Source organism: Salmonella sp. 741265050_HSA (assembly GCF_046569445.1).
Taxonomy (GTDB): Bacteria; Pseudomonadota; Gammaproteobacteria; order Enterobacterales; family Enterobacteriaceae; genus Salmonella; species Salmonella enterica.
The window spans coordinates 57,672-172,297 of sequence record NZ_JBKFSV010000005.1; the positions used below are offsets into that span (position 1 = coordinate 57,672).

Sequence of the window (114,626 nt, forward strand, 5' to 3'; positions counted from 1 at the left end):
CTTCACCGTTGAAGCCGGACGGCGCGACCTTCTCGGCGAAGCAGGCGCTGGTTGAAGGCACCAATACGCTGCGTTTTACCGCACGCTATAAGGCAACCGCCGCCGCCACGACGCCAGGCCAGGCTAATGCCGACGCCACCTTTATCATGAAATACGAATAATCCCGTCAGGGAACGCCAGGGAAGGGAGGCGCCTCAACGGAAGAGGCTATCGGGGATAAAAGAGAACATAGCAGATGATAAGGAAAGGCGCGGCGCTAGTGGGGCTTGTTTTGATGTCGCCCGTTATTGCGCAGCCGGTAATGGTGGAGAGCGGGCGTGTTCACCTGCGCGGACAACTGGTCAATGGCGGCTGCGCTGTCGCCACTGAAAGCCAGGATTTGCGCGTACTGATGGGACAGTACCGCACGAATGCGTTTACCGGTCCTGGCAGCTTCGCTCCCGTCAGCGTTCCATTTTCGTTACGGTTAATCTCCTGTAGCGCGGAGGTCTGGCGTCATGTCGGCATTGCGTTTGCCGGCGTTACGCCTGCGGAAGATCCCCACGTTTTTCTGGCCAGCGGCGAGGGTATCGGTAATGCCGGAATCGGCCTGGCATTATTTGATGACCAGCAGCGGCAAATCATACCTAACACGTTACCGCTTCATTACACGTCCATTTTAACGTCAGAAATGACTTTGCATTTTACTGCCCGCTATCGGGCAATTTCAGAAAATATGACGCCGGGACGAATTCATTCAGAAGTGTGGTTTACGCTGGTTTACCCATGAATTTTCTTGCCGACGTGACTCAATGCAAAAGGTATTTTTTACCATGCTGAATAGTATAAAATTAGGCTTTATTGTTCTTCTAACGTTATTTACTTCGCTGAACGTACAGGCGGCGGGGGGGATTGCATTAGGCGCCACGCGCGTTATTTATCCCTCGGCGGCGAAACAGACTTCTCTGGCAATCAGTAATAGCGATACTCAAGAACGTTACCTCGTCAATTCATGGATCGAAAATAGCGCCGGGCAGAAAGAAAAAACGTTTATCGTTACGCCGCCTTTATTCGTCAGCGAACCCAAAAGCGAAAACACGCTGCGTATTATCTACGCCGGGCAACCGCTACCCGGGGATCGGGAGTCGTTATTCTGGATGAACGTGAAAGCCATCCCGTCGGTCGATAAAAGTCATATTGAAGGAAAAAACGTTCTGCAACTGGCGATTCTGTCGCGCATCAAACTGTTCGTGCGTCCGGCGAATTTGCCGCAGACGCCGGAAGACGCGCCGACCTTGCTGAAATTTTCCCGTGTCGGCAACCATCTCAAGATAACCAACCCATCTGCTTATTACCTCACGCTGGTCAATATCAGCGTGGGTGCGAAAAAGATTGATAACGTGATGATCGCGCCAAAAAGCGACATGCAAATTCCCTTACCGACTGGCGCGCAGGGCAGCGTGACATTTCAGACCGTCAATGATTACGGCGCATTGACGTCGGCGACAACGGCCAGTCTCGGTTAAGCAGAGAGCGTGAAGCCACACGAGAACACGATGAAGAAGACAACCTGGTTTGCAGGGCGATTTCCCGGCTATGTATCACCGTTAAACGGCGTGGCGCTGTCGGTGCTGGCGGCGCTGTGTCCGCTGACGAGCCGCGGCGAAAGTTATTTCAACCCTGCGTTTTTGTCGGCGGATACCGCGTCCGTGGCGGATTTATCTCGCTTTGAAAAAGGTAATCATCAGCCGCCCGGTATTTACCGGGTGGATATCTGGCGTAACGACGAATTCGTAGCGACGCAGGATATTCGTTTTGAGGCGGGCGCCGTGGGTGCCGGCGATAAATCCGGCGGCCTGATGCCTTGTTTTACACCGGAGTGGATTAAACGGCTGGGCGTGAATACCGCGGCGTTCCCTGTCTCAGATAAAGGCGTCGATACCACGTGTATTCGCCTTCCTGAGAAAATTCCGGGCGCGGAGGTCGCGTTTGATTTCGCGTCGATGCGCTTAAATATTAGCTTGCCGCAGGCGTCATTGCTCAACAGCGCGCGTGGCTATATCCCGCCGGAAGAGTGGGATGAAGGGATACCTGCCGCACTCATTAATTACAGTTTTACCGGTAGCCGCGGAACAGACAGCGATAGCTATTTTTTGAGTCTGTCGAGCGGGTTGAACTATGGCCCCTGGCGGCTGCGTAATAACGGAGCCTGGAACTATTCGAAAGGGGATGGCTATCATTCGCAACGCTGGAACAACATTGGCACCTGGGTACAGCGCGCCATCATTCCGCTAAAAAGCGAACTGGTCATGGGGGACAGCAATACCGGGAACGATGTTTTCGACAGCGTCGGCTTTCGCGGAGCGCGGCTGTACTCTTCTGACAATATGTATCCCGATAGCCTGCAGGGCTACGCCCCCACGGTTAGAGGAATCGCCCGGACGGCGGCAAAGCTGACGATACGACAGAACGGGTATGTTATCTACCAAAGCTATGTGTCGCCGGGTGCGTTTGCGATTACCGATCTTAATCCTACCTCTTCCAGCGGCGACCTTGAGGTGACGGTAGATGAAAAAGACGGTAGCCAACAACGTTACACGGTGCCTTACTCTACCGTTCCGCTATTGCAGCGTGAGGGCAGGGTGAAGTATGACCTGGTGGCCGGGGATTTTCGCAGCGGCAATAGTCAGCAGTCTTCGCCATTCTTTTTCCAGGGAACGGTGATTGCCGGCCTGCCTGCGGGGCTGACGGCTTACGGCGGTACGCAACTTGCCGATCGTTACCGTGCCGTGGTGGTCGGGGCGGGGCGAAATTTGGGCGACTGGGGAGCCGTGTCGGTCGATGTCACACATGCGCGTAGCCAACTGGCAGATGACAGCACCCATCAGGGGCAATCGTTGCGTTTTCTGTACGCCAAATCGCTGAATAATTACGGGACGAATTTTCAATTGCTGGGTTACCGCTATTCCACGCGCGGATTTTACACCCTGGATGATGTGGCATATCGCAGTATGGAAGGGTACGACTACGAATACGATAGCGACGGACGCCGCCATAAAGTGCCGGTGGCGCAGAGCTACCACAATCTCCGTTACAGCAAAAAAGGCCGCTTTCAGGTCAATATTTCGCAAAACCTGGGGGATTACGGGTCACTGTATCTTTCCGGCAGTCAACAAAATTACTGGAATACGGCGGATACCAATACCTGGTATCAACTGGGATACGCCAGTGGATGGCAAGGCATAAGTTATTCGCTGTCATGGTCGTGGAGCGAGTCGGTGGGGATCTCAGGCGCCGACCGCATTCTGGCATTCAATATGTCCGTTCCGTTTAGCGTTCTGACCGGACGGCGCTATGCGCGCGACACTCTTCTTGATCGTACTTATGCCACGTTTAACGCCAACCGCAACCGCGACGGCGACAATAGCTGGCAGACCGGCGTGGGCGGCACGCTTCTGGAAGGACGTAATCTGAGCTACAGCGTGACGCAGGGGCGTAGCAGTACCAATGGTTATAGCGGCAGCGCCAGCGCTAGCTGGCAGGCGACGTATGGCACGCTGGGCGTGGGATATAACTACGATCGCGATCAGCATGACTATAACTGGCAACTTTCCGGCGGCGTGGTCGGTCATGCGGATGGTATTACGTTTAGCCAACCGTTGGGCGATACCAATGTCTTGATTAAAGCGCCGGGAGCGAAAGGCGTGCGCATCGAAAACCAGACCGGCGTGAAAACGGACTGGCGGGGCTATGCGGTAATGCCCTACGCCACGGTATATCGCTATAACCGCGTCGCGTTAGATACCAACACGATGGACAACCATACCGATGTCGAAAATAACGTCAGCAGCGTAGTGCCGACAGAGGGCGCGCTGGTGCGGGCCGCTTTTGATACGCGGATAGGCGTAAGGGCAATCATTACCGCGAGGCTTGGCGGACGTCCGTTACCGTTTGGCGCGATAGTACGAGAAACCGCCAGCGGCATTACCAGTATGGTCGGCGATGACGGACAAATTTATCTGAGCGGCTTGCCGCTAAAAGGTGAACTGTTCATCCAGTGGGGAGAGGGGAAAAACGCGCGTTGTATCGCCCCTTACGCCCTGGCGGAGGACAGCCTGAAGCAGGCGATTACGATAGCCAGCGCAACCTGTATCCGTCCGGCGTCATAAAAGGAAAAATAGAGATGAAAATATACTCAGCGCTATTGCTGGCGGGGACCGCGCTCTTTTTCACCCATCCCGCGCTGGCGACGGTTTGCCGTAATTCAAACGGGACGGCGACCGATATCTTTTACGACCTGTCAGATGTTTTCACCAGCGGCAATAATCAGCCGGGACAGGTGGTTACGCTGCCGGAAAAATCAGGTTGGGTCGGCGTAAACGCGACGTGCCCGGCGGGGACAACGGTGAATTATACCTACCGAAGCTATGTATCAGAATTACCGGTACAAAGCACCGAAGGAAATTTTAAATACCTCAAGCTGAATGACTACCTTCTGGGCGCGATGAGCATAACCGATAGTGTCGCTGGCGTATTTTATCCGCCCCGTAACTATATTCTCATGGGCGTCGACTCTAACGTGTCGCAGCAAAAGCCGTTTGGCGTGCAGGACTCAAAGCTGGTTTTTAAATTAAAAGTGATACGGCCTTTTATTAATATGGTGACGATCCCTCGCCAGACAATGTTTACCGTCTATGTGACGACCTCTACCGGCGACGCGTTGAGCACGCCGGTGTATACCATTAGCTACAGCGGCAAAGTGGAAGTACCGCAAAACTGTGAAGTGAATGCCGGACAGGTCGTGGAGTTTGATTTCGGCGATATCGGCGCGTCGTTATTTAGTCAGGCGGGGGCGGGTAATCGTCCGCAAGGCGTCACGCCGCAAACGAAAACTATCGCTATTAAATGTACCAACGTCGCGGCGCAGGCCTATTTATCGATGCGGCTTGAAGCCGAAAAGGCCTCAGGGCAGGCGATGGTGTCCGATAATCCGGATTTAGGCTTTGTAGTTGCTAATAGCAACGGTACGCCGCTCACACCCAATAATTTGTCGAGTAAAATTCCGTTTCATCTTGATGATAACGCCGCCGCTCGCGTAGGTATTCGCGCTTGGCCGATCAGCGTAACGGGGAATAAACCGGCGGAAGGGCCGTTTACTGCGCGCGGCTATCTACGAGTCGATTATGATTAAGGAGGCATAATGATCTTTCGGCGCGTTTTCATCGCTATCGGTTGTGTTTTGTTCAGCCCGCTGAGTCAGGCCAACTCATCTCTGGGCGAAGTGAATATTGAGCTGCGCGGTAACGTGGTGGATTTTACCTGCGCCGTGGTGGCGGGCGACAGTAACAAGTCGGTTAACCTCGGCACCTGGCCGACAAAACAGTTTCACGCCGCCGGTGACGCTACGCAACCGGTAGCCTTTAGCCTAAAACTTGAAGGCTGCCCGCCGGGTTCGGCGTCTATAACGTTTTCCGGGACGCCAGCGCCCGGCACGGCATTACTGGCGCTTGCTGATACGGCAATGGCGCAAAAACTGGCGATTGAAATTCGCGATGGCGATCAACGTCGATTGCCACTTGAACAGGCCAGCAAGGCCGTCGATATTGACAATAATGGCAATGCTACCCTGAAATTCTATGCGAACTATATCGCCTTAGCCGATGGCGTGCAGCCCGGACTTGCTAACGCGGATGCGACTTTCCTGATCAATTACAATTAATGCCCGTTATTGTGGCTCCCGAACGATAATTCGCCGGGAGTACATTTACAATAATTCGTGTGATTTGGCGTAATCGATAAGCTCAACGATAGAGTGAAGGCCAAGTTTAGAAAATATATTGGCCTTATGCGCGCTGATAGTCTTGTTACTCAATAAAAGTTGCTCGGCAATTTCTTTGTTAGACATTCCATTGGCCAGATAGCGCAGCACGGTAACTTCGCGGTTAGAAAGTGGCATATCATGGTGCCCGCCTTTGGGGGGACGGGTATTACTGATAAAGTTAAGCGTCTCAGATGGAAAAAAAGAATAGCCGGATAAAATCATTTTTACCGCATTATAAATATCATTGAGGTCTTTGCGTTTACTTACAAATCCGTTTGCGCCCGCTCTTATTGCTCTTCCGGCATAAAAAGCCTCTGATTTCGACGATAAAAAAAGTATCCGGGTATGTTCCTGGATAGATTTGATTCGTTTAAGTAAGGTAAAGCCGTCGGTGCCCGGTAATTCAATATCCAGAATGACAAGGTCAACAGGATAAGTGCGCAGATACTCTATCGCTGTTCGGCTATCATCCGTTTTCAGGACAACCTGGATCTTGCTATTTTTACCGAGTAAAACTTCGATCGACATTCTTACAATGGGGTGTTCGTCCATAATGATAACAGATGCAGGTTTCATTGTTGTATGCCTCAGACTGTTATGCGTCCTTCGTTTTAGAATAAGCGTCAGACACCTTAAAGATTGTGAAATAGCCAGATCTACACACCACACAGTGGAGCAATAATAAAGAATGAGACCTCCCTGTTGACTGGCTATTTTGCGTAAGAGTAATAAATATGTGGAATATCCATTTCGCACCAACAAAAAAGAAATTTCTGATTAAGTAAAAACAATATGGATTATACCTGGTCTGATTTCTCGGAAAAGTCTTGCGAAATGCGAATTATGGATAGCGGGTAGGATGTTCTGTGACGTTAGAGAAAATTTGTTCGTGGTAGAGTTATTTTCTTTGGAGTTGATATTGAGTGGTTTAAACTGTTGTTTTTAAGTATAAAAATAATATGAAAGACTAATTGTTTAGTATTTGTTATGTAATAACAGAAAGATGTTTACGCGGGAGACCTCAAAAAACGAGGAGGGACAGGGGACGATGTAAGAAAAAAATTTTTATCGCTTACCAGGACGAGTTGTAAATATTAATTTTATGTGAAATATTTACATTTAATGGAAGTGAAAATAAGTAATTTCTTAAAAAATCTTATTCACCAAAACGTTACTCCGTTAAAAAATATCGTGGAAAGTAACGTTTAGCTGCTGGATCAGCCGAAGAAAGCTTTGCCTGTGGGGAAGGTTAAGGAGGGTGATAAGTTGTTTAAGCCGGTAAACTACACGATGATAAGGTACGCTTTGCTGACGTGCTATTTCTTTTAAAGAGGCGCCTTGCGCTAAAGTTTCAATCATCAACCAGTCAGTACGGCTAAAGCTTTCCGATAAGCGAGGTTTGGCGGCTGATAACAAGGCTTCGCGTACTGAGGCCAGATTTTGTCGTCGTGACAGAACAAAAAAACGCCCGGCCATACGGATAAACTGTGTTATAGCGGGGGTTTTATCTGATACCAGCAGGTAAATCTGGATATCGCTTTGTTGCCAACTGAGCGCGCGTAGCTGGTTAAGCGCCTCAATACAGGAGACAGGTAGCGTCTCCATATCTACAATCAGTTGTCTGAGCGACCCCTTTTCAATCCACAAAGAAATGTCATCTAATGAGCGGAATGCTGCGGTACGTTTTCCGGAAAATAAGTAGTGACTCAATGAATAGCCGAGGTAGTTATCAGTTGTAATTATTGCCTGGGAAATGATACCAACCGGCAAGGCATAATTAAGCTGTTGATCCAGTAACTCAAGGCGATCAAATATCTGCGGCGTTGGAGAGTGATAACGGCAGGCGCAGTCTTTGGCATTTCTTAAACGGCGGTGTCTTTCCCTGCGTGGTACGCTGCGCATCCTGCTTTTTCCATTGCTCTAATATATATCTGGTAATATGGCTGGCCATAAATAACCTTGTCCCATCGTTGCACCAGCGTAAAAAGCAATGCTTCGTTGCTCTGATGTTTCAATGCCTTCCATCAGCATTAACTGCTGAAAAAAAACTTCGCTATCATGTTTTGACGGAAGTTGCGTCAGGATCTCATAGCCGATTAATTGCGCAGTTGAGAGATTAACGATTGGCTCAGATTTTAACAATCTGCTGTTGAGATATGAATGACGTGTTGGCGAAGACGCCAGGTGTGGGGGATTTATCCTTTCCTTTAATAAAGTACCCTGTGCCACCAAACACTCCTCCAGGCATTTATGATGCAGCCATATATTTTCGACCCCTGAATCTATCAGGATATTATGGGCATCATTGTGGCAGCGTTAAAAAAATGCCTGTAGGTATCGTTACTTAATTATTGGTGAGATATTTCGTAAGCCTTGTAAAAAGTTAAGTGAGTTTACTTACTGAGTAAGAAATGAAGGTTAACTCTAATATACTTTAAAAACTGCTGCTCCGTTTTAACATGTAATTTTCGCATAATGCTCCGGCGGAGTGACTTTGTCTGTTCTTCAGAAAGTGAAAGTAAAGCGGCCGTTTCGCTTAAATGATAACCGCTGGCGATCAGTTTTAACAGGTGACGTTCTGTTACTGAAAAATGACGAGTCGTGCAGTAGTGGCAAATGCCAGAAGGGACGCTATGTCGAAGCGCTCGTTTATGTAAGATCAATATCATTTTCCGGGTAATTTCTTCAACATCATCTTCCCGATAAATATGCGGCAGCATATACAGACATGGTCTGAACATGAGCTTTTCTTTATCGCATTTATTACAAATAATCACCCGTAGCTGATGTTGGGTATGCATAGGTATCTGGTAACAGCCTGCGCTGAACCAATCATCATCCAGGGCCAGGAAAGCGATATCGGCATTATCTATCTCTTCTGGCGGCAGAAAGTCAATTTTCTGCTGCCATTGATTCGCCAGACGCGTCATGATGATTTTCAACCCATGCTCAAAGTGACTGTTTTGTTCCTTAATAGCGATACTCAGCATAAAAAATATCCTACACGGCAGGTGAATCATGGTGAAATATTAAAGAAACTGATTGATTATCTAAATACTGGCGGCCTTAATTCCCACTTTATGCGTGCTGAGATGTGTCCAGGCGATTTCCTGGAACCTGGCATTGCGCCAGAAAAGACGATATTCGTACACTTAGTCAGCAACCAGAACAAAAGCCATTGACTCAGGAGTGCCTGACCGTATAATTCTCGCGTTTCGTCTACACGAAGTCTTCACTTCACAAGGCGCCCTTAGCTCAGTTGGATAGAGCAACGGCCTTCTAAGCCGTGGGTCGCAGGTTCGAATCCTGCAGGGCGCGCCACTTATATATCAACTGGTTACGCCTCTTTAATTCTCATATGGGACATCATCACCAAAAATGTCGTCTATTTTCCTCGCGTGTTCCGTTAAATGATTAGGCGCAAGGTGAGCATATCTGTGAATCACCACGGATAACCTGGACACTTCTGAGTCGTTGATGATATAGGTTTTCATATTCAGCCGGTGTCATCTGCTCGCTCGAACCATGCCGACGTCTACTGTTATAAAACATTTCTATGTAATCAAAAATATCGCTTCTGGCTTCGTCTCTCGTTCCGTAGATCTTTTCCTTTATCCGTTCACGCTTCAGTAGCTGGAAAAAGCTTTCTGCAACCGCATTGTCATGACAGTTGCCACGACGGCTCATTCTGCTCTCCAGTCCGTGCGATTTCAGGATCGACTGCCATTCATAGCGGGTGATTACGTCGCCACACGGCCATCAGAAGCGCATTCAGGACTCTATCTTTTGTCATTCATGGTTGCAGTGACCAATTGAATCTATTGCGGCTTTTTTTTATATGTCCCGTTCGTCAGTAACCCGCTTCAACTCTTTCGGGAGTCGGCGGATTCCGGTCTGATCATCTGACTGCTCTTTATTTCTTTATTGGTGGAGGAGTTCGACCCGTACTTCTTTATCCTGGCGTAAAGACTGTGGGTAGTAATATCGAGATGTGTTGCGACGCTGGAAACAGAATGGCCACGCTCAACAACCTGTCTTACCGCTTCAATTTTAAACTCTTCGGGATAACGTTTACCGCTCATAGGCACCTCTCTTTAAGTCATCTTAAATGGCTCTGAGGTGTCTGTTAAATCCGTGGCGATTCACATTGACCGCAGATTGTCAGGTTCCTTTACCCGGTAGTGAAACCAGTAGGGGGCAGTTTATCCGCACTAAAAGACGGTGTTCCTGCATCTGTGGTGGAGTTGAACCGGATGGGCTTTGGGCACATGCGTATCCTTGCGTGTATTGGTCAGTTGCCGGAGTCTGGATTAATGCACTATGGCTCCGTTGGGTTCTTTTTTGGGACTGATGGTGCATTGCGACTTCTTGCTAAGAAACCTGATGGGGCATTTGTGACATACGATATGTAGGAATCCCCGCCGCCCGTTACCCATTGGTGGCGGGGAACATTAATTATACATGAATGTTATTTAATTATTTCCGTAATATTCTCATTTGTCCTCGCCCCTGTTCTAACGTCCCATGTCCCAGATGTAATTGATTCTAATTCATTTGAATCTATGCCGTTAATCGCCCGCCCGGAAAGCCATCTTCCGTCTATTTGGAATGTCTTCTTGTCGACATCTGCATTTATAATTTTTCCATCCTTTGTTTTAAAGCTAATGAACATCGCTGTATTCTCATCAAGAGAATCAGCAGGATTCTTATTAAACTCAAATATTACAAAGGTTTTAATGTCCATTTGCTGTTTATATATCCATAATGATTTTATATAAACGTTGTTACATATTTTTGCGTTAATATTAAGAGGCTTGAAATTAAAGGCTCGTGAATAGTCGAAAAATCCTGGAGCAGTTATTTTCAAATCAATCCCGTAGTATCTAGACATTGCTTCACTGTTAAACGTATCAAGACTTGGGCCTGCATGCAGTACCGGTGGAAAGTAATAATCAGGAATTATCGCTTGATCTTGTTTGTTATGTTTCGCCCTGTCTATTATTTCTTCCCTAATCTCCGTTTGTTTGCTTATTGATTTAATTGATGAGTAATAGAGGATGTATGATGGAATGAAATATAAAAAAGCCATTGCATATGTAGTAACAGATAAATAAATGGAAGCCTTGTTAAATTTCGTAAATGCAGAATGAGCAACAAAGGAAATCGAAAGAATCATAAAGCAGAGTGCTCCATTGAGAGCCCTGCTGGGCATTGCAGGAGATGCAAGGAACGCAACATTTGCAGCAATTGCACCCAGTATGAATAAAAAGCTTCCAAACATAAGTTTGCTGCTACTATTCCTTGATAACACTACAGAGATTAGTAGTATTATAAATGCAATATAGACCTGCCAATATGCCCCCATTGCTGATGGCAGCCTTTCTGAAAAGTGCTCAAGAACCCTCCATGCAAGTGGTTGATTGTACCAGTCTTGTATTGTAGACGCACGGGATAGGTTTCCCGGAGCCAGCAGGAGAACCCCCGCGCCTATTGCAGATCCGAATACGCCAATCAGTAAATATTTATTTCTATTCATTATAAAGAAATATGCTACAGAAATTAATACAACTACAAGAGATGTGTTTTCATTTGAGCAACCTGCAAATATCGATGATATGGCATATACAAAGAGTATTAAATTGGATTTTTTACCATTGCTTAAATATATAGAAATTAGTATATAAATGGCAATGAACATGTTGGTCCATAAGTAATTTGCTGACCCAACAAGCCAGAAGTTAGTTTGACCGAGGGCTGGATTTGCAATGAAGTATAAGAAAAATAAGAAAATCATCACATATGGGGACGGTGACGACTTTGTTAATGTAGCTGGGATCATTGTCCAGCACAACACCATTAATGTTAGCGCTGCTGAGTTTATTGCATTGTAAATATGCGGGGAGAAAAACTTTAATAGAGATGTGCTGATCGTATCTGACACAACCCTTCCGCTCCATCCCAAATAGTGCATTTTTACGCTAGAAAGCGAAAGCTCTCTTAGGGCATAAGTATAGTCATCAGAGTTCATTGGTGTGATAAATCCTATTGAATACACCAACGAGAAAACTATAAGGATAGCAATTACCATTTTTAATCTATTGTTAACCATTTTTCTTCTCATTCTTAATTATGTACTTAGGCCTTTTTTTTGTTTCTATGTAAATCCTGCCAATATATTCCCCAAGAATACCTATTCCTATCAATTGAACGCCACCCAGAAAAAGTACAGAAACAAGAAGAGACGGGTAGCCAGGAACATTATTTCCAAATATTAATTTATCAATAATCATCCATGCACCGTAAAGGAATGACATACCTGCAATAAACAATCCAATGTAAGTCCATATGCGGAGCGGAAATGTTGAGAAAGAAGTTATTCCTTCCAGCGCCAGATTCCATAATTTCCAGCCATTGAATTTTGAATCGCCGGCCACGCGTTCGGCACGGGCATATTTAACAACATCCGTTTTTCCGCCAACCCAACTGAGCACACCCTTCATGAACAAGTTGCGTTCAGGCATTAATTTAATATTTTCGACAACTTCACGACTCATTAACCGAAAGTCGCCAACGTTCTCTTCGATTTTCGGATTGCTGATTTTGTTGTGCAGCTTATAAAACCACTCAGCTGTCTTACGCTTCATGCGCCCGTCAGTTGAGCGGTCTGAGCGCTTAGCCAGCACCATATCTGCGCCAGCCTGCCACTTCTCAATGAGATGGGGGATTACTTCTATCGGATCCTGTAAATCGACATCAATAGGAATGACCGCATCCCCGGTTGCGTGGTCGAGCCCCGCGAAAAGAGCTGGTTCTTTACCGAAGTTTCGCGTAAACGAAAGCGGAATAACGAGCGGATCAGATGCAGCTATTTTGTTAATTATTGATTCAGTCGCATCTTTGCTTCCGTCGTTGATGAAAACAATCTCAACTTCATACGGTTTTAGCTCTTCAAACTCGCGAACCGTTTTATAGAAAATAGGTATCGTGGCTTCTTCATTGAAGACCGGAACGACTAACGAGATTTTCATTTCGCATCCCTAAAGACAATGAATTTTGAATAAATGAATCCGCATATCAGGCTGATAGCTGAAAAGGTGACAAGAGTAAGGAGTGGCGGCAAGGAGCATTTGTCAGCCATCCAGCCAACAACAGCGCTCAGTGTTCCCATAAATCCCACGTACATCATGTAGCGAAGCGTGGTGGTGCTGGCGTTAAAGGTGAAGCGCGCATTGGCATAGAAGCTGAACGATACAGCGATAACAAAACCGGAAAAGTTCGCCAACGCCTGATGCGTATGCATCCCATACACACAAAAAGCAAATACGCCCCAATGAATAAGCGTGTTAAGAACACCGATCGATGTGTACTTAGCGAATAACTTCAACATTATGAAAATCAGCGGATTCGGAAAGGTCTGGAGTGTAGCACTACAAATTGCTTTGATCGATATAAACGATCAATAATATGATATTTAATAGTTTAAACTTATTGTTATCTTATTAATTGATCGTTGTTACCGATCAATTGGGGCTACTGATTGCTAAGTAGTTTGGGACAAAAACGGGACACACAAAGCTTTGCATCGGCTTGCAAGGCTTTGCATGTTTTTCGAAGATGGGGCGAGTGAGCGCCGTAGTAATGGGATAACTTGTTGTTAGCTCAGGTAGTTCCAGAAACATCTAAGCCGTGGGTCGCAGGTTCGAATCCTGCAGGGCGCGCCATTTAACCTCTCAAAATTACGTTAATCCGTAAGCTTCTGCGGCGGCGACGTTGCGCCATCCGCAGTACGTGACGCTAATATGCAAATAACTAATTGCGTTTAATCTGTTTATGGTGCTCCTCAGCCTGGATCTCGTGGGCGAAAGAATGGGCATTATTCATCGATTGATGGATGACCATTGCTTTTTCATAGTCGTCCATTTCAGAAAAGGGTGTCGCATGTTCCACAGCGGTCGGGGCGCTGGCTTTCTGTGTCTGAGCCATTTGCTGATGCGCGAAGGCGTCACCGTTATTCATCATCTCATGCGCCGTGGCGGATAATTGGCGGGATTCCATTTTCTCTGCGGCTTTTACGCCAGCTGAAATAAAAAAACGACAGCTAAAAGGGATGTAAACTTATTCATCTTATTTCTCCGGTGTGGGTTAATAAGAGAAATAATAAAACAGTCGTTGGGTCTGGCGCGTGACAGGATAATGACGATTATATCAGATTATTTTGCTGGCTAGTGATAGCGCCTTTCACTATCGCTACAGTTCAACGGAGGTGTTTGGGTAATGTCAAAATAAAACGAGTAGCGCGCGTATCGGAGGTGACAGAAACTTTTCCCTGATGCGCAATGACGATGGATTTTACAATTGCCAGGCCTATACCGCTGCCTTCCCCTTTACGCTGGCGGGAGGGATCAACGCGATAAAAACGATCGAAAAGGCGCGGCAAATGTTCCGGCGCGATTGGCGTACCGGGGTTTTCAACAATAATATGTATCTGGTCGTCCGCTTCTTTTATCCTAAGAGTAATGGTTTTACCCGGCGGCGTATAGCGCATCGTATTAGAGAGTAAATTACTGATCGCTCTGCGTAGCATGATGGGATCGCCGGTGATTCAGCAGGCGCGGCCTTCAAAGTGCAAGCTCCCAACACCTTTTCGGCAGAAAAGCTCAATGAGGCGCTCTACCACGGGGCGGTGCTCCGGGTGTGGCCAAAAGCCATGACGGTAGCGGTGATTATCGCCGGTCTGCTACCTGTTTTATGGGGGACCGGCGCGGGTTCTGAGGTGATGAGCCGTATTACCGCGCCGCTGCTGTCGCTGTTTATCATTCCGGTAGCCTACAAGCTGATGTGGCTGCGCAGGCATCGTCGCCTTGCGGCATAACGTGTGTCGCCCGCCTGCGGCGTCAAACTGCAGGCGGGTTCAGCGTACGTTTATCGTCCGAGCGCGCTGACCCGTTTGCGGTACTCGCCTGGTGTACAACCGAATTCACGGACAAAAGCTTTGTGAAAAGAAGATTCGCTCGCATAACCTACCGACTCGGCAATCACCATCACCGGCAGCGCTTCACGCGACAGGGTCTGGGCGGCGATTTGCAGGCGCAGCGTTGTTAACACGGCTAAGGGCGTCGTTGCGGACACGTCGCGAAATAGCTGGGCGAAGCTCGCCCGCGACATGTGTACCCGTTGCGCCAGCGTTTCGACCGTCCAGGGATGCGCCGGTGTTTCCAGCATGTGAAGGATCACGCGGCCCAGCCGGGGATGCAGCAATAAATTGAGCACGCTTTTCGCCGTGCCAGCCTGCGATAGCCAGTCGCGAACGGCGAGGGTAAACAGCGTGGCGCACTGCTGACTGTATAAGACATCAGCGCCAGGCAAATGGCGTTCTGACTCCTGCTGTAACAGCAAAATGGCGGCGTTAATCCAGATACTGGCGGGGCTATGCGGCGGCGGGGCAAGACATAACACTTCCGGCAACGCGGTAAGGAAATAACGTGACGTCGTGTGCAGACGTAGACTACCGCACACGATATGTGTCGGTGCTTCGCCAGACTGGCGCAAACGGTGGGCGGAGTTTTGCGGCAGAATCACCACCTTTCCCGGCGTAAGCGTCATGGCGTCGCCGGTAGGCATTTCCAGTTGCGCTTCGCCCTGCGTAACGGTATGCCAGCGAATCACCGATAGCTCGCCAGCGGCGTGCGGCAACTGCCAGTCGCCGCCTAACGGGCAATTCTTGTCGATTGAGCCCTGAGGGGCGTTAAGCGTCAATAGCCGACTAAGCGCATCCATATAGACTCCAGAACAGATTCTTTTTCAAAAATAGGGATAACCATTTCTGTCTCTGATCACTATATTTCGGACTCAATGTCATTTCTACCCTTGTTTTTGCTAACCGCCAATTTAGACGATAAGACAAAAAATGACGCGTTGCGGATAACCCTGTCTTTTTTGACGTTATTTATACTTGTCCTGACAAACAGATGGTGATTTGGCGGAGAAAGAAGATGACACAGTATCAGGCGCTCATTATTGGTTTTGGCAAGGCAGGAAAAACGTTGGCGGCAACTCTGGCGAAGACGGGATGGCGCGTGGCGATTATCGAACAGTCCGCCAGTATGTTCGGCGGAACCTGCATCAACATTGGCTGTATTCCAACGAAAACGCTGGTGCATGACGCGGAACGTGAGGGCGATTTTTCTGTCGCCATGCAACGCAAAGCGGCGGTCGTAAATTTTTTACGCGACAAAAATTTTCATAATCTTGCCGACCTGGACAATGTCGATGTGATTGAGGGAAGGGCGGAGTTTATTAATAACCATACCTTACGGGTATTTCAGGCGGACGGCGAGCGGGTGTTACGGGGAGAAAAGATCTTCATTAATACTGGCGCAGAGTCGGTGATCCCGGCTATTACGGGCTTAACAACGACGGCAGGGGTGTTCGATAGCACCGGGCTACTCAGCCTGAGCCAGCGTCCGGCGCGGCTGGGGATTTTAGGCGGCGGTTATATTGGCCTTGAATTTGCCTCAATGTTTGCCAACTTCGGTACGAAGGTCACTATCTTTGAAGCAGCGCCGCAATTCCTGCCTCGTGAAGATCGGGATATCGCGCAGGCAATTACCCGTATTTTACAGGAAAAGGGCGTCGAGCTGATTTTAAACGCCAACGTACAGGCTGTATCCTCAAAGGAGGGCGCGGTACAAGTTGAAACGACGGAAGGCGCGCATCTTGTGGATGCCCTGCTGGTGGCGTCGGGGCGAAAACCGGCGACGGCTGGCTTACAGTTGCAGAACGCCGGCGTGGCGGTGAACGAACGCGGCGGGATCATCGTGGATGATTACCTGCGTACCACGGCGGACAATATCTGGGCGATGGGCGACGTTACCGGTGGGTTGCAGTTTACCTATATTTCACTGGATGATTTTCGTATTGTACGCGACGGGTTATTGGGAGATGGCAAACGCAGTACCCGCGATCGCCAGAACGTCCCGTATTCCGTCTTTATGACGCCGCCGCTCTCTCGTGTCGGGCTGACAGAAGAACAAGCGCGGGCAAGCGGCGCAACGGTGCAGGTGGTGACATTACCGGTGGCGGCGATCCCTCGCGCCCGTGTTATGAACGATACTCGTGGCGTACTAAAAGCGGTAGTGGACGTGAATACGCAGCGTATTGTAGGGGTGTCATTGTTATGCGTCGATTCTCATGAAATGATTAATATCGTTAAAACCGTTATGGATGCAGATTTACCTTATACGGTGTTACGCGACCAGATATTTACCCATCCTACAATGAGTGAGTCTTTAAACGATCTCTTCTCTCTCATTAAATAAAACATAAATAACGTAGCCCTGTTAATCAGGGCTTTTTTTGGCCTGTCAGGCTATAAAAATACGCCAGGACAAATATGCTGGCGTCTGAAAGAAAAGGCTTTAGTCAGGCATAACGTATTATAACACCATTGAAATAACCCACGACTGGAAATCTCGATGTTAAAAGTTACCACGCTTATTGCTTCATTATTGGCTGCGCCGCTGGCGTTTTCCGCCTCCGCCCAGCCGCTAACTGACGTTGAATATATCAGCGTTTCTGCGGTGGCAGCAACGCCGTCAATGCTTGAAGACGCTATTGCCAGACTGGCGCAAAGTAAACAGGCCTCGTCATGGAAAATTACGTCAATGCGTATTGATAATACGGGTTACGCCACTGCGATATTATATAAATAAGGAGAGCCTGAGATGGATAAATATCTTCGTCTGTTAAGTCAGGGGGATCGGCTGGGATTAACATTAATTCGCCTGAGTATCGCCATCGTTTTTATCTGGATTGGACTACTAAAATTTGTGCCCTATGAGGCAGACAGTATTACCCCGTTTGTAGCGAACAGCCCGTTTATGTCTTTTTTCTATGAACATCCGGAAGAATATCGTCAGCATCTGACTCATGAGGGCGAACTAAAACCGGAGGAACGCGCCTGGCAAACGGCCAATAATACGTATGCGTTTTCGGATGGTCTGGGCGTGGTGGAATTGATTATCGCGGCGCTGGTACTGGCTAACCCTGTCAGCCGCTGGTTAGGGCTGGCAGGCGGCGTGCTGGCATTCCTGACGCCATTTGTCACGCTGTCGTTTTTAATCACCACGCCGGAGGCCTGGGTTATGCCGCTGGGCGATGCGCATTATGGTTTTCCGTATTTATCGGGCGCCGGGCGGCTGGTATTAAAAGATACGTTAATGCTGGCAGGTGCGGTGATGATCATGGCGGACTCCGCCCGTTCGTTACTTTTACAGCGACAGTAGCGACCCTCTTACCCTCTTTATGCCGCGATTCGTCGGGTGGCGCTTGCGCCATCCGACAATGTGTTGATGAATGATGGACTACCCTGACAGAAGTTCCTGTTCCACCTGTTGAACCTGCGCCTCCAGCGTATTGCGAATTTCGGTTAGCGCCCGTTCCTGCTCGGAGAAATAGGCTTCCTTATCCGCAACGGAAGAGGCGAGCCGCCAGGCGTTTTCCGTTTCCAGTTGCGTTATCTCTTTCAACAGCGCGTCGATTTGCGTGCGGAGCTGGCGTATTTTATGGCGCAGATGTTCCAGGTTATTTAGCCTGTCGCTTGCCATCATCGGTTCCAGACCGCTTTGCAGCTGCGTCAATAACGCGCGAATTGCCGCCAGATCGGCATTCTGCCGCGCCTGATTAAGCTGTACCATCATCTGGTGCGCTTTTTCTTTCAATTCATCGGCGACCACATCCGGGTGACACAGGCGGCTGGCCTGACGCCACAAACGTTTTAATTCACTGCGTTCGTCTGCCGACAAACGTTGATCGCGGGCGTAGCGGAATTGCGCTTCCTGCTGCTGCTCCCGGTACTGGTGATAGTCCTGTTCCGCATTTTCCTGCGCCTGGCGGAATGCGCTGTCGTCCTGATGGGAAAAATCCGCTTCCAGCTCGCGAATTTCCGCCAGCAACGCGGTAATTAATTCCGTCTGCTGCTGGATTCGCTGACGGATGCCCACCGCTTCGCGCGAGGCGGCATTCAATCCTGTCCACTGCTGTTTTAGCGTTGCCAGTTGATCCACGGCCTGGGAAATAAATTGCAGGCAGGATTGATAATCCTTTTCCCGGCGTTTTATTTCGGCTTCTTGCTTACGCTGCATACTCACCGCGAGCTGTTTACGCAACTCCAGAATACGGCTCATCAACGGCCCGAGGCGCAGATGATAGAGGTCGTTGAAATCGTCGAGGATTTGTACCCGCGCATTTCGTTTGTCAATCAGATCGCGAAGTTGGGCTTCAAGCGCTTTCAGCTCCAGTTTACTGGCGGCAATAGAGGGATCTTGCCACGTCGAGAGCGCCCGTTGAGCCTGTAGCCAGGCGGCGATCTCTTGCATGGCGTCACTGAATCGACGAGCTTCAATCGCCTGGGCAATGGCGCTGATTATGGCATCCTGCGGCTCATTTTTCAGGTAGATGAGCTGCTGACGGATAATCTCTTCGTCCTCAAGTTCAATGGCGCTTTTGATGATCTCTAAACGTTTGATGATCTTATTCATGACGTTGATGCCTGGCGTGGCTCAAAAACGGATAACAGATACCAGGTCTGATTCACCTTTTTGAAAATACTGAAAAAATACTAAATGTATTCTGTAGGGTGTCGTACTTTTCGTCCAGAGTTATTCACATATTTTATACTCGGCGTCTGTCACCCGTAACGTTCTATATCGGCGCGCACTCTTTTCTTTTTACTCCCCGCGACATCTTTTTTTACACGATAACGTTAACGTCCGGAGTTGAGCCTTGACAAACGATTGCGCCTTGCGGCAGCGAGAGCGAAATGTTAAAAGGTGCCCCTCAATAAAAACGATACAGGGGTAGGACGTGAAAAACGCGTCAACTGCATCCGGCGCCAGCGTGTCGGATGCCGCGTCGAAGAATGAACCGACGCTTCAACGGGGGTTGCAAAACCGCCATATTCAGCTAATCGCCCTGGGCGGCGCCATTGGCACCGGACTGTTTCTGGGCATCGGCCCGGCGATTCAAATGGCGGGGCCGGCTGTTTTGTTGGGCTATGGCGTTGCCGGGATTATCGCTTTTCTCATTATGCGCCAGTTGGGTGAAATGGTCGTGGAAGAGCCGGTTTCCGGATCGTTTGCCCACTTCGCCTGGAAATATTGGGGGCCGTTTGCGGGCTTTTTGTCGGGCTGGAACTATTGGGTCATGTTTGTGCTGGTCGGGATGGCGGAGCTGACCGCGGCGGGCATCTATATGCAGTACTGGCTGCCTGACGTACCAACATGGGTATGGGCGGCGGTGTTTTTTATTATCATTAATGCCGTAAATCTGGTGAACGTTCGTCTGTATGGCGAAACGGAATTCTGGTTCGCGCTGATTAAAGTGCTGGCGATTATCGGCATGATAGGTTTTGGTCTGTGGCTGCTGTTCTCCGGCCACGGCGGCGAACATGCCAGTATTGATAACCTCTGGCGTTATAACGGTTTCTTCGCTACCGGTTGGCATGGTTTGCTTCTGTCGCTGGCGGTGATTATGTTTTCTTTTGGCGGACTGGAGCTGATCGGCATTACTGCGGCGGAAGCGCGCGATCCGCAAAAAAGCATCCCGAAAGCGGTGAATCAGGTGGTATACCGTATTTTGCTGTTCTACATCGGTTCGCTGGTGGTGTTGCTGGCGCTCTATCCGTGGGTAGAGGTGAAATCCAATAGCAGCCCTTTTGTGATGATCTTCCATAACCTGGACAGTAATGTGGTGGCTTCGGCGCTGAATTTCGTTATTCTGGTCGCGTCGCTTTCGGTATATAACAGCGGCGTTTATTCGAATAGCCGAATGCTGTTCGGCCTGTCCGTACAAGGCAACGCGCCGAAATTTTTAACCCGCGTCAGCCATCGCGGCGTGCCGGTGAACTCGCTGATACTTTCCGGAGCGATTACCTCGCTGGTGGTGCTGATCAACTATCTGTTGCCGCAAAAAGCGTTTAGCTTGTTGATGGCGCTGGTTGTCGCGACGCTATTGCTAAACTGGATAATGATCTGTCTCGCGCATTTACGTTTTCGCGCGGCGATGCGTCGTAAAGGGCGCGAGACGCAATTTAAGGCGCTGTTCTATCCCGCCGGAAACTATTTGTGCATTGCGTTTCTGGCGCTGATTCTGGTGTTAATGTGTACGATGGACGATATGCGATTGTCGGCGATTTTGCTGCCGGTATGGATTGTATTTCTGTTTATCGCGTTTACCGTTTTGCGCCGTAAGGCTCATTAACTTTTTTGCCCGATCCCATGCTCATGCGATCGGGCAATCCATTAATGCCGCAATGTCCCTGACAGCGCGCGAATATCGCTGCCGGTCGGCGTTTGATGAATACGCAAGCCGAACTCTTCCACCACGGCAAAAATATGGTCGAAAATATCGGCCTGAATGCTCTCATATTCCAGCCACACGACGGTATTGGTAAAGGCGTAGATCTCTATCGGCAAACCATGATCGTCAGGCGCCAGTTGGCGTACCATCAGCGTCATATCTTTACGGATGCGCGGATGGTGGCGTAAATATTCGTTCAGATAGGCGCGAAATGTCCCGATATTGGTCATTCGGCGGTGATTTAAGGCTGATTCCGGCGCATCCAGCTGTTTATTCCATTCATCGATTTCCTGATGACGGCTGGTAAGGTACGGCTTTAACAGTTGCGCGGTTAACAGCCGCTGTTTTTCATCATCATCCAGAAAATGGATACTGGTCGCGTCAATATTAATGCTGCGTTTAATCCGGCGTCCGCCGGACGCAGACATGCCGCTCCAGTTTTTGAATGAGTCGGAAACCAGCGACCAGGTGGGAATGGTGGTGATGGTATTATCCCAGTTGCGTACTTTTACCGTGGTTAAGCCAATATCAATGACCGCGCCATCTGCGCCATATTTTGGCATCTCCAGCCAGTCGCCCAGTTTGAGCATATCGTTGGCGGAAAGCTGGATACCGGCAACCAGGCCAAGAATCGGGTCTTTAAAGACCAGCATTAATACCGCGGCCATCGCGCCCAGCCCGCTGATTAAAATTGCTGGTGACTGGCCAATCAGCAGTGAGATCATCAGAATGCCGACGATAATTGCGCCGATGAGCTTAATGCCCTGAAATATTCCTTTTAGCGGCAACTGAGAGGCGGCGGGCCATTTTTGCGATAGATTGAAAATCACGTCCAGCAGAGAAAATAACGACAGCAGGGCGTAGGTCATAATCCATAACTGCGCGCAGGTCGTCAGGATATCCGCAGCCTCACTGCCTTTTTGTAGCCAGAGCGCGGCCTGAATATTGACAATGATGCCTTGCAGCGTAAAAGCCAGACGATGGAATAATTTATTCTGGGTAATAATTTGCAGCCACAGGCGGGAACTGGCGTTGGCACGTTTTTCGAAAGCGCGCAGTACTATCCAGTGCAAAATAATATGCACGACAACTGCTGTCAGAAAAATAATACCAAATATCACCACCAGCGACGTGGTGTGATTCATTTCAATTCCCGCTAAATCTTCTACCTGGGATATCAATTCCTGCATAATCTCTCCTTTATAAACAGCAGCCTATGATGACTGCTGAATGGCATTTATGCAAATCAGGACGCCTGCGCTTCAGGCATAATCAGCAACAGACGGGTAAAAGCGCCACTGGGGTTATCCATACGCTATATTTTATCCAGCGCCCTATAAACGTCGTTATTTTACGCGGTTCCCTCTTTTTGAACAGGCGCCAGTACGTCAACAATGAATGAAAACTTTTTAACCAGAATGTTTAAAACGATTGCAATATCTCTGTCGGATAATGATTAGCACCGTCGTACCTATCAACAATAACATTAAGGAACATCGGATGACCCAAAAGCGTACCCTGCTAAAATACGGCATACTCTCGCTGGCGCTGGCCGCGCCATTATCTGCCTGTGCGTTTGATTCTCTTACGGTAATTGGCGATAGCCTTAGCGATACCGGGAATAACGGTCGCTGGACCTGGGATAGTGGTCAAAATAAGCTCTACGACGAACAGTTGGCCGAACGATATGGGCTGGAATTAAGCCCTTCCAGCAATGGCGGCTCTAATTATGCCGCCGGCGGCGCGACGGCGACCCCGGAATTAAACCCGCAGGATAATACCGCCGATCAGGTACGGCAGTGGCTTGCCAAAACGGGGGGAAAAGCCGACCACAACGGTTTGTATATTCACTGGGTCGGCGGAAACGATCTGGCGGCGGCCATCGCGCAACCAACCATGGCACAGCAAATAGCCGGTAATAGCGCCACTAGCGCGGCGGCGCAGGTAGGGCTGTTACTGGATGCCGGCGCCGGGCTGGTCGTGGTGCCAAACGTACCGGATATTAGTGCGACGCCAATGCTTCTGGAGGCGGTAATCACCGCCGGGCTGGGCGCAGCGGCGCCCCCGGCGCTAAAAGCGGCGTTAGAGGCGCTGGCGGAGGGAGCTACGCCCGATTTCGCCAGTCGGCAACAGGCGATCCGCAAGGCGTTGCTGGCGGCGGCTGCAACGGTAAGCAGCGATCCGTTTGTTCAGCAACTGCTCGTTGAGCAACTGCTGGCGGGCTATGAAACGGCGGCAGGGCAGGCGTCAGATCTGACCGATTATTATAATCAGATGGAAGAGAAGGGGCTGGAGCAACACGGCGGCAATATAGCCCGTGCCGATATCAACGGCCTCTTTAAGGAAATTCTTGCCAACCCGCAGGCGTTTGGTCTGACAAATACCGTAGGCATGGCCTGCCCGCCGGGCGTATCCGCTTCGGCGTGCTCCTCGGCAATGCCTGGATTTAATGCGTCGCAGGACTATCTGTTTGCCGATCATTTACATCCCGGTCCGCAGGTCCATACCATTATTGCGCAATATATCCAGTCGATCATTGCCGCGCCGGTACAGGCGACATACCTGAACCAAAGCGTTCAGTCGATGGCGCAAGGCAGTCGTACCACGCTTGACAGCCGTTATCAGCAGCTTCGCCAGGGGGAAAATCCTGTTGGTTCACTGGGCATGTTCGGCGGATACAGCGGGGGATATCAACGTTATGATAATAATGAGGCCGACGGGAACGGTAATCATAATAATCTGACGGTTGGCGTCGATTATCAGCTTAACGAGCAGGTTCTGCTGGGAGGGCTGATAGCCGGTTCTCTGGATAAGCAACATCCTGACGATAATTATCGTTATGACGCCCGCGGTTTTCAGGCCGCCGTATTCAGCCATTTACGCGCCGGTCAGGCGTGGCTGGATAGCGATTTACACTACCTGTCCGCTAAATTCAGTAACATTCAGCGCAGTATCACGCTCGGTGCGCTAAGACGGGTGGAAGAGGGCGAAACCAACGGGCAGCTGTGGGGCGCGAGGTTAACCAGCGGTTATGATTTTGTCATGATGCCGTGGTTAACGACCGGACCGATGCTGCAATATGCATGGGATTACAGCCACGTTAATGGCTATAGCGAGAAGCTCAATACCAGTACATCAATGCGTTTTGGCGACCAAAACGCCCATTCGCAGGTGGGTAGCGCTGGCTGGCGTCTGGATCTCCGCCACAGCATCATTCACTCCTGGGCGCAGATTAATTATCGCCGTCAGTTTGGCGATGATACGTATGTGGCGAACGGCGGCCTTAAATCGACCGCGCTGACGTTTAGCCGCGACGGAAAAGCGCAGGATAAAAACTGGGTTGATATCGCGATTGGCGCAGATTTTCCGCTGTCGGCAACGGTGTCCGCTTTCGCCGGGCTGTCGCAAACGGCAGGGTTAAGCGATGGCAATCAAACCCGTTATAACGTTGGGTTTAGCGCCCGATTTTGATGACACGCCAGGGAGGGCCAACCCCGTGGTGACAATATCGCCATCGTAGGCGCAAACCGGTGTCACGCCGTTTTCTCCTTCATCCAGATAGGGGGTATCCAGATATGGCAAACGGCGTACCAGTTTTAAATATTATTTATTTTCAATAGGTTGAAAGAGAAAGTTAACACTAGCGATGTAAAACCTGGCACTTCGCGCTATTGATCATTGGGGAACCTGGCAGAAAGGTGAAAAAAGCCGGACGGGCGTCCGGCTTAGGCAGGGGATTAGACTTCCGTCAGTGTGGTTTCAAGCGGCAGACGTGATTTCGGCAGCCCGGCGTTGAAATCCTCGACGCTATGATGGCCGACCGGCACCACGACCAGACTGGTATAGCCTTTTTCTTTCAGACCAAATTCAGCGTCGAGCACCTCGGCGTCGAAACCTTCAATGGGGACGGCGTCGAGACCCATCGCGGCGACGCCCAGCAGAAAGTTGCCGACGTTCAGATAGACCTGTTTCGCCATCCACTGGTGGTCATCTTTCAGCGAGACGCGGTGCATATCGGCGAAAAAGCGGCGACCTTTATCATTTGCCGCTTTAGCTTCCGTCGTAGCGAAACGGCCATCGGCTTCTTCCTGATCGACGACGCGCTCAAGCCATGCGTCATCCATTGCGGTTTTTGCGCAGAAGACCACCACATGGGAGGCGTCTAACATTTTACGTTCGTTAAACACATAATTGGCGGCGGCGGATTTTGCGACACGCGCTTTGCCCTCTTCCGTACTGGCGACAATAAAGTGCCACGGCTGGGAATTGGTGCTGGAGGGGCTGTACTGTAGTAGTGTTTTTATTTTATCCGCTTCTTCGGCGGTCAGTTTTTTGCTGGGATCGAACGCCTTAGTGGAGTAGCGCTGTAAGGCGACAGAAACGATATCCATAAATGCTCCTGGTTGGTTTAGTACCCTTTTGTATCAGCAGGGTACCGGGTTATCGGTAAAAAGATAAGGGAGGAAAATGCGGAAACGGTTATTGCATCAGCGTGGTCGCAGGCGCAGTTGCTCTCTTTTAGGCAGCCCGTCTACAACCAGATTCCATGAGTCATTTATCAAATCGTTGAGTAGCGAGACGGTGATATCCTCGCCCGCATAGACTGAAATCCAGTGTTTCTTATTCATGTGATAGCCAGGCGCAATGCTGGGGTAAATTTGTTGATTTACCAGGGATTTTTGGGGATCCGATTTCAGGTTCACCACTGGACGGCAGTGATGTTCAGTGAAAAGCATGAATATTTTGCCGCCGACTTTAAACACATCGTACTGTGGGCCGAAAGGCCAGCAGTGTTCGGTAAAAGGCAGTTCCAGCGCAAAGCGTTTTGCCCAGGCGTGCAGTGTTTGACCGTCCATTATTGCTCCTCGCGAGTCAGCGCGCGCCACATGGCTTCGAATCCCAGCGCAATATATTCGCCAGCGCGAGCGGGATCGCGCGCGGCGAAATCCATTGTTGTTTCAGCCAGCGCCAGAAAAAGGCCGTCGCCGAAGGCGCGGTACTCATCCGACATAAACACCATCAAAACGGAACGATGACATAAATCGCGCAATTCGGGGAACATATCGTCGGCCCGTTGTTCCGTCTCTTTGGTGAGTTTTTCGCTGACGGCCAGTTGACGGATCGCCCGATGGCGCGCGGGATGGTTCAGACCCCAACTGATGTAACTGTTCCAGATAAAACGAGTCATCATTTTGGCATCGGTAATGGATCGATCCAGCTCCATTATCATTGACTGGCAGAGATCCTGCTTTAAATGCAAATACAACGTGTTAATCAGCTCATCTTTGGTCGCGAAATAGCGAAACAATGTTCCTTCTGCAACACCTGCGTTACGCGCAATCACCGCCGTTGAGGCGGCGATACCGGATTGCGCTATCGCCTGGGTTGCCGCTTCCAGTAATGCTTGTTTTTTGTCTTCACTCTTCGGACGAGCCACTACACGTTACCCTTATGTCTGGAAAAACATGATTGAATCATGCCCGTTGTCGCGTCGCAACGGTGAATGTCAACCTTTGAAAAGTACCTTGACGGCGTATCTTTGCTTTCTATAATGAGTGCTTACTCACTCATAATCAAGGGCTGCCGCATGAAGTGGTAGAAAAGCATATTGCAGGCCATGCGATAAGCCGTCTCACAATTTGTGTGGTTATTACTATGCTTATTGCTGTTGCCGTAAATGTGCGGTGCGGGAGCCGCTGACGAGTTTGATAGAGGGGAGAGCACGATGACCATTTCCGCTCAGGTTATCGACACGATTGTCGAGTGGATTGATGATAATTTGAATCAGCCGTTACGTATTGATGATATTGCCCGTCATGCGGGGTATTCCAAGTGGCACCTGCAGCGCCTTTTTATGCAGTACAAAGGGGAGAGTCTGGGGCGCTACGTGCGTGAACGGAAGCTAAAACTGGCGGCGCGCGACCTGCGCGACACCGACCAGAAGGTGTATGATATTTGTCTCAAGTATGGTTTTGATTCGCAGCAAACCTTTACGCGCATTTTTACCCGCACGTTCAACCTGCCGCCAGGCGCTTATCGTAAAGAAAAGCATGGCCGTACGCATTGAAATGTTTAATCGGCCAGCGAAAACCAGCGCCGCCAGATAAAGCGAATAACATAATATTCCAGCGCGCCGAGCAACAGAAACCATAAACAAAACAACAAAGTATAAAGCTGGTTGAGATCCATAAGATGAAAGATCCCGACCAGTTTTTGCGCCAGCGCAAGGCCGAGCGAAGGGGCGGGCAGCAGCAGGCTGGAGAGCAACGCCATCAGCAAAATACCGGCAGCGGTCATCAATGATTCAAGCGGGTGTTTCATGGCTTTGTTAAACGTAAGTTAAAACGCCATTGTCCGGGATATCGCCTGGTAAGGCAAATATGCTGTCTATTGTCCCGCCCAGATTTCACAATGTTTTTGTACCAGGCCTATCAGCGATCCGCCGTCGGCAATAAACTCCCGCATATATTGCGCTTCGTTACCGCCTTTTTTCACCTGCAGACGTAGCGCGTCAATGGCGCTGTCGGCGCCCAGCTTGCGCGCTGAGGGGGTAACGTTGTCCAGCAGACGCAGCGTATCATCTGCCAGGCGACGGCGGTCGCCGGTATAGACATCGGTTAGCACGCCCTCCAGACCATAGCGGCAAGCCTGAAAACGGTTGAATTTATATAACAGATAGTCTTGTTCCTGCGGTTTAAAGGGACGCTCGGTCAGCAGCCAGTGCGCGGTCGCCTGAATCAACCCTGCCATATTGATGGCATGATCAAGGGTGAGCGGCGTATCCATCACCCGAACTTCTACCGTGCCAAAGGCCGGGCTGGGGCGGATATCCCAGTGCAAATCTTTGATGCTGTCGATCATCGTGGTGTAAGACAGACGGCGAAATAGTCCGGCAAACTCTTGCCAGTTACTGACCCACGGCATGGGACCGTTATCGGGAAAAGCGGAAAAAATATTCAGGCGCGCGCAGGCAAAACGGGTGTCAGATCCTTGCATATAGGGAGACGCGGCGGAGAGCGCAATAAAGTGCGGCACAAAATGCGATAGCCCGTGTAAAAGATAAATCGCATCGTCGCCGTTCGCGCAGCCGACGTGGACATGCTGACCGAAAACCGTCGCCTGTTGAATTAAGTAGCCGAAATTTTCCAGCGTGCGTTGATAGCGCTCATTATCACAGACCTCCTGACGCTGCCATTTTTGAAAAGGGTGCGTACCGCCGCCGCAAATGCCGAGATGGTGTTCCGACGCCGCCTGTAAAATAACGTGCTGCATGGCAGAAAGTTGGGCCGCCGCCTGGTCAATATCGCGGCAGACGCCCGTGGCCATCTCCAGCATACTTTCGGTGATATCGTGCTTAATTTCTCCCGCAGTAAGTTGGGGCTTAACGGCGTCGATCAGCGTAGAAGAGTCCTGGCTTAAATCGTAGCCAGGTGGATTGATCACCTGCATCTCCAGCTCAATACCAAGCGTATAAGGTTCAGAAACGTGAAAATCATTCAGCGCCATAGCGATCTCATTTATCGGGGGATTGCGCTAAGTATAGAAGCGGGAGCGCTCCTGTCGTGGGGAAAGCGCGTTATTGCAGAAACAAGAGTAATAACGCTATTGCCACGTTGAAACCATTCTGTACGGACGGTACGTTCAGCCATCGTGGCGGCAAAGGCTGGCAGCAGATGTAACGAGATGTGCGTGGCGGTAAGCGAGGTAACTTTTGCGCTATTGAATCCCGGGAGCGTGACGCGGTCTGAAAAGGCTTTATAAACGCTCTCTTTGGCGGAGAAAGCCAGCGTCAGGGCAAGCGGAAAAGGGAGCGAGCTCGCCTGGAGAATTTGGCGCTCATCGCTATCAATAATGGACAGCGCCAGCTCTGTCGCCGTGTGCTGACTCATGATTTTTTCTATATCAACGCCGATACGCTGTCGGGATATGATGGCCAGCGCCGTTGTCGCACAGTGGCTGATGCTGCCAAATAGGCCGTCCGGCCATAGCGGCTGTCGCTTGTCGCCAATACCGGGCACTGTCCTGACGCCCACCTCGCGTAGCGCATGAACGGCGGCGATGCGGCCTGCCAGATGTTCAGCTTTACGCTTGCGTCCGGCAGACCGGAGCAGATCGTGATGAGGCAGCCATAACAGATCGTGTTCGTGAAAGCTGCTCGCATCAAAGTCGACGATATGCAGCCTGTGTCCGGCAAAGGGAAGGGGAAAATGAGATGTCCGCATCGTTTTTTGCTAATTCCCTCCCCGAATGAGGGAGGGAAGGTTGCCATCAGAAATGGGTATTAATGCTCATATACCACGTACGTCCCGGTTCGTTATAGGTGTACGCGCCAGCACCCGCCATATAAGCGCCAGTTTGAGTATCCCTGACGGTTTGCGCGTTACCTTCACGCCACAGACGTTTGTCAAAGAGGTTATCCACGCCACCGGTCAGGCTGACATTTTTGGTCACGTCCCAGGTCGCGCTCAGGCCAACAATACTGTATGGGCTGACCGCTTGCTTATCTGTCCCGGTAACGGGGTTACCTTGATAATCATATTTCTTCGGCTCTTGTTTGCCGTACCAGGTGAAGGTCGATTGCAGAGAAACGTCCTGACGTACCTGCCAGCTCAGGGTTGAGTTAAGCGTGTACTGTGGAATAATCGACAGGCGTTCGCCGGTCTCTTTGTTTTTGCTCTGCAGCATATACGTAACGTTATTCGTCCAGTTGACGGTGTCGCTAACCGGTACGTTTAACGTGCCTTCCAGACCTTCAACGACCGCTTTCGGCACGTTCTCCCACTGATAAACATCCGTTTTGCCGTTGTTGATACGCTGCAACGGCACAGTACCCGCTTCAATCTTATTGCGGTAATCATTGCGGAACCAGGTGATGCCGGCCAGCCAGCCATCGCGTTTAAATTCCAGACCGATCTCTTTATTGATGCTGGTTTCGGCTTTCAGATCATCGTTACCCATCATATAGCAGCCGATGCCGGTACCCGCGCCAGTCGCGTAGCAACCCTGACCTTTACTGTACAAAATATAGTTTGGGTTAGTCTGGTACAGACTCGGGGCTTTATAAGCGCGGGCGATTCCCATTTTCAGGGTAAAGTCATCCCCCAGACCTTGCGACAGGTTCAGCGATGGGCTCCAGTTATCCCCCACAATACTGTGATGATCGAAACGTAGCCCCGGCGTCAGCATGGTGCTATCGGTCAGTTCCATGTTGTTTTCAGCAAACAGAGAGAAAATTTCCGCTTTTGAATAGGGGCTACGATTGGTACTGCTGTAACCCGGGATATTTCCCCCCATAAAGGTTTGCGAGTTGGAGAGCTCGTCTTTCATACGCTGTTGGGCCCATTCGGTACCCAGCGTCAGGTTTTGATTTACCAGCAGATCGAAAGGAAGGCTCACTTCGCTGTGTAGGGTGACGTCATTCAAATCGGCATCGGCATATTTTTGCGATGCTTTGGGATCGAAAATTCCTTCGGTGCCGCCTGCCAGGCCTTCCGGCATCCGGGAGTTACGGGTATGTTCGTATTGCACCCAGTTACTGGTGGTTACGCCATTATCCCAGCCGCCGTTCCAGGTCAGAGAGTAGTTCTGCCGATAGAGGCGGTTCGTCTCTTTTCCGTAATTATCTTTCACCAGCTGGTTCGTATTGGTGTTCTGAGTATCGCCGGCATAGAGGTTGCCCTGGCGACTGTAACCGGCCTCCAGTTCCAGAGACTGAAGCGGAGCAAAATCCCAACGAACCACGCCGTTGATATCTTTGTTAATGACCCCCTCGCGTCCTGCCGGTAGCGTGTCGGCGTAACTCCCGGTACGTTCAGACTGATGCCCCTGGTTAATATTACGCGCATCAGCCTGCGTTTTGTCGAGGTTGCCATACAGACGGAAGCTGAAATCCCCGCCCAGCGGGCCGTTCAGGCTAAAGTTAGTGCGTTTGGTCGCGCCTTCGTCTTTATGTTCCGGCGCGTTGAAATAGGTATTCCAGGAACCGTGCCACTCGCTACCGCCTTTTTTGGTAATGATATTGACCACGCCACCCGCCGCGCCGTTACCGTAGCGTGCGGCGGCAGGGCCACGCAGCACTTCAATGCGTTCGATCATCTCCGGCGGCACCCACGCGGTATCGCCGCGGGTATCGCGTTCGCCGCGCCAGCCCAGGCGCACCGAGTTACGGCTGGTGACGGGTTTACCGTCTATCAGGATGAGGGTGTTTTCCGGCCCCATGCCGCGAATATCGATTTGGCGGTTATTCCCGCGCTGACCGCTGGTGGAGTTGCCGGTCAGGTTTACGCCTGGCATGGTGCGGATGATTTCTGACACGTCGCGCGCGGGCGGATTTTTGCGGATCTCATCGGCGGTGATGGTGGATACGCCTGGCGCCTGTAGGTTTTGCTGGGCAGCGGTCACCACGATGGTGTCTTCATTGGTGAGCGCAGCGCTATCGGTTTTTTCTTCCGCCATCACGGGCAGAGCGGCCCCGTAAATCCCTAAATTGACCAGTAAGGTCAGGGAATGAATCTTCTTGTTCATTGTATATCCTGCTTTTCTTTAGCCACATAAGCCAAAGCGCCCGTCAAAGGCATTGGCCGGGTGGTGAAATTGTGTTCGCGCGTCCCATAGCGCGACAATACGCTATTGCAAATGCAAATAGTTATCAATAATATTATCAATATATTTCACCTTTTATATACAAAATTCATAATAAACACAGGGTTATAATGAAAGAGGCGCTGGCAACGGGAAGTGAGGCCTGGTGGAGGACGAAAACCGGGCCGGAATGGATACGGGAAAAAGACGGAAATTATCGGGTCACTTTTTGGTGGCGCGACCCGCAGGGAAACGAAACACACTCCCCGATACGGCGTGTCTGGGTCTACATCACTGGCGTAACCGATCATCATCAAAACGCGCAGCCTCAGACGATGGCGCGTATTGCCGGAACGGATGTCTGGCGCTGGAGCACGGCGCTTAGCGCTAACTGGCGCGGCAGCTACTGTTTTATTCCTACCGAGCGAGATGACGTTTTTGCCGCTTTTGCGCCGGGCGAAACGCCCGATCGGAACGCACTGCGTGAAGGCTGGCGACAGCTATTACCGCAGGCGATTGCCGACCCGCTTAATTCGCAAAGCTGGCGGGGAGGACGTGGTCATGCGGTTTCAGCGCTGGAAATGCCGGATGCGCCCCTCCAGCCGGGGTGGGATCGTCCTGAAACGCCGTACTCGCCGCCTTTGATGATGCAGTGGCATAGCGAACGTTTGGGTAACTCCCGCCGCGTATGGATATTGACGACCGGAGACGAGGCGCCGGAGGAAAGACCGTTGGCTATTCTGCTGGACGGTCAATTCTGGGCGGAAAATATGCCCGTCTGGCCCGCGCTCGCCTCGCTGACTCATCAACGCCTGCTTCCCGGTGCCGTCTATCTGCTGATTGACGCGATTGATACTCACTACCGCAGCCAGGAGTTGACCTGCAATGCCGACTTCTGGCTGGCGGTGCAACAGGAACTGTTGCCGCAAGTCAGAGCCGTGACGCCTTTTAGCGATGATGCCGGGCGAACGGTGGTCGCCGGACAGAGTTTTGGCGGCCTGTCGGCGCTGTATGCCGGCCTGAACTGGCCGACGCGTTTTGGCTGTGTACTAAGCCAGTCAGGATCGTTCTGGTGGCCTCATCGCATCACCCCGCCGGAGGGGGAAGTCATTACCCGGCTGAAAACCGGCGCATTATGCGCGCGCGGACTGCGTATCGTACTGGAAGCCGGCGTGCGTGAGCCGATCGTGTTTCAGGCGAATCAGGCGCTTTATGCCCAACTGAATACCTCGCAGCAGTCCATTTTCTGGCGTCAGGTTGACGGCGGACACGATGCGCTTTGCTGGCGCGGCGGGCTAACGCAAGGGCTGATGCTGCTTTGGCAGCCGCTTATCGACACGCTTTAACCGGGCACATGTCCATGACAGGAGTTGAGTATGGAATTCAGTAATCCCTTCGATAATCCGCAGGGACAGTTTTACCTGCTGCAAAATACGCAGCGTCAATTCAGCCTTTGGCCAGCGGCGTGCGCGCTTCCCGCAGGATGGGACGTGGTATGCGAACCGCAATCGCAGGACGCGTGCCAGCAGTGGCTTAATACGCGCTGGACAACACTGAATCCGGCCCATTATGCCGATAAGCAGGAGGCGAAATGACGCAGCGTTTACCGTTAGTCGCCGCTCAGCCGGGGATCTGGATGGCGGAAAAACTCTCTGATTTACCCTCCGCCTGGAGCGTGGCGCACTATGTGGAACTGAACGGCGAGCTGGATGCCCCCTTGTTGGCAAAAGCGGTAGCGGTAGGGATGCAACAGGCGGATACGCTACGGATGCGTTTTACCGAAGAGAACGGCGAGGTCTGGCAATGGATAGATCCTGAGCACACCTTCGGCGAGCCCCCGATTGCCGATTTACGCGACCAGCCCGATCCGCATTACGCGGCGCTGGCGTTAATGCAGGCGGATTTACGGCAAAACCTGCGCGCAGATAGCGGTAAGCCGCTGGCGTTTCACCAGTTAATCCGCATTGATGATACCCGCTGGTATTGGTATCAGCGCTATCACCATTTGCTGGTGGATGGCTTTAGCTTCCCGGCGATAACCCGCCAGATTGCGGCGATTTATCGCGTCTGGCAGAGCGACGCCCCTACGCCGGAGTCGCCTTTTACCCCCTTTGCGGATGTGGTCGAGGAATATCAGCGCTATCGCCAGAGCGAGGCCTGGCAGCGTGACGGCGCCTTCTGGGCGCAGCAGCGCCGCGAGCTGCCGCCGCCGGCGTCAATTTCTGCCGCGCCGCTGCCGGGGCGGTCGGCGAGCGCGGGTATTCTGCGTATGAAATTGAGCGCGCCGGCGGGGGCGTTTCGCCAACTGGCGGCGCACATGCCTGAGATACCGCGAGCGGATCTTGCCCTGGCGCTGGTGACGTTGTGGCTGGGACGATTATGCGGGCGAATGGATTATGCCGCTGGATTTATCTTTATGCGGCGGATGGGATCGGCGGCGTTAACGGCGACCGGGCCTGTCCTTAACGTGTTGCCGCTGGCGGTGAACCTTCATGCGACGGAAGATCTGCCAACACTGGCGAAGCGTCTTGCGGCGCAGTTAAAGAAGATGCGCCGCCACCAGCGTTACGACGCCGAACAGATTGTACGCGATAGCGGGCGAGCCGCAGGGGAGACGCCGCTATTTGGCCCGGTGCTCAATATAAAAGTATTTGATTATCATCTGGATCTTCCTGGCATACAGGCGCAAACCCATACCCTGGCGACGGGGCCGGTTAACGATCTTGAACTGGCGCTTTTTCCGGATGAAAACGGCGGTCTGGATATTGAATTGCTGGCGAATGCACAGCGTTACGATGATGCCACGCTCTCCCGCCATGCCTTACGGTTGATGGCGCTTATCACACAGTTTGCGGATAACCCGGCGCTGCGCTGCGGCGATGCGCAAATGCTGCTGGCGGAAGAACAAACGCAATTAGCACACCTTAATAATACGGCGGTAACGATTCCCGCCGCCACGCTTAGCGATTTGGTGGCGCAGCAGGCGCAAAAAACGCCAGAGGCTTCCGCGTTGGCAGATGCGCACTATCATTTTACCTACCGTGAAATGCGTGAACAGGTTGTGGCGCTGGCGTACGCGCTGCGGGAACGTGGCGTTCAGCCTGGCGATAGCGTGGCGGTGGCGTTGCCGCGGTCGGTTTTCCTGACCTTAGCGCTGCATGGCATTGTCGAGGCGGGCGCCGCCTGGCTGCCGCTGGATACCGGTTATCCTGACGATCGGCTGCGAATGATGCTGGAAGATGCGCAGCCGAAACTATTAATTACGACTCAGGCGCAGCTGGCGCGCTTTCACGATATTCCGGGGATGGAATATTTGTGTTATAGCCAACTGCTACCGGTCAGTGACGCCACTCCGCTGGGGCTGTCGTTACCGCATCATACCGCTTACATCATTTTCACCTCTGGCTCGACGGGCAGGCCGAAAGGGGTGATGGTGGGACAAACGGCGATAGTCAACCGGCTGCTGTGGATGCAGGATCACTATCCGTTGACGGCGGATGATGTAGTAGCGCAAAAAACGCCGTGCAGTTTTGACGTCTCAGTATGGGAGTTTTTCTGGCCGTTTATCGCCGGGGCGAAACTGGTGATGGCTGAACCGGAAGCGCACCGCGACCCGCTCGCGATGCAACGGTTCTTTGCGCAATACGGCGTCACGACCACTCATTTTGTGCCGTCGATGCTGGCGGCCTTTATTGCCTCGCTCACGCCGGCGTCGGCTGGGAAAAGCTGCGCTTCCTTAAAGCGCGTTTTCTGTAGCGGCGAGGCCCTGCCGACGGCGCTGTGTCGCGAATGGGAGACGTTAACCAACGCGCCGCTACACAATCTATACGGGCCAACGGAGGCCGCGGTGGATGTGAGCTGGTATCCGGCCTGTGGCGATGAGCTGGCGGCTGTTGACGGCAACAGTATCCCGATTGGTTATCCCGTCTGGAATACCGGTTTACGTATTCTCGATGCGCATATGCAGCCGGTGCCGCCGGGCGTGGCTGGCGATCTCTATCTTACCGGTATCCAACTGGCGCAGGGCTATCTGGGGCGTCCGGATCTTACCGCCAGCCGTTTTATCGCCGATCCTTTTGCGCCAGGCGAACGGATGTACCGTACCGGAGATGTGGCGCGCTGGCTGGATTCCGGCGCGGTAGAATACCTGGGGCGCAGCGACGATCAGCTCAAAATTCGGGGGCAACGTATTGAACTGGGCGAGATTGACCGCGTCATGCAAACGCTGCCGGATGTTGAACAGGCGGTAGCACATGCCTGCGTCTTTAATCAGGCGGCGGCGACGGGCGGGGATGCCCGGCAACTGGTCGGTTATCTGGTGTCGCACTCCGGTTTGCCGCTGGATTTACCGGCGCTGCAGGAAAAATTACGCCAAAAACTTCCCGCGCATATGGTGCCAGTTGTGTTGTTGCAACTTGCCGGTTTGCCGCTTAGCGCTAATGGCAAGCTGGATCGCAAAGCCCTGCCGCTGCCGGACCTGACGCCGCGCGTGAAAGGGCGTGCGCCGCAGTCCGCAACGGAGATTGCTGTCGCCGCGGCGTTTTCCCGCCTGCTGGGCTGTGAGATTAACGACGTTGAAAGTGATTTCTTTGCGCTGGGCGGACACTCGCTGCTGGCGATGAAACTGGCCGCGCAACTAAGCCAGACGTTTAACCGTCAGGTGACGCCGGGGCAGGTGATGGTGGCGTCTGACGTGGCGCAGTTGAGTAAGCTGCTCGATACTGACGATGACGAACGCTCGCGCAATCTGGGGTTCGGGCCGCTGTTGCCGCTGCGTGAAAGCGATGGTCCAACGTTATTTTGTTTCCATCCGGCGTCGGGGTTCGCCTGGCAATTTAGCGTATTATCACGCTATCTCAGCCCGTCGTGGTCGATTATGGGGATTCAGTCGCCGCGCCCCGCTGGCCCTATGCAAACCGCAACCACCCTTGATGAGGTATGTGAACATCATCTGTCGACATTGCTCGCCCGGCAGCCGCATGGCCCTTATTATTTATTAGGCTATTCGCTGGGCGGGACGCTGGCGCAAGGGATCGCCGCCCGGTTGCGTGCGCGCGGCGAAACGGTGGCGTTTTTGGGGTTACTGGACACCTGGCCGCCGGAAACGCAAAACTGGCGGGAAAAAGAGGCGAATGGCCTCAATCCGGACGTATTGGCGGAAATTGAACGTGAACGCGCTGCGTTTGTCGCCGCGCAGCAGGGAAATGCCTCCGAAGCCTTATTTACCGCCATTGAAGGCAATTATGCGGATGCCGTCCGTTTGCTGACGACGGCGCATAGCGTACCGTTTGATGGACATGCTACGCTCTTTGTGGCGGATAAAACGGTGCCGGAAGGCGTATCGCCTGAACAGAGCTGGTCGCCGTGGATAGCGTCGTTGGCTATTTATCGCCAGCCGTGCGCGCATGTAGATATTATTTCTCCCTCCGCTTTTGAAACTATCGGGCCCATCATCAGCGAACTTATTAATAAATAACGGGCGTTGTTTCTGCCTTTAACAAATTAAATCCTGAAACCCATAATAATTACTAATTATTATGGGTTTTTTATTGCAACTATTAATTCTTTTAACATAAGTGATACATGCTACAGGCAAGTTTAATTCCGAATATTTAGCTTTTTGGGCACTGGCGCGTAAAGATTGTTTCGGATAATTCTGACTTGCTGTTAGAATCTCTGACAGGAATGTGTTCTTTCATTGGATAAAGTTTTCAGGTCATACGGCATGCCATCTCTTAATGTAAAACAAGAAAAAAATCAGTCATTTGCAGGTTATTCACTGCCGCCCGCCAACAGTCATGAAATCGATTTGTTTAGCCTTATAGAGGTGTTATGGCAGGCGAAACGTCGTATTCTTGCTACCGTTTTCGCCTTTGCGTGCGTGGGGTTGCTTCTGTCCTTTCTGCTGCCGCAAAAATGGACCAGCCAGGCGATTGTCACACCGGCGGAGTCGGTACAGTGGCAGGGGCTGGAGAGAACGTTGACCGCGCTGCGCGTGTTGGATATGGAGGTAAGCGTTGATCGGGCCAGCGTATTTAATCTGTTTATTAAAAAGTTTAGCTCGCCCTCGCTGCTGGAAGAATATCTTCGTTCTTCTCCGTATGTCATGGATCAATTAAAAGGCGCGCAAATAGACGAGCAGGATCTTCACCGGGCGATTGTCCTGCTGAGCGAAAAAATGAAAGCGGTGGACAGCAATGCCGGCAAGAAAAATGAAACGTCGTTATTCACGTCGTGGACATTGAGTTTTACCGCGCCGACGCGGGAAGAAGCGCAAAAAGTGTTGGCTGGCTATATTCAGTACATCTCCGATATCGTCGTGAAAGAGACGCTGGAAAATATTCGTAACCAGCTGGAAATCAAAACCCGCTATGAGCAGGAAAAGCTGGCGATGGATCGGGTGCGTCTCAAAAACCAGCTTGATGCCAATATTCAACGTCTCCATTATTCGCTGGAAATCGCCAACGCCGCCGGCATTAAGAGACCGGTTTACAGTAATGGTCAGGCGGTAAAAGATGATCCGGATTTTTCTATTTCTCTCGGCGCGGATGGTATTTCCCGCAAACTGGAAATTGAAAAAGGGGTAACGGACGTGGCCGAGATCGACGGTGATTTGCGTAACCGTCAATACCATGTTGAACAACTGGCGGCAATGAATGTGAGCGACGTGAAGTTTACCCCGTTTAAATATCAACTGTCGCCGTCTCTGCCAGTGAAAAAAGATGGCCCGGGTAAAGCGATCATTATTATTCTGGCGGCGTTGATTGGCGGTATGATGGCCTGCGGCGGCGTATTACTGCGTCACGCGATGGTCTCGCGTAAAATGGAAAACGCGCTGGCGATAGATGAACGGTTAGTCTGATTTAAACGAAAAGCCGGATAGCGATTATCCGGCTTTGTCATCTGTGTGGGCGACTATCGCCGCCCCAGCGGTACCACCAGCGGCGTACCGGCAACCGGATCGTCGATAATCATACAGCGCAGCCCATAGATTTTTTCGATAAGATCTGCGGTAACAATCTCTTTCGGCGCGCCCTGCGCGACAATGTTACCTTCGCGTAATGCAATCAAATGCGTGGCGTATCGGCAGGCCTGATTCAGGTCGTGCAGGACGGCGGCGAGCGTATAACCTTTTTCGCGGTTGAGATCGCTTAACAACTCCAGCAAATCAATTTGATGGCTAATATCCAGCCACGTTGTCGGCTCATCCAGCAGCATGATGGACGTTTCCTGCGCCAGCACCATGGCTATCCACGCCCGCTGGCGTTGGCCGCCGGACAGAGTATCTACGCTTTGCGTCGCCAGTGAGGTGATACCTGTTGCACGCATGGCACTGGCGACGGCGTCGGCATCTTCCTTGCGCCAGCGGGTAAATAACGGCTGATGCGGATAACGCCCTCTGGCGACCAGCTCTTGTACGGTGATATCGCCCGGCGTAGTGGCGTTTTGCGCCAGCAATCCGATGCGCCGCGCCACCTCTTTACTGGCGTAACGCTGTATCTGTTCGCCATCCAGCCAGACATGGCCGTCAACAGGCGTCATCAGACGGCTTAGCGTGCGTAGCAACGTTGACTTGCCGCAGCCGTTAGGGCCGATGATGGCGGTAAAATGGCCGTCCGGAATCGAAACATTAAGGTTTTTTGCGACGGTATAGCTGCCATAACCCAGCGTTAACTGGTCGCCGCGCAAACGGGCTACGGATTCGGTCATTTTTTGCGGGACTCCTGAATTAACAAGACGATAAGGTAAATACCGCCGAGGCTGACGGTGACCACGCCCACTGGAAGCTGATAAGGCATAAACAGTTGCTGCGCGCACGCATCGGCGGCCAGTAGTAACAACGCGCCGCACAGCGCCGACTGAGTTAATCCCCAGCGCGCTGTGCCGCTAAGACGGCGGGCGATGTGCGGCGCGACAAGGGCAATAAACGAGATGGGGCCAGCCAGTGCCGTTGCCGCAGCGGTGAGCGACACCGCCACCAGCATCAGCATCAGGCGTGACCGCTCCACGCTAACACCCAGCGCGCAGGCGCTGTCATCGCCCATCTCCAGCAGCCGCATACGACGCACCAGTAGCGCGGCGCCTGTCAGCATCACAATAATCAGCGGCGCCGAAGGCCAGGTTTTTGCCCATGTCAGACCGTTGAGCGACCCGGCGTTCCATAAGCCGGCGGTGAGCGCCGTTTCCAGCGACGCCTGCAACAGAAGCCAGGTATTAAAGGCGACTAACATCGCGCGGATGCCGATACCGATGATAATCAGCCGGAAAGTTTCAATCCCGTTACGCCAGGCGAGCAGCCAGACAATCAATGACGTGACGATACCGCCCGCCATTGCCGCCAGCGCGATCGCGGTAAGATGCTGGCCAAACAGGACCATTGCGACCAGTACGCCGCTCCAGGCGCCGGTATTAAAGCCCATCACATCAGGGCTGCCTAGGGGGTTACGCATCAACGACTGAAAAATCGCGCCACTGACGCCAAGCGCAGCGCCAATCAGCAGCGCCATTAATACGCGCGGTAGTCGCCATTCGGTTACGACAAGGGTGATGTTACGCGGCGCGTCGCCCAGCAGCGCGGCAATAATCTGCCCGGTCTCAAGAGGCACGGCGCCGCTTTGCAGGCTCCATAAGCCAATGGCGAAGCAGCCAGCCGCCAGAATCAGGCAGCTTACGATAAGCCGACGAGAAAGAAACATCACAGGCCGCCTCCGCTCGATTTACGGCGTACCAGAAAGATAAGTACCGGCGCGCCGATAAACGCACTGACGACCGATACGCGAAGTTCGCCCGGCACCAACAGACGACCAATAATATCGGCAAAAAGCAGCAGAGCAGGGGTTGCCAGTAGCGTCACTGGCAGCGACCAGCGGTGGTCTGCGCCCACCAGCCAACGCGCCATATGCGGCATCATCAGACCAATAAAGGCGATAGGGCCGACCAGCGCCGTTGCGCTGCCGCACAAGACGGTAATCGCCAGTAAACCGATAAGTTGGGTGCGCGCCACTTTACTCCCCAGCGCCGTCGCGGTATCGCTGCCGAGGCTCAGGCTGTTCAGCGCACGGCTCAGAAATAGCGCCACGATCCCAGCGATAACCACGGGCGTGAGCGCGACTTTCAACGTTTGCAGGCTGCGAATGTCCAGCGATCCCGCCTGCCAGAAGCGAAGCTGGTCATAGACCTCTGGATTTAACAGCGCGATGCCGCTGGTCAGTCCTTCCAGTACCGCGCCAAGCGCCACGCCCGCCAGTGTCAGGCGGACCGGGCTTAACTGGCCGCCGCCCTGACTACCGGTGAAGGCGACAATCAGCGATGCGATAAGCGCGCCGCTAAATGCCATGAAAAGCTGTTCCAGCGGCGTGGAGAAACCAAACAGCGCCGCGCCCAGTACGATGGCGAAGCTGGCGCCGTTGTTAACGCCCAGAATCCCCGGGTCGGCGAGCGGGTTGCGAGTGAGTGTTTGCATGAGCGCCCCGGCGAGACCCAACGCGCCGCCTGCCAGTAATCCGGCCAGCGTACGCGGCAAACGCGCATCCAGGACGATGGTGCAATCGGCGCTTTGGCATACGCCGGTGAACGCCTCCAGCACGGCGGCGGCGGGCAGCGGTTTCGCGCCAATGACCAGGCTTAAAACCGCGGCGAGACTCAGTAATAACAACAATCCGGGCACGGCAAACGCGCGCGTCACGGAAAACGAGCATGACATAGTAACTTCCCTGATAATGATAGTAATTATCGTTATCTATCTTATTTGGTTATGTTAGCATGTGCAGCCATTGAATGGATATTTAAAAAAACTCGCATTAAGGCGTTGTAATGAATCGACAATCCTGGCTGCTCAATCTCAGCCTGTTGAAGACGCACCCTGCATTTCGCGCAGTATTTCTGGCCCGTTTTATCTCTATTGTCTCGCTGGGGCTGCTTGGCGTGGCGGTTCCGGTACAGATCCAAATGATGACGCACTCCACCTGGCAGGTAGGGCTGTCGGTAACGTTAACCGGCGGCACCATGTTTATTGGCTTAATGGTGGGCGGCGTACTGGCCGATCGCTACGAACGCAAAAAGGTGATTCTGCTGGCGCGCGGTACTTGCGGTATTGGCTTTATTGGCCTGTGCGTGAACGCGCTGCTGCCGGAACCATCATTGCTGGCGATATATCTCCTTGGCCTGTGGGACGGCTTTTTCGCGTCTCTGGGCGTGACCGCGTTACTGGCGGCGACGCCAGCGCTGGTCGGAAGAGAAAATCTGATGCAGGCCGGCGCGATTACCATGCTGACGGTACGTCTGGGATCGGTTATTTCCCCGATGTTGGGGGGCATATTGCTTGCCAGCGGCGGTGTAGCCTGGAACTATGGGCTGGCGGCCGCCGGGACGTTTATTACGCTATTGCCGCTACTGACGCTGCCGCGACTGCCTGTTCCTCCGCAGCCGCGGGAAAACCCATTTATCGCGTTACTGGCGGCATTTCGTTTTTTGCTCGCCAGTCCGCTTATCGGCGGTATTGCGCTGCTTGGCGGTCTGGTGACGATGGCAAGCGCGGTACGCGTCCTCTATCCGGCGCTGGCGATGAGCTGGCAGATGTCGGCGGCGCAAATCGGTTTGCTGTATGCGGCAATTCCGCTGGGGGCGGCCATTGGCGCGCTGACCAGCGGACAACTGGCGCATAGCGTTCGTCCGGGGCTCATTATGCTGGTTTCGACAGTGGGTTCTTTTCTGGCGGTGGGGCTGTTCGCCATCATGCCGGTCTGGATCGCAGGTGTTATCTGTCTGGCGCTGTTTGGCTGGCTTAGCGCCATCAGTTCGTTATTACAATACACCCTGCTACAAACCCAGACGCCGGAAAATATGCTGGGGCGAATGAATGGCCTGTGGACCGCGCAAAACGTCACGGGAGACGCTATCGGCGCGGCGCTGTTAGGCGGTCTTGGCGCAATGATGACGCCGGTCGCTTCCGCGAGCGTGAGTGGATTCGGGCTGGTGATTATCGGTTTGCTGCTGTTGTTAGTGCTGGGCGAGCTACGTCGTTTTCGCCAGACGCCGCCGGTTAGCGATGCTGGCTGATGAAGAGGCGTTTATCCGACTGACCAAATCGGTCTGGTCAGTCGGATAAGACTCCGATAAGGCTAAAACAGGGCGGCCAGCCGGTTAAGCAACAATGTTGCGCTGTAATAATCCAGACGGAACGTCTCCGTACCCAGGGCATAGACGCGCTTATTTTGCACCGCTGGCAGGTGCGCCAGCAGCGGATTGGCGTAAAGGGCCGCGACATCTTTGTTGTCGCCGGCAAACAGGAAAAGAGATTCGCCGTTTAACCCGGCGGCCAGATTTTCACCGCCAAGCTGAATAATATCGTGGCGCTTACCCTGGCTTTTGCTGGTTTGCAGCCCTCGGGGCAATGTCGCCAGCGTAAAGCCTAACTGCGTCAATAGCTTGCCTTGTGCTGATTCTGGCGTCCACAGATTGGCGCTATGCGCGGCAGGGGTATACACCAGCGCGCTAACCGGCTGCGGCGGCAGGGCGATTCGCTGTTTAACCGTCGTCAGTTGCGCCTCAAATTCCGCTATTCGCGCGGCGGCCTGTTTCTCCTGGCCGGTGATCTCGCCAAGCTGCGTGAGCAAACTCTGCCAGCTTTTATCGTCATAATTGATGACGAGCGTCGGCGCGATAGCGGAGAGCTGATCGTAAAGCGCCAGCGCGGAGTCGCCGCCGGTGGCGCTAATCAAAATGAGATCCGGCATTTGCGCGGCGACCGTTTCGGCATTCGGTTCGCCGATGTACAGCCGGGCGACATGGCGAGCCTTTGCTACGTCGCTCCACTGGCGCATAAACCCTTGATCGTCAGCAAAGCGGTTATTTGGCGTAGTGGCTCCGCTGGCGACGACGGGCGCATCAATCGCCAGCAGCGAGCCTGTTAACGTCACGCTGGTAGAGACGATACGCGCGGGTTTGTGGTCCAGAGTATGAACGCCGCGGCTGTCCTGAATTTGCCGGGGCCAACCGGCGTCCTGGGCTAAGGATATTCCTGAAATTGATAAACCAACCACTAAAAGCAGCCAACGATAAAAGGCGGGGAGTCTCACAATAGCGTCCTGTTATTAATAAAGTTAATGCTTCTCATTTTCATCTCAGCGGCAGCGAGATGCAAGCCTTAGTGCCATTTAAGTCATGACCAGAGTTGACAGAGCGACGTTTTACTCTTAGGTTAGCGCACTAAAAATAGAAATAATAATCATTATTATACACAAAATCATTCAAGAAGCATCGCGACGGCAAGGGAAGAATCCCCGCGGGCATAGATAACTGTGTGACCGGGGTTTCTGAGCGCAGCCAACAAAGAGGCAGCTTGAAAGATGAAATGTATATAAGCCTTTATCATTGGAGGATGATATGGATATGTCACTGGCCGAGGACGCTCAGGAGACAATGGCAACGCTTGCTCCCGATCGCTTTTTCTTCATGTCGCCGTATCGCAGTTTTACCACTTCCGGGTGCTTCGCCCGTTATACCGAGCCTGCGGTTGCCGGAGATTCGCCGGATAGCCCTTTCCAGCAGAAATTGCGCCAGCAGTTTGCCGAGGCCAAATCGCAGGGCATCGCCAACCCTATCCTGGTGGGGGCGATCCCCTTTGATACCCGTCAGCCGTCGTCGCTATTTATCCCGATGGCGTGGCAGTCCTTTTCTCGCCAGCAAAAGCAGCGCACGGCGCGTTATTTTACTGACCATCAGCCGCTGACGGTGACGGCGCGAAAGGCGATTCCGGAGCAGGATGCTTTTGAAGCGATGGTCGCACGCGCGGCTATGCTGACCGCCACGCCAGACGTCGATAAAGTGGTGCTTTCCCGGTTAATAGATATCACCACTGATGTGGCGGTGGATAGCGGAGCATTGCTGGAGCGGCTGGTTGCGCAGAATCCAGTTAGTTACAACTTCCATGTGCCGCTGGCGGATGGCGGCGTTCTGCTGGGCGCCAGCCCCGAATTGCTGCTACGCAAGGAGGGCGAGCGGTTTAGTTCGCTGCCGTTAGCAGGCTCGGCACGCCGACAGCCGGATGACGTTCTGGATCGCGAGGCGGGAAACCGACTGCTGGCTTCACAAAAAGATCGCCATGAACATGAGCTGGTGACGCAGGCGATGAAGCAGATCCTGCGCGATCGCAGCACGGAACTGCAATTACCTTCCTCTCCGCAGTTGATCACCACGCCGACGCTATGGCATCTCGGTACGCCGTTTGAGGGCAAGGCCAACGCCGGAGAAAACGCGCTGACGCTGGCCTGTCTGCTGCATCCAACGCCTGCGTTAAGCGGTTTCCCCCATCAGGTCGCGAAAAAGCTGATTGCTGAACTGGAACCGTTCGATCGTGAACTGTTTGGCGGCATTGTCGGCTGGTGCGACGCCGAAGGAAACGGTGAGTGGGTAGTAACGATTCGTTGCGCGAAATTGCACGGTAATCAGGTGCGCCTGTTCGCCGGCGCCGGGATTGTCCCTGCCTCTTCGCCAGTCGGCGAGTGGCGGGAAACCGGCGTCAAGCTCTCTACGATGTTGAACGTTTTTGGACTGCATTAAGGAACGATGATGCGTATACCTTTCACCCGTTGGCCGGATGAATTTGCCCGCCGTTATCGTGAAAAAGGCTACTGGCAAGACGTGCCGTTGACCGATATTCTGACCCGCCACGCTGGCAGCGACAAGACGGCGGTCATTGAAGGCGAACGTGCATTCAGCTATCGCCAACTCAACCAGGCCGCGGATAATCTGGCCTGCTATTTACGCCGTCAGGGCATCAAACCTGGCGAAACCGCTCTGGTGCAACTGGGGAATGTACCGGAACTGTATATCACCTTTTTCGCCCTGTTGAAGCTTGGCGTAGCGCCCGTTCTGGCGCTGTTTAGCCATCAACGTACCGAACTTAACGCCTATGCGATGCAGATCGCGCCGACGCTGGTGATTGCCGATCGCCAACATATGCTGTTCGCCGGGGAGGACTTTCTCAACACGTTTGTGGCTGAACACCGCTCTGTGCGGGTGGTGTTATTGCGCAACGACGACGGCGATCACAGCCTGGACGCGGCGATGCGGCAGGCGGCGGAAGATTTCACCGCCACGCCATCACCTGCTGACGAAGTGGCCTACTTTCAGCTTTCCGGCGGTACTACCGGCACGCCAAAGCTTATTCCCCGTACCCATAACGACTATTACTACAGCGTGCGCCGCAGCAATGAGATTTGCGGTTTCAACGAGGATACGCGTTTTCTGTGCGCGATTCCCGCCGCGCATAACTACGCCATGAGTTCGCCGGGCGCGCTGGGCGTTTTTCTCGCCAAAGGAACGGTAGTGCTGGCGACCGATCCCAGCGCCACGCTCTGTTTCCCGCTGATCGAAAAACACCAGATTAATGCCACGGCGCTGGTGCCGCCCGCGGTCAGTCTATGGCTACAGGCTATCCAGGAGTGGGGCGGCAATGCGCCGCTGGCGTCATTAAGGTTATTGCAGGTCGGCGGCGCGCGGCTTTCTGCGACGCTGGCCGCCCGTATTCCGGCTGAAATTGGCTGTCAGTTGCAGCAGGTCTTCGGCATGGCGGAAGGGTTAGTGAACTATACCCGGCTGGACGATAGTCCGGAACGGATTATCAATACCCAGGGAAGACCCATGTGTCCGGACGACGAAGTGTGGGTGGCGGATGCTGGCGGGAATCCACTGCCGCCGGGCGAGATTGGTCGTCTGATGACGCGCGGCCCCTATACTTTTCGCGGCTATTTCAACAGTCCGCAACACAATGCCAGCGCCTTTGACGCCAACGGTTTTTACTGCTCCGGCGATCTGATCTCTATTGATCAAGACGGCTACATCACCGTTCACGGGCGTGAAAAAGATCAGATCAATCGGGGCGGCGAGAAGATAGCCGCCGAAGAGATAGAAAATCTGTTACTGCGCCACCCGGCGGTGATCCATGCGGCGCTGGTCAGCATGGAAGATGAACTGCTGGGGGAAAAAAGTTGCGCATATCTGGTGGTAAAAGAGCCGCTGCGAGCGGTACAGGTACGCCGTTTCCTGCGAGAGCAGGGCGTGGCGGAATTTAAATTACCGGATCGCGTGGAGTGCGTTGCGTCACTGCCGCTGACGCCGGTTGGTAAAGTCGATAAAAAACAATTACGCCAGCGGTTGGCGTCACGTTCACCGCTCTGAAGGAGAAAGAGAGATGGCCATTCCAAAACTACAGTCTTACGCGCTGCCCACCGCACTGGATATCCCGACCAACAAAGTGAACTGGGCATTTGAGCCGGAGCGCGCGGCTCTGCTCATCCACGATATGCAGGATTACTTTGTCAGCTTTTGGGGCCGCAACTGCCCAATGATGGACCAGGTAATTGCCAATATCGCCGCTCTGCGCCAGTACTGTAAGGAACATCATATCCCGGTTTATTACACCGCTCAGCCGAAAGAGCAAAGCGATGAAGATCGCGCGTTACTCAATGATATGTGGGGACCGGGACTGACGCGCTCTCCGGAACAGCAGAAGGTGGTAGAAGCCTTAACGCCGGATGAGGCGGATACGGTGCTGGTGAAGTGGCGTTATAGCGCGTTTCACCGCTCGCCGCTGGAACAGATGTTAAAAGATACCGGACGCAATCAGCTCATCATTACCGGCGTGTATGCGCATATTGGCTGTATGACCACCGCTACCGATGCGTTTATGCGCGACATTAAGCCGTTTATGGTGGCGGATGCGCTGGCGGATTTCAGCCGGGAAGAGCATCTGATGGCGCTGAACTATGTGGCGGGGCGTTCAGGTCGCGTCGTCATGACTGAATCGCTGCTGCCGACGCCGGTTCCTGCCAGTAAAGCGGCGCTGCGGGCGTTGATTCTGCCGTTGCTGGATGAGACCGACGAGCCGCTGGATGATGAAAACCTGATTGACTATGGCCTGGATTCAGTACGCATGATGGGGCTGGCGGCGCGCTGGCGTAAAGTACACGGCGATATCGACTTCGTGATGTTGGCGAAAAATCCGACCATTGACGCCTGGTGGGCGTTGCTTTCTCGCGGGGTAGAGTAATGCCCTGTATTGATTTTTCAGACAAAACGGTATGGGTGACCGGGGCGGGGAAAGGGATCGGTTACGCGACGGCGCTGGCGTTTGTTGACGCCGGGGCGCGGGTAATCGGCTTCGATCGCGAATTTACGCAAGAGAATTATCCCTTTGCTACCGAAGTCATGGATGTGGCGGATGCCGCACAGGTTGCTCAGGTGTGCCAGCGTGTGTTGCAAAAAACGCCGCGGCTGGATGTGCTGGTCAACGCCGCCGGTATTTTGCGTATGGGAGCGACCGATGCGCTTAGCGTCGATGACTGGCAGCAGACGTTTGCGGTCAATGTGGGCGGGGCATTTAACCTGTTTTCGCAGACGATGGCGCAGTTTCGCCGTCAGCAGGGAGGGGCGATTGTCACCGTAGCCTCAGATGCGGCGCATACGCCGCGCATTGGTATGAGCGCCTACGGCGCTTCTAAAGCGGCGCTGAAAAGCCTGGCGCTAACCGTAGGGCTGGAGCTGGCGGGCTGTGGGGTGCGCTGTAATGTGGTGTCGCCTGGTTCGACTGACACCGATATGCAGCGCACTTTATGGGTGAGTGAAGATGCCGAACAGCAGCGCATTCGCGGTTTTGGCGAACAGTTTAAGCTCGGCATACCGCTCGGTAAAATCGCCCGTCCGCAGGAGATAGCCAATACCATTTTGTTTCTTGCCTCCGATCTGGCCAGCCACATTACCTTGCAGGATATCGTGGTGGACGGTGGTTCAACATTGGGAGCCTGACGATGATCTGGAAACGGCATTTAACGCTGGATGAATTGAACGCTACCAGTCAGAACACGCTGGTGGCGCATCTGGGCATTGTTTACACCCGTCTGGGCGATGAAGTGCTGGAGGCGGAAATGCCCGTCGATGCCCGCACTCATCAACCGTTTGGTCTGCTACACGGCGGCGCATCGGCAGCGCTGGCGGAGACGTTAGGATCAATGGCGGGTTATCTGATGACCCGCGACGGGCAGTGCGTGGTCGGGACCGAGTTAAACGCCACTCACCACCGCGCCGTCTCGCAGGGGAAAGTACGCGGCGTTTGCCTGCCGCTGCATCTGGGGCGGCAGAATCAAAGCTGGGAAATTACGCTCTTTGACGAGCAGGGGAGGCGCTGCTGTACCTGTCGCCTGGGAACGGCGGTAATGGGATAGTTCTGGCAAAGTAAAATGCAATTGCAGCGTTAATGAAGAAAGGAAGTGATCTGGTTAACACTGTAATGTAAAAAATGGGTAACGATCCGGTTTTATCATGTTGTTGTGTTGTTAATTACGGTAAAGGTGTTATAGAAACAAAATGTAACATCTCTCTGGAACACCCAAACGGACAACAACTATGAATAAATCAGGGAAATACCTCGTCTGGACAGCGCTCTCAGTATTGGGTGCGTTTGCCCTGGGCTATATTGCGTTAAATCGTGGGGAACAGATCAACGCGCTATGGATCGTGGTGGCGTCGGTCTGTGTCTATCTTATTGCGTATCGTTTTTATGGGCTCTATATCGCCAAAAAAGTGCTGGCGGTTGACCCAACGCGTATGACGCCCGCGGTACGTCATAATGATGGTCTGGATTATGTCCCGACCGATAAAAAAGTGCTGTTCGGTCACCATTTTGCGGCCATTGCTGGCGCAGGTCCGCTGGTCGGGCCGGTACTGGCGGCGCAGATGGGCTATCTGCCGGGGATGATCTGGCTGCTGGCGGGCGTCGTGCTGGCGGGAGCGGTGCAGGACTTTATGGTGCTGTTCGTCTCGACCCGGCGCGATGGGCGTTCGCTTGGCGAGCTGGTTAAAGAGGAGATGGGCGCGACGGCAGGGGTGATCGCGCTGGTGGCCTGCTTTATGATCATGGTGATCATTCTGGCCGTCCTGGCGATGATCGTGGTGAAAGCGCTGACCCATAGCCCGTGGGGAACGTACACTGTTGCGTTCACCATTCCACTGGCGATTTTTATGGGCATCTACCTGCGTTATCTGCGTCCGGGGCGCATCGGCGAGGTGTCGGTCATTGGGCTGGTATTTCTTATTTTCGCTATTATTTCCGGCGGATGGGTGGCGGCAAGCCCAACCTGGGCGCCGTACTTTGATTTTACTGGCGTGCAGCTTACCTGGATGCTGGTGGGTTATGGTTTTGTCGCGGCGGTACTGCCGGTCTGGCTGCTGCTCGCGCCGCGTGATTACCTCTCTACCTTCCTGAAAATTGGTACGATTGTCGGTCTGGCGGTTGGGATTCTGATCATGCGTCCGACGCTGACTATGCCGGCGCTGACCAAATTTGTTGATGGTACCGGACCGGTCTGGACGGGCAACCTGTTCCCGTTCCTGTTTATTACCATCGCCTGCGGCGCGGTCTCCGGTTTCCATGCGCTCATCTCCTCCGGCACGACGCCGAAGATGTTGGCCAACGAAGGCCAGGCCTGCTTTATCGGCTACGGCGGGATGTTAATGGAATCTTTCGTCGCCATTATGGCGCTGGTCTCCGCCTGTATTATCGATCCGGGCGTTTACTTTGCGATGAATAGCCCGATGGCGGTACTGGCGCCAGCGGGGACAGCGGATGTCGTTGCTTCTGCTGCGCAGGTGGTCAGCAGTTGGGGTTTCGCTATCACGCCGGATACGTTACACCAGATTGCCAATGAAGTCGGCGAACAATCTATTATCTCCCGCGCAGGCGGTGCGCCAACGCTGGCGGTAGGGATGGCCTATATTTTACATGGCGCGTTGGGCGGCATGATGGATGTGGCGTTCTGGTATCACTTTGCCATTCTGTTTGAAGCGCTGTTTATTCTGACGGCGGTGGATGCGGGTACCCGTGCGGCGCGTTTTATGTTGCAGGATCTGTTGGGCGTAGTGTCGCCAGGGCTGAAACGTACCGATTCGCTGCCAGCGAACCTGCTTGCTACGGCATTGTGCGTGCTGGCGTGGGGGTATTTCCTCCATCAGGGCGTGGTCGATCCGTTGGGCGGTATTAACACCTTGTGGCCGCTGTTTGGCATCGCTAACCAGATGCTGGCGGGGATGGCGCTGATGCTTTGCGCCGTGGTACTGTTCAAAATGAAGCGTCAGCGTTATGCGTGGGTCGCGCTGGTGCCGACGGCCTGGCTGCTGATTTGTACGCTGACGGCGGGCTGGCAGAAAGCGTTTAGTCCGGATGCGAAAATCGGCTTCCTGGCCATTGCCAATAAGTTCCAGGCGATGATCGACAGCGGCAATATTCCGCCGCAGTACACCGAATCGCAGCTCGCGCAGTTGGTATTCAATAACCGTCTGGATGCCGGGCTAACCATCTTCTTTATGGTGGTGGTCGTGGTGCTGGCGGTCTTCTCTATTAAGACGGCGCTGGCCGCTCTGAAGATTGATAAACCGACGGCGAATGAAACGCCGTATGAGCCGATGCCGGAAAATGTGGATGAGATCGTGACGCAGGCGAAAGGCGCGCACTAATCTTTTTACATCAATAGCCCTCTCCAGAATAAGGAGAGGGCATTTGAATGACAGGTGACAACGATGTTCGATACGCTTTCAAAAGCCGGAAAATATCTGGGACAGGCCGCAAAAATGATGATTGGCGTGCCAGACTACGACAACTATGTGGAACATATGCGCATAACGCATCCGGATCAGACGCCGATGACCTATGAAGAATTTTTCCGCGAGCGGCAAGATGCGCGCTATGGTGGAAAAGGCGGCGCGCGTTGCTGCTGATGGTTGCCAGGCCTGATAAACGCAACGTCACCAGGCTATATTCTGAAAAATTCAACTTTTTCAAACGCCGCACGCAGGGTGTCTGGCGTTAACGTCACCGGTAAATAGTGGATGGATTCGACCGGGCGCAGGGTATGCGCGATTACCCTATCGATCTCGGCGGTGTTATGAATATCCACGTCCAGTTCGCTAAGTCGGGCCGGCAGATGAAATCGCCGGTACGCTGCAATCAATTGCGCCAGCACGTCATCTTGTCCCAGTAGCGCGCTTTGCACCAGAATGCCATAAGCCACTTTCGTTCCGTGCAGGAATTTTTCCGTTTGCGGCAGGACGGTCAGACCGTTGTGTACCGCGTGGGCGGCGGCGACACGGGTATAGCGTTCCCCGAGGCCGCCGACCATACCGCCGCCAGCGATAATCGCATCCACCACGTCGCAAAATGCCTGGGTCAGCCGACGCTGCTGTTTATCCGCTAATGCTTGTTCGCTGCTGGTCAGCAGGAGATCGCGAATAGCGCACGCGCTGTTAATGCCCAGTCTTACGGTCAAAGGTAACGTTTCAGGCTGCGGCGCAAGCACAACGGCTTCATACCATTTCGCCAGCGTATCGCCAATGCCAGCTAACAGATAGTCATCGGGCGCCTGCAGAATAATGCGCGGTTCGACCAGCACCAGAAAATTGGCATCATCAAAAATTTCGAACTGTAACGCCTGTCCCGCGTCGTTATACCAGACGGAAAGCGGTGTCCAGGCGGCGCAGGTTGCCGCGATGGTCGGGATAGCGACAAACGGCAGCGCCAGACGGCGGGCGAGCGCTTTGGCGGTATCGAGCAGCGCGCCGCCGCCGACGCCTATCACCACCTGACGATCGTTGTTGCAGGCGTGCGCCAGTTGGGCAACATGGCGTTCGCTACAATGGCCGGTAAACTGCAGATGTTTTGCGCCAGCACGTTCAAACGCTTCCGGCAGGTAAGGACGGGCGGCGGCAATCGCGCGTTCGCCGTACACCCAAACGGCGTGGGAAAGCTGTTCCGGCGTGAAAAAGTCTGTCAGTCTTCCGAGGCTTCCGGCATGGGAAAAATAATTCGCCGGGCCGGTAACGACGCGGATTTCAGTGTGGTTCATGTTGTGTTGTCCTTAGGGTCTTCTCACCGTTGTTATTATATTTAGACATCTAAACGTCTTGATTGCCAAATACTAACACCCTGTGATAGTGTGTCAACAACCACATCACTGGCGGGTATGAAGATAATGAGAAATAACCCACTGATTCCAAAAAGTAAATTACCCAATCTTGGCACCACGATTTTTACGCAAATGAGCGCGCTGGCGCAGAAACATCAGGCAATAAATTTATCGCAAGGCTTCCCTGATTTTGATGGTCCTCGTTATTTGCACGAGCGGTTGGCTTATCATGTCGCGCAGGGCGCGAATCAATATGCGCCGATGACGGGCGCGCAGGCGTTGAGGGAGGCCATTGCCGATAAAACGGCGGAAATATATGGTTATCGACCCGATGACGTCAGTGATATCACCGTCACGGCGGGCGCGACAGAAGCGCTGTATGCGGCGATTACCGCGCTGGTGCGGGCAGGGGATGAGGTTATCTGTTTCGATCCCAGTTACGACAGCTATGCCCCGGCCGTGGCGCTTTCCGGCGGCGTGTTAAAACGCATAGCGCTTACGCCGCCGCATTTTCGCGTCGACTGGCAGGCGTTTTCGGCGTTGCTTAGCGAGCGTACGCGGCTGGTGATCCTCAATACGCCGCATAATCCCACCGCTACCGTCTGGCGTCAGGCGGATATCGAGGCGCTGTGGCAGGCTATCGGCGAGCGGGAAATTTATGTATTAAGCGATGAAGTGTACGAACATATTTGTTTTGCCATCGAAGGTCATGCCAGCGTATTGGCGCACCCTCAGTTACGAGAGCGGGCGGTTGCCGTTTCATCGTTTGGTAAAACCTTTCATATGACAGGATGGAAGATTGGTTACTGCGTTGCGCCTGCGGCCATTAGCGCCGAAATACGCAAAGTTCACCAGTACCTGACGTTTTGCGTCAATACGCCGGCGCAACTGGCGTTGGCGGATATGCTGCGCGCCGCGCCGGAACACTATCGCGCATTACCCGATTTTTACCGGAAAAAACGCGATGTGCTGGTTAACGCGTTGGCGCAAAGCCGATTAAAAGTGCTGCCCTGTGAAGGTACCTATTTTCTGTTAATCGATTACAGCGCAGTGTCGACGCTAAATGACGTTGAGTTTTGTCAGTGGCTAACCGAAGAAGTCGGTGTCGCCGCTATTCCGCTCTCTGTCTTTTGCGCCGCCCCTTTCCCGCATCAGCTTATACGTTTATGTTTCGCTAAACAGGAATCAACGCTGCTGGCCGCCGCAGATCGCCTGTGTAAACTGTAGTTATTTAACCGTCCACGCTCTGGAGAATCGACGGTCTGCAAAAAGCTCCTGCAGGCCATTGATCTGTTTTAGGCGCAGGACTTCATCGGCGTCCATACCTAACTCCTGGCCGATTTTGCTCTCGTCCCAGCCTAGCAGAGAAAGTTCGCGCACGATTTCTGACATGGCGTGGATCTGGTGGCGCCCGCGCGCGCGGTTATGCCGAATGGTTGCCGCCATGCGTTCGTGACGTTCTCTGTCCAGACATGTTATCGGCAGGTAGCCTTTCAGACGCCTTTTCAGGGCCGCTTTTCCTTTGCCCAGCTCATGACGGTGAAAACCGTCCACAATCTCGTATTCCTCGGCATCGGCCTTTACCACCACTATCGGCTGAGTAAATCCATCTTGTTCAATCGATTTCAGCAGCAGTTTTTTCTCCGGCGGCGCAACGTTATTCGGGTTGTAGTCATTAGGCGAAATATGATCGTTTTTCACCCACAGGACACAATCGACAGGCTCATCGCGAAAAGGACTAACGCTATGTATCGCCATTCTAAATTCATTAATGGCGGCGATTCTCTCTTCTTCAGGCAGTTCAGAGAGAAAGTGAGTTATTTCGGTTGTGAGTCGGTGTTGCATAAGATCCCCCATTCCTGGCGTTTAGTTTTCATACGTTCGTTATAACGCTGGTAATTCTTAGGTTTTGTCGGACTGAATGACAGCGCCCGGCACCAGTAATCATTGTTCAGTAATACTTTGCAGATCCGCCGCCACGACGGAATATCCCGCGATCCGATATCGCCCTGCTGCGTCTGTGGGATGGTGTTCATGCCTTTTTTCTTATACCACTGCAAATAAACGGCGATTTTATTACGGTAATGTTCGGCAGTGACTTCAGGCATACTGTGTAGCAGGAGCAGCGCATACTCCTCCCAGTTAAGGTGATCGGGTTTTAAAATTTTCCGGTGGCCGTAAAAATGGCTGTCCTGCCCGGCGTATATTCCTCCGCTGAGTACGCCGCTGACTCTGGCGCACATGGCCGCCCAGCGCTCAGGTTCGATAACATGATACAGCCATAGCCCCTGCCGTTGTTCCGGGCCGAACGGTTCACAAATACGCATGTAACGGGCCGGTACGCCAGCCTGATACATCAAATTATACAAAGGGTTACATGGTTTACCTGTTTTGGCAAACCAGGTCCAGATATCTGCGGTTTTCCAGTCATAGATGGGGTAGATATACCAGGTGTGCCCCCTGGGGGCTAACGTGGTCCAGGGCTTATCGTCGGCAAAGCGCAGCTTATGCGAGTTAGCAATAGCGACAAACCGGTTATAGGATTCGTCGGAACGAATACCGACCAGCATAGCGGCAGGACGCTTTTCTGAAAACCAGTCGGCAAAATCGCGAACGAACTGTTCAAAGGTCATGCCGTGTTGATAAAAGGAAAAAAAGGCCGGATCGGTAATCGCATCTTCTGGCGGTTGTCGTACCCAGTCGGCACCCGGCTGCCAACACTGCCACTCCGGCTGGTATTGTGAAAGGGAATTTTGTGTGGTTAAGGGTAATGCGACCCAATAAAAACGCTCAATAACGTCCGCGTAGTATTCACGTAATGATTCAATATAGGCGATGGTACAGGAGAATTGCGCTTCCCAGTCAATGAAGAGAACGTGGATCTTTTTATTCATTTTGCGCGCCAACGTTGCCGTCAGGTGCAGCATAAGTCCTGAATCTTTACCACCAGAAAATGAGACGCAGACCCGGGGTAAGGTTTCCAGGGTCCACATTATACGCTCTTGAGCCGCTTCCAGAACATTTTGCTCAAGCGGAACTTTATAAACCGACATCTCTGGATAGTCTCCGATGTGTTAACTACAGTATATTCGAAATAATTAACATAAAGGATAAGCTGATTAGATGAACTTGCAATGCTTTATTATATTTATTAAATAAATGCATTATATAAATATATACATTGAATTTATATTAATATTCGTTATCTGACCTTCTTATTAATGCTTTTTTGTTATTTGCTCAATGAGCTCAGTAAATCCGCTATTATTCAGCGAAGCTCTATTATACATAAGATAGAGTTGTATGGGAGCAATGGTAAAAGGTATGGTGATTTTTTTAAGTTTGATAGTGGATGAGTAATAGTCAACAAGTGATTGTGGTAAAAAACCAATAAGCTCCGTGGCGCTGATGGCGTTGGCGATGGTTATCAGCGATTTGCTTCTGAAACCAATTATTCTTTCCCCCAGCATATTATGGATAAGTGAATGATGCTCTTTTATATCGTTTTCCCGGGCGACGAATTGCGTAAATGACTCTTGTAGAATTTCGTCGATAGTTGCGGTTTCACCTAGCCGGGGATGGTTTTCACTGCAAGCCAGGATACATTCCACCTTATTAAAGTGAGTACAAACAATAGAACGATTATTGAGTGGGGCCATTGAAACCACAATATCTGCTTTGCGGTAGGCAAGAAGATCTTCAGGCTGTTCGTCAGTGGTCAAAATATCGTGATGTTCAATTTCAACCTGTGAATCTTTGCGGATATATTCAACTAATTTCATCACATATTGGGTGATCAACAGCTGTGGACTGTAAATAATAAACTTTTTCTTCAGGCTGGACTGATTCATTATATTAATAGTTTGTTCCAGGCTGTTAAGGTTATTTTCTAAATGATAATGTAAATTAATGCCTGTTACGGTAGGCGTAATTCCTTTGCCTGAACGAATAAATAAAGGGTCATTGAATTGCGTGCGCAGGCGTTGCAATGACTGGCTTACGGCAGAAGGTGTAATATAGAGAGTTTCTGCCGCTTTGCTAATGCTTAAATGTTGATAAATACATTCAAATATAACCAACAAGTTAAGATCAAATTTTTTAAGGTCGTAAAGGTTAGCCATAGTATCTTCCTGGCATAATCATGGTATCTTCCATGATTATGACTTAATCTCAATAATTTACCAGAATTATGTTTATTAAACTTAATGTAGAGTTTATTTAAACTAAAATACCACAGTTATGAATATTTTAGCGAGTAAATAATTACAGTAAAGGCTGTCATAACTGACACTTATATAATCACGCCGTTAGTCTAAAAGGCTGTGCCGGATGACATGCTGGTCTGGCGTCGCGTTAATGCCAGGAGGAGGTTGGCCCGACAAACACAGCGCTATCGGGCGTGGTACGGTTAAGCTCCTGCCTTGCTAATTTATGCGTTAAGGCTGCCCCATCATGGCGTCCAGTTGCGCTTTTTCCGGTAAACCCACAACCTGTTGCAACGTCTTATCTTTATTCATGTAATAAATTGCTGGCGTCGCGTTAGCACCAAGATCGTCCATTAACTGCTCATTCTGATTAATGACTTTCATCTGCGCCGGGGGGATGGACGCCGGAACCTCCAGCTTCATCTTTCCTGCGGAGGCTTCATAGTCATGCCAGGTTTTCGCCGGGTCTTTCGCGGCTAAAATCGCTGCGGCTGTGGCCGGGCTTTCCGGTTTAATCACGCCCACCAGTAACGTACGTAATTGTACCTTGCCGGATTCGACCCACGGGCGAGCTTGCTGCCAAAACTGCTTACAATAGGGGCAGAAAGGGTCGGCGAAGACATACAGCACCACCGGCGCGTCTTTTTTACCGTCGAGTATCCATGACGCTTTTTCCATTTTCTGCCACATTTCACGTCCGGCGGGCGCATAGATCTCTTTTTCTATCAGGGCGTTGCTAAGATTTTCACCTTTTTCATTATACATATAGCCGGAAATCGCGTGTTTACCGTCCGGCGTCAGGTAAATCGTGACGCCCATATCCTGATACTTTCCGAGATAGCCCTTCATGCCCCCCGGCGCCTCGAAGGATTTCAGGATAGTGATGCCCTGTTTTTCAATGGCTTTAACCGGCGCAGGCAGTTCTTCCGCGTGGGCGAGAATGGGCAGCATAGCAAGCAGCAATGTACGTTTAATCATATTTTTTCCTTTTAAGATCAAAGCGAAAAGAGTATTAATGATGATGCCTATCACAGACATAGGTAAGAGCTGGCGTGCCAGGATTGCCCTTTCTATGCTGGGGTGATGTAATCCTTTTCGCTGTTACAGCCTTTGTTAAGGTAATGTAGAGCGCAACACTTAGCCAGCATATACGCTATGGATTTCGAGTTGCAGACAATACGTCTGTAATTTGCAAGACGAGTCGTACTGGCTCTGAAGTTACCTGCGGGTAGTTCAGGTAATGGGGCCGCCTGTCAGGCGGCCTTTTTACTTTAGATGGCTGACAGGGCGCAGTGTTCACAATGTCGCCCGAATCGGGTTGTTAGTTAACGCTTATTGATTTGATAATGGAAACGCATTAGCCGAATCAGCAAAATTTCGTTAACTTACTCCTCAACGAAAACACGGAGGAAGTATAGATGTCCTTAATTAACACCAAAATCAAACCTTTCAAAAACCAGGCGTTCAAAAACGGTGAGTTCATTGAAGTCACCGAGAAAGATACCGAAGGCCGCTGGAGCGTCTTCTTCTTCTACCCGGCCGATTTTACCTTTGTTTGCCCGACTGAACTGGGTGACGTTGCCGACCATTACGAAGAACTGCAGAAGCTGGGCGTAGACGTTTATTCCGTCTCAACCGATACTCACTTCACGCACAAAGCATGGCACAGCAGCTCTGAAACTATCGCAAAAATCAAATATGCGATGATCGGCGACCCGACTGGCGCCCTGACCCGTAACTTCGACAACATGCGTGAAGATGAAGGTCTGGCAGACCGTGCGACCTTTGTTGTTGACCCGCAGGGTATCATCCAGGCGATCGAAGTTACCGCTGAAGGTATCGGCCGTGACGCGTCTGACCTGCTGCGTAAAATTAAAGCAGCACAGTATGTTGCCGCTCACCCAGGCGAAGTATGCCCGGCGAAATGGAAAGAAGGTGAAGCGACTCTGGCTCCATCTTTAGACCTGGTCGGTAAAATCTAAATTTCCGTCGCCTTTCACGCCATAGCTGCGTTGGCGTCGCCTGCTCACCCCGGTCACTTACTTCAGTAAGCTCACGGGGATTCTCAGGCTGGCCGCCTTACTCTGACGTGAAATACTTTGGAAATTGTTTCAGTCATGGGCGCACCCGCGCCCATTTCATTTCAGCACCATGACGCAAGTTGCATTAATGCAGTCCCGCGAAGTCGGCTTGCATGATGATGTTTTCAGAGAGGGAAGAAGAATGCTCGACACAAATATGAAAACCCAGCTCAGGGCTTACCTTGAGAAACTGACCAAACCTGTTGAGCTGATTGCCACGCTGGATGACAGCGCTAAATCGGCGGAAATCAAGGAACTGCTGGCTGAAATCGCCGAGCTGTCCGACAAAGTCACGTTTAAAGAAGACAATACTCTGCCGGTGCGCAAGCCGTCTTTCCTGATTACGAATCCAGGTTCTCAGCAGGGGCCGCGCTTTGCCGGTTCTCCGCTGGGCCACGAATTTACCTCGCTGGTTTTGGCGCTGCTGTGGACCGGCGGTCATCCGTCAAAAGAAGCGCAGTCGCTGCTGGAGCAGATTCGCGATATTGACGGCGATTTTGAATTCGAAACTTATTATTCACTCTCCTGCCATAACTGCCCGGACGTAGTGCAGGCGCTGAACCTGATGGCGGTGCTGAACCCGCGTATTAAACATACGGCAATTGATGGCGGCACCTTCCAGAACGAAATCACCGAACGTAGCGTGATGGGTGTTCCGGCGGTATTTGTTAACGGTAAAGAGTTCGGCCAGGGACGTATGACTCTGACCGAGATTGTCGCTAAAGTGGATACTGGCGCAGAAAAACGCGCGGCGGAAGCGCTGAACAAACGCGATGCGTATGACGTACTGATTGTCGGCTCCGGCCCGGCGGGCGCGGCGGCAGCGGTCTACTCGGCGCGCAAAGGCATCCGTACCGGTCTGATGGGCGAGCGCTTCGGCGGTCAGGTGCTGGATACCGTGGATATCGAAAACTATATCTCAGTGCCGAAAACCGAAGGCCAGAAACTGGCGGGCGCGCTGAAAGCGCATGTCAGCGATTATGACGTTGACGTTATCGACAGCCAGAGCGCAAGTAAACTGGTTCCGGCCGCGACAGAAGGCGGCCTGCATCAGATTGAAACGGCGTCCGGCGCAGTATTGAAAGCGCGCAGTATCATCATCGCCACCGGCGCGAAATGGCGCAATATGAATGTGCCGGGCGAGGATCAGTATCGCACCAAAGGCGTCACCTATTGCCCGCACTGCGACGGTCCGTTATTTAAAGGGAAGCGTGTGGCGGTCATCGGCGGCGGCAACTCTGGCGTTGAAGCGGCTATCGATCTGGCAGGTATTGTAGAACATGTTACGTTGCTGGAGTTCGCGCCGGAGATGAAGGCGGATCAGGTGCTACAGGACAAAGTGCGTAGCCTGAAAAATGTCGATATCATTTTGAATGCGCAAACGACAGAAGTGAAGGGCGACGGTTCGAAAGTGGTGGGGCTGGAGTATCGTGACCGTGTCAGCGGCGATATTCATAGCGTCGCGCTGGCAGGGATTTTTGTGCAGATTGGTCTGTTGCCGAATACCCACTGGCTGGAAGGCGCGCTTGAGCGTAACCGCATGGGCGAGATCATTATTGACGCCAAATGTGAAACCAGCGTTAAGGGCGTCTTCGCCGCAGGCGATTGTACCACCGTTCCTTACAAACAGATTATCATCGCCACAGGCGAAGGGGCGAAAGCCTCGTTGAGCGCCTTTGATTATCTGATTCGTACCAAAATCGCATAAAAAGAAGTAAGCACACCTGCAAGGTCAGTTAACTGGCCATCGTAAATGGCCCGATAGTGTAAGCTATTCGGGCCTGCGGTGTTTATGCCCGGGGAACGCCGCCGGCTAAAACACCTTCTTCATTATCAATACTCTGAAACCGTCTGTTAATAACAGACGGTTTTTTATTTCAACGGTCTTCTGTTTTTAAACTTTGAAACAATAAAAAAGCCTTCTACGGATTTAACTGGAATTTTTCTGTTTTTTTATCAAAGAAAGATTAAGCGCTTCCGTTAACATGCCCATTCTTTTTTCTTGATTTATATTGCATTTGTATGTGAGGTTATTTATTCATGGATTCAATCTATGAATCACTGACGGAATTAGAAAAAACAGGGCTTACATTGCGTGATTTTTTTAATTCTCATGATAGTCGTTCACTGAAATCTGCCTACGTGAGATTAAATCCCACTGCTGCGGTAAACCTTACCGACCGAGCGTGGCTGGAGGCGGAGTATGACTTTAATGCGCTATTCGTCGGTCCTGGCAAGCTGCTGGCTGCGCCTTTCGCTTCAGTGTATCTGGAAGAGGATGCGCTGGTGATGGGAAAGGCGACGCTGGAGATACGGGAGTTTATGGCAGCGTTGGGATTATCGGTTAATCAGGAAAGCAATATTCCTGACGATCATATTTCCTGCGTGCTGGAATTGACCACACTATTACTGGCTAATACCCGGCAAACGTCACAATACCGCTCTACCCTCACTCAATATATCAATAACTATTTAACAAAGTGGGTGCCATTATATATCGAAAAAATAAAAACTCATGCACAAACGACCACGTTATATACGGTGGCGGACATCTTATTTTATTGGCTTGATGAATTAAAACGAGAGTATCAATATGAGTAATGAGACGGGACATCTGAACAGACGTTCTTTTTTAAAGGGGATAGTGGCGCTGGGCGCCGTTGCGGCTTTACCCGGAGGATTACTGACCTCCCGATGCGCGTTTGCGCAGCCGCCTGTTCCCTTTAACCCTAAAACGTACAAAATTTATCGTAACGCGTGTCCGCGTAACTGCTATGACACCTGTAGCCTCAAGACGTGGGTAAAGGACGGGGTCATTACTTTCGTGGAAGGTGCGCCGGAATCAACATTTACTCACGGTACCCCTTGCGTCAAAGGGCTAAGCTATCCGCGCCGGGTTTATAGCCCCGATCGTATTAAATATCCCATGGCGCAGGACGTTCGCGGTAGCGGCAACTGGCGTCGCATCTCATGGGAAGAGGCGATGCAGCGCATTGCCGCCAAGATGCTGGAGATTAAGAAAAAAGACGGTTCTATGCTCGGTCTGGCGCTGACCAAATATTCCGGTAAGTTTGGCGTGCTGAACTATGCCGTTGAAGGGATGATGTCCTCGCTTGGCTACACCACCCGTTTTGCCGGTACGCCGTGCTGGCCTGCCGGCATCGACGCGCAAAACTACGACATGGGCGACATGTGGTGTAACGACCCGGAAGATATGGTGAAAGCGAAATACATCATTATCTGGGGCGCCAACCCGGCCTGGTGCTCAATGCACAGTATGAAGTACATCTATCAGGCGCGCGAGAAAGGGGCGAAGGTCGTGGTTATCGACCCGCTGCTGTCGCAGACTGCCGCCAAAGCCGATCTCTACCTGCGCGTACGGCCAGGCTCAGACGGCGCGCTGGCGCTGGGGATGGCGCGCCACCTGGTGGATAAAGGCCTGGTGGATCAGAATTTTGTCAACAATGATGCTCACGGCTATCCGGAATTTGAAGCCTATCTGCGCAATAACGTCACCGTGGAATGGGCGGCAGAAATCTGCGGCCTGTCTGCGGATGTCATTCGCCAGCTGGCGGAAGAGTTTACGGCGGTTAAGCCGGCCACGGTCTGGATTGGTTACGGGATGCAGCGTCATGTCAACGGCGGCGCCAACGTCCGCGCTATCGATGCCTTTGTCGCTATGTCCGGCAACATTGGTGTCGAAGGCGGCGGCGCGCGTTATGGCCATCTGCATACCTGGGGCTTTAACTATAACGCCATGCTGCAGAAGCCGCCGGAGGGCGCCATTGGCATATCGGGAGCGGCGGGCACCACCAGTGAATTCGGGGCTGCCGCTGGCAGCGACGCCGTGCAGTACTCCGATCGCTCTCTGAATATCAACCAGACGGCGCAGGGGATTCTGGAGGCCAACGATCCGCCGGTTCGTATGCTGTGGGTCGCCTGTAAAAACCCGTTTGCCCAGGATTTCGATCGCAGCAAGATGAAAAAAGCGTTTGAAAAACTGGAAATGGTGGTCTGCGCCGAACAGTTCTTCAACGAAACGGTGCAACACGCTGATATCGTGCTGCCCGTTACCACCGCGTTTGAAGAGTGGAACGTGGATGCTTCTTACTGGCACTACTGGCTTTCCATTAATCAGCCGGCGATTAAGCCGATGTATGAAGCAAAATGCGACCTTGAAATCGCTACCATGCTGTCGCGCACCATTAATAAGATGGCGCCGGGTTCCTGTACCTTCCCGCAAGAGTTCGATCACAAGCGCTGGCTGGATCAGGAGTTCAACGACGGTATGGCGAAAATGTTCGGCATCTCTTCCTGGGACGATCTGCTGGACGGGCCGAAAAAAGCGATCCTGCCAAGTTCTGCCGCCTGGTACGATCGCAAGTTCAAAACGCCGTCAGGCAAGTATGAATTTAAATCTGAACTGGCGGAGAAAAACGGCCACACCGCGCTGCCGGAATACAAACCGGAAGCCGAGAGCAAACTGCCGTTCCATCTGTTTACGCCGCACGTGCAGTTTGGCCTGCACTCGCAGTTTATCAACCTGGACTGGATGCAGGTGTTCTACCCGGAACCGTTCGTTTATATCCACCCTTCTTCCGCACAGAAAAAAGGCATCAGCGAGAACGATCTGGTCAAAGTTTTCAATGGCACCGGTGAAGTTGAGCTGCGGGCAAAAGTCACCACCAACGTGCCGGAAGATTTTCTGGTGATGTATGAAGCGTGGTTCCCGAAACGGCAGTACAACGTGCAAAACGTCGTGGCCGATACGCCTGCTGATATGGGGCTGATGAAAACTGGCGCGCCGGGCGCCGCTATCCACAGTCAGTTTGCTGACGTTGTATTGATCGGTAAAGGGGAATCCGTAGCATGAGACGTGCGTTTTTAGTGAATAGCGATAAGTGCATCGGCTGCCGCGGCTGTGCTATGGCGTGTAAAAGCTTTAACCAACTGGAGCCGGATCGCTTCTGGCGCTACGTTTATCCGTTGGATAAAGACATCTATCCACATGAAGAGCGGGCGTTTTACTCGCTGGCCTGTAACCACTGCGAACATCCGGCCTGCGTCGCCGCCTGTCCGGTCGAAGCCTATACCAAACGTGAAGATGGCGTGGTGGTGCATAACCCTGAGCGCTGCATCGGCTGTAAAAACTGTATTCGTAACTGTCCTTATGGCGCGCCGCGTTTTAATGAAGAGACGCGTAAAGCGGAAAAATGCAGTATGTGCTACGAGCGTCTTGATATCGGTATGAATCCGGCGTGCGTAAACGCCTGTCCGGTGGGCGCCTTGTCGATTATCGATTTGGATGCCGATCCTGTGCCCGATAATGCGGTGCAGTATCCGCCAGGGTTCCCGCATATGCCACAGCTCAATCCAGGAACGCGCTTTATTCTGGCGCGCCAGCCTAAGCAGCCGGAGGACAAGTAATGGAAAAATATGAACTGCCGCTGGTGTTTTTTACGGTATTAAGCCAGATGTCTGTCGGGATGGCTTTGGTACTGACATGGCGTACGCTGCGTGGTGAAGTGGAAGGCCAGCGTTTCTATTGGTTGGCCACCGGGCTGGTGCTGGCACTGGCGTCTATTGCCGCGATTCTGCATCTGGCGCATCCCGATCGCGCTTATAATGCGCTGATTAACCTGCGACATGCCTGGTTAAGTCGGGAAATCCTTGGCGCCACGTTGTTTGGCGCAGCGGTCGGCGTAACGTTCCTGGCAAAGGGACATAAAGCGATGGCTCTTATCGCCTCCGTGTTCGGCGTGTTACTGGTGGCGGTGCAGGGGATGACCTACGCCGCGCCAGCGATGGTAGCTATCGCTAATGGGTTTACCATGCTGTTATTTTTTATTACGGTATGGGTCATGGGTTGCGCGGCGATTCCGCTGTTAAAACTCAGGCCTGCCGTTCCTGCGTTACGCCAGGGAATTGTGGTGTGTATCGCGGTACTTATCGCGGCGCCGCTGGTGTGGTTAAGCGGGGGAACGGTCATGCAGATGACGGCGCGTTCATGGCTGGCTTCCCCGTTTTATCTGGCAAGCTTGGTTTGCCTTGCGCTCGCTTTTGTCGCCAGCCGTCACGGTGATTCGCGCCCGAAACTCCTGTTCGTCTTGTTATTCGTTGGCGTATTTCTGAGTCGGCTGGTCTTTTTTGGCGACACGGTGAGTACTATTGTGAATATCGGGCATTTGTACTAACGATGATGCAGTAAAAAGCCCTGCCAGGCGTGACCTGGCAGGGCGTGTCAGTTTTTAGCCACCAGGGTTAACGCACAACCAATACTGGCAGCGTCGCATGGCGCACCACGCTTGAGGCGTTAGACCCCAACAGGTGTGTCGTGATGGACGGATTACGCGAACCGATTACCACGACATCCGCATCCAGTTCTTCGCCCATCTCATTGACGACATCGCGCACGCTACCAAAGCGAACATGTGTTTTAATTCGTGAAGGATCGATACTGAAGTGTCCCACCATCGTTTGCAGACGCGTTTCCGCCTCATGCTGTAAATGTTCTTCAAAGCGGCGCACGTCGGCGGCAAAGCGGTGCAGACTCATGCTCGCGGACCCAGGCAGTACATGCAACAGATGAATGACGCCATCCTGTTGCGCCAGAAACTCAGCGTGGCGAATGGCTTTATCGCTAAGTTCCATTTCAAAAACATCAACCGGCATAATGATTGTCTTATACATACCCGTTACTCCCTGTTAATCAATGCTGAATTTATTCAAGCATATAATAATATTTCTTTCTGCTATTTGTCTGGCAATTTTAAATATTGCGGCAACCTGGCGCTAAAAAAGTCGTGTATTTTCCAGGAAAAATCCTAAAGCCGCCTGTTTTGCCGGCAGTCTCTCCGGGATAGCTACCCTTTTATAGTCGAACGCAACATTCACCGTTACCCCGGAGGCGGCATGAAAGCATTGACGTATCACGGTCCACATCACGTAAAGGTTGAAAACGTACCCGATCCCGGCATTGAGCAGCCTGACGATATCATTTTGCGTGTTACCGCCACCGCGATTTGCGGATCTGATTTGCATCTCTATCGCGGCAAGATCCCCCAGGTAAAACATGGCGATATTTTCGGCCATGAGTTTATGGGCGAGGTGGTGGAAACCGGACATGATGTAAAGAATATTCGGAAAGGGGATCGGGTCGTTATCCCGTTTGTCATTGCCTGTGGTGACTGCTTTTTCTGTCGGCTACAGCAATATTCAGCGTGTGAAAACACTAACGACGGACACGGCGCGGCGATGAATAAAAAACAGATCCCGCCACCGGCGGCGCTGTTTGGGTATAGCCATCTGTATGGCGGCGTTCCCGGCGGACAGGCCGAATATGTTCGCGTGCCAAAAGGTAATGTCGGTCCATTTAAGGTGCCGCCGCTGTTATCTGACGATAAAGCGCTGTTTCTTTCTGATATTTTGCCTACCGCCTGGCAGGCGGCAAAAAATGCTCAGATTCAGCAAGGTTCCAGCGTGGCGGTTTTTGGCGCAGGGCCGGTAGGATTATTGACTATCGCCTGTGCGCGACTGCTGGGCGCGGAGCAGATCTTCGTCGTTGATCACCACGCCTGGCGCTTGCGTTTCGCCGAAGAACGTTACGGCGCGATACCGATCAACTTTGATGATGAGAACGATCCGGCGGAAAAAATCATCGGGCAGACGGCAGGACACCGCGGCGTGGACGCGGTAATTGATGCCGTAGGCTTTGAAGCGAAAGGCAGCATGACGGAGACGGTGCTGACGAACCTTAAACTGGAAGGCAGCAGCGGCAAAGCGCTGCGACAATGTATCGCGGCGGTCAGACGCGGCGGCGTGGTCAGCGTGCCCGGCGTGTATGCCGGTTTTATTCACGGCTTTTTATTCGGCGACGCCTTTGATAAGGGGCTAACTTTTAAAATGGGTCAAACCCATGTTCACGCGTGGCTGGGGGAATTATTACCGCTTATTGAAAAAGGGTTGCTGAAGCCGGAGGAGATTGTCACGCACTATATGCCGTTTGAAGAGGCGGCGCGCGGCTACGAAATTTTCGAAAAACGCAAAGAAGAGTGCCGGAAGGTTATCCTGGTGCCGGGAGCGATGTCGGCACAAGCGGCGCAGAAACAGGCGACGGGAGTAATCAACCCGATGCCAGGCGGCGTTGTCTGAAGCAGGCAGAAATGAAAGGGCTAACGGAAAGAGGATGCGCAGGCATCCTCTGTGTAAACGCATTAACGCTTATGCAGATGGGGTTTAACGCAGGAAGTCGCCCGCGGCTTCAGGCTGATATTCGAGTTCCAGCACTTCGAGATGGGTGGAGGCGCCGCCCGGCAGTTCCCAGTGAATGGTGTCGCCGACGCGCAGTCCCAGCAACGCTGCGCCGACGGGCGCCATTACCGAAAGCTGGGTACTGCTGTCCGTCATATTGGCGGGGTACACCAGCGTCCGCACGCGTGTTTCACCATCGCTCAAATTGCGGAATTTAACGCGGCTGTTCATGGTGACGACATCGTTCGGCATCTCTTGTGGCGAACACATTTGCGCGCGATCCAGTTCGGCGTTGAGCGCGTCGGCAATCGGCAGATCCGCATACGCAGGCTGTTCCAGAAGACGATCAATACGTTCGGCGTCAAGGTCGTTAATGATAATAGTGGGTCTGGACATTTCTTACTCCATGTCATCGATACTGCGAGTAGTGCAGGTAAATGGTCCCAAAAGAAAACCCTCACCGTCTGGCGGCGAGGGTTTAACTCTCATGATGATACTGAGACTTCCCCCGTCTTTGAAGTGATTTAGTTCACATTCGGGTAAATCCTCAAACGTCATAGCCTTGAGTGAATTTTAGTCTACATTCGGGCGTGTTCTCAAATGTGGCTACGGTTTTAAACCTCTGCTTCGTCAATAACCGGCTTTATCGATAATAAACTGTTTCCCGCAGTTGCCGGGATGCGGCTGCGGCTGAAATGAGGCAGAGGAGAGCGGCGCGTTAATCATCGACGCCTTTAGTGAAAACTGAATCTCTGTTAAATAGGCGGGATTGCCATGGCAGTTTACTTTAACGGCTTTGACATTATCCTGGCCCCACATTTGTGCGACGACGCTATCAAACTCAGCGCGGCTAACGGTTTTGCCGTAATTATCCGCCAGAAACTGCCCCAGCGCGCTGTCTTTTATCGCCTTATCCAGCCGTATCATGGTGCCGAAATAGGCATTGGGATCAAACCCGAAACAGGCGCCATGTTTGGCATATTCGTAGCGCTCCAGACAGGAATTCCCCCCCGCGCCGGGCATCACTTCCTTAAGCGCTGCCGCGATGTCAGGCGAAAGTCCGGGGGCGGGGGCGGAGCATTTCCGGCTGGCCTTGACTTCAGGCAGATTCGGGATTGGCCGCGTCGCACAACCAAAGCGCTGCCAGCGTCGCTGGTCAACACCGCGTGCGGCGATAGATTTGGGTAATCCAGGCCACAAGCCGTGGACGGTCAGAAAGTCTGCTTTGTTGGCTGGCTCTTTTTGCAGACGGCACTCATCGGGTTCCCGATGGCGGCGTTCATGCTGGCTTTGACAAAAACCGGTTTGCCAGGAAAGCGCCAGCACATAGTCAGTGAAATCACCGTACTGTTGCGCCTGAAGTTCGTCGGCGTTGGCGGCAAAAATCGGGGTTAAGAGGGCAGCCAGCAGCGGGCTGTAATGCCATATTGTGTTCATGATGAATTCGATAATTTATACACATTATGAATGTTACCCATTTAATCATAAAAAATGCCGCTCAGGTGAACCTGAACGGCATCATTTTTAACCTACGTTGGCGTAATGTTTAATTCCACATTGCCAGAATCGGCCAGCCCACCAGCAACAGCATCGCGATATAGATAACGCCAAAGATTGCGCCAAGCCGCCAGTAGTCTTTGGATTTCACGTAACCGCAGCCGTAGATAATCACACCAGGGCCGGTGGCATACGGCGTCAGACAGCCCATGATACCGATAGACAGCACCAGCAGAATACACAGTTGTTCCATCGGAACGCCCGGAATGCCTTTACCCACCGCCAGAATAACCGGCAGCATGGTCGCGGTGTGAGCGGAAAGACTGGCGAACAGATAGTGTGCGAAATAGAACACCAGTACCAGTACAATGACGGTTGCATCCGGCGAGAAACCTTCCAGATGTGTACTCATGGTATTGGCGAACCAGTCAATAAAGCCGGAGCGGGTTAAGCCATTAGCCATGACCACCAGCGTAGCGAGGTTCACCAGGGTGTTCCAGGCGCTGTTGTAGCGCGTAATGTCTTTCCACGGCACAACATGCAGCGCCAGCATCAGCGAGACGGCCAGCAGACCCACGGCAGTGGCGTTGATGATTTTTCCACCAAAAACCCACAATCCTAAGCTAAGCAGCACCAGGCCAATCAGCGTCCACTCTTTGCGGGACAGACGCCCCATGTTTTTTAACTCGCCGCCAGCCCAGGCTGCGACTTCCGCACTGTGGGTCACTTCAGGTTTATAAAGCACATAGGAGAGCCACGGCGCAACGATCAGTAAAATAATCCCCACCGGCAGAAAGCTGAGAAACCACTGCAGCCAGCTAATCTGGACGCCGGCGATCTTGCTGACGAACTCCAGACCTAACACGTTTGGCGCCGCGCCAGTGACAAACATCGAAGAGCTCAGGCTGGTACTGATCACCATCATCCACATCAAATAACCGCCGATGCGGCGTGCGGAAGGATCGTTTGGAAACGATTTAAACAGCGGCGGCAGGTTCTTGATGACCGGGAAGACAGTCCCGCCGGTACGAGCCGTATTGGAGGGAGTAAACGGCGCCAGCAAAATATCGATAATGACAATCGCATAGCCGAGCGTCAGCGTGCGTTTACCCATGAATTTTACCAAAAACAGCGCAATGCGGCGCCCCAGCCCGGTCACTTCGTAGCCCAGCGCGAAAATAAACGCGCCGAAAACCAGCCAGACCGTGGTGCTGGAGAAACCGGCAAGCCCCCATTTCAGCGCCTGTTTACTGGCGTTAAACGCCGGATCGGCCAGTTCTGAAGCGTCAAATAGCAGGTAATTGCTGCCGATAACGCAAATGGTTACGGCGATAAAACTGATCGCTGTCGCCGGGATCGGCTCCAGGATCATACCGACAATCATCGCGACGAAAACCGCAAAATAGTGCCAGGCCTGCGGCGGCATACCATCTGGAACAGGAATTAGCAACATGACGCCCATCACCACTAATGGGGCCAACAACTTCCATATATTATCTTTGGATAAAGACATAAATGACTCTCCGGAAAGGATATTTTCTATAATTGTGTTAATGATTAACTTGCGAAATTTGCGCTAAAAACCAGGTCACGATCAGCAGATCGGCGCTACCGCCTGGGCTGAGATTGCGTTCAATGCATTGCTGATCGAACCGGTGGAGATAAACGAGATCGTCAGGCGTCCGTATGCCGCCCTGCTGTAATAAGACCGCAGCCTGCTGCTGTAACCAGCGCAGACCGTCCGCCCCGCCGCGCGACGCGACGTTGGTATCGCCGTTAAGCGACATCAGCAGCAGTAAGGTATCAAGCAGCGCCAGTTCCGGATCGCGCCCCTGCGCCAGCAATGCGCGGTAGTGCGGCAACGCGTGGCGGATGACCAGCGGATAGCCTGCTTCCGCTTCGCCGCGCGCGCCGGTTAATCCCAGTTGCTGATACAACCGCTGACCTGCGGTGAGCTGTAGGTTGTTCTGGCGCAGTTCGCGCGTGGTCAGGCCGCGGCAAAAATCGGCGGCGGTAGCGCAGAGTGTTTCTGCGGCGATCGGCTGGCGTAGCTGATACAGGCGGCCAATGGCGGCACACAGTAACCCCAGCGAGAAAATGCTGCCTTTATGGGTATTGACGCCCGCCGTTGCGCGAAACATCGCTGCTTCACAGGCCATCCCCAATGGACGCAGGCCCGCCAGAACTGACTCTGGCGGCAGGCGCGTGCAGCTGGCGCCATATTCCATAAAGCGCGGCAGCCAGTGTCGAATCGCCTCCGCGCTGCGGTGAAAATCCACCAGCGCCATATCTTTGTGTGCGCCGCAGTTTAGTCGGTCTACCAGACCGGGTTTTGGCGATAAATTTACCTCGGTCAGCATGGCGCGCCAGGCCAAATCGGCCCAGGCGTCATACAGCGACTGAGGCTGAATGGAGGCGTTAGTCGGGTTGGCGGGAATCGGCATCATGCAGCAGCGCCTCCATATGAGTCAGTAAATCAGTCAGCGCGTGGGTTTTACCCCGCGCGCATTCAGCCGCGCTTTGCCCGCACAGCAGACAGCGGCGGGCGGGAAGCGCGAAATGGCGGCGGGAGAGTATTTCGCCTTCCGCCGTCAGGACATCGATATCCCACAGGCGCCCCAGTGGATAACGCTGTTCAAGCGCGATGGTCGCCTGTTTGAGCGCCTGAGCGGGCGCGTCAATCGCCAGCAGCCCTTCCGGCCCGCTGGCGGAAGCCAGTGCAGCCTGCTCCCGGATGGTCCAGCCATACTCTTCTGCCAGCGTGTGCAGGGCAGTCACGCCGTGATTAAAGATCCGGCGGGTTAACGCGCTGTCTTTTATCGGGCCTGGCGCCACCACGGTAAAGGAGACCAGTGGAGTGGCGTGGCGCGTTAGCCAGGCGCGCTGTCTTGCTTGTCTCTCATCCCGGCTGGCGAGCAGCTCAGGAATAGAAACGTCGTGACAGGTGGCGAGTTCAGGAAACAGGCGCATGGCTTATTCCTTCACCTGATGCACCACATCGATCACTGAACCGTCGCGATAACGCACGACAGCAATCACGCGGTCGGTGAATTCGATAGGGCGGGGCTGACCGGTAAGCAGTTGCGCGCGTTCGCGCAGCCACTCAATCGATACCACTTTCATTCCCGCTGCTTTCAGGCGTTCAGCCAGCTCCGGACGCGCCGGATTGACGGCGATACCGTGATCGGTGACCAGAATGTCAACGCTGGAGCCTGGTGTGACGCAGGTGGTGACGTTATCAACCAGCGTTGGGATGCGACCGCGCACCAGCGGCGCGACGATGATGGACAGCGCCGCCGCGACGGCGGTATCGCAGTGACCGCCAGACGCGCCGCGTAGAACGCCGTCGGAGCCGGTCAGCACGTTAACATTGAAGTGGGTGTCGACTTCCAGCGCGCTCAGTACCACCACGTCCAGACGGTCGACGGAAGCGCCTTTAGAGCCCCAGTTGGCGTACTGGTTAGCGCTGATTTCGATATGGTTCGGGTTGCGGGCCAAAGATTGCGCAGCGTTACGATCGAAGCTCTGAACGTCAAGCAGTTTGCGGATTAAGCCCTTTTCATGCAGGTCGACCATGGTGGCGGTGATACCGCCCAGCGCGAAATTAGCCACAATGTTGCGGCTACGCATTTTGTCTTCCAGGAAGCGGGTGACCGCCAGCGATGCGCCGCCAGTGCCGGTTTGCAGGGAGAAACCTTCGTTGAAGTAGCCGGAGTGAGCAATGACTTCCGCCGCGCTGCGGGCGATCAGCAGTTCACGCGGATTAGTGGTCATGCGGGTCGCGCCAGCGCCGATTTTGTTTGCATCACCGACTTCTTCGATTTGCACGATCAGATCAACCTGATCCTGAGCGATGCTTGCCGGGTTATGCGGATACGGCAGCAGTTGCTCCGTCAGCATCACGACCTGCTTCGCGCTGTCGGCATCCACCATCGCGTAGCCCAGTGAACCGCAACAGGCCTTGCCGGTATAACCGTTAGCATTACCGAATTCATCGCAGGAGGGCACGCCAAGAAACGCAACATCAATATTGAGTTCGCCGCTTTGTACCAGATGTACACGACCGCCGTGGGAGTGAATCTGAACCGGCTCAGCCAGCAGGCCGCGAGAAATTTCTTCCGCCAGCGGGCCGCGCAGGCCTGACGTATAGATGCGACTGACCACCCCGTTACGAATGTGTTCAACCAGCGGCGCATGGCAGTCGCTTAGCGAACTGGAGGCCAGGGTCAGGTTTTTGAAGCCCATCTTCGCGATGGTTTCCATCACCAGGTTAATCGTCAGATCGCCGCCGCGAAACGCGTGGTGAAAAGAGAGTGTCATGCCGTCGCGTAAACCGGAACGGCGGATGGCCTCTTCCAGGCTGGCGCACAGTTTGTGGTCGCGCGGTTTTTGCGCTTGTAGATCCAATTTTGCCGCACTTTGGTAAGCGCTTAGTTCGCTTTCAGCGTGACGGCTCCAGGCTGCTACGCGATCCTGGCGTTGAGATTCATTTTTCTGCGTCATTTTTTTGCCTTATTCTTCGCGAATACCGGAAAGTTCTGCACGGGAGAGCACCAGACGGGCGCGTTCAATCACCGGACTGTCGACCATCTTGCCGTTAAGGGAAACGACGCCAAGACCTTCGCGGGCGGCGGCTTCTGCGGCTTCAACGACCAGACGCGCATGGGCGACCTCTTTACGCGTCGGCGCATAAAGGTTGTGCAGCAGCTCTATCTGGCGGGGGTTGATCAGTGACTTACCGTCAAAGCCCAACTGTTTAATGTGGGCGGCTTCTTGCAGGAAACCGGCTTCGTTGTTGGCGTCGGAATAGACGGTATCGAAGGCCTGAATGCCGGCGGAACGCGCAGCCTGCAAAATGGCGCAGCGGGCGAACAGCAGTTCGGTGCCTTCCGGAGAGCGTTCGGTGCGCAGGTTGCGAACATAGTCTTCCGCGCCCAGCGCAATCCCGATCAACCGTTCAGAGGCGTGGGCGATTTCTACCGCGCGGGTAATACCCAGCGGCGATTCCACGGCGGCTAACAGGCCGGTACTGCCCGGTTCGCGACCGCAGGCGTTTTCAATGCGCAGAATTTCGTTTTCGATATCAATGACGTCCTGCGCGGTGTCGGTTTTCGGTAAACGCACCACGTCCGCGCCGCCGCGCACGACCGCTTCCAGATCGTTGACGCCCCATTCGGAGTCCAGCGCATTCACGCGGACGATGGTTTCGACGTCACGGTAAAGCGGGTGTTGCAGCGCGTGATATACCAGACGGCGCGCCGCGTCTTTTTCGCGTAATGCAACGGAGTCTTCCAGGTCGAACATCAGCGCGTCGGACGGGTAGATAAACGAATTGCTCACCATCGCCGCGTTGGCGCCCGGTACGAATAACATACTGCGGCGGGTGCGGGTTTTACGTTGTTGCAGAGAGGCGGAAATCATTGGCGATCCTCCCAGGGCAGAGCGGCAATACCGCTGGCGCGCGCCAGTAGCGTTTCCAGTCGGGCGCGCAAAATGCAGTCCAGAGCGCCTTTATCATCGACGTTCAGTTGTACGCCGCGCACGTCGTAGCGAGAAAGCACCTCCAGGATGGTGGCGCGAATGGCCTCGCCAAACTGTTTTTCAACGCTACTGTTGATTTGCAGGTCAATATCCTGCGTATCGAGCGGCGCAATGCGTATCATCACATCGCCGGACTCAAGCGTGCCTGCGACGGCTAGCTGGTTTATTTTCATTTTTCACCTGTTGCTAATACGGGGGACTTTTGACGGGCTGCCGCGCTGCCCGGATGGCGTTCGACCATGCCCTGCAAATAGCGCAGGGTGGCGTCGGGAACCAGCGGCGCGATAGCCGTGAGATCGTGTTTAACCAGCAGCTTGCGTACCCAGGAGGCGGATATCGGCGTCTCCTGGAAGCAAAGCCGCTCTATTTCCACCAGCGTAATGGGTGGGGCGGGAAGCGTTGGCGTCTCCAGCCAGAAACGCATATCAAGGTTGTACTGGGCGGTAACGGTGCAAAACGGCTCTGTACCGACAAAGCGGTGTGTGATGCCAAGCGCGGGCGCCAGATACTGGCGGAAAATCTTCAGGTCGATTTCGGTATAACAGTGATTAATGACGCTCTGCTCTTTAATGAAATAGCAGGGGAACGTCGCACGAGAAATAATGTATTCGGAGCCGCGGTGAACGGTTAAGCGCGGGATATCGGTAGTCCCTTTAAGGACCAGATCGAGTCGGTCCTCATAGGGAAAGCGTGACGTATCTTCTTTGACCAGGAACAGATGCAGCCAGTCGCACTGCGCAGCCGCCTGTTGGATCAGATAGCGATGGCCGTTCGTGAAAGGATTGGCGTTCATCACAATACAGCCAATTTTCTTTCCCTCGTGACGTAATGTCGCCAGCGATTCCGCATACCGTTTCAACCGGGTCGCGCTATTTTCCATTAAGACCATCACGCCGGGGACGCTGGCTATCGTCGAAAAGCTGCACTGTTTAAACAGCGCTTCGTATTCCGTTTTGGTATAAATAAAAAGATGGGTGCAGTGCCGTTCCCAGGCGAGATTAATCAATTCCGTCGCCAGCGTTAACGCTAAGCCTTCGCCGCGTACTGATTCGCTAATGGCCACGCATTTAATGATATTTCCGGCAATACCGCCGCAGGCAATAAGACGGTCATCACGGCTGACGGTAATAAACACTTCTACAGTGGTATCGACGCTTAAATCATTCTCTTTGAGAAAGTGAGCGATCTCCGCCATTTTTTTATTTTCAGAGCGTTTTACCCGAGTGAATACATTATTGCCAAACATAGTAAGAAATATCCTGGTGATATGCTTGTTGCCGCTTTTCTGTATATGTTGCACTGTGTTGCAACTTGATAACTTTTTCTTTTCAGTCAGAGTGGGAGTATTTTTATAACGAGTTATTTATTTTTCTCTCTGACGTATACATCGTAAGGAGTATTTTGGCGGTAAATTTTGATTTATTTCACAAAGCGTTAGATGGTTTTTAAGTGTTTTATGGTTTTAAGTTTTTTAATTAATTTAATCGCCATTCCGGCGATGGGTTTTAGTTGTTTAATTGATTTAATGTGGGGAATCTGTAACGATTGGTTTTTATAGGCTTCAAGATGCTGAAAACATTTTTATTACATTTGCGATAAATCTGCAGAGAAATACCCATAAGGAACCTTAATGTCCTATCAGAAAAATAAAAAGCTGTTTCCTTTTTTTCGGCAACTCGCGTTTCCGTTACGTATTTTTCTGCTCATTCTGGTGGTTTCTGTTTTCATCGTGGCAGCGTTAGCACAATATTTGTCTGCCAGTTTCGAAGATTATCTGGCGTCCCATGTTCGTGATATGGCGATGAATCAGGCAAAAATTATTGCTTCTAACGACAGCATTATCGCCGCCGTAAAAAACCGGGACTATAAACGCCTGGCGATAATTGCGAATAAACTGCAGCGCGGGACGGATTTTGACTATGTGGTGATAGGCGATCGCCACTCGATCCGGCTTTACCATCCGAATCCGGAAAAAATCGGCTATCCCATGCAGTTTACGAAACCCGGCGCGTTGGAAAGAGGAGAAAGTTATTTCATTACCGGTAAGGGCTCAATAGGGATGGCGATGCGCGCCAAAACGCCTATCTTTGACAACGAAGGCAACGTGATCGGCGTTGTTTCAATTGGCTATCTGGTCAGTAAAATCGACTCCTGGCGGCTGGACTTCTTATTACCGATGGCGGGGGTTTTTGTCCTGTTGCTGGTGGTATTAATGCTGCTTTCCTGGTTTTTCGCCGCGCATATCCGCCGACAAATGCTGGGCATGGAGCCGAAACAGATTGCGCGCGTGGTACGCCAGCAGGAGGCGTTGTTTAGCTCGGTTTATGAAGGTCTGATCGCCGTTGATCCGGAGGGACATATCACCGCGATTAACCGCAATGCGAGAAAAATGTTGGGGCTGCCGTCGCCGGGGCGTCAGTGGCTGGGCAAGCTGATAGCGGAAGTCGTCAATCCGGCAGACTTTTTTACCTGCCAGATCGCAGAAAGACGCCAGGATGTGGTGACCAACTTCAATGGCCTGAGCGTCATCGCCAATCGTGAGGCTATCCGTTCCGGCGAAGAGCTGCTGGGCGCTATTATTAGTTTTCGCAGCAAAGATGAAATCGCGACGTTGAACGCGCAGCTAACCCAGATTAAACAGTATGTTGAGAGCCTGCGCACGCTACGCCATGAGCACCTGAACTGGATGTCGACTCTGAACGGCCTGCTGCAAATGAAAGAGTATGATCGGGTCAGAGAGATGGTGCAGGGTGAGTCGCAGGCGCAGCAGCAACTTATTGATAGTTTACGCGGCGCCTTCGCCGATCGTCAGGTGGCCGGTTTGCTGTTTGGCAAAGTTCAGCGCGCGCGTGAACTGGGGCTCAAGATGGTGATTGTTCCCGGCAGCCAGCTACATCAACTGCCGGAGGGGCTGGATAGTACGGAGTTCGCCGCCATCGTCGGTAATCTGCTGGATAACGCGTTTGAAGCGAGTTTGCGTACACAAGAAGGCGACAATACCATCGAACTTTTCCTGAGCGACGAGGGCGACGAGGTGGTGATAGAGGTCGCCGACCAGGGCTGCGGCGTTCCTGAAGCGCTGCGGGAAAAAATTTTTGAACAGGGCGTAAGTACCCGAACCGACGAACCCGGTGAGCATGGTATCGGGTTATATCTGATTGCAAGTTATGTGGGGCGCTGTGGCGGGGTCATTACACTGGAAGACAATGATCCTTGTGGCACCTTATTTTCTTTATTCCTTCCGAAAGTGAAAAAAAACGATGACAGAACCATTAACCCTATTGATCGTTGAGGATGAAACGCTGCTGGCGGAGATGCACGCAGAATATATCCGCCATATTCCTGGCTTTAAGCAGATATGGCTGGCGGGCAATCTGGCGCAGGCGAGAATGATGATTGACCGGTTCAAACCTGGATTAATTCTGTTGGATAATTATCTGCCGGATGGGAAGGGGATTACGCTGCTGCATGAATTAATGCAGTCGCGCTATCCTGGCGGCGTCGTGTTTACGACCGCCGCCAGTGACATGGAGACGGTAGCGGAAGCGGTACGTAGCGGCGCGTTTGATTATCTGGTTAAACCTATTGCTTATGAACGTTTAGGGCAGACGCTGACCCGTTATCAACAGCGCAGACGTATGCTGGCGAGCGTGGATAGCGCAAGCCAGAAGCAGATAGATGAAATGTTCAACGCCTATGCGCGCGGCGAACCGAAAGGGGATTTGCCGACAGGTATTGATGCCTTAACCCTTAATGCGGTGATGAAGTTGTTTGCCGATCCAACCGTACGCCACACGGCTGAAACGGTCGCGCAGGCCTTAACGATAAGCCGCACCACATCCCGACGCTACCTGGAATATTGCGCGAGTCAGCACCTGATTGTCGCAGAGATTATTCATGGCAAAGTGGGCAGGCCGCAGCGTATTTACCACGGCGGCTAAGCCTGGTTTAAGATGCCGGGGCGATGTTTTCCCTCGCCCCGGCTTACCGGCTATCAGCCGCCGGTAACGGCGGAAGAGGCGCCTGGCACCATAATTTCCGTGGCGATAATGACGATCAACAGACCGACGATGACTGGAACGGACGTGCGCTTCACCACTTCAAACGGTGATATTTTAGCCATCCCGGCGACAGCGACCACGACGCCGGAGACCGGCGAAATCGTGCGCCCCAGGTTTGAGGCTTGCAGCATTGGGATGGATAAATAGGCTGGGTTGATGCCGGAGGAGTGCGCCAGTTTAGGGATCATCTCAACAAAGGCGTAAAAAGGCGCATTGCCTGAACCGGTGGTCATCGCAGCCAGCATGGTTAAAATCACTAAGACCAGCATCAGAATAATGCTGGCGGAGCCAAAAGAAGTGGCAATCGAGATCAGGCTTTGGATAAAGCCAATGGTGCTCAGCCCCTGGGCGAAAACGCCCGCCGCGACCAGCAGCATCACGACGCCGGCAAACGCATCCGCCATGCCGCGATAAGCCACTTCCAGGCCGGAAAACACATTTTGCGTGTTGAAGCCGCGCACGAATTCCAGCACGGCGGCCAGCAGCATACAGATCACCAGGATGGTAATAATGTGCAACTGCGGCCCCCATTTACCGTCAAAAATCAGTACGCCGATAATGGGCGTGAACGGCAAAAGGGCATAAAACGCCGGGGCCGTGGTGGTAATCTCCGCAACGTCCAGCATCTCATGTGAAATGTTCTCTTTTTTATCCAGATAGCGTTGCCAGAAAAAGTGCGCAATCGCCATACCGATAATTGCGGCGATGGAAATCGGCAGCGTGGTTTTGAACGCGAAATCGATTAACGGCATCTCCGCCGCTTTTGCGGCTAAAACCACATCGCCAGACGTTGGCGAGAGGATGATGGCGGCCGGAGAGGCGCAAATAGCCGCCGCCGCGCCGCGGCTAATGCCGACGTTGACCATCACAGGGAAGAGAGTAGCCATGAGCAGTACGCCAAGCCCCGTCGCGGAAGAGACGGCCAGCGACATCAGGCAGGCGACAAAATAGGCGGCAATCATCAACAGGTAGGGTGAGTTTATATACTGTAAAGGTTTCGACGCCAGCTTCACGACCATATCATTCGCGCCGATATGCGTCATATAAGCGGCAAAGCCGCACAGCATCATGATCATCATGCCAAGATCGCCGCCGCGACTCATGAGCAAAATTTTGATGTATTCAACAATATCTGTTGCGGTATAGCCGGTACTGGTTTCGCTGGCAGGTAATACCTTATGCCCCATCAGCGCGCTGATAATAAGCAGAACCAGACCGCCGACAAATAAAACGCCAGTGGCGGAATATCCCTTAATGATGTAGCGTGCTACACCCACAATAACGACGACTCCGATAAGGAGTTCTATAACTGTTAGCATTGTTTCCCCTGTCTTATCGACACCCAGAGTAAAAATAAGAACCACAAAAGTGGTATAAAAATGTACCGAATAAAGGATGGCGCCTTACTGATTAAAATCACGGCGCGGTTATTTTTTCATGTCATCGCTAAAGATGAAATATGTTTATACGAATTTTCTGTAGCGCTATAAGTATTAATTTATTGTTATTTTATTGTTTTATTTGTTGTGCTTTGTTTTGTGTTTTTTGTGAAAGCTTATTAAGGAGCGCGTGACGGTTCTGAGTGCTAAATCAAACGCCGTTAACCCGATACTCTCTCAGATTATTCTCTGTTTATAGTTTGTTAAGATTTTATTCAGGTTAATGTTGTTATTATCACAGTCGAATTTTTGAACGGTATGTATGTTGCGATGATCATCAGAAAGTATTTTCTTATTATTGCTCTCCTTGTTATGCCATGGCTGGCTATTCCTTCAGTCTCTGCGGCGGATAAAGGGTGGTTTAACACGTTTACCGATAACGTCGCAGAAACGTGGCGACAGCCTGAGCATTATGATTTGTATGTCCCCGCCATTACCTGGCATGCGCGCTTTGCCTACGATAAAGAGAAAACGGATCGCTATAACGAGCGGCCGTGGGGCGTTGGTTTTGGTCAGTCGCGCTGGGACGACAAAGGCAACTGGCATGGCCTCTATATGATGGCCTTTAAAGATTCATTTAACAAATGGGAACCCATAGGCGGTTATGGCTGGGAAAAAACCTGGCGACCGCTGGAAGACGATAATTTTCGTCTGGGACTGGGCTTTACCGCAGGCGTTACCGCGCGCGACAACTGGAATTATATTCCCATCCCTGTACTGTTGCCTTTAGCGTCGATAGGCTATGGTCCCGCTACCTTTCAGATGACCTACATTCCGGGTTCGTATAACAACGGAAACGTCTATTTCGCCTGGATGCGTTTCCAGTTTTGACGGGGAAGGGCATGCTTCAGTTGTGAATAAAAAAGCCTTAAAAAACAATAAGTAGACAGGGTTAGCTAAAAATTAACGCGATATTTATCACTTTTTCGCAAAGTTCGACTGGACAAAATGCATCACAATTGTTGTACTGGTATCCGACACAGCATTTGTGTCTATTTTTCATGTAAAGGTAATTTTGATGTCTAAGATTAAAGGTAACGTTAAGTGGTTTAATGAATCCAAAGGATTCGGTTTCATTACTCCGGAAGATGGCAGCAAAGACGTGTTCGTACACTTCTCTGCAATCCAGACCAATGGTTTTAAAACTCTGGCTGAAGGTCAGCGCGTAGAGTTCGAAATCACTAACGGTGCCAAAGGCCCTTCCGCTGCAAACGTAACTGCGCTGTAAGCATACGTCCGACAGCAAGATTTCAAAACCCGCCCTTTCGGCGGGTTTTTTTTGCGCTTAACGCGCCGCTGCGGCGGAAAATAGCCAGAATGCCAGCGCCGTCATGGCAAACGAACCCAACAGGTTAATCAGCACATTCAGCAGCGCCCAGCCAAAGCGCCCCTCTTGCAGCAAGAATACCACTTCAGCAGAAAAAGTAGAAAAGGTCGTCAGGCCGCCGCAAAAGCCGGTCGTAATGAGCACTTTCCACATCGGATCGATATGTGTCATGCGGTTAAACCAGGCGAACCCCATGCCGATAATAAACGCGCCAAGCAAATTTGCTGTTAGCGTACCGATGGGAATCGCCTGATGAAGCGGATTAAAACGCATACTTAGCATCCACCGGGCTACGCTCCCCGTTCCACCGCCGATAAAAACTGCTAAAAGAAGCTGTAACACTGCCGAATCCTTTATTTAATTGCTATACAAGAGGAGTGTAACGCCGAACACGCATAATTGGCGAGTCCTGACAGAGGTGTGGGAGGGGATATGTTCGTTGCAGCCGGGCAGTTTGTGGTGAGTTCTGTATGGGAAAAGAATGCGCAAGTTTGCGTTTCGTTAATGGCTCAGGCGGCGGGCCGCGGCGTATCGCTTCTGGTGTTGCCTGAGGGGATATTAGCGCGAGATGACATCGACCTTGACCTGCCGATTCGCGCCGCGCAGCCGCTGGATGGCGCGTTTATGACGCGGCTTCAGGAAGAAAGCGCTCATAATAATATGACGACGATATTCACTATCCTTGTCCCGTCAACGCCTGGACGGGCGGTTAATATGCTGGTGGCGCTACGGGCGGGTCACATTGTCGCGCGTTACGCGAAGCTGCATCTCTATGATGCGTTTTCGATGCAAGAATCCCAAAGTATTGATGCCGGAACCGTTATCGCGCCTATGCTGGACGTGGAGGGGGTTAAGGTGGGGCTTATGACCTGTTATGACCTGCGCTTTCCGGATATGGCGTTAGCGCTGGCTTTACAGGGGGCTGACGTATTGGCGCTGCCGACGGGCTGGGTTCGCGGCCCGTTGAAAGAGCAGCAGTGGTCGACGCTGCTGGCGGCGAGAGCGCTGGATACCACCTGCTATATGATTGCGGCCGGGGAGTGTGGTAATCGTAATATTGGTCAAAGTCGTATTATCGATCCGTTGGGGGTAACGATAGCCGCGGCAGCCGATCGTCCGGCGCTGATCGTCGCGGAAATATTCAGAGAACGAATAGACCAGGTGCGGGAGCAACTTCCTCTTTTGCAGCAACGACGATTTGCGCCACCGCAATTATTATGATGTTTTTTTACGCAAAGCTTGATTCACCTTGTTACAGATTGCTATTGTGTGCGCGCGTCGAAAGACCGTTAATATTCTCAGGTTAATCCGGCGCGTTACGCAGCCTGTTTTTAGTGAAGAAGGTATCTATGGGTGAGATTAGTATTACCAAACTGCTGGTGGTTGCCGCACTGGTTGTTCTGCTGTTTGGTACCAAGAAGTTACGTACGCTGGGCGGAGACCTGGGCACGGCGATTAAAGGATTCAAGAAAGCAATGAACGATGAAGACGCGGGCGTTAAGAAAGACGTCGACGGTAGCGTTCAGGCTGAAAAACTCTCGCATAAAGAGTAACAGCGCGATGCGCTTGCTCCGCAGAGTAAAAAAACCGGCGAGTTGCCGGTTTTTTTTGCCTGAAATGTAAGCGTCTATTACACGATCATTTCACTTCCATGCCTTTGGCCTGGAGATCAGCATGGTACGAAGAACGTACAAAGGGGCCACAGGCGGCATGGGTAAAGCCCATCGCCAGGGCTTCCGCTTTCATCTCGTCAAACTCTTCCGGGCTGACATAACGCTGTACCGGCAGGTGATGGCGGCTTGGCTGTAGATACTGACCAAGCGTCAGCATGGTAACGCCGTGACGGCGTAAGTCGCGCATAACCTCAATGATTTCCGCATTGGTTTCGCCTAAGCCCACCATCAGACCCGATTTTGTCGGAATTTCCGGGTGCGCTTCTTTGAAGCGTTCCAGTAATTTCAGCGACCAGTTGTAATCGGCGCCCGGACGAACCTGGCGGTAAATACGCGGCACGTTTTCCAGGTTGTGGTTAAACACATCCGGCGGCGTCGCGTTAAGGATATCCAGCGCGCGATCCATACGTCCACGGAAGTCTGGCACCAGCGTCTCTATTTTTATCTCCGGGCTTTTGGCACGGATGGCAGTGATGCAGTCAGCAAAATGCTGGGCGCCGCCGTCACGCAGATCGTCACGGTCGACAGAGGTGATGACCACATAGCGTAGCGCCATGTCGGCGATCGTTTGCGCCAGTTTCTGCGGCTCTTCCGCATCCGGCGCAACGGGGCGGCCATGGGCGACATCACAGAACGGACAGCGGCGAGTGCAAATGGCGCCAAGGATCATAAACGTAGCGGTGCCGTGGTTGAAACATTCAGCCAGGTTTGGGCAAGACGCTTCCTCGCAGACAGAATGCAGGCCATTTTTGCGCATTGCGGCTTTGATGCCCTGGATACGGGTAGAATCCGCCGGAAGTTTTATTTTCATCCATTCCGGTTTACGTAGTAGAGCGTCGCGCTCTGTGACCACATTTTTAACCGGGATAAGAGCCATCTTATCGGCATCGCGGTATTTTACACCGCGTTCCATCACAATGGGTTTACTCATAGCGTGCGTGTTCCAGTTGCGAATAACGAAGGAAAGCGTTTCAATTCAAGGGAAAGTTGTATTTATCAACTATTTTTGAATTTGTGACACGCAGTATATCATTGATAAGGGCCATAAAGCAGCCTGACAGCCCGGCAAAATGTAAAATAGTTGTTGTTTTGTGCTGTTTGCCCATATCTTCCGTGACCTGAATGCAACATTTTTGTCAGAACGCCTCACGAATGATATCAATGACGTTCTCCAGCACCGGATCGCGCAGACTCAGTTTATTGTAATGCAGCGAGAACTCGACCTGTTCACTATTCACCGGCGCGTAGGGAAGGCGTTCAAGCGGCCAGCAGCGGCTAAATAAGTCGTAGAAGCGGGTGGGCATCAGTCCCAGCAGATCGCTGCTGGCGATCAGCGAGGCAATGGTAAAAATATTGTAGCTGCTAAAACTGATTTGCTGATCGGGAAATGTCTCCTGCAGTCGCTGGCGCAGTAGGGAAAGATGTTGTCCCTCCAGCATCAGAAAGGTGTGATCCGCGCTGTTCAGTCTCTCTTCAGTAATGGCGTTCGCCAGACATGGGTGATGCTGGCGGCAGACAATCTCAAGCGTATCGCTAAACAGGACGTGATGCTGGATGCTCCGGTTGTTATAGCTATGGGTATTGATAATGAGATCGGTCTGAAACTGACTAAGCTGGCTTTCGGCATCGTCTACCGGAATGTTGCGCAGCAAAAGCTGAGGATAACGCGGCCTGATGGCCTGGTAAATAATCGGCATCACTAGCGCGCCGACCGAAGGCGTCGTGCCAATTGTAATGGTACGCTGCTTATCGTAGCTGCCCGTAAGATCCAGGGCGCCAAGAATAGATTCCAGCCCCTGGCTGATGTATTCGTGCAGATGCGTAGCATACGTCGTGGGCGTTACGCCCTGGCCTTTGCGAATAAACAGCGGATCGGGAAATATAGTCCGTAATTTTTGAATGGACTGGCTGATGGCTGACGGCGTCAGGTTAAGAATTTTCGCGGCATTGACGATCCCTTTATGGACATATACGGCCTCGAAAATCGTCAACAGATTGAGGTCAATATTTCTCAGTGTTCTGAAAATTTGCGGTTTGTCTTGTAGATGTTGATCGGCCGGTTGTCTTTCTGCCTGATTATTATCACTCACGCTCTGGCTCCGAATTCATTCGTATTATGAATAATAGATGAAATAGTATATTTTGCATTTATGAGTTGGTTTTAAAATTACTCTTATGAATGTATTTTAAGTCATTTCAATAAGATAAGTAACAGCAAGGCCGGGATTTTGTTCACGGAAAATTCCTCATCATGAGGACTGAAGAGGCCATGCCGCCTGGCGGCTACAGCAGGGATATAACGAAAATATAGAAAGCGGGGGGAGAAGTAAAGCATTCAAATCATATATGATTAATGACCCATAAATTTCTTGGGCCATTATATTTTACGCATTAAGCAGCAATATATTCATACGATGGATTATTTAGCAGAGCTAAAATATTCGCCAGCAAGCGGGGCGCAATATTATCCGTGGTAGCGTCTTCTTTCCACTGTGTTATTTTGGCCATTTCCATGCCGGCATAACCACACGGGTTGATGCGCAGGAAAGGAGAAAGATCCATGTTAACGTTTAGCGCTAAACCGTGGAATGAGCAGCCGCGACGGATACGTAAACCCAGCGAGCAGATTTTCTTTTCACCCACATAGACGCCCGGCGCATCGGCGCGCGGATGCGCCTCAATACCAATTTCAGCCAGCGTATTCACCACGGTCTGTTCAAGTAGGGTGACTAAATCACGCACGCCCAGTTTACGTCGTTTCAGGTTAAGTAAAACGTACATTACCTGTTGGCCCGGACCATGATAGGTCACCTGTCCTCCACGATCGCTCTGCACAACGGGAATATCGCCAGGCATCAATATATGTTCCGCTTTACCGGCCTGGCCCTGGGTAAACACCGGGTAATGCTCAACCAACCAGATTTCATCATGGCTGTTTTCATCGCGCATATCGGTAAAGTTATGCATGGCCTGAGAGATAGCTTCATAGGGCTGAAGGCCGAGCTGGCGGACAAGGATTTTATCCTGATACAAAACGGCATCTCCGTAGAGAATGAAAAAAGAGAGGAAAGTATATCACAGCGGGGGAGGCGGGGAGTTACCCGGATAAGACCGGGTAACCGTCTGGATGTATTACAATACCATTCGCACGATATCAATATTGCCCAGTTCTTCGTACAGCGTTTCAACCTGTTCAATATGGGTGGCATTAATGGTGATAGAGACCGAGTGGTAGTTGCCTTTGCTGCTCGGTTTTACCGTCGGAGAGTAATCACCAGGCGCATGGCGCTGTACCACTTCAACCACCTGATCAACCAGCTCAGGTAACGCCTGCCCCATTACTTTGTAAGTAAATGGCGTAGGGAATTCAAGCAGTTCGTTAAGTTTGGTTTTCATGTCAGCTCCGGCATTACGTAAAAAAAATAACAACTCCCGCCACAGGGCGGGAGTTTTACTGATGCATAGTATATGGGGACGAAAATCACACTTTCAAGCGTTCAATTTTTATCCAAACCAGTGATGGAACATTAATTTAATGTAATCAATGATTTTACCGAAGAAGTTCCCTTCCGGGATCTCTTGCAGTACGACCAGCGGACGCTGCTCGATGGTTTTACCGTCCAGCTGGAAGTTGATGGTGCCGACCACCTGGTTTTTCTGCAGCGGCGCGTGCAGTTCTGCGGTATTCAGTACATAGCTCGCTTTCAAATCTTTCATGCGACCACGAGGGATCGTCAGGTAAACGTCTTTATCGACGCCCAGCGAGGCGCGATCGGTATTACCAAACCAGGCGGGTTCAGAGGCGAACTCTTTACCAGCCTTCAGCGGATTAACGGTTTCAAAGAAACGGAAGCCCCACGTCAGCAGTTTTTTGCTTTCTGTTTCACGGCCTTTATAGGTTCGTCCGCCCATTACGGCGGAAATCAACCGCATCTGGCCTTCGGTTGCGGAAGCGACCAGATTATAGCCCGCTTTGCTGGTATGGCCGGTTTTGATGCCGTCCACATTCAGGCTGTTATCCCACAGCAGACCGTTACGGTTTAACTGGCGAATGCCGTTAAAGGTGAACTCTTTTTCTTTATAAACGGCATATTCGTTAGGCACATCGCGAATTAACGCCTGACCAATCAGCGCCATATCGCGAGCTGAACTGTATTGTCCGTCGGCGTCCAGGCCGTGTACGGTCTGGAAGTGGGTATTTTTCAGCCCTAACGCGTTCACATAGCTGTTCATCAGCCCGACGAAAGCATCCTGGCTACCGGCGGCGAAATCAGCCATCGCCACACAGGCGTCATTACCGGATTGCAGATTGATGCCGCGTATCAACTGAGAGACCGGTACCTGCATTCCCGGTTTGAGGAACATCAGCGAGGAACCTTTAAATACCGGATTGCCGGTGGCCCAGGCGTCATTACCGACGGTAACCAGGTCGGTTTCTTTAAATTTACCCGCTTTCATTGCCTGTCCGATGACGTAACTGGTCATCATCTTCGTCAGACTAGCCGGGTCGCGACGTTCGTCGGCGTTTTGTTCCGCCAGAACTTTGCCGGAGTTGTAGTCGATCAGGATGTAGGATTCCGCATCGATCTGCGGAACGCCCGGGATCATAGTTTTGATATTCAGGTCATCGGCATGTGCGGTTGAGATAAACGCGGCACAAAGCGCCGTGGTGAGCGCCATGCGCTGCATAAAACGAGCGGAAAAAGTGGTCTTCATGGTCTGAACTACGACGTCCGTGATGAAATTAAAAAAAGAGCCCTACTATAGCAAAAGCATAACTGGCAGGCATCTGACTTTCCGCGTGACTTTGTTAATGTCATTTACAGAAATTGACAGTACAGATACCTGCGATCGGTTACTGCGCGCTGGCGATAAAGGACTGTAATTGTGCTTCTGTTTGCAAACGTTGCTGTAATGCGCTGGCTTCGGCTTTACTGGCAAAAGGCCCCAGTTGAATACGCCAGACCGCGCCGTTTTGTATTACGCGCCCTGGTACACTGAACTGCTGGCTTAAACGCTGTTGGTATTGCTGCGCACGCGTTTGATCGCTGACGGCGCCGACCTGGACGACGAAACGACCGCTCGCCGCGGCGGCAGGCGCGCTCACCGGGGCAGATACCGGGGCTGCGGCGGCAGGCGCGCTCACCGGCGTCGCAGTCGCTGGAGCCGTCACTGGCGCGGAAACCGGCGCTGGCTGTGGCACCGGCGTCGGTTCATTACTCTCCAGCACGCCAGGCGCCAGCGTGGTCGGCGCGCCGAGGAAGCCGCTGCTGCTCACCGGCGCGCCGGTGGTATCGTCACTTTTCAACGTGGCATTGCTGACTGGAAGAACGTCGCCTTGCGGTTGCGCAGGCACTGAAGAGGCGCTTCCCATTCCGCCGCTTAAATCAGGGCGCGGGGGCAGAGCGTAGGTCTGTTTCGCCACCGTCGTACAGGCCATCCCCGGGCCGGAGAGCGAACCATCCGGCGCTACGATAATGGGGTCAATCCGTACTTTAGTATTATTCGAGGTATTCAGACGATCCGCCGCCGCGCGGGACAGGGAGATGACCCGATCGGTGCCATAGGGGCCGCGATCGTTAATACGCACGACGATCATGCGACCGTTGGCCAGGTTGGTGATTCGCGCATAGCTGGGGATAGGCAGTGTCGGATGGGCGGCGGTAAGCTGCATCGGATCGAACATCTCCCCGGAGGCGGTTAAATTACTGCCGGGTTCCGCATCATAAATAGCGGCCAGGCCAGCCTGGCTAAAGCGGGACGGGTCCTGAACGATTTTATAACTTTTACCGTCACGCTGATAATCCTGGTTTGCGGTCGGATTCAGAGGTTCATAACGCGGTTCCGCTCCGCTGATTTCCACAGTCGGACCATTACATACCGCAGGTTGCGGCGCGACGGTGGTTTGCTGCTGACCGCCGTCATTAGTACATGCCGCGAGTAGTACTATCCCTGCCGCGACGCAGATTACAGGCAACTGCTTACGCATTGCGCACCCCTTATACGCTTTTCGACAACATTTTTCTGTGGGTGTGGATCGACATCACAATCCCGAACCCGGCCATCAGCACAATCAGTGCGGAGCCCCCGTAGCTGACCAGGGGTAAAGGTACTCCAACCACAGGCAGAATACCGCTCACCATACCAATATTTACGAAGACATAAACGAATAATATTAACATTAATCCGCCAGCCATCACGCGACCAAATGTAGTTTGCGCTCTGGCGGCAATCCACAAGCCGCGCATTATTAGCAAAATATAGAGCGCGAGCAGAATCAGGATGCCCACCAGACCGAGCTCTTCCGCCAGTACCGCGAAGATAAAGTCGGTATGGCGCTCGGGTAAAAACTCCAGCTGCGACTGGGTGCCGTGGAGCCAGCCTTTACCGCGCAGGCCGCCTGAGCCAATGGCGATTTTAGACTGAATAATATGATAGCCCGCGCCCAGCGGATCGGTCTCCGGATCAAGGAGCATCATAACGCGCTGGCGTTGGTAATCGTGCATCAGGAAAAACCACAAAATAGGAATAAATGCAGCGATCAATACAATGGCGACCCCAATTAAGCGCCAGCTCAGACCAGACAAAAATAGGACAAAGAGACCGGAAAGGGCGACCAGAATAGACGTCCCCAGGTCCGGCTGGGCGGCGACCAGCAGGGTAGGCATAAAGATTAATACCAGGGCGATGGCGGTATTTTTCAGCGAGGGCGGGCAGACGTCACGGTTAATAAAGCGGGCGACCATCAGCGGCACGGCGATTTTGGCTATTTCCGAAGGCTGAAAGCGAACGATTCCCAGATCGAGCCAGCGCTGCGCGCCTTTGGATATTGCGCCGAAGGCATCAACGGCGACCAGCAAAATGATACAAATGATATAGAGATAGGGCGCCCAGCCTTCATACACGCGCGGCGGGATCTGCGCCATCACCACCATAACCACCAGCCCCATCGCAATCTGACCGATTTTACGCTCCATCATGCCGATGTCCTGGCCGCTGGCGCTCCAGATGACCAACGCGCTGTAAACCAGTAACGCCAGCAGAATGAGTAGCATCGTGGGATCGATATGAATTTTATCCCAGAAGGTTTTTTTGTTCGGATTATCCGTCATGATTATTGGTCCTCCGCCGCTGCAACCACCGGGTTTTCCGCAGGCAAATGGGTGTTGTTGTCGCCCAGCATGATGTGATCAAGGATTTGGCGCATGATCGTGCCTACTGCCGGGCCTGCGCCGCCGTTTTCAAGGATGATCGCGACGGCGACCTGGGGATTGTTATACGGCGCAAAGGCGGTCATCAATTTATGGTCGCGCAGGCGCTCGGCGATTTTATGCGCATTGTACGTTTCGTTGGCCTTCAGGCCAAAGACCTGCGCGGTGCCCGACTTCGCCGCGATTTTATAGGGCGCGCTGGCAAAATATTTATGCGCCGTGCCGTTAGGGCGGTTGGCGACGCCATACATGCCATCTTTCGCAATTTCCCAGTAGCCGGAGTGAATATCGCCCACCGGCGGCTCATGCGGCTGTACCCACGGCACCTGTTTACCGTTTTCCGCGGTGCTCATTAACAGGTGCGGGACTTTAACTACACCGTCGTTAATAAGGATCATCAGCGCCTTACTCATCTGAATCGGCGTCGCTGTCCAGTAGCCCTGGCCGATGCCCACCGGAATCGTATCGCCCTGATACCACGGTTTTTTAAAGCGTTTCTGTTTCCACTCGCGGGTCGGCATATTACCAGAGCGCTCTTCTGCGAGATCAATTCCGGTATAGTGACCATAGCCGAACTTACCCATCCATTCTGACAGGCGATCGATCCCCATGTCATAGGCCACCTGATAGAAGAAGGTATCCGCCGACTCTTCAAGGGATTTGGTGATATTCAGATGCCCGTGGCCCCATTTTTTCCAGTCGCGGTAGCGTTTCTCAGACCCCGGCAACTGCCACCAGCCAGGGTCGAAAAGACTGGTGTTACGGGTGATGACGCCAGCGCTTAACGCCGATACGGCGACGTAAGGCTTAACGGTAGAAGCGGGTGGGTAGACACCCTGAGTCGCGCGGTTCACTAATGGCGTGTTCGGGTCGTTAAGCAGCCCGGAGTAATCTTTGCTGGAGATGCCATCCACGAAAAGGTTAGGGTCGTAACTTGGCATGGAGACCAGCGATAGCACGCCGCCGGTACGCGGATCGGTAACAATCACCGCCGCGCGACTGCCTGCCAGCAGCGTTTCAATATACTGCTGGAGCTTGAGATCCAGCGTCAGGTAGATATCGTGTCCGGCCTGCGGCGGCACCTCTTTAAGCTGGCGAATAACGCGGCCGCGGTTGTTGACTTCAACCTCTTCATAACCGGTTTGCCCATGCAGAATATCTTCATAGTAGCGCTCAATGCCCAGCTTGCCGATGTCATGGGTGGCGGCGTAGTTCGCCAGTTTGTTTTCTCTGTCGAGACGCTCGACGTCTTTATCATTGATTTTCGATACGTAGCCGATAACGTGGGTCAGCGCCGATCCGTATGGATAATAGCGGCGTTTATAGCCTTTGACTTCGACGCCCGGAAAACGGTACTGGTTGACGGCAAAGCGCGCGACCTGAACTTCCGTCAGGTTTGTTTTCACCGGAATAGAAGTAAAGCGATGGGATCGGGCGCGCTCTTTTTTAAAGGCGGCGATATCGTCGTCGTTTAAATCGACCACACTGCGTAGCGCATCCAGCGTTTGCTGAACGTTTTCCACCTTTTCCGGCATCATTTCAATCTGATAGATAGTGCGGTTCAGCGCAAGGGGAATGCCGTTACGGTCGTAGATTATCCCGCGGCTTGGCGCAATTGGCACCAGCTTGATACGGTTTTCGTTCGAGCGGGTCTGGTAATCGGTAAAACGGAGAATTTGCAGATTATACAAATTGGCGATCAGTACGCCGGTCAGCAGCAAAATACCCGAAAAGGCGACCAGCGCCCGACGCACAAACAGTGCGGACTCAGCCGTATAGTCACGAAAAGAATTTTGTCGTTTCATCCGCTGCTTAATCTTCTCAAGACTTCACGATCACTCACGGTGATAAGGGTGGTTGGTTGTGATGCTCCACGCCCGGTACAAACTCTCCGCGACCAGAACCCGAACCAGCGGGTGAGGGAGCGTTAACGCCGAGAGCGACCAGCTCTGTTCCGCTGCCGCTTTGCAGGCGGGAGATAATCCTTCCGGGCCGCCAATCAGCAAACTGACGTCGCGCCCGTCCTGTTTCCAGCGCTCCAGCTCATTGGCTAACTGCGGCGTATCCCACGGCTTGCCTGGAATATCCAGGGTAACAATGCGATTCTTACCGGCGGCGGCCAGCATCTGCTCGCCCTCTTTGTCGAGAATGCGTTTGATATCCGCGTTCTTGCCGCGTTTGCCCGCAGGGATTTCAATCAGCTCAAAGGGCATATCTTTCGGAAAACGACGCAGATATTCCGTAAATCCCGTTTGAACCCAGTCGGGCATCTTCGTGCCGACAGCGACAAGTTGCAGCTTCACGCATTAACTCCAGAGTTTTTCCAGTTCATACAGGCGGCGACTTTCTTCCTGCATGACATGCACAATCACATCGCCCAGATCGACGACAATCCAGTCAGCCGCATTTTCGCCTTCGACGCCCAATGGCAGCATACCGGCCGCGCGCGACGACTGCACCACGTGGTCGGCAATAGACATAACGTGACGGCTGGAGGTGCCGGTACAAATAATCATACAGTCGGTGATACTGGATTTACCCTGAACATCTAAGGCGATGATGTCCTGACCTTTCAGGTCATCAATTTTGTCGATAACAAAATCCTGGAGTGCTTTACCCTGCAAGTTTTCCCCCTGGGTGAATAATTGCGTTATAACGATAGAAAAAAGGCCAACAGGCTGGACCGGTAAGGCGTTGCGAGTTAACGCTAACCTTCCGGCGGGACGCCGTGTAGTATACCTGAATTAGCAGCGATACCGGGACTTATGTCGCCGGATCGGCGTTTAAAACCAGATTATCATCCCATCCCACGTCACAGAAAGCATCGCCATTTTTGTAAAACAATTTCTGCAAAGCTCTGCAAGGTGAAAAAAGCCTGGCTGCGGAGAATAACAGCCTGTCGGGGGCTGTCAATGGGCGAAACCGCTGCGGCGAGAAAAAACGGAAAATTCATCACTCAGGCCGCCAGACGGCACGACTATTTAATACTTTCAGGGTGGCGAACCCTTCGCATATGTCGATTGCGCTCCAGCATCCCTGTTCTACCCGGAAATGCCATAGCGAGGCGGCGGGCATTGCGAGCAGACGGGCAATCAACAGGCTGAGTACGCCCTGATGGCTGACGATCAGCAGGTTCTGGCAATCGCTAAACGCGTCGAGTCGCGAGATAAAGCGCTCTACGCGCCGGATAAAAGCCTGAAAACCCTCGCCATTGGTCGGAACCGCATTCTGCCAGTCCGTACACCAGGCGGCATAGCTTTCGGCATCTTCATGGGTGAGGTCGCGGTGATGGCGCATTTCCCAGTCGCCAAAGTACATCTCATTAAGCTCAGGTAAGATGTGTTGCGGCACATCCCGGCCCTCCAGTACGAGCCGGGCGGTATGGCGCGCGCGCTCCAGCTCGCTGCATAACACCCTGTCAAATGGCGCGTGGCGCAATAAAGTATGTAGCGTTTTCGCCTGGCCAATCCCTTTTTCCGTTAACGGCGTGGGAGCATGTCCGCTATACAACCCGGCGACATTGGCCTCGGTTTCGCCATGACGCACCAGCCACAATCGCATGGTATTCCTCATGAGGTTAAATGCGCAAAACATGATAATGCCCCTGATTGCGCAACGTTTTTTTCACTAAAATAGCGTTTTTTGGCCGGAGGCATAATGGCGTTATTCAACAGCGCGCATGGCGGTAATATTCGGGAAGCCGCGACGGTGTTGGGCATCTCGCCTGACCAGTTACTGGATTTTAGCGCAAACATTAATCCGCTGGGTATGCCTGTCAGCGTGAAACGCGCGCTTATCAACAATCTGGACTGCATTGAGCGCTACCCGGACGCCGATTATTTTCATTTGCACCAGGCGCTGGCGCGTCATCATCAGGTGCCGGCATCGTGGATACTGGCGGGAAATGGCGAGACGGAGTCAATCTTTACCGTGGCGAGCGGTCTTAAACCGCGTCGTGCAATGATTGTCACGCCAGGTTTCGCGGAGTATGGCCGGGCGCTGGCGCAAATTGGCTGTGAAATTCGTCGCTGGTCTCTACGCGAAGCGGATGGCTGGCAGCTTACCGATGCCATTCTCGAGGCGTTGACGCCCGATCTGGACTGCCTGTTTCTGTGTACGCCCAATAATCCTACCGGCCTGCTGCCGGAGCGGCAGTTATTACAGGCCATTGCCGATCGCTGCAAATCGCTGAACATTAACCTGATCCTTGATGAAGCGTTTATCGATTTTATTCCGCATGAGACGGGCTTTATTCCTGCTCTTAAAGATAATCCGCATATCTGGGTGCTGCGTTCGCTGACCAAATTTTATGCCATTCCCGGCCTGCGGTTGGGATATCTCGTCAACAGCAATGACGCGGCGGTGGCGCGGATGCGTCGCCAACAAATGCCGTGGTCGGTTAACGCGCTGGCGGCGCTTGCCGGTGAGGTAGCGTTACAGGATAGCGCCTGGCAACAGGCGAGCTGGCATTGGTTACGGGAGGAGGGCGCCCGGTTTTATCAGGCGCTTTGTCAGCTCCCCCTGCTGACGGTCTATCCCGGGCGGGCAAACTATCTGTTGTTACGCTGTGAGCGAGAGGATATTGATCTGCAGCGGCGGTTGCTGACGCAGCGGATTTTAATCCGTAGCTGCGCTAACTACCCGGGGCTGGACAGCCGCTATTATCGTGTGGCGATACGCAGCGCTGCGCAAAACGAGCGTCTGCTGTCGGCGCTGCGCAATGTGCTTACCGGTATAACCCCTGCTGATTGATGTAGTTCAGCACGTTTTCCGGCAACAGATCGTCGCAGGATTCGCCTTTTTCCAGCCGTTCGCGGATGAGGGTTGCGGAGATATTAAGCCAGGGCGTTTCCGCCAGGTAAATTTTACCGGCTGGCAACTGGTGCAGATCGTCCGGCGTATGGGTCAGATGCTGTTCCAGCCACTGCTGGTGTTGCGCCTGCGTCATTTCAAGGGGATAGCCCGGACGACGACAAACGATCAGGTGAGTGTTATCAAGGATGGTGTCGTAATCATGCCAGGTGGGGAAGTTAAGCAGCGAGTCCTGGCCGATAATAAACGCCAGCGGCGCTTCGGGACCCTGTTCTTCGCGCCATGCTTTCAGCGTTTGCGCAGTGTAAGAGGGCGCGTTTCGCTGTAGCTCGCGTTCATCCAGCGTAAAAAGCGGCTTATCGGCGATAGCCAGCTCCAGCATATATTTACGCTGCGCGCTGGAGGCTTCCGGCTGGGGGCGATGCGGCGGCACATTGTTAGGCATAATAATCACCCGCGATAAGCCGATCAGATTCGCCAGCGTTTCAACAGGTTTAAGATGTCCATAATGCACCGGATCAAAGGTGCCGCCGAATAAAGCCTGTAACGATTTCATATCACCCATCAATAAATACGTCTGCCAGCGCCTTATGGCAGAGCAGGAGCGACAGCCCTTCAAGATCTGCCCATACCGACTGACCATAATCCTGTTTGAGCGTAATTTCTGTACGCGTCAGTAACTGCACGGCCTGGCGAAGCTGTGCAGGATGGAGACGCTGCAACGCGTCGCCGATCATGGGGCGACGGTTTTGCCAGACCCGGTGTTTATCAAACAGCGCGCGTAACGGCGTATGCGCGGACTGACGTTTGAGATTTACCAGTAGCAGCAACTCTCGCTGGAGGGTGCGCAGCAGAATGACCGGCTCGCTGCCTTCAAGGCGTAGCTGTTGCAGAATATGCAGCGCGCGTTTGCTTTTCCCCATCAGTAACGCATCCACCCAGTGGAAAGGGGTAAAGTGGGCGGCGTCATTGACGGCCTGCTCCACGCGAGGAAGCGTTAACTTACCGTCAGGCCAAAGCAGCGACAGTCGTTCCAGCGCCTGCGCCAGCGCCAACAGATTGCCCTCATAGCAATAGCACAGCAGTTGGTTCGCGGCGTCATCCAGTTGCAAATTCTGTGCTTTCGCTCTGGCGGCCACCCAGCGGGGAAGCTGCGCCTGCTCCGGCGTCTGACAACTGACCTGAACGCTACGGTCTGCCAGCGCGGTATACCAGGCGGCGTTTTCCTGCGCTTTGGTGAGTTTGTTTCCGCGTACTATTAATAACAGGTCGTCATGCAGCAGCTCGCTCAGCGTGGCGAGTTGCTCATTCATTGCCGCGTTAGGCCCGTTTTCCGGCAGTTGCAGCACCAGCGTTTGACGGCTGGCGAACAGGCTCATCGCCTGGCAGAGTGAGAAAAGCGATCCCCAGTCGGTACTGGGATCGAGAGTAAAAGCGTGGTGCTCTTCGAAGCCTTGCGACGCAGCCGCCAGACGAATAGCGTCCTGACTTTCCTGCAGCAGCAGCGGATCGTTGCCCAATAGCAGATATGCCGCACGCAGCCCTTCGTTGAGCTGCGCGCGGAGTTGTTCAGGATACAACCTGATCATTAGTTACTCAGCGTAGTGGAGACGCGTGCTGGCGTAGAGGCGGGCGCCGCCGTCTCATTGTCGGCGGTAGCCTCCTCTTTCGTCGCCTGAATATCCGCCGCGCGGACGCTGGTCAGCTTGCGAATCAGCTGTTCAGCGGCTTTGTCGTACATCTCCTGAACGATCATGGCCTGCTCGTTATCCTTCGCTAACGCCATCTGCGGGTTATCGAAGAACGAACGGTACACTTTCGTGCTGATAGGATAGATGTCATGGCCCGGAATCAATACCGAGGCATTGACGGTCATCACCATCTGATATTCCGCCGTCTGGCCATCCTGGAACACTGACGCCGTATCCTGCGAAATAGTCACCGTTCCAAGCCGCAGAGACGGAACGTCTTTGCGCGTTGTGTCTTTATCAAGCAGGTTTACGTTATTCAGCCGTAACTGATTACGTACCGCACGACTTAGCGGACCGTTCGGATCGCCGGAATCGAGGATCATCGTTTTCATTGAAGCCGGAACCTGCGTAGTGCTACGCAGATGCCAGCCGCATCCGGCGGTGACCAGCACCGCCAGAGATAACAACAGTGTTACCAGATATCGCACGCTTCCTCCCGCGCTTAGCCAACAACCAGATTGAGGAGTTTACCCGGAACGTAAATCACTTTACGCACGGTAACGCCATCAAGATATTTTGCCACCAGATGTTCCTGGCCTGCACGTTCACGCACCTGTTCTTCGGTGGCATCCACCGCAACGGTGATCTTACCGCGAACTTTACCGTTAACCTGCACGACAACCAGCGTGGTGTTTTCCACCATTGCCTGCTCGTCGGCAACCGGCCACGGCGCGTTGTCGATATCGCCTTCGCCGCCCAGTTCCTGCCACAAGGTAAAGCAGACGTGCGGGGTGAACGGGTTAAGCATACGCACGACGGCCTGCAGCGCTTCCTGAAGCAGTGCGCGGTCTTGTTCGCCTTCCTGCGGGGCTTTCGCCAGTTTGTTCATCAACTCCATGATCGCCGCAATGGCGGTGTTGAACGTCTGACGGCGGCCGATATCATCGGTCACTTTGGCAATGGTTTTATGCACATCGCGACGCAGCGCTTTTTGATCTTCGCTCAGCGCATCGACGTTCAGCGCCGCGACAGGACCTTTAGCGGTGTGTTCGTAAACCAGCTTCCAGACGCGTTTAATAAAGCGGTTTGCGCCTTCTACGCCGGACTCCTGCCATTCCAGAGTCATATCCGCCGGAGAAGCGAACATCATAAACAGGCGTACCGTGTCCGCGCCATAACGTTCAACCATTACCTGCGGGTCGATACCGTTATTTTTCGACTTGGACATTTTACTCATGCCAGTGTAGACCAGCTCATGACCCGCTGCGTCTTTTGCTTTGACGATGCGGCCTTTTTCATCGCGCTCGACGATAGCGTCAACTGGCGAAACCCAGTTACGTTCGCCGTTCTCGCCGACATAATAGAACGCATCCGCCAGCACCATGCCCTGACACAGCAACTGCTTAGCCGGCTCGTCAGAGGTGACCATGCCCGCATCGCGCATCAGCTTATGGAAGAAGCGGAAGTAGAGCAGGTGCATGATGGCATGTTCAATACCGCCGATGTAGATGTCGACCGGCAGCCAGTAGTTTGCCGCTTTCGAATCCAGCATTCCTTCCTGATACTGCGGGCAGGTGTAACGCGCGTAGTACCATGACGATTCCATAAAGGTGTCGAAGGTGTCGGTTTCACGCAGCGCCGGCATACCGTTAACGGTAGTTTTCGCCCACTCAGGATCGGCCTTGATCGGGCTGGTGATGCCGTCCATGACGACATCTTCCGGCAAAATAACCGGCAGTTGATCTTCCGGCGTCGGCAGCACGGTGCCATCTTCCAGGGTGACCATCGGGATCGGCGCGCCCCAGTAACGCTGACGGGAAACGCCCCAGTCACGCAGACGATAGTTCACTTTACGTTCGCCGACGCCTTTTTCCGCCAGTTTATCGGCAATGGCATTAAACGCCGCTTCAAAGGCCAGACCGTCGAACTCGCCGGAGTTAAACAGCACGCCTTTTTCGGTCAGCGCCTGTTCGGAAAGATCCGGCTCGGAACCGTCGGCGGCCAGAATCACCGGCTTGATGGTCAAACCGTATTTGGAGGCAAATTCGTAGTCGCGCTGATCGTGACCCGGAACGGCCATCACCGCGCCAGTGCCGTACTCCATCAGGACAAAGTTTGCCGCCCAGACCGGGATCTCTTCGCCAGTTAACGGATGAATCGCTTTATAGCCGGTGTCGACGCCTTTTTTCTCCATGGTCGCCATTTCGGCTTCGGCCACTTTGGTGTTACGGCATTCGTCGATGAACGCCGCCAGCTCGGCGTTGTTCGCCGCCGCTTTTTGCGCCAGCGGATGACCGGCGGCCACCGCCAGGTAAGTGGCGCCCATAAAGGTATCCGGACGGGTGGTATAGACGGTCAGGGTGTTATCGTAACCCTTCACATCGAAGGTGATTTCCACGCCTTCAGAGCGGCCAATCCAGTTGCGCTGCATCGTTTTTACGGTATCAGGCCAGTGGTCCAGCTTATCCAGATCGCGCAACAGCTCGTCTGCGTAAGCGGTGATTTTGATAAACCACTGTGGGATCTCTTTACGCTCAACTTTGGTGTCGCAGCGCCAGCAGCAGCCGTCGATCACCTGTTCGTTGGCGAGAACGGTCTGATCGTTTGGGCACCAGTTAACGGCAGAAGTCTTCTTGTACACCAGGCCTTTTTTATACAGCTCGGTGAAGAATTTCTGTTCCCAACGGTAGTATTCCGGGGTGCAGGTCGCGATTTCACGGCTCCAGTCATAGCCAAAACCCAGCGTTTTGAGCTGGTTTTTCATGTACGCGATGTTGTCGTACGTCCACGGCGCCGGCGCGGTGTTGTTCTTCACCGCCGCGCCTTCCGCCGGCAGGCCGAAGGCGTCCCAGCCGATTGGCTGCAGCACGTTTTTGCCCAGCATGCGCTGGTAGCGGGCAACCACGTCGCCGATGGTGTAGTTACGTACGTGGCCCATGTGTAGTCGGCCAGAAGGATAGGGAAGCATCGACAGGCAGTAATACTTCTCTTTGCTCTCGTCTTCGGTCACTTCAAATGTGCGCTTCTCATCCCAGTGAAGCTGTACTTTGGATTCTATCTCTTCCGGGCGGTATTGCTCTTGCATGGCAGCCAGTAGTCCTGTTTTCGATACAGCTACAAATGTAGCTTTAGAGGTGGTGTTTAGATCCGCATAGCATAGCCCAAACACGCACGTCAAAACAGGGGGTAGAACATTTGTCGCGCCAGGCGTCCGTGAGGAGGTGACGCAAAATGCGACACGACTGAGGCAAATTACCGCAGTTCCTGTCACCGCCAGATCGGCCTGTAAAAATAAAGTCATATAAACCATGCAGTTAAAAAATGGCACGCCTTTTGATTAGGGAAGACAGGACTAAAGCAAAGGAGTTAATCGTGAAAAAAAATGCAGTGGTGATTCACCCTCAGGATTGCGTCGCGACGGCTATTACGGCGCTCAAAGCCGGCGAAACCGCCACAATGTTCGTTGGCGAACGCGAGATAAGCGTTGTGTTACATCAGGATGTGCCATTTGGCCACAAATTCGCCATCTGCGATGTGCCTTTTCATGGCGAAGTTTATAAATATGGCGAATCCATTGGCCGCGCCACTCAGGAAATAAAAAGTGGCGACTATGTGCACGTCCACAATGTGGAAAGCGAACGCGGACGTGGTGACTGGAAATAATATAAAACAAGGGAAAATGATTATGAGCAATGAGACTTTTTTGGGTTTCCGCCGCCCTGACGGCCGTTTTGGCATCCGTAATTATGTACTGATTTTACCTACCAGCGTTTGTGCAAATAAAGTTGCCCAGGATATTGCCCGGCAGGTAAAAGGCGCGACATGGGTGAATAACGATTTTGGCTGCTGCCAGGTGGCAGGCGATGCGCGTCTGACGGAAAAGACATTGATTAATGTGGCGAATAATCCCAACGTCGGCGCTATTGTGGTTGTGGGCTTAGGCTGTGAAGGCGCGGAGCCGCTGCGCATCGCAGAAGAGATTACCGCATTTGGCAAACCGACTTCCTGCATTACCATTCAGGAAGAGGGCGGCACGCTTAAATGTCAGGCCAGGGGGATTTCGCTGGCCCGCGACTATGCGCAACAACTCTCCATGCAAAAACCGCAGCAAGCACCGGTTAGCGAGCTGCTGCTGGCGATGGAGTGCGGCGGGTCAGATACGACATCGGGGCTGGCGTCTAACCCTTCCTGCGGGGTCGCCTCGGATAAGCTGATACGCTGCGGCGGAAGCTCAATTCTTTCTGAAACGACGGAATTTATTGGCGCCGAGCATGTGATGGCGAAACGCGCGGTGACGCCGGAGGTTGGTCAACAGCTCATTGATTTAGTGGTCGGCTGCGAGGCGCGAGCAAAAGCGCTGGGCGAGGATATTCGCGGGGGACAGCCGACGCCGGGCAATATTAAAGGCGGGTTGACTACCATTGAAGAAAAATCGTTAGGCTGTATGCATAAAGCGGGTCATGCGCCGCTACAGGGCGTACTGGAATATGCCGATAGTCCAACGCATCCGGGCCTGTGGATTATGGATACCCCAGGGCAGGATATTGAATCTATTTCCGGCATGGTGGCGGGTGGAGCGCAGATCGTTATTTTTACTACCGGTCGCGGAACGCCTGCCGGTAACCCAATAGCGCCGGTAATAAAAATTACGGGTAATAAAGCAACGTGGGAAATGATGCAGGACAATATTGATATTGATGTGTCCGCCATTATGTCTGGCGAGGCTTCTATTACGCAAATGGGCGAGGAAATTTATCAGGAAATTTTACGCGTCGCGAATGGGAAAACGACTAAATCAGAAGATTTAGGTCATAACGAATTCTCTATTTATAAGATCGCGCCGACGTTCTGATACCAAATCGGGCAGCACAAGCTGTCCGGTTATCTTCTGGGAATAAGCTATGAAAATTAAAAAAACACTGGAACGTTTTCCTGGTGGTATGATGGTTGTACCGTTAATCATCGGCGCATTGTTTAAAACTTTTGCGCCGGAGGCGCTGGAAATAGGCGGTTTTGTCACCTCTATTTCGCATGGCGCAATGGCGATTTTAGGCATGTTTTTAGTCTGTATGGGCGCGGATATCCAGTTTAAAGCCGCGCCGAAAGCGCTGAAAAAAGGCGCTGCGATCACCTTTGCGAAATTTGCCAGCGGCGTGATTATTGGCATTCTGGTCGGGAAATTTTGCGGCCCGGATGGGTTATTAGGTCTGTCGGCTTTAGCGATTATTTCGGCGATGACCAACTCGAACAGTGGGTTATATGCCGCGTTGGTGGGGGAGTACGGCGATGAAACCGACGGCGGCGCGATTGCGGTAATATCGTTGAACGATGGTCCCTTTTTCACCATGCTGGCGTTAGGGTCGGCAGGCATGGTGTCGATACCCTTTATGAATCTGGTGGCGGTTATTATTCCCATTATTATTGGCATGATTTTGGGTAATCTGGATGAGGACATGCGCAAGTTTCTTAAACAGGGCAGCGTGGTAACGATTCCCTTTTTTGCCTTTGGGTTAGGATACGGTATTGATTTCGCAAGACTTATCACGGCAGGTTCTTCAGGCATTTTACTGGGACTCATGACGGTGGCGATTGGCGGATTTTTTAATATTTTCGCCGATCGTGTGACGGGAGGCAGCGGCGTGGCAGGCGCGGCGGTATCCACCACCTCTGGCAACGCCGTCGCGACGCCAGCGGCAATCGCGCTGCTCGATCCGCATTTTACTGACCTGGCGTCGACGGCGGCGGCGCAGGTGGCGGCCTCGACGATTATTACCGCTCTGTGCGCCCCCTTCCTGACCGTATGGATAAAAAAACGCTACGATCGTAAACTGAACCCAGCCGCCGCAGGCGGTTAGCGTTTCGGCGGAAAATAAATCACGACGGGCGGTCTCGCCCGTTTATAAACCAACAGGATGGTGAGTGATGAATAAGACGAAAGATATAGCCGCATCTCCTCTCTGTTTTGTCTCTCCTTATCCGCAACTGGCAAAGGCTGCCGAGGCGCTGGTCGCGCAGTTGGATTACGCCGTCACTATTCATCAAACGACGCTTAATCGTATCCTGGATGAGCTACCTTTATTAGAGTCCCGTGGGCACCAGGTACTGATTAGTCGTGGCGGCTGTGCGGAAATATTAAAAAAGCACAGTAAATTACCGGTAGTCGAAATTAAAATGTCCGGCTACGACATTCTTGATGCGCTTATCCCTTTTAAAGGACAAAAAGGCACTGTCGGTATTGTCGGCTTTTCCAGTGTGATCAAAGGATGCGCGCGCGTAGCGGAACAGTTAAATATTAACTATAAAATTTTTACCTTACAGGGAAATGATAAAGAAACGATTTCTTGCCTGAAGCGGCAATTAGCGTCCACGCCATTAGATTGCATTGTTGGCGATACCGTTTGTCAGGATTATTTTTCACCGCTGGGCTCGCAATTCCGTTTGCTTGATTCCAGCCCCGCCTCAATAACCGAAGCTCTGGAAGAGGCCCGCTCATTATATCTGGCTTTTCGCAGCCAATTACTGGAGCGTCATCATCTGCAGCTGATTCTCGATCAGTTTGATAAAGCCGTTATCACGCTTGATGATACCGGCGCGTTACTGCATTACAATAAATATGCGAGCCAACTTTTTAAAATTAACGCCTCCGGTGAAATTTATGACGCGTCTTTTCTAAAACAGGTATTGCTCCAGGAGCGGCATACATTACGCGAGGGAAAAACCGTCAGCGCGAAAGTCGTCGATACGCCGCAAGGCGCGATGGTGGTTAATCTGTATCCGGTATTTGCGGCCAGACAGTTAAGCCGGGTGGTGTTGACGATGCAAACCGTCTCCAGTTTACAGGGGGCGGAACATCATGTTCGCCGCCAGGAACTGTCTCGCCGCGGCTTGAGCGCCCGCTATCATTTCGACGATCTGCTTACCGAAAACCCGGAAATGCTGCGTCGTCTGGCGATCATTAAAAATTATGCCGGTACGGACGCGACTATCTTAATTAATGGCGAAAGCGGGACGGGAAAAGAGGTGCTGGCGCAAAGTATTCATAATGCCAGCCAACGCGTCAACGGCCCGTTTGTCGCCATTAACTGCGGCGCGATGGCCCCTCAGATTCTGGAGAGCGAACTCTTTGGCTATGTCGCCGGCGCATTTACCGGCGCGTCGCCGAAAGGCAAAATAGGCCTGTTTGAATTAGCGCACCACGGTACCATTTTTCTGGATGAGATTAGCGAACTGGATAAACCGCTACAGACGCGCTTATTACGGGTATTGCAGGAGCGGCAGATTATGCGGCTGGGCTCAGACCAGATGATACCTGTTGATATTCGCGTGATTGCGGCGACCAATCAGACGTTAACGAAGCTCATTGCGGACGGGACATTTCGCGAAGATCTTTACTATCGGCTTAACGTATTAAAAGTGACCACCATCCCGCTACGCAAACGTCCGGAGGATATCAAAGCCATCGGCCTGTCGCTGCTTACTAGTTTCAGCCAGCATTATAAACGCCCGGCACTAACGTTAACCCCGGCGCTGTGGCAAGAGCTTCAGCGCTTCGCCTGGCCCGGAAACGTCAGGCAGTTAAGCAATATTATCGAACGGCTGGTGCTCTCTATTGATCACTCCCCGGCAACGCTGGATGAGGGCCGCCTCTTGTTGGACGATCTGGAAGAGGGGAGCCGACGCGAGCCAAGTACCTGCCACGACTGCCAGATGTTGGCTGGCGATTATAAAACGATTCGCCTGCGTATTTTGAGAAAATTATTAGAGGCGGAAAGGGATAATAAATCGTTAGTGGCGAAACGGTTAAATGTCGATCGTACCTCGCTGACGCGCTGGATACGTGAGTCGGCCTGACAAGAATTTACAGACTCTGTGGGCAGCCTTGCAAAGCGTAACGCAAATAACGTCTATTATTATAGGCAGTTAACGATCCAAGAGGTGAAGTGATGAACAAGGTTGCTCAATATTACCGTGAACTGGTGGCCTCATTAAGCGAGCGTTTACGCAATGGCGAGCGCGACATTGATGCGCTGGTGGAGCAGGCGCGCCAGCGCGTGATGCAAACAGGGGAGTTAACGCGAACCGAGGTGGACGAACTGACGCGCGCTGTCAGACGCGATCTGGAAGAGTTCGCCATGAGCTACGAAGAGAGCCAGGAAGATAGCGTCTTCTTGCGGGTGATTAAAGAGAGTCTCTGGCAGGAACTGGCGGATATTACCGATAAAACCCAGCTGGAGTGGCGTGAAGTCTTCCAGGATTTGAATCACCACGGCGTGTATCACAGCGGCGAAGTGGTGGGATTGGGGAATCTGGTGTGTGAGAAGTGCCACTATCATCTGGCGGTTTACACGCCGGATGTGCTGCCGCTCTGCCCGAAGTGTGGTCATGACCAGTTTCAGAGAAGACCGTTTGAGCCGTGAGTGGAAGAGCGCTGGTGCGTCTTATCCGGCCTACCAAAAATCGTTCACGTAGGCCGGATATGGCGAAGCTGCCATCCGGCAAATATTACGCGTAAAACTTCAGCCGTTCCGCCAGTAAATCGACAAATCCCTGGCGGTCTACATCGACCATCACCGTCGCATTCGGCTTATTCCCCGTCAGGAAATAATAATCCACCACCGTCATCCCCTGGGTGTATTTCCCCTGGGTTTCCACGCCGACCCAACGCTCAACGGTGGTGAAAATCTCGGGCTTGAGCAGCCAGGCGATGGTGCACGGGTCGTGCAGCGGTGCGCCGACAAATCCCCATTTTTCGTCTTTGTGGTACTCCATAAAGAAGTCCAGCAGTTCGGCGACGATGGTGGAAATCGGGTTACCGATGGCGCGAAAGCGTTCGATATCGGCGGCGTGAATCTGTGCCTTATGAGTGACGTCCAGCCCGGCCATCACCACCGGAATGCCTGACTGGAAGACAATTTCTGCCGCTTCCGGGTCGACGTAAATATTAAATTCCGCAGCGGGCGTCCAGTTACCCAGCGCCATCGCGCCGCCCATGATCACAATGCGGGCGATTTTCGTATGCAGTTCCGGATGGCTATTCAGCAGCAGCGCCACGTTGGTCTGTGGGCCAGTGGAGACGATGGTGACCGGTTGTGCGCTCTCGCGCAGCGTTTTTGCCATCAGCTCAACGGCAGTGCCGCTTTGCGGGGCGAATGACGGCTCGGGCAGCGCCGGGCCGTCGAGGCCGCTTTCGCCGTGAACGTTATCGGCGATAATCAGTTCGCGCATGAGAGGTTTCACCGCGCCGCCCGCCACCGGAATATCCGGGCGTTTGAGCAGTGTCAGCATCCGCAGCACGTTGCGCAGGGTCTTCTCCGGCGTCTGGTTGCCGGCGGAAGAGGTGATCGCTTTCACTTCCAGTTCAGGGGAGGCGAGGGCGAGAACGAGGGCGATCGCGTCATCATGACCCGGATCGCAATCAATAATAATGGGCAGTGCCATTGTGGCTCCTTGTAAGCGGTACTTTGTGACAAGGTTAACGCCCGGCTGGATACGTTTCGAGAAGCGAAGCGGTAAAGCGTGAGATAGCGCGCACTCTGACGTGCGCGCCGGGAAGATTAGTGCAGGATTTTCGCAAGGAAGTCTTTTGCGCGATCGGAACTGGGGTTAGCGAAGAACTCCTCTTTTGGCGAATCTTCGACGATTTTACCTTCATCCATAAAGATCACCCGGTTAGCCACTTTACGGGCAAAGCCCATTTCGTGCGTCACCACCATCATGGTCATCCCTTCGTTCGCCAGCTCGACCATCACGTCCAGTACCTCGTTGATCATTTCCGGATCGAGCGCGGAAGTCGGTTCATCGAATAACATGGCAATGGGGTCCATGCACAGCGCACGGGCGATGGCGACACGCTGCTGCTGACCGCCGGAAAGCTGCGCCGGGAACTTGTTGGCATGTGCAGACAGGCCAACGCGCTCCAGCAGCTTCAGGCCTTTATCGCGGGCGGCGGCCTTATCGCGTTTCAGCACTTTCACCTGCGCCAGCGTCAGGTTTTCGATGATCGACAGGTGGGGAAACAGCTCGAAGTGCTGGAATACCATACCCACGCGGGAACGCAGTTTCGCCAGATCGGTTTTTTTGTCGTTCACAATAATGCCGTTAACGGTAATTTCGCCTTTTTGCACCGGTTCCAGACCGTTGACGGTCTTAATTAGCGTGGATTTACCGGAACCCGATGGCCCGCAGACTACCACCACCTCACCTTTTTTCACTTCTGTTGAACAATCGGTCAGCACCTGAAAGTGACCATACCATTTTGAAACATTTTTCAGGGTAATCATTAAACTGTCCTTTTCTTCAAATAGCTGACCAGCAACGACGCGCTCAGGCTGATAACAAAATAAACGGCGCCGGCGAACAGAATCATTTCGACCTGAGTACCGTCACGCTCGCCGATAGTCGACGCGGTGCGGAAGAAGTCCGCCAGGCTGAGTACATAAACTAAAGAGGTGTCCTGAAATAGCACGATGCCCTGCGTAAGCAACAGCGGCACCATCGCCCGAAACGCCTGCGGCAGAATAATGAGCTTCATCGATTGCCAGTGGGTCATCCCCAACGCCAGCGCGGCGCTGGACTGCCCGCGGGAAATACTTTGAATACCGGCGCGAATAATCTCGGAATAGTAGGCCGCTTCAAACATAGAGAATGCCACCATCGCGGAGATCAGGCGGATATCGGTTTTCGGCGATAGTCCCAGCACGTTTTGCAGAAAGCCGGGTACAATCAGATAGAACCACAGCAAGACCATCACCAACGGGATGGAACGAAAAACGTTAACATACGCTTTAGCAAACCAGGCGATAGGGGCAAAGCTTGAGAGGCGCATGACGGCCAGAATGGTTCCCCAGACTATCCCCACGACAACGGCGGTGACGGTGATCTTCAGCGTGATGACCAACCCGGCCAGCAGGTAAGGCAGTGAGGGGATAATCGAACTCCAGTCAAATTCGTACATTATTTGCTCCCCACGTTGCCCGGCAGGCGGACTTTGCGTTCAACCAGGCTCATGACCAGCATGATAACGGCGTTAATCAGCACATAGGCCAGCGTAATGGCCGTGAAGGATTCCCAGGCGTGCGCCGAGTAATCCAACAGTTTGCCTGCCTGCGCTGCCATATCCACCAGACCAATGGTTGACGCGATGGCCGAGTTTTTCACCAGGTTCATCATCTCTGACGTCATTGGCGGTACGATAACGCGATAGGCATTCGGCAGCAGGACATAGCGATAAGCCTGCGGCAGCGTTAGCCCCATCGCCAGCGCCGCGTTCTTCTGCCCGCGAGGCAGAGACTGAATCGCGGCGCGCACCTGTTCGCAAACGCGGGCGGCGGTAAACAGTCCCAGACAGATCATTGAGGAGAGGAAAAACTGAATATTGGGATCGAGTTCCGCCTTAAACCACATGCCAAGATCTTCCGGCAACAGTTCTGGCACCACCAGGTACCAGGTGAAGAATTGCACGATCAGCGGCACGTTACGGAACAGTTCTACGTACAACGTGCCCAGTCCGGAGAGAAAACGGTTGGGAACGGTACGTAAAATGCCGAAAATAGATCCTACCAGGAAAGCGATAATCCAGGCGGTAATCGAAAGGGCTACGGTGACCTGAAAACCACTCCATAGCCAGCCGAGATAGGTGGTATTGCCGAAGGGGGCTTCCTGTAAAAAAATACCCCAGTTCCAGTCTATTGACATACATCTACTCCGAAAAAAAAGGGTAGCAGCGCTACCCTCGAAGATTGTTGCCCGGCGATTTGCGGCTTCAGGCTCGATGGGGAACGACCATCAGGCTTATAGTCTGTCCGTGCTGAGCGACAATCGAGAGGACAGGAGTCCCGTCCCATTTAGTTTTAGTTAGTTAAGCGCTTTATCATTCGGTGCTTTGAACAGGGCTTTCATCTCGTCAGACAACTCGAAATTCATGTTCAGGTTTTTCGGTGGGATCGGATTTTTAAACCACTTATCAAACCACTTTTCCGCTTCGCCGGAGGTTTGCGCCTGGGCTATGGTATCGTCCATCAGCTTTTTAAACTCAGGGTCGTTTTTACGCAGCATACAGCCGTAGGCTTCCTGGGACTGCGGTTTACCGACAATCTCCCAGTTATCCGGTTTCTTGGCTTTGGCGCGCTCGCCGGCCAGCAGCGCGTCATCCATCATAAAGGCGACGGCGCGACCGCTTTCCAGGGTGCGGAACGAGTCACCGTGGTCTTTCGCGCTAATAATACGCATTCCCATCTTTTGCTCTTCGTTAAGCTTATGCAGCAGAATTTCAGAGGTCGTCCCGGAGGTGACGACGACCGCTTTGCCTTTCAGATCCGGGAAATCTTTAATATCGCCGCCTTTTTTAGTCAGCAGTCGCGTCCCGACGACGAAAATCGTATCGGAGAAGGCGGCCTGTTTCTGACGCTCAAGGTTGTTAGTCGTTGAACCACATTCAAAATCGAAGGTTCCGTTTTGCAACAGCGGAATACGGTTTTGCGAGGTGATCGGGATCAGCTTCACCTGCAGATCGGGCTTGTTAAGTTTCTTTTTTACCGCTTCCACAATGGCGTTGGAGTAGTCCTGAGAATAGCCGACCACTTTCTGCTGGTTGTCGTAATAAGAAAAGGGCACAGAAGATTCGCGATGCCCGACGACGATCACGCCATTTTTAGCGATCTTGTCCAGGGTGCTACCAGCGGCAGGCGCGCCATCTTCTGCGTGCGCAAGGCCCGCAGACAGTCCCATGACCAGCATTGCTGTGGTTAGCTTACGTAATTGCATATCCAACTCCTTTCTCATCTGCGCCGTCGACGCATTGATAGCTATTGTGATGTTGTTATTGCCTGCAACTTGCGCGTGCAGTGTTATGTGTGTTTGTTAACATTTAGTGTGGCTTGTTGTAAATATTTTGCTGCGATATTGTTTATTTTTGCGAAGTGCGCCGCACCGTTCAGAGGCAAAAATCCTACATTGCACCGTTCAGGTGCTACCGATGATCGATTTTGGTGCGACCAGGTTGCACAAGCAGCCAGAACAGGTTTGCCATGTTTAACAAAGCAATAGACGTGCCAGAATGAGGGAAAAAGGAGGATTTTCAGGCCGGATAAATGAAGTGCTATCCGGCCTGGGGAGAGATTATTTCCGTCGTTGTCGCAGACTCATCACTACCGCGCCAAAAGCAAACAGCGCGGTCAGTACCCATAGCGGCCAGTTGCCGGTACGGGCATAGGGAGTTAACCCCGTGGTCGGCGTGACTTTGGTAGTCAGTACCTGGCGTGTGAACTGCGGGATCATCGCCTGGATTTCGCCCTGCGGGCCAATCACCGCCGTAATACCGTTATTAGTACTGCGCAGTAACGGACGCGCCAGCTCCAGCGAACGCATCCGCGCCATCTGGAAATGTTGCCACGGGCCAATGGACTTACCAAACCAGGCGTCGTTAGAAATCGTCAGCAGATAGTCGGTGTCCGGGCGGAAGTTATCCCGCACCTGTTCGCCAAGAATAATTTCATAACAGATTGCCGCCGTCAGCTTATAGTCGTGCGCATGTAACTGCGGCTGGATATAAGGGCCGCGGCTAAAGGAGGACATGGGCAGATCGAAGAACGGCGCCAGCGGACGCAGGATAGACTCCAGCGGAACGAACTCGCCAAAGGGCACAAGGTGATTTTTATTGTAGCGATTGGGCGAGTCATAACTGTATGGATTATCCTTGCCCAACGTAATAATCGTATTGTAGGTGTCGTATCGATTCTGTTTATTGAGACGCGCATCGACAATACCGGTGATCAGCGTGCTATTTTTTTCGCGTAACGTCTCGTCCAGCGAACGAAGGAAAGGCTGCTGATTGATTTCGAGATCCGGAATCGCCGACTCAGGCCAGATAATAATCTGTGATTTGCCTAACTCTGGGCGAGTTTCGTTGAGATAAATTTTTAGCGTATTCAGTAGCTGGTTTTCGTCCCACTTCAGCGACTGCGGAATATCGCCCTGCACCAGCGATACCTGGGTCGCTTTGGCCGGTTCCAGCGTAAACCACTGGATATAACGTAGCGGAAAGGGCAAAGCAAACAGAATCACGGCGACAGCCAGCGGACGCCAGTTCCGCGTCGCCAGTGCCAGCGCTAACAGGCCGCTGACCATCATCAGCAGGAAGTTGATCGCTTCGACGCCCATTACCGGCGCCAGGCCTTTTAGCGGACCGTCGACCTGACTATAGCCAAATTGCAGCCAGGGGAAGCCGGTCAGCACCCAGCCGCGTAAAAATTCGGTGATTTGCCATATTGCAGGCGCGGCGATAGCGACGCGCAGCCAGTTGGTTTTTGGCCACAGGCGCGACAAAATCCCGGCAAACAGTCCGGTATACAGCGAGAGATAAGCTGCAAGCAGCACCACCAGAAAAACGTTAACCGGGCCCGGCATGCCGCCAAACTGCGCGATACTGACATAAACCCAGTTAATCCCGCTACCGAAAAGTCCGAGTCCCCAGCAATAGCCGATGGCGGCAGACTGGAGCGGGCGGCGATTAAACGTTAAGGCCTGCAGCCCGATAAGCGACACTATCGCTGCGGGCCAGACGTCATACGGAGAGAAAGCCAGTGTTCCGCAGGCGCCGAATAATAACGCCAGCAGCAGGCGAATACGCTGGCGTTCAATTAACGAGGCAAATGCCATTTTTAGTCCACTATTGCTGTTATTCGTCCAGTTTTGGCTGGGGCGAGTCATCCGGGATCCTGACATGCACCTGAATAATACGACGACTATCGGCCATCGCCACTTTGAACTGGTAACCATCAATGTCGATGGTTTCGCCGCGGGCCGGTAAATGGCCGAACGCCTGCATCACCAGTCCGCCGATGGTATCGACTTCTTCATCGCTGAAGTGGGTGCCGAAAGCGTCGTTGAAGTCTTCAATCGACGCCAGCGCGCGAATCGTCCAGGTATGGCGGCTAAGCTGACGGAAGTCGATATCGTCTTCTTCGTCATACTCATCTTCAATTTCACCGACAATCAGTTCGAGGATGTCTTCGATAGTCACCAGGCCGGAAACGCCGCCAAACTCATCGATAACGATGGCCATATGGTAGCGCTGGGAGCGGAATTCCTTGAGCATACGGTCAACCCGTTTGCTTTCCGGTACGACAACCGCGGGGCGTAACACTTTGTCCATGCTGAAGGCTTCGGCATCGCTGCGCATAAACGGCAGCAAATCTTTGGCCATCAGAATCCCTTCAATGTGATCTTTATCTTCGCTGATCACCGGAAAACGCGAGTGGGCGGACTCGATGATAACATCGAGACATTCGTCCAGCGTCTGGTTGCGTTTTAGGGTAATCATCTGGGAGCGCGGGATCATAATATCGCGAACGCGCTGGTCGGCGATGTCCATTACGCCTTCGAGCATATCGCGCGTATCTTCATCGATAAGCTCGTTCTGCCCGGAATCACGGATCAGCGCCAGCAACTCATCACGGTTTTTAGGTTCACCGTGGAAAAGCTGGCTGAGTAGCAGGGAAAAAAATCCCTTTTTACTGTTTACTGTGTCACTACTGTGTGAATTGTCGTCGCTCATGGCGTCGTATGGGTTCTCATGTTAGTTAATACAAAGCTCGTCATGCGTATACTCAGCTGTGACGGCATGTTTTGCCTGATGGCGCTACGCTTATCAGGCCTACAAAAGGCATGAATGTAGGCCGGATAAGGCGCAAGCGCCGCCATCCGGCAAGCTACTATTCTGCAATCTTCTCGGCAATGTACGGATCCTCATAGCCCATAGCAAGCATAATCTCCGTTTCGAGAGACTCCATCTCTTCCGCTTCGTCATCGTCGATATGATCGTAACCCAGCAAATGCAGGCTACCGTGCACGACCATGTGCGCCCAGTGCGCCTCCAGCGGCTTGCTCTGTTCCTGCGCTTCCTGCTCCACGACCTGACGGCAAATAATCAGATCGCCCAGTAGCGGCATTTCAATGCCGGGGGGCGCTTCAAACGGGAAGGAGAGAACATTAGTGGGTTTATCTTTCCCGCGGTACGTTAAATTAAGGTCGTGGCTTTCGGCCTCATCCACCAGACGGATTGTGACTTCCGCCTCTTCCTGAAACTGCGGAATAACGCCGTCCAGCCAGCGTTGAAACTGAGCTTCATCCGGCAGGCCCGCGTGGTTTTCACAGGCCAACTGTAAATCGAGGATCACCTGGCTCATTTCTGTTCCTGCTCCTGGGCTTCACGCTTACGCTCCGCCGCCAACGCCGCTTTGCGTTTTTGTTCGGCCTCTTCCCAGGCTTCATAGGCGTTAACAATGCGGGCAACGACCGGATGGCGCACCACGTCTTCGCTGTGGAAGAAGTTAAAGCTGATTTCATCGACTTCCGCCAGCACTTCAATGGCATGACGCAAGCCGGATTTGGTGTTGCGTGGCAGGTCAATCTGCGTCACGTCACCGGTGATCACCGCTTTCGAGTTAAAGCCGATACGCGTCAGGAACATCTTCATCTGTTCGATAGTGGTGTTCTGGCTTTCATCCAGAATGATAAAGGCGTCGTTTAATGTGCGTCCGCGCATATAGGCCAGCGGCGCGACTTCAATCACATTGCGCTCAATCAGCTTCTCGACTTTTTCAAAGCCGAGCATTTCGAACAGCGCGTCATACAGCGGACGCAGGTACGGGTCCACTTTCTGACTTAAATCGCCTGGCAGGAAGCCCAGTTTTTCGCCCGCTTCCACCGCCGGACGGGTCAGCAGAATACGGCGAATCTCCTGGCGCTCCAGGGCGTCTACCGCAGCGGCGACCGCAAGATAAGTTTTACCGGTACCCGCCGGGCCGACGCCAAAGGTAATATCGTGATCGAGAATATTGGCGATGTACTGCGCCTGGTTCGGGGTACGCGGTTTAATCACGCCGCGCTTAGTTTTGATATTAATAGCTTTGCCATAGTCAGGCACGCTTTCCGCGCTCTGTTCCAGCACCCGCGCTTCTTTGATCGCCAGATGAATTTGTTCCGGTTCGATATCCTGAGTCTGGCCGCGCATCGGTGCGGTATCGACATACAGACTTCGCAAAATATCTGTCGCCGCGGTCACGCAAATCGGACGACCGGTCAGTTTAAAGTGATTGTCACGGCGGTTGATTTCAATACCGAGACGACGTTCGAGCTGTTTAATATTGTCATCAAACGGCCCGCAAAGGCTCAACAGACGGGCGTTGTCTGCGGGCTCAAGGGTAATTTCGCGAGTGTCTATATTCAAACTGTTCCTCTTGTGTCTGTATCGCCGGACGCTGAACATTTACCGGCATCTAAGGAAATTATTCACGCCATAGGGAAAAGGCGCAAGCATTGCAATGAAGATGGGGATGAAGAGAGAAAATTGCAAGGCCCGTCGGGCGACAGGCCATGACCAGGAAGCCCGACAGGCGTAGCGCCATCGGGCATTATTGCCTTTCCTGCAGGATTAAGGCTGGTAGAATCCTACGCCCAGCTCATTTTCTTTACGGGTACGGGCAATGACGGACTCCGGCGTTTCGGCGACGCGCAGACCCATTTCATCTTCGGTACGCACCACTTTTCCGCGCAGGGAGTTCGGATAGACGTCAGTAATTTCCACATCGACAAACTTACCAATCATCTCCGGCGTGCCTTCAAAGTTCACCACCCGATTGTTTTCGGTACGGCCAGACAGTTCCATAATGTTTTTACGTGACGTGCCTTCCACCAGAATGCGCTGTGTCGTGCCGAGCATACGGCGGCTCCATGCCATCGCCTGCTGATTGATACGCTCTTGCAGAATATACAGACGCTGCTTCTTCTCTTCTTCCGGTACGTCATCAACCATATCGGCAGCCGGCGTTCCCGGACGCGCAGAGAAGATAAAGCTGTAGCTCATATCAAAGTTGACGTCGGCGATAAGCTTCATGGTTTTTTCGAAATCATCGGTAGTTTCGCCAGGGAAACCGACGATAAAGTCAGAGCTTATCTGAATGTCCGGCCGCGCCGCGCGCAGTTTACGGATGATTGCTTTATATTCCAGCGCAGTGTGGGTGCGCCCCATCAGATTCAACACGCGATCGGAACCGCTCTGTACCGGCAGATGCAGGAAACTGACCAGTTCCGGCGTATCGCGGTATACCTCGATAATATCGTCGGTGAACTCAATCGGATGGCTGGTG

109 protein-coding genes, 1 tRNA gene and 4 pseudogenes (2 of these 114 cut by a window edge) are annotated in these 114,626 nt (G+C 52.7%); 46 read left to right on the top strand and 68 right to left on the bottom strand.

What is annotated here, in order from left to right; all coding sequences use genetic code 11:
• From fimA to sfmF, 6 genes are all read left to right on the top strand, one after another.
• Positions 1–161: the 3' end of a type 1 fimbrial protein subunit FimA gene (gene fimA / locus ACLD4F_RS12220; RefSeq protein WP_000681025.1), read on the top strand. 397 nt of this gene lie to the left of the window's left edge; only the last 161 of its 558 coding nucleotides appear in the window; the start codon falls outside the window, past its left edge; its stop codon occupies positions 159–161.
• Between the two features lie 74 nt (positions 162–235).
• Entirely contained in the window at positions 236–769 is a 534-nt protein-coding gene (gene fimI / locus ACLD4F_RS12225; RefSeq protein ID WP_411010862.1) for a type 1 fimbrial protein subunit FimI, read from the top strand.
• Positions 770–812: 43 nt separating this feature from the next.
• Positions 813–1,505, top strand: a complete 693-nt coding sequence (gene fimC, locus ACLD4F_RS12230) for a type 1 fimbria chaperone FimC (RefSeq protein ID WP_001519112.1) — start codon at positions 813–815, stop codon at positions 1,503–1,505.
• Between the two features lie 30 nt (positions 1,506–1,535).
• Entirely contained in the window at positions 1,536–4,148 is a 2,613-nt protein-coding gene (locus tag ACLD4F_RS12235; RefSeq protein WP_079981491.1) for a fimbrial biogenesis usher protein, read from the top strand.
• Positions 4,149–4,162: 14 nt separating this feature from the next.
• Positions 4,163–5,170 carry a type 1 fimbria D-mannose specific adhesin FimH gene (fimH, locus tag ACLD4F_RS12240; RefSeq protein ID WP_000708649.1) on the top strand — a complete coding sequence of 336 codons (1,008 nt, stop codon included), beginning with the start codon at positions 4,163–4,165 and terminating at the stop codon, positions 5,168–5,170.
• Between the two features lie 9 nt (positions 5,171–5,179).
• Entirely contained in the window at positions 5,180–5,698 is a 519-nt protein-coding gene (gene sfmF / locus ACLD4F_RS12245; RefSeq protein WP_411010863.1) for a fimbria assembly protein, read from the top strand.
• Between the two features lie 45 nt (positions 5,699–5,743).
• Here sfmF and fimZ read toward each other — a convergent pair whose 3' ends face one another.
• From fimZ to fimW, 4 genes are all read right to left on the bottom strand, one after another.
• Positions 5,744–6,376, bottom strand: a complete 633-nt coding sequence (gene fimZ, locus ACLD4F_RS12250) for a fimbria biosynthesis transcriptional regulator FimZ (RefSeq protein WP_156010187.1) — start codon at positions 6,374–6,376, stop codon at positions 5,744–5,746.
• 603 nt (positions 6,377–6,979) lie between these two features.
• Complete coding sequence (gene fimY, locus ACLD4F_RS12255) at positions 6,980–7,702, bottom strand: fimbria biosynthesis regulator FimY (RefSeq protein ID WP_079841499.1); 723 nt, start codon at positions 7,700–7,702, stop codon at positions 6,980–6,982.
• A gap of 18 nt (positions 7,703–7,720) precedes the next feature.
• On the bottom strand, positions 7,721–8,032 hold the full coding sequence (locus tag ACLD4F_RS12260; RefSeq protein ID WP_411010864.1) for a diguanylate cyclase: 312 nt from the start codon (positions 8,030–8,032) through the stop codon (positions 7,721–7,723).
• 161 nt (positions 8,033–8,193) lie between these two features.
• Entirely contained in the window at positions 8,194–8,790 is a 597-nt protein-coding gene (gene fimW, locus ACLD4F_RS12265; protein WP_000948629.1) for a fimbria biosynthesis transcriptional regulator FimW, read from the bottom strand.
• Between the two features lie 254 nt (positions 8,791–9,044).
• Between fimW and ACLD4F_RS12270 the strand changes: the two genes are divergently transcribed.
• A tRNA-Arg gene (locus ACLD4F_RS12270) sits at positions 9,045–9,121 on the top strand.
• Between the two features lie 26 nt (positions 9,122–9,147).
• Here ACLD4F_RS12270 and ACLD4F_RS12275 read toward each other — a convergent pair.
• The 8 genes and pseudogenes from ACLD4F_RS12275 to ACLD4F_RS12310 form a co-directional block, all read right to left on the bottom strand.
• Positions 9,148–9,246: pseudogene (locus ACLD4F_RS12275) on the bottom strand (hypothetical protein); the annotation flags it as partial.
• Positions 9,215–9,629: pseudogene (locus ACLD4F_RS12280) on the bottom strand (IS3 family transposase); the annotation flags it as partial. The pseudogenes ACLD4F_RS12280 and ACLD4F_RS12275, both read right to left, overlap by 32 nt.
• A gap of 34 nt (positions 9,630–9,663) precedes the next feature.
• Positions 9,664–9,882 carry an IS3 family transposase gene (locus tag ACLD4F_RS12285; protein WP_001728138.1) on the bottom strand — a complete coding sequence of 73 codons (219 nt, stop codon included), beginning with the start codon at positions 9,880–9,882 and terminating at the stop codon, positions 9,664–9,666.
• A 386-nt stretch (positions 9,883–10,268) separates the two neighbouring features.
• Entirely contained in the window at positions 10,269–11,921 is a 1,653-nt protein-coding gene (gene gtrC1 / locus ACLD4F_RS12290; RefSeq protein ID WP_131046232.1) for a putative glucosyltransferase GtrC1, read from the bottom strand.
• On the bottom strand, positions 11,902–12,828 hold the full coding sequence (locus ACLD4F_RS12295) for a glycosyltransferase family 2 protein (protein WP_350387551.1): 927 nt from the start codon (positions 12,826–12,828) through the stop codon (positions 11,902–11,904). The genes gtrC1 and ACLD4F_RS12295 overlap by 20 nt, the downstream gene beginning before the upstream one ends.
• A complete protein-coding gene (locus ACLD4F_RS12300) occupies positions 12,825–13,187 on the bottom strand; it encodes a GtrA family protein (RefSeq protein WP_000915523.1) in 363 nt (120 codons plus the stop codon). The genes ACLD4F_RS12295 and ACLD4F_RS12300 overlap by 4 nt, the downstream gene beginning before the upstream one ends.
• Before the next feature lie 422 nt (positions 13,188–13,609).
• A complete protein-coding gene (locus ACLD4F_RS12305) occupies positions 13,610–13,819 on the bottom strand; it encodes a hypothetical protein (RefSeq protein WP_350387553.1) in 210 nt (69 codons plus the stop codon).
• Positions 13,820–14,054: 235 nt separating this feature from the next.
• Positions 14,055–14,429, bottom strand: a pseudogene (locus ACLD4F_RS12310) (ATP-binding protein); the annotation flags it as partial.
• Between the two features lie 3 nt (positions 14,430–14,432).
• On the opposite strand from ACLD4F_RS12310, the pseudogene ACLD4F_RS12315 reads away from it, so the two are divergent.
• Positions 14,433–14,672 (top strand): annotated as a pseudogene (locus tag ACLD4F_RS12315) (hypothetical protein); the annotation flags it as partial.
• Positions 14,673–14,722: 50 nt separating this feature from the next.
• On the opposite strand, the gene rclR reads toward ACLD4F_RS12315, so the two are convergent.
• Entirely contained in the window at positions 14,723–15,577 is an 855-nt protein-coding gene (gene rclR / locus ACLD4F_RS12320) for a reactive chlorine-specific transcriptional regulator RclR (protein ID WP_000339619.1), read from the bottom strand.
• 215 nt (positions 15,578–15,792) lie between these two features.
• Here rclR and rclA point away from each other — a divergent pair, with 215 nt between their 5' ends.
• From rclA to rclC, 3 genes are all read left to right on the top strand, one after another.
• A complete protein-coding gene (gene rclA / locus ACLD4F_RS12325) occupies positions 15,793–17,118 on the top strand; it encodes a reactive chlorine resistance oxidoreductase RclA (protein WP_023993242.1) in 1,326 nt (441 codons plus the stop codon).
• A gap of 156 nt (positions 17,119–17,274) precedes the next feature.
• Positions 17,275–17,511: a reactive chlorine resistance periplasmic protein RclB gene (rclB, locus tag ACLD4F_RS12330; protein ID WP_000922168.1), complete on the top strand. Its 237-nt coding sequence runs from the start codon at positions 17,275–17,277 to the stop codon at positions 17,509–17,511.
• 12 nt (positions 17,512–17,523) lie between these two features.
• The gene (gene rclC, locus ACLD4F_RS12335) at positions 17,524–18,084 is read left to right on the top strand and encodes a reactive chlorine resistance membrane protein RclC (protein WP_000362177.1); all 561 of its coding nucleotides are present in this window, start codon (positions 17,524–17,526) and stop codon (positions 18,082–18,084) included.
• A gap of 78 nt (positions 18,085–18,162) precedes the next feature.
• Here rclC and ACLD4F_RS12340 read toward each other — a convergent pair whose 3' ends face one another.
• A complete protein-coding gene (locus ACLD4F_RS12340; protein ID WP_411010865.1) occupies positions 18,163–19,338 on the bottom strand; it encodes a DNA repair protein in 1,176 nt (391 codons plus the stop codon).
• Between the two features lie 325 nt (positions 19,339–19,663).
• Between ACLD4F_RS12340 and pheP the strand changes: the two genes are divergently transcribed.
• Positions 19,664–21,058: a phenylalanine transporter gene (gene pheP, locus ACLD4F_RS12345; RefSeq protein ID WP_000786291.1), complete on the top strand. Its 1,395-nt coding sequence runs from the start codon at positions 19,664–19,666 to the stop codon at positions 21,056–21,058.
• 41 nt (positions 21,059–21,099) lie between these two features.
• Here the strand turns inward: pheP and ACLD4F_RS12350 are convergent, their stop codons facing one another.
• A complete protein-coding gene (locus ACLD4F_RS12350) occupies positions 21,100–22,347 on the bottom strand; it encodes a mechanosensitive ion channel family protein (protein ID WP_001156965.1) in 1,248 nt (415 codons plus the stop codon).
• 310 nt (positions 22,348–22,657) lie between these two features.
• On the opposite strand from ACLD4F_RS12350, the gene ACLD4F_RS12355 reads away from it, so the two are divergent.
• Positions 22,658–24,628, top strand: a complete 1,971-nt coding sequence (locus ACLD4F_RS12355) for an autotransporter outer membrane beta-barrel domain-containing protein (RefSeq protein ID WP_079944468.1) — start codon at positions 22,658–22,660, stop codon at positions 24,626–24,628.
• A gap of 266 nt (positions 24,629–24,894) precedes the next feature.
• Here ACLD4F_RS12355 and nfsB read toward each other — a convergent pair whose 3' ends face one another.
• The 3 genes from nfsB to ACLD4F_RS12370 all read right to left on the bottom strand — a co-directional run bounded on the left by nfsB (position 24,895) and on the right by ACLD4F_RS12370 (position 26,594).
• Positions 24,895–25,548, bottom strand: a complete 654-nt coding sequence (nfsB, locus tag ACLD4F_RS12360) for an oxygen-insensitive NAD(P)H nitroreductase (protein ID WP_079944465.1) — start codon at positions 25,546–25,548, stop codon at positions 24,895–24,897.
• A gap of 96 nt (positions 25,549–25,644) precedes the next feature.
• Positions 25,645–26,013 carry an MmcQ/YjbR family DNA-binding protein gene (locus tag ACLD4F_RS12365; RefSeq protein ID WP_000348999.1) on the bottom strand — a complete coding sequence of 123 codons (369 nt, stop codon included), beginning with the start codon at positions 26,011–26,013 and terminating at the stop codon, positions 25,645–25,647.
• Positions 26,013–26,594, bottom strand: coding sequence for a TetR/AcrR family transcriptional regulator (locus tag ACLD4F_RS12370; protein WP_000113609.1), 582 nt, complete (start codon positions 26,592–26,594; stop codon positions 26,013–26,015). Before ACLD4F_RS12370 ends, ACLD4F_RS12365 begins: the two co-directional genes overlap by 1 nt.
• Before the next feature lie 288 nt (positions 26,595–26,882).
• Between ACLD4F_RS12370 and ACLD4F_RS12375 the strand changes: the two genes are divergently transcribed.
• Positions 26,883–27,224: a RamA family antibiotic efflux transcriptional regulator gene (locus tag ACLD4F_RS12375; protein WP_000155633.1), complete on the top strand. Its 342-nt coding sequence runs from the start codon at positions 26,883–26,885 to the stop codon at positions 27,222–27,224.
• Positions 27,225–27,229: 5 nt separating this feature from the next.
• On the opposite strand, the gene ACLD4F_RS12380 is transcribed toward ACLD4F_RS12375, so the two are convergent.
• The 4 genes from ACLD4F_RS12380 to ACLD4F_RS12395 all read right to left on the bottom strand — a co-directional run bounded on the left by ACLD4F_RS12380 (position 27,230) and on the right by ACLD4F_RS12395 (position 31,681).
• Positions 27,230–27,478, bottom strand: coding sequence for a DUF1158 family protein (locus tag ACLD4F_RS12380; protein WP_000682497.1), 249 nt, complete (start codon positions 27,476–27,478; stop codon positions 27,230–27,232).
• Positions 27,479–27,544: 66 nt separating this feature from the next.
• Positions 27,545–28,663: a YbdK family carboxylate-amine ligase gene (locus tag ACLD4F_RS12385; protein ID WP_001196910.1), complete on the bottom strand. Its 1,119-nt coding sequence runs from the start codon at positions 28,661–28,663 to the stop codon at positions 27,545–27,547.
• 11 nt (positions 28,664–28,674) lie between these two features.
• Positions 28,675–29,379, bottom strand: a complete 705-nt coding sequence (gene entD / locus ACLD4F_RS12390; RefSeq protein WP_079944464.1) for an enterobactin synthase subunit EntD — start codon at positions 29,377–29,379, stop codon at positions 28,675–28,677.
• A gap of 46 nt (positions 29,380–29,425) precedes the next feature.
• Complete coding sequence (locus ACLD4F_RS12395; RefSeq protein WP_001034966.1) at positions 29,426–31,681, bottom strand: TonB-dependent siderophore receptor; 2,256 nt, start codon at positions 31,679–31,681, stop codon at positions 29,426–29,428.
• A 188-nt stretch (positions 31,682–31,869) separates the two neighbouring features.
• Here ACLD4F_RS12395 and fes point away from each other — a divergent pair, with 188 nt between their 5' ends.
• From fes to wzz(fepE), 4 genes are all read left to right on the top strand, one after another.
• Entirely contained in the window at positions 31,870–33,084 is a 1,215-nt protein-coding gene (gene fes, locus ACLD4F_RS12400; protein WP_079944463.1) for an enterochelin esterase, read from the top strand.
• Between the two features lie 30 nt (positions 33,085–33,114).
• Positions 33,115–33,333: an MbtH family protein gene (locus ACLD4F_RS12405; RefSeq protein ID WP_079944462.1), complete on the top strand. Its 219-nt coding sequence runs from the start codon at positions 33,115–33,117 to the stop codon at positions 33,331–33,333.
• Positions 33,330–37,214 (top strand): enterobactin non-ribosomal peptide synthetase EntF, encoded by a 3,885-nt coding sequence (entF, locus tag ACLD4F_RS12410; protein ID WP_411010866.1) that lies wholly within the window; start codon positions 33,330–33,332, stop codon positions 37,212–37,214. Before ACLD4F_RS12405 ends, entF begins: the two co-directional genes overlap by 4 nt.
• A gap of 249 nt (positions 37,215–37,463) precedes the next feature.
• Positions 37,464–38,600: an LPS O-antigen length regulator Wzz(fepE) gene (gene wzz(fepE) / locus ACLD4F_RS12415; RefSeq protein WP_042948062.1), complete on the top strand. Its 1,137-nt coding sequence runs from the start codon at positions 37,464–37,466 to the stop codon at positions 38,598–38,600.
• 53 nt (positions 38,601–38,653) lie between these two features.
• On the opposite strand, the gene fepC is transcribed toward wzz(fepE), so the two are convergent.
• From fepC to fepD, 3 genes are read right to left on the bottom strand one after another with little or no spacing between them, the layout of a single operon-like run.
• Entirely contained in the window at positions 38,654–39,448 is a 795-nt protein-coding gene (gene fepC / locus ACLD4F_RS12420; protein ID WP_076935488.1) for an iron-enterobactin ABC transporter ATP-binding protein, read from the bottom strand.
• On the bottom strand, positions 39,445–40,434 hold the full coding sequence (fepG, locus tag ACLD4F_RS12425) for an iron-enterobactin ABC transporter permease (RefSeq protein ID WP_000480053.1): 990 nt from the start codon (positions 40,432–40,434) through the stop codon (positions 39,445–39,447). The genes fepC and fepG overlap by 4 nt, the downstream gene beginning before the upstream one ends.
• Positions 40,434–41,441, bottom strand: coding sequence for a Fe(3+)-siderophore ABC transporter permease (gene fepD, locus ACLD4F_RS12430; RefSeq protein WP_079944460.1), 1,008 nt, complete (start codon positions 41,439–41,441; stop codon positions 40,434–40,436). The genes fepG and fepD overlap by 1 nt, the downstream gene beginning before the upstream one ends.
• 110 nt (positions 41,442–41,551) lie before the next feature.
• Between fepD and entS the strand changes: the two genes are divergently transcribed.
• Positions 41,552–42,796 (top strand): enterobactin transporter EntS, encoded by a 1,245-nt coding sequence (entS, locus tag ACLD4F_RS12435; RefSeq protein ID WP_079842590.1) that lies wholly within the window; start codon positions 41,552–41,554, stop codon positions 42,794–42,796.
• 62 nt (positions 42,797–42,858) lie between these two features.
• On the opposite strand, the gene fepB is transcribed toward entS, so the two are convergent.
• Positions 42,859–43,815, bottom strand: coding sequence for a Fe2+-enterobactin ABC transporter substrate-binding protein (gene fepB / locus ACLD4F_RS12440; RefSeq protein WP_001238992.1), 957 nt, complete (start codon positions 43,813–43,815; stop codon positions 42,859–42,861).
• A 307-nt stretch (positions 43,816–44,122) separates the two neighbouring features.
• Between fepB and entC the strand changes: the two genes are divergently transcribed.
• The 7 genes from entC (at position 44,123) to ACLD4F_RS12475 (ending at position 51,508) form a co-directional block, all read left to right on the top strand.
• Positions 44,123–45,298, top strand: coding sequence for an isochorismate synthase EntC (gene entC / locus ACLD4F_RS12445; RefSeq protein ID WP_000367596.1), 1,176 nt, complete (start codon positions 44,123–44,125; stop codon positions 45,296–45,298).
• A 9-nt stretch (positions 45,299–45,307) separates the two neighbouring features.
• Positions 45,308–46,918 carry a (2,3-dihydroxybenzoyl)adenylate synthase EntE gene (gene entE, locus ACLD4F_RS12450; RefSeq protein ID WP_078057651.1) on the top strand — a complete coding sequence of 537 codons (1,611 nt, stop codon included), beginning with the start codon at positions 45,308–45,310 and terminating at the stop codon, positions 46,916–46,918.
• Positions 46,919–46,931: 13 nt separating this feature from the next.
• Positions 46,932–47,789, top strand: coding sequence for an isochorismatase (locus ACLD4F_RS12455; protein WP_001007166.1), 858 nt, complete (start codon positions 46,932–46,934; stop codon positions 47,787–47,789).
• Positions 47,789–48,544 carry a 2,3-dihydro-2,3-dihydroxybenzoate dehydrogenase EntA gene (gene entA / locus ACLD4F_RS12460; protein WP_020839499.1) on the top strand — a complete coding sequence of 252 codons (756 nt, stop codon included), beginning with the start codon at positions 47,789–47,791 and terminating at the stop codon, positions 48,542–48,544. The genes ACLD4F_RS12455 and entA overlap by 1 nt, the downstream gene beginning before the upstream one ends.
• A gap of 2 nt (positions 48,545–48,546) precedes the next feature.
• Positions 48,547–48,960 carry a proofreading thioesterase EntH gene (gene entH / locus ACLD4F_RS12465; protein WP_000637969.1) on the top strand — a complete coding sequence of 138 codons (414 nt, stop codon included), beginning with the start codon at positions 48,547–48,549 and terminating at the stop codon, positions 48,958–48,960.
• Positions 48,961–49,141: 181 nt separating this feature from the next.
• On the top strand, positions 49,142–51,247 hold the full coding sequence (cstA, locus tag ACLD4F_RS12470; protein WP_001043110.1) for a pyruvate/proton symporter CstA: 2,106 nt from the start codon (positions 49,142–49,144) through the stop codon (positions 51,245–51,247).
• A 63-nt stretch (positions 51,248–51,310) separates the two neighbouring features.
• Positions 51,311–51,508, top strand: coding sequence for a YbdD/YjiX family protein (locus tag ACLD4F_RS12475; RefSeq protein WP_000460619.1), 198 nt, complete (start codon positions 51,311–51,313; stop codon positions 51,506–51,508).
• A 35-nt stretch (positions 51,509–51,543) separates the two neighbouring features.
• Here ACLD4F_RS12475 and ACLD4F_RS12480 read toward each other — a convergent pair whose 3' ends face one another.
• Positions 51,544–52,632, bottom strand: a complete 1,089-nt coding sequence (locus tag ACLD4F_RS12480; protein WP_076726231.1) for an oxidoreductase — start codon at positions 52,630–52,632, stop codon at positions 51,544–51,546.
• A gap of 126 nt (positions 52,633–52,758) precedes the next feature.
• Between ACLD4F_RS12480 and ACLD4F_RS12485 the strand changes: the two genes are divergently transcribed.
• Positions 52,759–53,919: a pyridoxal phosphate-dependent aminotransferase gene (locus tag ACLD4F_RS12485; RefSeq protein WP_076726233.1), complete on the top strand. Its 1,161-nt coding sequence runs from the start codon at positions 52,759–52,761 to the stop codon at positions 53,917–53,919.
• Here the strand turns inward: ACLD4F_RS12485 and ACLD4F_RS12490 are convergent, their stop codons facing one another.
• From ACLD4F_RS12490 to dsbG, 4 genes are all read right to left on the bottom strand, one after another.
• Positions 53,920–54,537 carry an IbrB-like domain-containing protein gene (locus ACLD4F_RS12490; protein ID WP_001164755.1) on the bottom strand — a complete coding sequence of 206 codons (618 nt, stop codon included), beginning with the start codon at positions 54,535–54,537 and terminating at the stop codon, positions 53,920–53,922.
• Positions 54,510–55,745 carry a phosphoadenosine phosphosulfate reductase gene (locus ACLD4F_RS12495; protein ID WP_076726236.1) on the bottom strand — a complete coding sequence of 412 codons (1,236 nt, stop codon included), beginning with the start codon at positions 55,743–55,745 and terminating at the stop codon, positions 54,510–54,512. The genes ACLD4F_RS12490 and ACLD4F_RS12495 overlap by 28 nt, the downstream gene beginning before the upstream one ends.
• 165 nt (positions 55,746–55,910) lie before the next feature.
• On the bottom strand, positions 55,911–56,813 hold the full coding sequence (gene citR, locus ACLD4F_RS12500) for a DNA-binding transcriptional repressor CitR (RefSeq protein ID WP_076726238.1): 903 nt from the start codon (positions 56,811–56,813) through the stop codon (positions 55,911–55,913).
• 315 nt (positions 56,814–57,128) lie between these two features.
• The gene (gene dsbG, locus ACLD4F_RS12505; protein WP_079944458.1) at positions 57,129–57,875 is read right to left on the bottom strand and encodes a thiol:disulfide interchange protein DsbG; all 747 of its coding nucleotides are present in this window, start codon (positions 57,873–57,875) and stop codon (positions 57,129–57,131) included.
• Positions 57,876–58,315: 440 nt separating this feature from the next.
• Here dsbG and ahpC point away from each other — a divergent pair, with 440 nt between their 5' ends.
• From ahpC to ACLD4F_RS12535, 6 genes are all read left to right on the top strand, one after another.
• On the top strand, positions 58,316–58,879 hold the full coding sequence (ahpC, locus tag ACLD4F_RS12510; RefSeq protein WP_000052802.1) for an alkyl hydroperoxide reductase subunit C: 564 nt from the start codon (positions 58,316–58,318) through the stop codon (positions 58,877–58,879).
• A 241-nt stretch (positions 58,880–59,120) separates the two neighbouring features.
• Positions 59,121–60,686 carry an alkyl hydroperoxide reductase subunit F gene (gene ahpF, locus ACLD4F_RS12515; protein WP_079944457.1) on the top strand — a complete coding sequence of 522 codons (1,566 nt, stop codon included), beginning with the start codon at positions 59,121–59,123 and terminating at the stop codon, positions 60,684–60,686.
• A 332-nt stretch (positions 60,687–61,018) separates the two neighbouring features.
• Positions 61,019–61,579: a molecular chaperone gene (locus ACLD4F_RS12520; RefSeq protein ID WP_000377444.1), complete on the top strand. Its 561-nt coding sequence runs from the start codon at positions 61,019–61,021 to the stop codon at positions 61,577–61,579.
• A complete protein-coding gene (locus ACLD4F_RS12525; protein WP_079944456.1) occupies positions 61,572–63,851 on the top strand; it encodes a molybdopterin-dependent oxidoreductase in 2,280 nt (759 codons plus the stop codon). Before ACLD4F_RS12520 ends, ACLD4F_RS12525 begins: the two co-directional genes overlap by 8 nt.
• The gene (locus ACLD4F_RS12530) at positions 63,848–64,405 is read left to right on the top strand and encodes a 4Fe-4S dicluster domain-containing protein (protein ID WP_001250381.1); all 558 of its coding nucleotides are present in this window, start codon (positions 63,848–63,850) and stop codon (positions 64,403–64,405) included. The genes ACLD4F_RS12525 and ACLD4F_RS12530 overlap by 4 nt, the downstream gene beginning before the upstream one ends.
• Positions 64,405–65,172: a dimethyl sulfoxide reductase anchor subunit family protein gene (locus ACLD4F_RS12535; protein ID WP_000417102.1), complete on the top strand. Its 768-nt coding sequence runs from the start codon at positions 64,405–64,407 to the stop codon at positions 65,170–65,172. The genes ACLD4F_RS12530 and ACLD4F_RS12535 overlap by 1 nt, the downstream gene beginning before the upstream one ends.
• 67 nt (positions 65,173–65,239) lie before the next feature.
• Here the strand turns inward: ACLD4F_RS12535 and uspG are convergent, their stop codons facing one another.
• On the bottom strand, positions 65,240–65,668 hold the full coding sequence (uspG, locus tag ACLD4F_RS12540; RefSeq protein ID WP_000278499.1) for a universal stress protein UspG: 429 nt from the start codon (positions 65,666–65,668) through the stop codon (positions 65,240–65,242).
• 222 nt (positions 65,669–65,890) lie between these two features.
• Between uspG and ACLD4F_RS12545 the strand changes: the two genes are divergently transcribed.
• Positions 65,891–67,129 (top strand): zinc-dependent alcohol dehydrogenase, encoded by a 1,239-nt coding sequence (locus ACLD4F_RS12545; protein ID WP_079944454.1) that lies wholly within the window; start codon positions 65,891–65,893, stop codon positions 67,127–67,129.
• 84 nt (positions 67,130–67,213) lie between these two features.
• Here ACLD4F_RS12545 and rnk read toward each other — a convergent pair whose 3' ends face one another.
• The 9 genes from rnk to citC form a co-directional block, all read right to left on the bottom strand.
• Positions 67,214–67,624 (bottom strand): nucleoside diphosphate kinase regulator, encoded by a 411-nt coding sequence (gene rnk / locus ACLD4F_RS12550; protein ID WP_000089748.1) that lies wholly within the window; start codon positions 67,622–67,624, stop codon positions 67,214–67,216.
• Between the two features lie 234 nt (positions 67,625–67,858).
• Complete coding sequence (rna, locus tag ACLD4F_RS12555; RefSeq protein ID WP_001529051.1) at positions 67,859–68,665, bottom strand: ribonuclease I; 807 nt, start codon at positions 68,663–68,665, stop codon at positions 67,859–67,861.
• A gap of 109 nt (positions 68,666–68,774) precedes the next feature.
• A complete protein-coding gene (gene citT / locus ACLD4F_RS12560; protein ID WP_000059039.1) occupies positions 68,775–70,238 on the bottom strand; it encodes a citrate/succinate antiporter CitT in 1,464 nt (487 codons plus the stop codon).
• A 37-nt stretch (positions 70,239–70,275) separates the two neighbouring features.
• Entirely contained in the window at positions 70,276–71,172 is an 897-nt protein-coding gene (gene citG / locus ACLD4F_RS12565; protein ID WP_079944453.1) for a triphosphoribosyl-dephospho-CoA synthase CitG, read from the bottom strand.
• Positions 71,144–71,695: a citrate lyase holo-[acyl-carrier protein] synthase gene (gene citX, locus ACLD4F_RS12570; RefSeq protein ID WP_001236064.1), complete on the bottom strand. Its 552-nt coding sequence runs from the start codon at positions 71,693–71,695 to the stop codon at positions 71,144–71,146. Before citX ends, citG begins: the two co-directional genes overlap by 29 nt.
• Positions 71,696–71,698: 3 nt before the next feature.
• Complete coding sequence (gene citF, locus ACLD4F_RS12575) at positions 71,699–73,228, bottom strand: citrate lyase subunit alpha (RefSeq protein WP_000192323.1); 1,530 nt, start codon at positions 73,226–73,228, stop codon at positions 71,699–71,701.
• Positions 73,229–73,237: 9 nt separating this feature from the next.
• Entirely contained in the window at positions 73,238–74,146 is a 909-nt protein-coding gene (locus tag ACLD4F_RS12580; RefSeq protein WP_079944451.1) for an aldolase/citrate lyase family protein, read from the bottom strand.
• On the bottom strand, positions 74,143–74,439 hold the full coding sequence (gene citD, locus ACLD4F_RS12585) for a citrate lyase acyl carrier protein (RefSeq protein ID WP_000700679.1): 297 nt from the start codon (positions 74,437–74,439) through the stop codon (positions 74,143–74,145). The genes ACLD4F_RS12580 and citD overlap by 4 nt, the downstream gene beginning before the upstream one ends.
• Positions 74,436–75,512, bottom strand: a complete 1,077-nt coding sequence (gene citC, locus ACLD4F_RS12590) for a [citrate (pro-3S)-lyase] ligase (RefSeq protein ID WP_000467874.1) — start codon at positions 75,510–75,512, stop codon at positions 74,436–74,438. Before citC ends, citD begins: the two co-directional genes overlap by 4 nt.
• A gap of 384 nt (positions 75,513–75,896) precedes the next feature.
• Here citC and dpiB point away from each other — a divergent pair, with 384 nt between their 5' ends.
• Positions 75,897–77,558, top strand: coding sequence for a sensor histidine kinase DpiB (dpiB, locus tag ACLD4F_RS12595; protein ID WP_079945110.1), 1,662 nt, complete (start codon positions 75,897–75,899; stop codon positions 77,556–77,558).
• Positions 77,527–78,207 (top strand): two-component response regulator DpiA, encoded by a 681-nt coding sequence (gene dpiA / locus ACLD4F_RS12600; protein ID WP_000138781.1) that lies wholly within the window; start codon positions 77,527–77,529, stop codon positions 78,205–78,207. Before dpiB ends, dpiA begins: the two co-directional genes overlap by 32 nt.
• A 53-nt stretch (positions 78,208–78,260) precedes the next feature.
• Here the strand turns inward: dpiA and dcuC are convergent, their stop codons facing one another.
• Positions 78,261–79,646 (bottom strand): anaerobic C4-dicarboxylate transporter DcuC, encoded by a 1,386-nt coding sequence (gene dcuC, locus ACLD4F_RS12605; RefSeq protein ID WP_000958619.1) that lies wholly within the window; start codon positions 79,644–79,646, stop codon positions 78,261–78,263.
• Between the two features lie 378 nt (positions 79,647–80,024).
• Here dcuC and pagP point away from each other — a divergent pair, with 378 nt between their 5' ends.
• Positions 80,025–80,597 (top strand): lipid IV(A) palmitoyltransferase PagP, encoded by a 573-nt coding sequence (gene pagP / locus ACLD4F_RS12610; protein WP_000289055.1) that lies wholly within the window; start codon positions 80,025–80,027, stop codon positions 80,595–80,597.
• 187 nt (positions 80,598–80,784) lie between these two features.
• Positions 80,785–80,994, top strand: a complete 210-nt coding sequence (cspE, locus tag ACLD4F_RS12615) for a transcription antiterminator/RNA stability regulator CspE (protein ID WP_000034826.1) — start codon at positions 80,785–80,787, stop codon at positions 80,992–80,994.
• A 57-nt stretch (positions 80,995–81,051) separates the two neighbouring features.
• Here cspE and crcB read toward each other — a convergent pair whose 3' ends face one another.
• Entirely contained in the window at positions 81,052–81,435 is a 384-nt protein-coding gene (gene crcB, locus ACLD4F_RS12620; RefSeq protein ID WP_000939753.1) for a fluoride efflux transporter CrcB, read from the bottom strand.
• Positions 81,436–81,525: 90 nt separating this feature from the next.
• Between crcB and ACLD4F_RS12625 the strand changes: the two genes are divergently transcribed.
• Both ACLD4F_RS12625 and tatE read left to right on the top strand, forming a co-directional pair.
• Positions 81,526–82,314, top strand: coding sequence for a deaminated glutathione amidase (locus tag ACLD4F_RS12625; RefSeq protein ID WP_079944449.1), 789 nt, complete (start codon positions 81,526–81,528; stop codon positions 82,312–82,314).
• Positions 82,315–82,442: 128 nt separating this feature from the next.
• The gene (gene tatE, locus ACLD4F_RS12630) at positions 82,443–82,646 is read left to right on the top strand and encodes a twin-arginine translocase subunit TatE (protein WP_000503938.1); all 204 of its coding nucleotides are present in this window, start codon (positions 82,443–82,445) and stop codon (positions 82,644–82,646) included.
• A gap of 85 nt (positions 82,647–82,731) precedes the next feature.
• On the opposite strand, the gene lipA is transcribed toward tatE, so the two are convergent.
• From lipA to ACLD4F_RS12685, 11 genes are all read right to left on the bottom strand, one after another.
• Entirely contained in the window at positions 82,732–83,697 is a 966-nt protein-coding gene (gene lipA, locus ACLD4F_RS12635; RefSeq protein ID WP_000042640.1) for a lipoyl synthase, read from the bottom strand.
• Positions 83,698–83,902: 205 nt separating this feature from the next.
• On the bottom strand, positions 83,903–84,856 hold the full coding sequence (locus tag ACLD4F_RS12640) for a YbeF family transcriptional regulator (RefSeq protein ID WP_001282817.1): 954 nt from the start codon (positions 84,854–84,856) through the stop codon (positions 83,903–83,905).
• Between the two features lie 301 nt (positions 84,857–85,157).
• Positions 85,158–85,799: a lipoyl(octanoyl) transferase LipB gene (lipB, locus tag ACLD4F_RS12645; RefSeq protein ID WP_000284011.1), complete on the bottom strand. Its 642-nt coding sequence runs from the start codon at positions 85,797–85,799 to the stop codon at positions 85,158–85,160.
• A gap of 99 nt (positions 85,800–85,898) precedes the next feature.
• Positions 85,899–86,162 carry a DUF493 family protein YbeD gene (ybeD, locus tag ACLD4F_RS12650; protein WP_000850547.1) on the bottom strand — a complete coding sequence of 88 codons (264 nt, stop codon included), beginning with the start codon at positions 86,160–86,162 and terminating at the stop codon, positions 85,899–85,901.
• Between the two features lie 108 nt (positions 86,163–86,270).
• Entirely contained in the window at positions 86,271–87,482 is a 1,212-nt protein-coding gene (gene dacA / locus ACLD4F_RS12655) for a D-alanyl-D-alanine carboxypeptidase DacA (RefSeq protein WP_000858711.1), read from the bottom strand.
• A 139-nt stretch (positions 87,483–87,621) separates the two neighbouring features.
• Entirely contained in the window at positions 87,622–88,755 is a 1,134-nt protein-coding gene (rlpA, locus tag ACLD4F_RS12660; protein ID WP_079944448.1) for an endolytic peptidoglycan transglycosylase RlpA, read from the bottom strand.
• Between the two features lie 10 nt (positions 88,756–88,765).
• A complete protein-coding gene (mrdB, locus tag ACLD4F_RS12665) occupies positions 88,766–89,878 on the bottom strand; it encodes a peptidoglycan glycosyltransferase MrdB (RefSeq protein ID WP_000131713.1) in 1,113 nt (370 codons plus the stop codon).
• A 2-nt stretch (positions 89,879–89,880) separates the two neighbouring features.
• Positions 89,881–91,782, bottom strand: a complete 1,902-nt coding sequence (mrdA, locus tag ACLD4F_RS12670) for a peptidoglycan DD-transpeptidase MrdA (RefSeq protein ID WP_411010867.1) — start codon at positions 91,780–91,782, stop codon at positions 89,881–89,883.
• A 30-nt stretch (positions 91,783–91,812) separates the two neighbouring features.
• Complete coding sequence (gene rlmH, locus ACLD4F_RS12675) at positions 91,813–92,280, bottom strand: 23S rRNA (pseudouridine(1915)-N(3))-methyltransferase RlmH (protein WP_000776107.1); 468 nt, start codon at positions 92,278–92,280, stop codon at positions 91,813–91,815.
• A 3-nt stretch (positions 92,281–92,283) separates the two neighbouring features.
• A complete protein-coding gene (gene rsfS, locus ACLD4F_RS12680) occupies positions 92,284–92,601 on the bottom strand; it encodes a ribosome silencing factor (protein WP_001161670.1) in 318 nt (105 codons plus the stop codon).
• Between the two features lie 328 nt (positions 92,602–92,929).
• Positions 92,930–93,538, bottom strand: coding sequence for an adenosylcobalamin/alpha-ribazole phosphatase (locus ACLD4F_RS12685; RefSeq protein WP_108638711.1), 609 nt, complete (start codon positions 93,536–93,538; stop codon positions 92,930–92,932).
• A 96-nt stretch (positions 93,539–93,634) separates the two neighbouring features.
• On the opposite strand from ACLD4F_RS12685, the gene cobD reads away from it, so the two are divergent.
• The gene (gene cobD, locus ACLD4F_RS12690; RefSeq protein ID WP_411010868.1) at positions 93,635–94,729 is read left to right on the top strand and encodes a threonine-phosphate decarboxylase CobD; all 1,095 of its coding nucleotides are present in this window, start codon (positions 93,635–93,637) and stop codon (positions 94,727–94,729) included.
• On the opposite strand, the gene nadD is transcribed toward cobD, so the two are convergent.
• Genes nadD through leuS form a run of 4 tightly spaced genes read right to left on the bottom strand, consistent with a single transcriptional unit; the run spans position 94,704 to position 99,565 of the window.
• The gene (nadD, locus tag ACLD4F_RS12695) at positions 94,704–95,345 is read right to left on the bottom strand and encodes a nicotinate-nucleotide adenylyltransferase (RefSeq protein WP_001518902.1); all 642 of its coding nucleotides are present in this window, start codon (positions 95,343–95,345) and stop codon (positions 94,704–94,706) included. The genes cobD and nadD overlap by 26 nt on opposite strands.
• Before the next feature lies 1 nt (position 95,346).
• The gene (gene holA, locus ACLD4F_RS12700) at positions 95,347–96,378 is read right to left on the bottom strand and encodes a DNA polymerase III subunit delta (RefSeq protein WP_000620491.1); all 1,032 of its coding nucleotides are present in this window, start codon (positions 96,376–96,378) and stop codon (positions 95,347–95,349) included.
• Positions 96,378–96,968 (bottom strand): LPS assembly lipoprotein LptE, encoded by a 591-nt coding sequence (lptE, locus tag ACLD4F_RS12705; protein ID WP_001269950.1) that lies wholly within the window; start codon positions 96,966–96,968, stop codon positions 96,378–96,380. Before lptE ends, holA begins: the two co-directional genes overlap by 1 nt.
• Positions 96,969–96,982: 14 nt before the next feature.
• Complete coding sequence (gene leuS / locus ACLD4F_RS12710) at positions 96,983–99,565, bottom strand: leucine--tRNA ligase (protein ID WP_001157916.1); 2,583 nt, start codon at positions 99,563–99,565, stop codon at positions 96,983–96,985.
• 236 nt (positions 99,566–99,801) lie between these two features.
• Here leuS and ACLD4F_RS12715 point away from each other — a divergent pair, with 236 nt between their 5' ends.
• The 5 genes from ACLD4F_RS12715 (at position 99,802) to ACLD4F_RS12735 (ending at position 104,897) form a co-directional block, all read left to right on the top strand.
• Entirely contained in the window at positions 99,802–100,143 is a 342-nt protein-coding gene (locus tag ACLD4F_RS12715; protein WP_015632837.1) for a UxaA family hydrolase, read from the top strand.
• A gap of 16 nt (positions 100,144–100,159) precedes the next feature.
• Positions 100,160–101,332, top strand: coding sequence for a UxaA family hydrolase (locus ACLD4F_RS12720; protein ID WP_001670689.1), 1,173 nt, complete (start codon positions 100,160–100,162; stop codon positions 101,330–101,332).
• A gap of 49 nt (positions 101,333–101,381) precedes the next feature.
• Entirely contained in the window at positions 101,382–102,335 is a 954-nt protein-coding gene (locus ACLD4F_RS12725) for a 2-keto-3-deoxygluconate permease (protein WP_000694480.1), read from the top strand.
• A gap of 67 nt (positions 102,336–102,402) precedes the next feature.
• Complete coding sequence (locus ACLD4F_RS12730; protein ID WP_001044184.1) at positions 102,403–104,331, top strand: sigma-54 interaction domain-containing protein; 1,929 nt, start codon at positions 102,403–102,405, stop codon at positions 104,329–104,331.
• Between the two features lie 92 nt (positions 104,332–104,423).
• Positions 104,424–104,897, top strand: a complete 474-nt coding sequence (locus tag ACLD4F_RS12735) for a zinc ribbon-containing protein (RefSeq protein WP_001044885.1) — start codon at positions 104,424–104,426, stop codon at positions 104,895–104,897.
• Between the two features lie 85 nt (positions 104,898–104,982).
• On the opposite strand, the gene rihA is transcribed toward ACLD4F_RS12735, so the two are convergent.
• The 10 genes from rihA to miaB all read right to left on the bottom strand — a co-directional run.
• Positions 104,983–105,918, bottom strand: a complete 936-nt coding sequence (gene rihA, locus ACLD4F_RS12740; RefSeq protein ID WP_080210053.1) for a pyrimidine-specific ribonucleoside hydrolase RihA — start codon at positions 105,916–105,918, stop codon at positions 104,983–104,985.
• Between the two features lie 116 nt (positions 105,919–106,034).
• A complete protein-coding gene (gene gltL, locus ACLD4F_RS12745; protein WP_000631369.1) occupies positions 106,035–106,760 on the bottom strand; it encodes a glutamate/aspartate ABC transporter ATP-binding protein GltL in 726 nt (241 codons plus the stop codon).
• Positions 106,760–107,434: a glutamate/aspartate ABC transporter permease GltK gene (gene gltK / locus ACLD4F_RS12750; RefSeq protein ID WP_000272799.1), complete on the bottom strand. Its 675-nt coding sequence runs from the start codon at positions 107,432–107,434 to the stop codon at positions 106,760–106,762. Before gltK ends, gltL begins: the two co-directional genes overlap by 1 nt.
• Positions 107,434–108,174, bottom strand: coding sequence for a glutamate/aspartate ABC transporter permease GltJ (gene gltJ / locus ACLD4F_RS12755; protein ID WP_000020930.1), 741 nt, complete (start codon positions 108,172–108,174; stop codon positions 107,434–107,436). The genes gltK and gltJ overlap by 1 nt, the downstream gene beginning before the upstream one ends.
• Before the next feature lie 159 nt (positions 108,175–108,333).
• Positions 108,334–109,242, bottom strand: coding sequence for an amino acid ABC transporter substrate-binding protein (locus tag ACLD4F_RS12760; RefSeq protein WP_001518176.1), 909 nt, complete (start codon positions 109,240–109,242; stop codon positions 108,334–108,336).
• A 354-nt stretch (positions 109,243–109,596) separates the two neighbouring features.
• Positions 109,597–111,135 carry an apolipoprotein N-acyltransferase gene (gene lnt, locus ACLD4F_RS12765; protein WP_411010871.1) on the bottom strand — a complete coding sequence of 513 codons (1,539 nt, stop codon included), beginning with the start codon at positions 111,133–111,135 and terminating at the stop codon, positions 109,597–109,599.
• A 19-nt stretch (positions 111,136–111,154) separates the two neighbouring features.
• Complete coding sequence (corC, locus tag ACLD4F_RS12770) at positions 111,155–112,033, bottom strand: CNNM family magnesium/cobalt transport protein CorC (RefSeq protein ID WP_001278612.1); 879 nt, start codon at positions 112,031–112,033, stop codon at positions 111,155–111,157.
• Between the two features lie 157 nt (positions 112,034–112,190).
• Positions 112,191–112,664: an rRNA maturation RNase YbeY gene (ybeY, locus tag ACLD4F_RS12775; RefSeq protein WP_000084477.1), complete on the bottom strand. Its 474-nt coding sequence runs from the start codon at positions 112,662–112,664 to the stop codon at positions 112,191–112,193.
• The gene (locus ACLD4F_RS12780) at positions 112,661–113,707 is read right to left on the bottom strand and encodes a PhoH family protein (protein WP_001018045.1); all 1,047 of its coding nucleotides are present in this window, start codon (positions 113,705–113,707) and stop codon (positions 112,661–112,663) included. The genes ybeY and ACLD4F_RS12780 overlap by 4 nt, the downstream gene beginning before the upstream one ends.
• 204 nt (positions 113,708–113,911) lie before the next feature.
• Positions 113,912–114,626 carry the 3' portion of a tRNA (N6-isopentenyl adenosine(37)-C2)-methylthiotransferase MiaB gene (miaB, locus tag ACLD4F_RS12785; protein WP_001519200.1) on the bottom strand. Its footprint extends 710 nt past the window's final position, so 715 of the gene's 1,425 nt are visible here — the last part of the coding sequence; its start codon lies off the right edge, out of view — the gene reads right to left on this strand; the stop codon is at positions 113,912–113,914.

What these genes read in the sequence shown, in the direction of transcription:
- fimI (WP_411010862.1), top strand. Translation starts at nt 236, where the DNA reads ATGATAAGGAAAGGCGCGGCGCTAGTGGGGCTTGTTTTGATGTCGCCC.
- fimC (WP_001519112.1), top strand. Translation starts at nt 813, where the DNA reads ATGCTGAATAGTATAAAATTAGGCTTTATTGTTCTTCTAACGTTATTT.
- ACLD4F_RS12235 (WP_079981491.1), top strand. Translation starts at nt 1,536, where the DNA reads ATGAAGAAGACAACCTGGTTTGCAGGGCGATTTCCCGGCTATGTATCA.
- fimH (WP_000708649.1), top strand. Translation starts at nt 4,163, where the DNA reads ATGAAAATATACTCAGCGCTATTGCTGGCGGGGACCGCGCTCTTTTTC.
- sfmF (WP_411010863.1), top strand. Translation starts at nt 5,180, where the DNA reads ATGATCTTTCGGCGCGTTTTCATCGCTATCGGTTGTGTTTTGTTCAGC.
- fimZ (WP_156010187.1), bottom strand. Translation starts at nt 6,376, where the DNA reads ATGAAACCTGCATCTGTTATCATTATGGACGAACACCCCATTGTAAGA.
- fimY (WP_079841499.1), bottom strand. Translation starts at nt 7,702, where the DNA reads ATGCGCAGCGTACCACGCAGGGAAAGACACCGCCGTTTAAGAAATGCC.
- fimW (WP_000948629.1), bottom strand. Translation starts at nt 8,790, where the DNA reads ATGCTGAGTATCGCTATTAAGGAACAAAACAGTCACTTTGAGCATGGG.
- ACLD4F_RS12285 (WP_001728138.1), bottom strand. Translation starts at nt 9,882, where the DNA reads ATGAGCGGTAAACGTTATCCCGAAGAGTTTAAAATTGAAGCGGTAAGA.
- gtrC1 (WP_131046232.1), bottom strand. Translation starts at nt 11,921, where the DNA reads ATGAGAAGAAAAATGGTTAACAATAGATTAAAAATGGTAATTGCTATC.
- ACLD4F_RS12295 (WP_350387551.1), bottom strand. Translation starts at nt 12,828, where the DNA reads ATGAAAATCTCGTTAGTCGTTCCGGTCTTCAATGAAGAAGCCACGATA.
- ACLD4F_RS12300 (WP_000915523.1), bottom strand. Translation starts at nt 13,187, where the DNA reads ATGTTGAAGTTATTCGCTAAGTACACATCGATCGGTGTTCTTAACACG.
- ACLD4F_RS12305 (WP_350387553.1), bottom strand. Translation starts at nt 13,819, where the DNA reads ATGATGAATAACGGTGACGCCTTCGCGCATCAGCAAATGGCTCAGACA.
- rclR (WP_000339619.1), bottom strand. Translation starts at nt 15,577, where the DNA reads ATGGATGCGCTTAGTCGGCTATTGACGCTTAACGCCCCTCAGGGCTCA.
- rclA (WP_023993242.1), top strand. Translation starts at nt 15,793, where the DNA reads ATGACACAGTATCAGGCGCTCATTATTGGTTTTGGCAAGGCAGGAAAA.
- rclB (WP_000922168.1), top strand. Translation starts at nt 17,275, where the DNA reads ATGTTAAAAGTTACCACGCTTATTGCTTCATTATTGGCTGCGCCGCTG.
- rclC (WP_000362177.1), top strand. Translation starts at nt 17,524, where the DNA reads ATGGATAAATATCTTCGTCTGTTAAGTCAGGGGGATCGGCTGGGATTA.
- ACLD4F_RS12340 (WP_411010865.1), bottom strand. Translation starts at nt 19,338, where the DNA reads ATGAATAAGATCATCAAACGTTTAGAGATCATCAAAAGCGCCATTGAA.
- ACLD4F_RS12350 (WP_001156965.1), bottom strand. Translation starts at nt 22,347, where the DNA reads ATGCAGGAATTGATATCCCAGGTAGAAGATTTAGCGGGAATTGAAATG.
- ACLD4F_RS12355 (WP_079944468.1), top strand. Translation starts at nt 22,658, where the DNA reads ATGACCCAAAAGCGTACCCTGCTAAAATACGGCATACTCTCGCTGGCG.
- nfsB (WP_079944465.1), bottom strand. Translation starts at nt 25,548, where the DNA reads ATGGATATCGTTTCTGTCGCCTTACAGCGCTACTCCACTAAGGCGTTC.
- ACLD4F_RS12365 (WP_000348999.1), bottom strand. Translation starts at nt 26,013, where the DNA reads ATGGACGGTCAAACACTGCACGCCTGGGCAAAACGCTTTGCGCTGGAA.
- ACLD4F_RS12375 (WP_000155633.1), top strand. Translation starts at nt 26,883, where the DNA reads ATGACCATTTCCGCTCAGGTTATCGACACGATTGTCGAGTGGATTGAT.
- ACLD4F_RS12380 (WP_000682497.1), bottom strand. Translation starts at nt 27,478, where the DNA reads ATGAAACACCCGCTTGAATCATTGATGACCGCTGCCGGTATTTTGCTG.
- ACLD4F_RS12385 (WP_001196910.1), bottom strand. Translation starts at nt 28,663, where the DNA reads ATGGCGCTGAATGATTTTCACGTTTCTGAACCTTATACGCTTGGTATT.
- entD (WP_079944464.1), bottom strand. Translation starts at nt 29,379, where the DNA reads ATGCGGACATCTCATTTTCCCCTTCCCTTTGCCGGACACAGGCTGCAT.
- ACLD4F_RS12395 (WP_001034966.1), bottom strand. Translation starts at nt 31,681, where the DNA reads ATGAACAAGAAGATTCATTCCCTGACCTTACTGGTCAATTTAGGGATT.
- fes (WP_079944463.1), top strand. Translation starts at nt 31,870, where the DNA reads ATGAAAGAGGCGCTGGCAACGGGAAGTGAGGCCTGGTGGAGGACGAAA.
- ACLD4F_RS12405 (WP_079944462.1), top strand. Translation starts at nt 33,115, where the DNA reads ATGGAATTCAGTAATCCCTTCGATAATCCGCAGGGACAGTTTTACCTG.
- entF (WP_411010866.1), top strand. Translation starts at nt 33,330, where the DNA reads ATGACGCAGCGTTTACCGTTAGTCGCCGCTCAGCCGGGGATCTGGATG.
- fepC (WP_076935488.1), bottom strand. Translation starts at nt 39,448, where the DNA reads ATGACCGAATCCGTAGCCCGTTTGCGCGGCGACCAGTTAACGCTGGGT.
- fepG (WP_000480053.1), bottom strand. Translation starts at nt 40,434, where the DNA reads ATGTTTCTTTCTCGTCGGCTTATCGTAAGCTGCCTGATTCTGGCGGCT.
- fepD (WP_079944460.1), bottom strand. Translation starts at nt 41,441, where the DNA reads ATGTCATGCTCGTTTTCCGTGACGCGCGCGTTTGCCGTGCCCGGATTG.
- entS (WP_079842590.1), top strand. Translation starts at nt 41,552, where the DNA reads ATGAATCGACAATCCTGGCTGCTCAATCTCAGCCTGTTGAAGACGCAC.
- entC (WP_000367596.1), top strand. Translation starts at nt 44,123, where the DNA reads ATGGATATGTCACTGGCCGAGGACGCTCAGGAGACAATGGCAACGCTT.
- entE (WP_078057651.1), top strand. Translation starts at nt 45,308, where the DNA reads ATGCGTATACCTTTCACCCGTTGGCCGGATGAATTTGCCCGCCGTTAT.
- ACLD4F_RS12455 (WP_001007166.1), top strand. Translation starts at nt 46,932, where the DNA reads ATGGCCATTCCAAAACTACAGTCTTACGCGCTGCCCACCGCACTGGAT.
- entA (WP_020839499.1), top strand. Translation starts at nt 47,789, where the DNA reads ATGCCCTGTATTGATTTTTCAGACAAAACGGTATGGGTGACCGGGGCG.
- entH (WP_000637969.1), top strand. Translation starts at nt 48,547, where the DNA reads ATGATCTGGAAACGGCATTTAACGCTGGATGAATTGAACGCTACCAGT.
- cstA (WP_001043110.1), top strand. Translation starts at nt 49,142, where the DNA reads ATGAATAAATCAGGGAAATACCTCGTCTGGACAGCGCTCTCAGTATTG.
- ACLD4F_RS12475 (WP_000460619.1), top strand. Translation starts at nt 51,311, where the DNA reads ATGTTCGATACGCTTTCAAAAGCCGGAAAATATCTGGGACAGGCCGCA.
- ACLD4F_RS12480 (WP_076726231.1), bottom strand. Translation starts at nt 52,632, where the DNA reads ATGAACCACACTGAAATCCGCGTCGTTACCGGCCCGGCGAATTATTTT.
- ACLD4F_RS12485 (WP_076726233.1), top strand. Translation starts at nt 52,759, where the DNA reads ATGAGAAATAACCCACTGATTCCAAAAAGTAAATTACCCAATCTTGGC.
- ACLD4F_RS12490 (WP_001164755.1), bottom strand. Translation starts at nt 54,537, where the DNA reads ATGCAACACCGACTCACAACCGAAATAACTCACTTTCTCTCTGAACTG.
- ACLD4F_RS12495 (WP_076726236.1), bottom strand. Translation starts at nt 55,745, where the DNA reads ATGTCGGTTTATAAAGTTCCGCTTGAGCAAAATGTTCTGGAAGCGGCT.
- citR (WP_076726238.1), bottom strand. Translation starts at nt 56,813, where the DNA reads ATGGCTAACCTTTACGACCTTAAAAAATTTGATCTTAACTTGTTGGTT.
- dsbG (WP_079944458.1), bottom strand. Translation starts at nt 57,875, where the DNA reads ATGATTAAACGTACATTGCTGCTTGCTATGCTGCCCATTCTCGCCCAC.
- ahpC (WP_000052802.1), top strand. Translation starts at nt 58,316, where the DNA reads ATGTCCTTAATTAACACCAAAATCAAACCTTTCAAAAACCAGGCGTTC.
- ahpF (WP_079944457.1), top strand. Translation starts at nt 59,121, where the DNA reads ATGCTCGACACAAATATGAAAACCCAGCTCAGGGCTTACCTTGAGAAA.
- ACLD4F_RS12520 (WP_000377444.1), top strand. Translation starts at nt 61,019, where the DNA reads ATGGATTCAATCTATGAATCACTGACGGAATTAGAAAAAACAGGGCTT.
- ACLD4F_RS12525 (WP_079944456.1), top strand. Translation starts at nt 61,572, where the DNA reads ATGAGTAATGAGACGGGACATCTGAACAGACGTTCTTTTTTAAAGGGG.
- ACLD4F_RS12530 (WP_001250381.1), top strand. Translation starts at nt 63,848, where the DNA reads ATGAGACGTGCGTTTTTAGTGAATAGCGATAAGTGCATCGGCTGCCGC.
- ACLD4F_RS12535 (WP_000417102.1), top strand. Translation starts at nt 64,405, where the DNA reads ATGGAAAAATATGAACTGCCGCTGGTGTTTTTTACGGTATTAAGCCAG.
- uspG (WP_000278499.1), bottom strand. Translation starts at nt 65,668, where the DNA reads ATGTATAAGACAATCATTATGCCGGTTGATGTTTTTGAAATGGAACTT.
- ACLD4F_RS12545 (WP_079944454.1), top strand. Translation starts at nt 65,891, where the DNA reads ATGAAAGCATTGACGTATCACGGTCCACATCACGTAAAGGTTGAAAAC.
- rnk (WP_000089748.1), bottom strand. Translation starts at nt 67,624, where the DNA reads ATGTCCAGACCCACTATTATCATTAACGACCTTGACGCCGAACGTATT.
- rna (WP_001529051.1), bottom strand. Translation starts at nt 68,665, where the DNA reads ATGAACACAATATGGCATTACAGCCCGCTGCTGGCTGCCCTCTTAACC.
- citT (WP_000059039.1), bottom strand. Translation starts at nt 70,238, where the DNA reads ATGTCTTTATCCAAAGATAATATATGGAAGTTGTTGGCCCCATTAGTG.
- citG (WP_079944453.1), bottom strand. Translation starts at nt 71,172, where the DNA reads ATGATGCCGATTCCCGCCAACCCGACTAACGCCTCCATTCAGCCTCAG.
- citX (WP_001236064.1), bottom strand. Translation starts at nt 71,695, where the DNA reads ATGCGCCTGTTTCCTGAACTCGCCACCTGTCACGACGTTTCTATTCCT.
- citF (WP_000192323.1), bottom strand. Translation starts at nt 73,228, where the DNA reads ATGACGCAGAAAAATGAATCTCAACGCCAGGATCGCGTAGCAGCCTGG.
- ACLD4F_RS12580 (WP_079944451.1), bottom strand. Translation starts at nt 74,146, where the DNA reads ATGATTTCCGCCTCTCTGCAACAACGTAAAACCCGCACCCGCCGCAGT.
- citD (WP_000700679.1), bottom strand. Translation starts at nt 74,439, where the DNA reads ATGAAAATAAACCAGCTAGCCGTCGCAGGCACGCTTGAGTCCGGCGAT.
- citC (WP_000467874.1), bottom strand. Translation starts at nt 75,512, where the DNA reads ATGTTTGGCAATAATGTATTCACTCGGGTAAAACGCTCTGAAAATAAA.
- dpiB (WP_079945110.1), top strand. Translation starts at nt 75,897, where the DNA reads ATGTCCTATCAGAAAAATAAAAAGCTGTTTCCTTTTTTTCGGCAACTC.
- dpiA (WP_000138781.1), top strand. Translation starts at nt 77,527, where the DNA reads ATGACAGAACCATTAACCCTATTGATCGTTGAGGATGAAACGCTGCTG.
- dcuC (WP_000958619.1), bottom strand. Translation starts at nt 79,646, where the DNA reads ATGCTAACAGTTATAGAACTCCTTATCGGAGTCGTCGTTATTGTGGGT.
- pagP (WP_000289055.1), top strand. Translation starts at nt 80,025, where the DNA reads ATGTATGTTGCGATGATCATCAGAAAGTATTTTCTTATTATTGCTCTC.
- cspE (WP_000034826.1), top strand. Translation starts at nt 80,785, where the DNA reads ATGTCTAAGATTAAAGGTAACGTTAAGTGGTTTAATGAATCCAAAGGA.
- ACLD4F_RS12625 (WP_079944449.1), top strand. Translation starts at nt 81,526, where the DNA reads ATGTTCGTTGCAGCCGGGCAGTTTGTGGTGAGTTCTGTATGGGAAAAG.
- tatE (WP_000503938.1), top strand. Translation starts at nt 82,443, where the DNA reads ATGGGTGAGATTAGTATTACCAAACTGCTGGTGGTTGCCGCACTGGTT.
- lipA (WP_000042640.1), bottom strand. Translation starts at nt 83,697, where the DNA reads ATGAGTAAACCCATTGTGATGGAACGCGGTGTAAAATACCGCGATGCC.
- ybeD (WP_000850547.1), bottom strand. Translation starts at nt 86,162, where the DNA reads ATGAAAACCAAACTTAACGAACTGCTTGAATTCCCTACGCCATTTACT.
- dacA (WP_000858711.1), bottom strand. Translation starts at nt 87,482, where the DNA reads ATGAAGACCACTTTTTCCGCTCGTTTTATGCAGCGCATGGCGCTCACC.
- rlpA (WP_079944448.1), bottom strand. Translation starts at nt 88,755, where the DNA reads ATGCGTAAGCAGTTGCCTGTAATCTGCGTCGCGGCAGGGATAGTACTA.
- mrdB (WP_000131713.1), bottom strand. Translation starts at nt 89,878, where the DNA reads ATGACGGATAATCCGAACAAAAAAACCTTCTGGGATAAAATTCATATC.
- mrdA (WP_411010867.1), bottom strand. Translation starts at nt 91,782, where the DNA reads ATGAAACGACAAAATTCTTTTCGTGACTATACGGCTGAGTCCGCACTG.
- ACLD4F_RS12685 (WP_108638711.1), bottom strand. Translation starts at nt 93,538, where the DNA reads ATGCGATTGTGGCTGGTGCGTCATGGCGAAACCGAGGCCAATGTCGCC.
- cobD (WP_411010868.1), top strand. Translation starts at nt 93,635, where the DNA reads ATGGCGTTATTCAACAGCGCGCATGGCGGTAATATTCGGGAAGCCGCG.
- nadD (WP_001518902.1), bottom strand. Translation starts at nt 95,345, where the DNA reads ATGAAATCGTTACAGGCTTTATTCGGCGGCACCTTTGATCCGGTGCAT.
- holA (WP_000620491.1), bottom strand. Translation starts at nt 96,378, where the DNA reads ATGATCAGGTTGTATCCTGAACAACTCCGCGCGCAGCTCAACGAAGGG.
- leuS (WP_001157916.1), bottom strand. Translation starts at nt 99,565, where the DNA reads ATGCAAGAGCAATACCGCCCGGAAGAGATAGAATCCAAAGTACAGCTT.
- ACLD4F_RS12715 (WP_015632837.1), top strand. Translation starts at nt 99,802, where the DNA reads ATGGCACGCCTTTTGATTAGGGAAGACAGGACTAAAGCAAAGGAGTTA.
- ACLD4F_RS12720 (WP_001670689.1), top strand. Translation starts at nt 100,160, where the DNA reads ATGATTATGAGCAATGAGACTTTTTTGGGTTTCCGCCGCCCTGACGGC.
- ACLD4F_RS12725 (WP_000694480.1), top strand. Translation starts at nt 101,382, where the DNA reads ATGAAAATTAAAAAAACACTGGAACGTTTTCCTGGTGGTATGATGGTT.
- ACLD4F_RS12730 (WP_001044184.1), top strand. Translation starts at nt 102,403, where the DNA reads ATGAATAAGACGAAAGATATAGCCGCATCTCCTCTCTGTTTTGTCTCT.
- ACLD4F_RS12735 (WP_001044885.1), top strand. Translation starts at nt 104,424, where the DNA reads ATGAACAAGGTTGCTCAATATTACCGTGAACTGGTGGCCTCATTAAGC.
- rihA (WP_080210053.1), bottom strand. Translation starts at nt 105,918, where the DNA reads ATGGCACTGCCCATTATTATTGATTGCGATCCGGGTCATGATGACGCG.
- gltL (WP_000631369.1), bottom strand. Translation starts at nt 106,760, where the DNA reads ATGATTACCCTGAAAAATGTTTCAAAATGGTATGGTCACTTTCAGGTG.
- gltK (WP_000272799.1), bottom strand. Translation starts at nt 107,434, where the DNA reads ATGTACGAATTTGACTGGAGTTCGATTATCCCCTCACTGCCTTACCTG.
- gltJ (WP_000020930.1), bottom strand. Translation starts at nt 108,174, where the DNA reads ATGTCAATAGACTGGAACTGGGGTATTTTTTTACAGGAAGCCCCCTTC.
- ACLD4F_RS12760 (WP_001518176.1), bottom strand. Translation starts at nt 109,242, where the DNA reads ATGCAATTACGTAAGCTAACCACAGCAATGCTGGTCATGGGACTGTCT.
- lnt (WP_411010871.1), bottom strand. Translation starts at nt 111,135, where the DNA reads ATGGCATTTGCCTCGTTAATTGAACGCCAGCGTATTCGCCTGCTGCTG.
- corC (WP_001278612.1), bottom strand. Translation starts at nt 112,033, where the DNA reads ATGAGCGACGACAATTCACACAGTAGTGACACAGTAAACAGTAAAAAG.
- ybeY (WP_000084477.1), bottom strand. Translation starts at nt 112,664, where the DNA reads ATGAGCCAGGTGATCCTCGATTTACAGTTGGCCTGTGAAAACCACGCG.